Origin of the sequence: Streptomyces klenkii, assembly GCF_003626645.1 — a bacterium.
In the GTDB taxonomy this organism is placed as follows: Bacteria; Actinomycetota; Actinomycetes; order Streptomycetales; family Streptomycetaceae; genus Streptomyces; species Streptomyces klenkii.
Map to the genome: position 1 here is coordinate 1 of NZ_RBAM01000011.1, position 113,031 is coordinate 113,031.

General features: G+C 72.4%; 103 protein-coding genes, 1 tRNA gene and 2 pseudogenes (1 of these 106 only partly in view). 34 read left to right on the top strand and 72 right to left on the bottom strand.

All coding sequences use genetic code 11. The features are described from left to right. Window positions 1–520: pseudogene (locus tag D7231_RS24730) on the bottom strand (N-acetyl-gamma-glutamyl-phosphate reductase); the annotation flags it as partial. 137 nt (window positions 521–657) lie between these two features. Between D7231_RS24730 and D7231_RS24735 the strand changes: the two are divergent. Beyond that, entirely contained in the window at window positions 658–1,158 is a 501-nt protein-coding gene (locus D7231_RS24735; RefSeq protein ID WP_120757746.1) for a hypothetical protein, read from the top strand. A gap of 27 nt (window positions 1,159–1,185) precedes the next feature. Here D7231_RS24735 and D7231_RS24740 read toward each other — a convergent pair whose 3' ends face one another. Then, window positions 1,186–1,971, bottom strand: coding sequence for a HEAT repeat domain-containing protein (locus D7231_RS24740; protein WP_120757747.1), 786 nt, complete (start codon window positions 1,969–1,971; stop codon window positions 1,186–1,188). A 73-nt stretch (window positions 1,972–2,044) separates the two neighbouring features. On the opposite strand from D7231_RS24740, the gene D7231_RS24745 reads away from it, so the two are divergent. Then, window positions 2,045–2,467: a carboxymuconolactone decarboxylase family protein gene (locus tag D7231_RS24745; RefSeq protein WP_120757748.1), complete on the top strand. Its 423-nt coding sequence runs from the start codon at window positions 2,045–2,047 to the stop codon at window positions 2,465–2,467. Between the two features lie 81 nt (window positions 2,468–2,548). Here the strand turns inward: D7231_RS24745 and D7231_RS24750 are convergent, their stop codons facing one another. Next, window positions 2,549–4,771, bottom strand: coding sequence for an NADP-dependent isocitrate dehydrogenase (locus D7231_RS24750; protein WP_120757749.1), 2,223 nt, complete (start codon window positions 4,769–4,771; stop codon window positions 2,549–2,551). Between the two features lie 153 nt (window positions 4,772–4,924). Here D7231_RS24750 and sigJ point away from each other — a divergent pair, with 153 nt between their 5' ends. Continuing rightward, window positions 4,925–5,809, top strand: a complete 885-nt coding sequence (gene sigJ / locus D7231_RS24755) for an RNA polymerase sigma factor SigJ (protein ID WP_120757750.1) — start codon at window positions 4,925–4,927, stop codon at window positions 5,807–5,809. Between the two features lie 63 nt (window positions 5,810–5,872). On the opposite strand, the gene D7231_RS24760 is transcribed toward sigJ, so the two are convergent. Then, window positions 5,873–6,397 (bottom strand): MarR family winged helix-turn-helix transcriptional regulator, encoded by a 525-nt coding sequence (locus D7231_RS24760; protein ID WP_120757751.1) that lies wholly within the window; start codon window positions 6,395–6,397, stop codon window positions 5,873–5,875. Window positions 6,398–6,496: 99 nt separating this feature from the next. Here D7231_RS24760 and D7231_RS24765 point away from each other — a divergent pair, with 99 nt between their 5' ends. Then, the gene (locus D7231_RS24765) at window positions 6,497–7,429 is read left to right on the top strand and encodes an EamA family transporter (RefSeq protein ID WP_120757752.1); all 933 of its coding nucleotides are present in this window, start codon (window positions 6,497–6,499) and stop codon (window positions 7,427–7,429) included. Window positions 7,430–7,434: 5 nt separating this feature from the next. Further along, window positions 7,435–8,073 (top strand): NAD(P)-dependent oxidoreductase, encoded by a 639-nt coding sequence (locus tag D7231_RS24770; RefSeq protein WP_120757753.1) that lies wholly within the window; start codon window positions 7,435–7,437, stop codon window positions 8,071–8,073. A gap of 270 nt (window positions 8,074–8,343) precedes the next feature. On the opposite strand, the gene D7231_RS24775 is transcribed toward D7231_RS24770, so the two are convergent. Continuing rightward, entirely contained in the window at window positions 8,344–8,736 is a 393-nt protein-coding gene (locus D7231_RS24775; protein ID WP_120757754.1) for an RNA-binding S4 domain-containing protein, read from the bottom strand. Window positions 8,737–8,766: 30 nt separating this feature from the next. Further along, window positions 8,767–10,215, bottom strand: a complete 1,449-nt coding sequence (locus tag D7231_RS24780) for an aminotransferase-like domain-containing protein (protein ID WP_120757755.1) — start codon at window positions 10,213–10,215, stop codon at window positions 8,767–8,769. Between D7231_RS24780 and D7231_RS24785 the strand changes: the two genes are divergently transcribed. Both D7231_RS24785 and D7231_RS24790 read left to right on the top strand, forming a co-directional pair. Further along, a complete protein-coding gene (locus D7231_RS24785; RefSeq protein WP_120757756.1) occupies window positions 10,214–11,176 on the top strand; it encodes a DMT family transporter in 963 nt (320 codons plus the stop codon). The two genes, D7231_RS24780 and D7231_RS24785, sit on opposite strands and share 2 nt — an antisense overlap. 143 nt (window positions 11,177–11,319) lie before the next feature. Further along, complete coding sequence (locus D7231_RS24790; RefSeq protein ID WP_120757757.1) at window positions 11,320–11,520, top strand: DUF1918 domain-containing protein; 201 nt, start codon at window positions 11,320–11,322, stop codon at window positions 11,518–11,520. Window positions 11,521–11,794: 274 nt separating this feature from the next. On the opposite strand, the gene D7231_RS24795 is transcribed toward D7231_RS24790, so the two are convergent. After that, on the bottom strand, window positions 11,795–13,081 hold the full coding sequence (locus tag D7231_RS24795; protein ID WP_120757758.1) for a glycoside hydrolase family 10-like protein: 1,287 nt from the start codon (window positions 13,079–13,081) through the stop codon (window positions 11,795–11,797). A gap of 186 nt (window positions 13,082–13,267) precedes the next feature. Between D7231_RS24795 and D7231_RS24800 the strand changes: the two genes are divergently transcribed. Both D7231_RS24800 and D7231_RS24805 read left to right on the top strand, forming a co-directional pair. Further along, entirely contained in the window at window positions 13,268–14,125 is an 858-nt protein-coding gene (locus D7231_RS24800) for a 3-hydroxybutyryl-CoA dehydrogenase (protein WP_120757759.1), read from the top strand. 165 nt (window positions 14,126–14,290) lie between these two features. Then, window positions 14,291–14,548 (top strand): hypothetical protein, encoded by a 258-nt coding sequence (locus D7231_RS24805; RefSeq protein ID WP_373300757.1) that lies wholly within the window; start codon window positions 14,291–14,293, stop codon window positions 14,546–14,548. Window positions 14,549–14,585: 37 nt separating this feature from the next. Here the strand turns inward: D7231_RS24805 and D7231_RS24810 are convergent, their stop codons facing one another. The 10 genes from D7231_RS24810 to infC form a co-directional block, all read right to left on the bottom strand. After that, window positions 14,586–15,116: an NUDIX hydrolase gene (locus tag D7231_RS24810; protein WP_058045202.1), complete on the bottom strand. Its 531-nt coding sequence runs from the start codon at window positions 15,114–15,116 to the stop codon at window positions 14,586–14,588. Between the two features lie 46 nt (window positions 15,117–15,162). Then, a complete protein-coding gene (locus D7231_RS24815; protein WP_120757760.1) occupies window positions 15,163–16,500 on the bottom strand; it encodes a tetratricopeptide repeat protein in 1,338 nt (445 codons plus the stop codon). A gap of 106 nt (window positions 16,501–16,606) precedes the next feature. Then, entirely contained in the window at window positions 16,607–17,815 is a 1,209-nt protein-coding gene (locus D7231_RS24820; RefSeq protein WP_120757761.1) for a PP2C family protein-serine/threonine phosphatase, read from the bottom strand. A 268-nt stretch (window positions 17,816–18,083) separates the two neighbouring features. Continuing rightward, entirely contained in the window at window positions 18,084–20,594 is a 2,511-nt protein-coding gene (gene pheT / locus D7231_RS24825; RefSeq protein ID WP_120757762.1) for a phenylalanine--tRNA ligase subunit beta, read from the bottom strand. Then, on the bottom strand, window positions 20,594–21,724 hold the full coding sequence (gene pheS, locus D7231_RS24830) for a phenylalanine--tRNA ligase subunit alpha (protein ID WP_120757763.1): 1,131 nt from the start codon (window positions 21,722–21,724) through the stop codon (window positions 20,594–20,596). Before pheS ends, pheT begins: the two co-directional genes overlap by 1 nt. Before the next feature lie 167 nt (window positions 21,725–21,891). Beyond that, window positions 21,892–23,064 (bottom strand): sensor histidine kinase, encoded by a 1,173-nt coding sequence (locus tag D7231_RS24835; protein ID WP_120757764.1) that lies wholly within the window; start codon window positions 23,062–23,064, stop codon window positions 21,892–21,894. A gap of 36 nt (window positions 23,065–23,100) precedes the next feature. Continuing rightward, window positions 23,101–23,934, bottom strand: coding sequence for a TrmH family RNA methyltransferase (locus tag D7231_RS24840; RefSeq protein WP_120757765.1), 834 nt, complete (start codon window positions 23,932–23,934; stop codon window positions 23,101–23,103). A 133-nt stretch (window positions 23,935–24,067) separates the two neighbouring features. Then, the gene (gene rplT / locus D7231_RS24845; protein ID WP_030369869.1) at window positions 24,068–24,454 is read right to left on the bottom strand and encodes a 50S ribosomal protein L20; all 387 of its coding nucleotides are present in this window, start codon (window positions 24,452–24,454) and stop codon (window positions 24,068–24,070) included. 92 nt (window positions 24,455–24,546) lie between these two features. After that, window positions 24,547–24,741, bottom strand: a complete 195-nt coding sequence (rpmI, locus tag D7231_RS24850) for a 50S ribosomal protein L35 (protein WP_030369870.1) — start codon at window positions 24,739–24,741, stop codon at window positions 24,547–24,549. Window positions 24,742–24,868: 127 nt separating this feature from the next. Beyond that, window positions 24,869–25,528, bottom strand: a complete 660-nt coding sequence (infC, locus tag D7231_RS24855; RefSeq protein WP_120757766.1) for a translation initiation factor IF-3 — start codon at window positions 25,526–25,528, stop codon at window positions 24,869–24,871. 320 nt (window positions 25,529–25,848) lie between these two features. Between infC and D7231_RS24865 the strand changes: the two genes are divergently transcribed. Beyond that, the gene (locus D7231_RS24865) at window positions 25,849–26,211 is read left to right on the top strand and encodes a DUF1844 domain-containing protein (protein ID WP_120757767.1); all 363 of its coding nucleotides are present in this window, start codon (window positions 25,849–25,851) and stop codon (window positions 26,209–26,211) included. Window positions 26,212–26,243: 32 nt separating this feature from the next. Here D7231_RS24865 and D7231_RS24870 read toward each other — a convergent pair whose 3' ends face one another. The 4 genes from D7231_RS24870 to D7231_RS24885 form a co-directional block, all read right to left on the bottom strand. After that, window positions 26,244–27,098, bottom strand: coding sequence for an MIP family channel protein (locus D7231_RS24870; RefSeq protein ID WP_241999917.1), 855 nt, complete (start codon window positions 27,096–27,098; stop codon window positions 26,244–26,246). A 131-nt stretch (window positions 27,099–27,229) separates the two neighbouring features. Next, window positions 27,230–27,979 carry an SseB family protein gene (locus D7231_RS24875; RefSeq protein ID WP_120757769.1) on the bottom strand — a complete coding sequence of 250 codons (750 nt, stop codon included), beginning with the start codon at window positions 27,977–27,979 and terminating at the stop codon, window positions 27,230–27,232. 373 nt (window positions 27,980–28,352) lie between these two features. Next, window positions 28,353–29,567 (bottom strand): type VII secretion-associated serine protease mycosin, encoded by a 1,215-nt coding sequence (mycP, locus tag D7231_RS24880; protein WP_422396759.1) that lies wholly within the window; start codon window positions 29,565–29,567, stop codon window positions 28,353–28,355. Then, window positions 29,564–30,448, bottom strand: a complete 885-nt coding sequence (locus tag D7231_RS24885; protein ID WP_241999909.1) for a hypothetical protein — start codon at window positions 30,446–30,448, stop codon at window positions 29,564–29,566. Before D7231_RS24885 ends, mycP begins: the two co-directional genes overlap by 4 nt. Window positions 30,449–30,665: 217 nt before the next feature. Between D7231_RS24885 and D7231_RS24890 the strand changes: the two genes are divergently transcribed. Continuing rightward, a complete protein-coding gene (locus D7231_RS24890; RefSeq protein WP_120757770.1) occupies window positions 30,666–31,910 on the top strand; it encodes an alanine racemase in 1,245 nt (414 codons plus the stop codon). Between the two features lie 90 nt (window positions 31,911–32,000). Here D7231_RS24890 and D7231_RS24895 read toward each other — a convergent pair whose 3' ends face one another. The 4 genes from D7231_RS24895 to D7231_RS24910 form a co-directional block, all read right to left on the bottom strand. Next, window positions 32,001–33,269 carry an HAD family hydrolase gene (locus D7231_RS24895; protein WP_120757771.1) on the bottom strand — a complete coding sequence of 423 codons (1,269 nt, stop codon included), beginning with the start codon at window positions 33,267–33,269 and terminating at the stop codon, window positions 32,001–32,003. Window positions 33,270–33,411: 142 nt separating this feature from the next. Next, on the bottom strand, window positions 33,412–34,197 hold the full coding sequence (locus D7231_RS24900; RefSeq protein WP_120757772.1) for a 3-oxoacyl-ACP reductase: 786 nt from the start codon (window positions 34,195–34,197) through the stop codon (window positions 33,412–33,414). Window positions 34,198–34,282: 85 nt separating this feature from the next. Next, window positions 34,283–35,662 carry an aldehyde dehydrogenase family protein gene (locus D7231_RS24905; protein ID WP_120757773.1) on the bottom strand — a complete coding sequence of 460 codons (1,380 nt, stop codon included), beginning with the start codon at window positions 35,660–35,662 and terminating at the stop codon, window positions 34,283–34,285. 119 nt (window positions 35,663–35,781) lie between these two features. Next, window positions 35,782–37,149, bottom strand: coding sequence for a glutamine synthetase family protein (locus D7231_RS24910; protein ID WP_120757774.1), 1,368 nt, complete (start codon window positions 37,147–37,149; stop codon window positions 35,782–35,784). A gap of 71 nt (window positions 37,150–37,220) precedes the next feature. Between D7231_RS24910 and D7231_RS24915 the strand changes: the two genes are divergently transcribed. From D7231_RS24915 to D7231_RS24925, 3 genes are all read left to right on the top strand, one after another. Beyond that, window positions 37,221–37,991: a FadR/GntR family transcriptional regulator gene (locus D7231_RS24915; protein ID WP_120757775.1), complete on the top strand. Its 771-nt coding sequence runs from the start codon at window positions 37,221–37,223 to the stop codon at window positions 37,989–37,991. A 128-nt stretch (window positions 37,992–38,119) separates the two neighbouring features. Further along, window positions 38,120–39,604, top strand: a complete 1,485-nt coding sequence (eat, locus tag D7231_RS24920) for an ethanolamine permease (protein WP_120757776.1) — start codon at window positions 38,120–38,122, stop codon at window positions 39,602–39,604. Window positions 39,605–39,662: 58 nt separating this feature from the next. After that, entirely contained in the window at window positions 39,663–40,373 is a 711-nt protein-coding gene (locus tag D7231_RS24925; RefSeq protein ID WP_120757777.1) for a gamma-glutamyl-gamma-aminobutyrate hydrolase family protein, read from the top strand. Between the two features lie 93 nt (window positions 40,374–40,466). Here the strand turns inward: D7231_RS24925 and D7231_RS24930 are convergent, their stop codons facing one another. Continuing rightward, window positions 40,467–41,375 carry a LysR family transcriptional regulator gene (locus D7231_RS24930; RefSeq protein WP_120757778.1) on the bottom strand — a complete coding sequence of 303 codons (909 nt, stop codon included), beginning with the start codon at window positions 41,373–41,375 and terminating at the stop codon, window positions 40,467–40,469. Between the two features lie 70 nt (window positions 41,376–41,445). Here D7231_RS24930 and D7231_RS24935 point away from each other — a divergent pair, with 70 nt between their 5' ends. Beyond that, on the top strand, window positions 41,446–42,570 hold the full coding sequence (locus tag D7231_RS24935; RefSeq protein WP_120757779.1) for a TDT family transporter: 1,125 nt from the start codon (window positions 41,446–41,448) through the stop codon (window positions 42,568–42,570). Here D7231_RS24935 and D7231_RS24940 read toward each other — a convergent pair. The 3 genes and pseudogenes from D7231_RS24940 to D7231_RS24950 all read right to left on the bottom strand — a co-directional run bounded on the left by D7231_RS24940 (window position 42,497) and on the right by D7231_RS24950 (window position 46,236). After that, window positions 42,497–43,249, bottom strand: a complete 753-nt coding sequence (locus D7231_RS24940) for a helical backbone metal receptor (protein WP_120757780.1) — start codon at window positions 43,247–43,249, stop codon at window positions 42,497–42,499. The two genes, D7231_RS24935 and D7231_RS24940, sit on opposite strands and share 74 nt — an antisense overlap. A gap of 31 nt (window positions 43,250–43,280) precedes the next feature. Beyond that, window positions 43,281–45,077 (bottom strand): annotated as a pseudogene (locus D7231_RS24945) (ABC transporter permease/substrate binding protein); the annotation flags it as partial. After that, window positions 45,070–46,236 (bottom strand): quaternary amine ABC transporter ATP-binding protein, encoded by a 1,167-nt coding sequence (locus D7231_RS24950; RefSeq protein ID WP_120757782.1) that lies wholly within the window; start codon window positions 46,234–46,236, stop codon window positions 45,070–45,072. The gene D7231_RS24950 and the pseudogene D7231_RS24945, both read right to left, overlap by 8 nt. 249 nt (window positions 46,237–46,485) lie before the next feature. Between D7231_RS24950 and D7231_RS24955 the strand changes: the two genes are divergently transcribed. Together D7231_RS24955 and D7231_RS24960 are read left to right on the top strand one after the other, a co-directional pair. Continuing rightward, a complete protein-coding gene (locus tag D7231_RS24955; protein WP_120757783.1) occupies window positions 46,486–47,391 on the top strand; it encodes a 5'-3' exonuclease in 906 nt (301 codons plus the stop codon). A gap of 80 nt (window positions 47,392–47,471) precedes the next feature. After that, window positions 47,472–48,320, top strand: a complete 849-nt coding sequence (locus tag D7231_RS24960) for a siderophore-interacting protein (RefSeq protein ID WP_120757784.1) — start codon at window positions 47,472–47,474, stop codon at window positions 48,318–48,320. A gap of 74 nt (window positions 48,321–48,394) precedes the next feature. Here D7231_RS24960 and D7231_RS24965 read toward each other — a convergent pair whose 3' ends face one another. The 11 genes from D7231_RS24965 to D7231_RS25015 all read right to left on the bottom strand — a co-directional run bounded on the left by D7231_RS24965 (window position 48,395) and on the right by D7231_RS25015 (window position 59,787). After that, entirely contained in the window at window positions 48,395–51,220 is a 2,826-nt protein-coding gene (locus D7231_RS24965; protein ID WP_120757785.1) for a DEAD/DEAH box helicase, read from the bottom strand. A gap of 115 nt (window positions 51,221–51,335) precedes the next feature. Beyond that, window positions 51,336–52,226, bottom strand: a complete 891-nt coding sequence (gene tatC / locus D7231_RS24970; protein WP_120757786.1) for a twin-arginine translocase subunit TatC — start codon at window positions 52,224–52,226, stop codon at window positions 51,336–51,338. 119 nt (window positions 52,227–52,345) lie between these two features. Continuing rightward, window positions 52,346–52,627, bottom strand: coding sequence for a Sec-independent protein translocase subunit TatA (gene tatA, locus D7231_RS24975; protein ID WP_106677746.1), 282 nt, complete (start codon window positions 52,625–52,627; stop codon window positions 52,346–52,348). 228 nt (window positions 52,628–52,855) lie between these two features. Next, complete coding sequence (locus D7231_RS24980; protein WP_120757787.1) at window positions 52,856–53,071, bottom strand: hypothetical protein; 216 nt, start codon at window positions 53,069–53,071, stop codon at window positions 52,856–52,858. 70 nt (window positions 53,072–53,141) lie between these two features. Further along, complete coding sequence (locus D7231_RS24985; protein WP_120757920.1) at window positions 53,142–53,381, bottom strand: hypothetical protein; 240 nt, start codon at window positions 53,379–53,381, stop codon at window positions 53,142–53,144. An 11-nt stretch (window positions 53,382–53,392) separates the two neighbouring features. Then, the gene (locus D7231_RS24990; protein WP_120757788.1) at window positions 53,393–54,355 is read right to left on the bottom strand and encodes a helix-turn-helix transcriptional regulator; all 963 of its coding nucleotides are present in this window, start codon (window positions 54,353–54,355) and stop codon (window positions 53,393–53,395) included. Window positions 54,356–54,436: 81 nt separating this feature from the next. Further along, window positions 54,437–55,450, bottom strand: a complete 1,014-nt coding sequence (locus D7231_RS24995; RefSeq protein WP_120757789.1) for a helix-turn-helix transcriptional regulator — start codon at window positions 55,448–55,450, stop codon at window positions 54,437–54,439. A 118-nt stretch (window positions 55,451–55,568) separates the two neighbouring features. Further along, window positions 55,569–55,943 (bottom strand): FKBP-type peptidyl-prolyl cis-trans isomerase, encoded by a 375-nt coding sequence (locus tag D7231_RS25000; RefSeq protein WP_120757790.1) that lies wholly within the window; start codon window positions 55,941–55,943, stop codon window positions 55,569–55,571. Window positions 55,944–56,007: 64 nt separating this feature from the next. Beyond that, window positions 56,008–56,991, bottom strand: coding sequence for an FKBP-type peptidyl-prolyl cis-trans isomerase (locus D7231_RS25005; RefSeq protein WP_120757791.1), 984 nt, complete (start codon window positions 56,989–56,991; stop codon window positions 56,008–56,010). A 138-nt stretch (window positions 56,992–57,129) separates the two neighbouring features. After that, complete coding sequence (gene pafA, locus D7231_RS25010) at window positions 57,130–58,491, bottom strand: Pup--protein ligase (protein ID WP_120757792.1); 1,362 nt, start codon at window positions 58,489–58,491, stop codon at window positions 57,130–57,132. Window positions 58,492–58,500: 9 nt separating this feature from the next. Continuing rightward, window positions 58,501–59,787 (bottom strand): MFS transporter, encoded by a 1,287-nt coding sequence (locus D7231_RS25015; protein WP_120757793.1) that lies wholly within the window; start codon window positions 59,785–59,787, stop codon window positions 58,501–58,503. Window positions 59,788–59,909: 122 nt separating this feature from the next. Between D7231_RS25015 and D7231_RS25020 the strand changes: the two genes are divergently transcribed. Further along, window positions 59,910–60,980: a LacI family DNA-binding transcriptional regulator gene (locus tag D7231_RS25020; RefSeq protein WP_241999910.1), complete on the top strand. Its 1,071-nt coding sequence runs from the start codon at window positions 59,910–59,912 to the stop codon at window positions 60,978–60,980. Window positions 60,981–61,049: 69 nt separating this feature from the next. Here D7231_RS25020 and prcA read toward each other — a convergent pair whose 3' ends face one another. The 6 genes from prcA to arc all read right to left on the bottom strand — a co-directional run bounded on the left by prcA (window position 61,050) and on the right by arc (window position 66,861). Beyond that, complete coding sequence (prcA, locus tag D7231_RS25025; protein WP_120757794.1) at window positions 61,050–61,826, bottom strand: proteasome subunit alpha; 777 nt, start codon at window positions 61,824–61,826, stop codon at window positions 61,050–61,052. 46 nt (window positions 61,827–61,872) lie between these two features. Further along, window positions 61,873–62,718, bottom strand: a complete 846-nt coding sequence (prcB, locus tag D7231_RS25030; protein WP_120757795.1) for a proteasome subunit beta — start codon at window positions 62,716–62,718, stop codon at window positions 61,873–61,875. Next, on the bottom strand, window positions 62,670–62,858 hold the full coding sequence (locus tag D7231_RS25035) for an endonuclease domain-containing protein (protein ID WP_120757796.1): 189 nt from the start codon (window positions 62,856–62,858) through the stop codon (window positions 62,670–62,672). Before D7231_RS25035 ends, prcB begins: the two co-directional genes overlap by 49 nt. A 4-nt stretch (window positions 62,859–62,862) precedes the next feature. Then, entirely contained in the window at window positions 62,863–63,081 is a 219-nt protein-coding gene (locus D7231_RS25040; protein ID WP_058045164.1) for a ubiquitin-like protein Pup, read from the bottom strand. Between the two features lie 175 nt (window positions 63,082–63,256). Continuing rightward, a complete protein-coding gene (dop, locus tag D7231_RS25045) occupies window positions 63,257–64,768 on the bottom strand; it encodes a depupylase/deamidase Dop (RefSeq protein WP_194961981.1) in 1,512 nt (503 codons plus the stop codon). Window positions 64,769–65,094: 326 nt separating this feature from the next. Beyond that, window positions 65,095–66,861 (bottom strand): proteasome ATPase, encoded by a 1,767-nt coding sequence (gene arc / locus D7231_RS25050; protein WP_120757798.1) that lies wholly within the window; start codon window positions 66,859–66,861, stop codon window positions 65,095–65,097. 243 nt (window positions 66,862–67,104) lie between these two features. On the opposite strand from arc, the gene D7231_RS25055 reads away from it, so the two are divergent. Beyond that, window positions 67,105–67,452, top strand: a complete 348-nt coding sequence (locus tag D7231_RS25055) for a ferredoxin (protein WP_228775245.1) — start codon at window positions 67,105–67,107, stop codon at window positions 67,450–67,452. 4 nt (window positions 67,453–67,456) lie between these two features. Here the strand turns inward: D7231_RS25055 and D7231_RS25060 are convergent, their stop codons facing one another. From D7231_RS25060 to D7231_RS25070, 3 genes are all read right to left on the bottom strand, one after another. Continuing rightward, window positions 67,457–68,071: a hypothetical protein gene (locus tag D7231_RS25060; protein ID WP_241999911.1), complete on the bottom strand. Its 615-nt coding sequence runs from the start codon at window positions 68,069–68,071 to the stop codon at window positions 67,457–67,459. Between the two features lie 235 nt (window positions 68,072–68,306). After that, window positions 68,307–69,194 (bottom strand): tRNA (adenine-N1)-methyltransferase, encoded by an 888-nt coding sequence (locus D7231_RS25065; RefSeq protein ID WP_120757800.1) that lies wholly within the window; start codon window positions 69,192–69,194, stop codon window positions 68,307–68,309. Window positions 69,195–69,307: 113 nt separating this feature from the next. Then, window positions 69,308–70,582, bottom strand: coding sequence for a site-2 protease family protein (locus D7231_RS25070; RefSeq protein ID WP_120757801.1), 1,275 nt, complete (start codon window positions 70,580–70,582; stop codon window positions 69,308–69,310). Window positions 70,583–70,707: 125 nt separating this feature from the next. Here D7231_RS25070 and D7231_RS25075 point away from each other — a divergent pair, with 125 nt between their 5' ends. Next, on the top strand, window positions 70,708–71,661 hold the full coding sequence (locus D7231_RS25075) for a RecB family exonuclease (protein ID WP_228775215.1): 954 nt from the start codon (window positions 70,708–70,710) through the stop codon (window positions 71,659–71,661). A gap of 13 nt (window positions 71,662–71,674) precedes the next feature. Further along, entirely contained in the window at window positions 71,675–72,346 is a 672-nt protein-coding gene (locus D7231_RS25080) for a response regulator (RefSeq protein WP_030367627.1), read from the top strand. A gap of 79 nt (window positions 72,347–72,425) precedes the next feature. Here the strand turns inward: D7231_RS25080 and D7231_RS25085 are convergent, their stop codons facing one another. The 9 genes from D7231_RS25085 to D7231_RS25125 all read right to left on the bottom strand — a co-directional run bounded on the left by D7231_RS25085 (window position 72,426) and on the right by D7231_RS25125 (window position 84,374). Further along, complete coding sequence (locus D7231_RS25085; protein ID WP_120757922.1) at window positions 72,426–74,015, bottom strand: ABC transporter substrate-binding protein; 1,590 nt, start codon at window positions 74,013–74,015, stop codon at window positions 72,426–72,428. An 87-nt stretch (window positions 74,016–74,102) separates the two neighbouring features. After that, window positions 74,103–75,701 (bottom strand): ABC transporter substrate-binding protein, encoded by a 1,599-nt coding sequence (locus D7231_RS25090; RefSeq protein WP_120757803.1) that lies wholly within the window; start codon window positions 75,699–75,701, stop codon window positions 74,103–74,105. A 412-nt stretch (window positions 75,702–76,113) separates the two neighbouring features. Continuing rightward, complete coding sequence (locus D7231_RS25095; RefSeq protein ID WP_120757804.1) at window positions 76,114–76,827, bottom strand: HAD family hydrolase; 714 nt, start codon at window positions 76,825–76,827, stop codon at window positions 76,114–76,116. 206 nt (window positions 76,828–77,033) lie between these two features. Next, window positions 77,034–78,008, bottom strand: coding sequence for a PAC2 family protein (locus D7231_RS25100; RefSeq protein ID WP_120757805.1), 975 nt, complete (start codon window positions 78,006–78,008; stop codon window positions 77,034–77,036). A 137-nt stretch (window positions 78,009–78,145) separates the two neighbouring features. Next, entirely contained in the window at window positions 78,146–79,210 is a 1,065-nt protein-coding gene (locus D7231_RS25105; protein ID WP_120757806.1) for a glycoside hydrolase family 18 protein, read from the bottom strand. Between the two features lie 135 nt (window positions 79,211–79,345). Next, on the bottom strand, window positions 79,346–80,953 hold the full coding sequence (locus D7231_RS25110; RefSeq protein WP_120757807.1) for a glycerol-3-phosphate dehydrogenase/oxidase: 1,608 nt from the start codon (window positions 80,951–80,953) through the stop codon (window positions 79,346–79,348). 2 nt (window positions 80,954–80,955) lie between these two features. After that, window positions 80,956–82,482, bottom strand: a complete 1,527-nt coding sequence (glpK, locus tag D7231_RS25115; RefSeq protein WP_120757808.1) for a glycerol kinase GlpK — start codon at window positions 82,480–82,482, stop codon at window positions 80,956–80,958. 43 nt (window positions 82,483–82,525) lie between these two features. Beyond that, the gene (locus D7231_RS25120) at window positions 82,526–83,308 is read right to left on the bottom strand and encodes an MIP/aquaporin family protein (RefSeq protein WP_120757809.1); all 783 of its coding nucleotides are present in this window, start codon (window positions 83,306–83,308) and stop codon (window positions 82,526–82,528) included. 301 nt (window positions 83,309–83,609) lie between these two features. Next, on the bottom strand, window positions 83,610–84,374 hold the full coding sequence (locus D7231_RS25125) for an IclR family transcriptional regulator (RefSeq protein WP_120757810.1): 765 nt from the start codon (window positions 84,372–84,374) through the stop codon (window positions 83,610–83,612). Between the two features lie 262 nt (window positions 84,375–84,636). Here D7231_RS25125 and metH point away from each other — a divergent pair, with 262 nt between their 5' ends. The 3 genes from metH (at window position 84,637) to D7231_RS25140 (ending at window position 89,595) form a co-directional block, all read left to right on the top strand. Further along, entirely contained in the window at window positions 84,637–88,146 is a 3,510-nt protein-coding gene (gene metH / locus D7231_RS25130) for a methionine synthase (protein WP_120757811.1), read from the top strand. Window positions 88,147–88,276: 130 nt separating this feature from the next. Next, window positions 88,277–88,930, top strand: a complete 654-nt coding sequence (locus tag D7231_RS25135) for a TetR/AcrR family transcriptional regulator (protein ID WP_120757812.1) — start codon at window positions 88,277–88,279, stop codon at window positions 88,928–88,930. Continuing rightward, window positions 88,927–89,595: a VC0807 family protein gene (locus D7231_RS25140; RefSeq protein WP_120757813.1), complete on the top strand. Its 669-nt coding sequence runs from the start codon at window positions 88,927–88,929 to the stop codon at window positions 89,593–89,595. Before D7231_RS25135 ends, D7231_RS25140 begins: the two co-directional genes overlap by 4 nt. Before the next feature lie 132 nt (window positions 89,596–89,727). On the opposite strand, the gene mshC is transcribed toward D7231_RS25140, so the two are convergent. From mshC to D7231_RS25160, 4 genes are all read right to left on the bottom strand, one after another. After that, on the bottom strand, window positions 89,728–90,957 hold the full coding sequence (gene mshC / locus D7231_RS25145) for a cysteine--1-D-myo-inosityl 2-amino-2-deoxy-alpha-D-glucopyranoside ligase (protein WP_120757814.1): 1,230 nt from the start codon (window positions 90,955–90,957) through the stop codon (window positions 89,728–89,730). 206 nt (window positions 90,958–91,163) lie between these two features. Further along, the gene (locus D7231_RS25150; protein ID WP_120757815.1) at window positions 91,164–91,985 is read right to left on the bottom strand and encodes an SCO1664 family protein; all 822 of its coding nucleotides are present in this window, start codon (window positions 91,983–91,985) and stop codon (window positions 91,164–91,166) included. Next, entirely contained in the window at window positions 91,949–92,539 is a 591-nt protein-coding gene (locus D7231_RS25155) for a DUF3090 domain-containing protein (RefSeq protein ID WP_120757816.1), read from the bottom strand. The genes D7231_RS25150 and D7231_RS25155 overlap by 37 nt, the downstream gene beginning before the upstream one ends. A 129-nt stretch (window positions 92,540–92,668) precedes the next feature. Further along, window positions 92,669–93,373 carry a histidine phosphatase family protein gene (locus D7231_RS25160; RefSeq protein WP_120757817.1) on the bottom strand — a complete coding sequence of 235 codons (705 nt, stop codon included), beginning with the start codon at window positions 93,371–93,373 and terminating at the stop codon, window positions 92,669–92,671. Between the two features lie 262 nt (window positions 93,374–93,635). On the opposite strand from D7231_RS25160, the gene D7231_RS25165 reads away from it, so the two are divergent. Continuing rightward, entirely contained in the window at window positions 93,636–94,628 is a 993-nt protein-coding gene (locus D7231_RS25165; protein WP_120757818.1) for a magnesium and cobalt transport protein CorA, read from the top strand. A 29-nt stretch (window positions 94,629–94,657) separates the two neighbouring features. Here the strand turns inward: D7231_RS25165 and D7231_RS25170 are convergent, their stop codons facing one another. Continuing rightward, a complete protein-coding gene (locus D7231_RS25170; RefSeq protein ID WP_120757923.1) occupies window positions 94,658–95,446 on the bottom strand; it encodes a ferritin-like domain-containing protein in 789 nt (262 codons plus the stop codon). Between the two features lie 266 nt (window positions 95,447–95,712). Next, the gene (locus tag D7231_RS25175) at window positions 95,713–96,762 is read right to left on the bottom strand and encodes an LLM class F420-dependent oxidoreductase (RefSeq protein ID WP_120757819.1); all 1,050 of its coding nucleotides are present in this window, start codon (window positions 96,760–96,762) and stop codon (window positions 95,713–95,715) included. Between the two features lie 148 nt (window positions 96,763–96,910). On the opposite strand from D7231_RS25175, the gene D7231_RS25180 reads away from it, so the two are divergent. Next, on the top strand, window positions 96,911–97,894 hold the full coding sequence (locus tag D7231_RS25180; protein ID WP_120757820.1) for an aldo/keto reductase: 984 nt from the start codon (window positions 96,911–96,913) through the stop codon (window positions 97,892–97,894). After that, the gene (locus D7231_RS25185) at window positions 97,891–100,122 is read left to right on the top strand and encodes a helix-hairpin-helix domain-containing protein (protein WP_199739452.1); all 2,232 of its coding nucleotides are present in this window, start codon (window positions 97,891–97,893) and stop codon (window positions 100,120–100,122) included. The genes D7231_RS25180 and D7231_RS25185 overlap by 4 nt, the downstream gene beginning before the upstream one ends. Window positions 100,123–100,161: 39 nt before the next feature. Here D7231_RS25185 and D7231_RS25190 read toward each other — a convergent pair whose 3' ends face one another. Next, window positions 100,162–100,941 (bottom strand): hypothetical protein, encoded by a 780-nt coding sequence (locus D7231_RS25190; RefSeq protein ID WP_120757821.1) that lies wholly within the window; start codon window positions 100,939–100,941, stop codon window positions 100,162–100,164. Window positions 100,942–100,988: 47 nt separating this feature from the next. Here D7231_RS25190 and D7231_RS25195 point away from each other — a divergent pair, with 47 nt between their 5' ends. Beyond that, window positions 100,989–101,177, top strand: coding sequence for a DUF5703 family protein (locus D7231_RS25195; protein WP_106678739.1), 189 nt, complete (start codon window positions 100,989–100,991; stop codon window positions 101,175–101,177). Window positions 101,178–101,249: 72 nt separating this feature from the next. Here the strand turns inward: D7231_RS25195 and D7231_RS25200 are convergent, their stop codons facing one another. From D7231_RS25200 to D7231_RS25210, 3 genes are all read right to left on the bottom strand, one after another. Beyond that, window positions 101,250–102,146 carry a chaplin gene (locus D7231_RS25200; protein ID WP_120757822.1) on the bottom strand — a complete coding sequence of 299 codons (897 nt, stop codon included), beginning with the start codon at window positions 102,144–102,146 and terminating at the stop codon, window positions 101,250–101,252. Window positions 102,147–102,301: 155 nt separating this feature from the next. Further along, window positions 102,302–102,535 carry a chaplin gene (locus tag D7231_RS25205; protein ID WP_120757823.1) on the bottom strand — a complete coding sequence of 78 codons (234 nt, stop codon included), beginning with the start codon at window positions 102,533–102,535 and terminating at the stop codon, window positions 102,302–102,304. A gap of 141 nt (window positions 102,536–102,676) precedes the next feature. Then, complete coding sequence (locus D7231_RS25210) at window positions 102,677–104,011, bottom strand: M20/M25/M40 family metallo-hydrolase (RefSeq protein ID WP_120757824.1); 1,335 nt, start codon at window positions 104,009–104,011, stop codon at window positions 102,677–102,679. Window positions 104,012–104,241: 230 nt separating this feature from the next. Here D7231_RS25210 and D7231_RS25215 point away from each other — a divergent pair. Both D7231_RS25215 and D7231_RS25220 read left to right on the top strand, forming a co-directional pair. Then, window positions 104,242–104,326: transfer RNA gene (locus D7231_RS25215), tRNA-Leu, on the top strand. Between the two features lie 217 nt (window positions 104,327–104,543). After that, entirely contained in the window at window positions 104,544–104,954 is a 411-nt protein-coding gene (locus tag D7231_RS25220) for a (2Fe-2S) ferredoxin domain-containing protein (RefSeq protein WP_120757925.1), read from the top strand. A 19-nt stretch (window positions 104,955–104,973) separates the two neighbouring features. On the opposite strand, the gene D7231_RS25225 is transcribed toward D7231_RS25220, so the two are convergent. Further along, window positions 104,974–106,500: an APC family permease gene (locus D7231_RS25225; protein WP_120757825.1), complete on the bottom strand. Its 1,527-nt coding sequence runs from the start codon at window positions 106,498–106,500 to the stop codon at window positions 104,974–104,976. 73 nt (window positions 106,501–106,573) lie between these two features. Beyond that, window positions 106,574–107,575 carry a hypothetical protein gene (locus D7231_RS25230; RefSeq protein WP_120757826.1) on the bottom strand — a complete coding sequence of 334 codons (1,002 nt, stop codon included), beginning with the start codon at window positions 107,573–107,575 and terminating at the stop codon, window positions 106,574–106,576. A gap of 409 nt (window positions 107,576–107,984) precedes the next feature. On the opposite strand from D7231_RS25230, the gene D7231_RS25235 reads away from it, so the two are divergent. Both D7231_RS25235 and D7231_RS25240 read left to right on the top strand, forming a co-directional pair. Next, window positions 107,985–108,869: a DMT family transporter gene (locus D7231_RS25235; protein WP_120757926.1), complete on the top strand. Its 885-nt coding sequence runs from the start codon at window positions 107,985–107,987 to the stop codon at window positions 108,867–108,869. A gap of 41 nt (window positions 108,870–108,910) precedes the next feature. Beyond that, the gene (locus D7231_RS25240; protein WP_120757827.1) at window positions 108,911–109,441 is read left to right on the top strand and encodes an NUDIX domain-containing protein; all 531 of its coding nucleotides are present in this window, start codon (window positions 108,911–108,913) and stop codon (window positions 109,439–109,441) included. Between the two features lie 209 nt (window positions 109,442–109,650). On the opposite strand, the gene D7231_RS25245 is transcribed toward D7231_RS25240, so the two are convergent. Both D7231_RS25245 and D7231_RS25250 read right to left on the bottom strand, forming a co-directional pair. Next, window positions 109,651–110,577 (bottom strand): NADP-dependent oxidoreductase, encoded by a 927-nt coding sequence (locus tag D7231_RS25245; protein WP_120757828.1) that lies wholly within the window; start codon window positions 110,575–110,577, stop codon window positions 109,651–109,653. Between the two features lie 38 nt (window positions 110,578–110,615). Then, complete coding sequence (locus tag D7231_RS25250; protein WP_241999912.1) at window positions 110,616–112,121, bottom strand: MFS transporter; 1,506 nt, start codon at window positions 112,119–112,121, stop codon at window positions 110,616–110,618. 142 nt (window positions 112,122–112,263) lie between these two features. Here D7231_RS25250 and D7231_RS25255 point away from each other — a divergent pair, with 142 nt between their 5' ends. Continuing rightward, the gene (locus D7231_RS25255) at window positions 112,264–112,704 is read left to right on the top strand and encodes a MarR family winged helix-turn-helix transcriptional regulator (RefSeq protein WP_120757830.1); all 441 of its coding nucleotides are present in this window, start codon (window positions 112,264–112,266) and stop codon (window positions 112,702–112,704) included. Between the two features lie 109 nt (window positions 112,705–112,813). Continuing rightward, window positions 112,814–113,031, top strand: the start of a protein-coding gene (locus D7231_RS25260; protein WP_120757831.1) for an MBL fold metallo-hydrolase. 724 nt of this gene lie beyond the right edge of the window; the window shows 218 of its 942 coding nt (coding positions 1–218); its start codon is at window positions 112,814–112,816; its stop codon lies beyond the right edge, outside the window.

The following is a 113,031-nucleotide window of genomic DNA, read 5'->3' on the forward strand; positions in this document are numbered from 1 at the left end:
ACGCCGCCACCACCACCGCCTCCGGCTCCACCAGCCCCCCGGCATACGCCGGAGCCAACGCCAAGGAAACAGCCGTCGGATAACACCCGGGCACAGCAATCCGCCGCGCGCCCTTCAACGCCTCCCGCCCACCCGGCAACTCCGGCAACCCGTAAGGCCACGTCCCCGCATGCGCAGACCCGTAGAACCGCTCCCACTCCACAGCGTCCCGCAGCCGGAAATCCGCACCACAATCCACCACCAGCGTCCCCTCACCCAGCCCCGCGGCAACCCCCGCCGACTGACCATGCGGCAACGCCAAAAACACCACGTCATGCCCAGCAAGCACCTCGGCGGTCGTGGCCTCCAGGACCCGCCCGGCCAGGGGAAGCAGATGCGGCTGCACAGCGCCGAGGCGCTGGCCCGCGTTGCTGTTCGCGGTGAGGGCCCCGATCCGTACGCCGGGGTGCGCGAGGAGCAGGCGCAGCACTTCGCCGCCCGCGTATCCGCTCGCTCCTGCCACTGCCACACGTACTGCCATCGGGCCCCTCCTGGTCGATGGCATGACTATACGAATGAATGAAGATTTATGCAATGGGCCTGCATGAATCGCCGTGCCCGACAGAGCTGGGCCAGGCGTAGCACCCGGCGCTCTCGGAGCCGTCGTACCGTGACTGCGTGGGGAACGTATTCGGTGGTGGGGAAAAGAGCCTGTACCTGTCCAACGGCGGCACGGAAGTGTTCATCGACGTGCTGATGCTGGCGGTATCCGATCTCGCCCATGAGGAGTGGGACTACCGCTTCGCGGCTCTTCTCACGCTGCAAGACCAGAACGTGATGGGGCGAGGGGCGGTCGGATTCGACCTTCAGGACATCGCTTGGGGCACGACGCCGCGGGAACGTGCCCGGTCGAAGGACTTCGTGCTGCGGGCCACCGCGCTCGCGCTGAGCGGCCACCGCTGGAGCGAGCTGGGGTACGACCCTCCCCTCGTCCGTGACCACCTGCACCGGTTCATAGCCATGGTCGAGTCCTTCGCGCCGGCTGACGCCGCCCATCCCGCCGGAGGCTTCCCCGGACCGGACGATCGCGCGACGGCCTCGTGCGCACAGCACCGGATCCTCAGCGCGCTCCCGCACTGGGAGGGGTGCTTCCTCTGCACCAGGCCAGGACAGCCTTGAGCGCTTCGGCCGGCGCGACGCAGCGGATCAATCCGCGGTGCTCAGCGCCCGGTGGTGGTACCGGACCTGGTGGAAGGCCCCGTAATAGGGCGAGCCCTCCTCGACGGGGCCGAGTGCGCGCAGTACCGCGTCGCCGCGGGTGTCGTCGCGGAGGAAGAGACCGATCGCCGCCGTGACCCGTACCGCTTCGGCCTCGTCGGTCAGGCAGGCGGCGAGGGCGTCCGCGGGGGCCGGGGAGCCGGTGAGGGCCCTGCACGCCTGCTCGCGCACCGCGGCGTCCGGGTCCCGGGTGCACGCCAGGGCGGCGGCCAGCGCCTCCGGCTCCCCGCTCGCGGCGGGTGAGGTCAGGCCGGAGATCGCCCAGCACCGCACCTCCGGGTCGGGGTGGTGGATGAGCGTGTGCAGCGCCTGCTCGGCCCGGGGATCCAGGGCGTCGGCCAGTCCGGCCGTGAGGGGCCGCATCACCCGCGGGTCCTCTTCCTCGGCCGCCCAGGAGAGGAAGAGATCGACGATCGGCCGCTCGAAGGAGTCGTCGCCGCTCTCGTCGTAGAGGAGGGCCAGGCGGAGCACCTGCGCGCCGAAGTGCCGCTCCAGCGGATCCGGCCGGTCCCGCAGGGCGGCGGCCTCCGCGCGGACAGCGGGGTCGTCGCGCTCGTGGGCCGCGAACGTCGTCGCGAACCACACCGGCTGATCGACGTCCGGCTCGGTCAGGGCGCGGCCCAGCAGCTCCGCGAAAGACGGCTCGGTCCCCGTCCCGGGCCGCCCTTCGGCGTCTCCGCTCCGTTCCGCCGCTGCGAGCGGGTCCTCACCCATGTCTCCGTACTGCCTTTCATCCCATTTGGGTCGCGCTTGCCCTGGAGCGCACTCCAAGATCTACGGTCTTGCCATGACTACGGACAACAGCACCGCCAAGACCCGCCAGGAGCGCTTCGACCACGGCATGGAGGTCCTGACCCGCATCGACGGAGAGAGCGGGCAGAAGGTCATCGACTCCCTGGCCGACATCTCGCCGGAGCTCGGCCACCAGGTCGTCTCCTGGGCCTTCGGCGACATCTACGACCGGCCCGGGCTGGCCCCCCGCGACCGGCAGCTGGTGACCCTCGGCATGCTCACCGCCCTGGGCGGCTGCGAGCCGCAGCTGGACGTGCACATCAACGCGGCCCTCAACGTCGGCCTCGCTCCGGCGGAGATCACCGAGGCGCTGCTGCACTCCGCCGTGTACTGCGGGATGCCCCGCGCGCTCAACGCCACCTTCGTGGCCAAGAAGGTCTTCGGAGAGCGCGGCCTCCTGCCCGTAGCGCAGGACTGATGCGCCTGCCCCGGCAGACAGAACCGCCCCGGCCGGGCGCAGTGCCGGCCGGGGCGGAACGGTTTACCGCATGCGGGCGCGTCAGGCCAGGGTCGCCAGGGCCTGGTTGAGCGTCGCCGACGGACGCATGATGGCCGAGGCCTTCGTCACGTCGGGCTGGTAGTAGCCGCCGATGTCGGCCGGGGAGCCCTGCACCGCGATCAGCTCGTCGACGATGGTGCCCTCCTGCTCGGTCAGCGTCTTGGCCAGCGGCCCGAACGCCTCCGCGAGCTGCGCGTCGTCGGTCTGCTTCGCGAGCTCCTGGGCCCAGTACATCGCCAGGTAGAAGTGGCTGCCGCGGTTGTCGATGCCGCCCAGGCGGCGGCTCGGCGACTTGTCCTCGTTGAGGAAGGTGCCGGTCGCGCGGTCGAGCGTGTCGGCGAGGACCTTGGCGCGGGCGTTGCCCGTGGTCGTCGCGAGGTGCTCGAAGCTGGCCGCGAGGGCGAAGAACTCGCCGAGGCTGTCCCAGCGGAGGTAGTTCTCCTTGACGAGCTGCTGCACGTGCTTGGGGGCGGAGCCGCCGGCGCCGGTCTCGAAGAGGCCGCCGCCGTTCATCAGCGGGACGACCGACAGCATCTTCGCGCTCGTGCCGAGCTCGAGGATCGGGAACAGGTCGGTCAGGTAGTCACGCAGGACGTTGCCGGTGACGGAGATGGTGTCCTCGCCGCGGCGGATGCGCTCCAGGGAGAACTTCGTCGCCTCGACCGGGGACATGATCTCGATCTGGAGGCCGTCGGTGTCGTGCTCCGACAGGTACGCCTTGACCTTCTCGATGAGCTGCGCGTCGTGGGCGCGGTTCTCGTCGAGCCAGAAGACGGCCGGGGAGCCGGTGGCGCGGGCGCGGGTGACGGCGAGCTTGACCCAGTCGCGGATCGGGGCGTCCTTGGCCTGGCACATGCGGAAGATGTCGCCCTGGCCGACCGTCTGCTCCAGCACGGCGTTGCCGGCGGCGTCGAGGACCCGCACCGTGCCGGTGACGGGGATCTCGAAGGTCTTGTCGTGGCTGCCGTACTCCTCGGCCTTCTGGGCCATGAGGCCGACGTTCGGCACGGAGCCCATCGTCGCCGGGTCGAAGGCGCCGTTCGCGCGGCAGTCCTCGATGACGGCCTGGTAGACGCCCGCGTAGCTGCTGTCCGGGAGGACGGCGAGGGTGTCGGCCTCCTGGCCGTCCGGGCCCCACATGTGGCCGGAGGTGCGGATCATGGCCGGCATGGAGGCGTCGACGATGACGTCGCTCGGGACGTGCAGGTTGGTGATGCCCTTGTCGGAGTCGACCATCGCCAGGGCGGGGCCCTCGGCGAGCTCGGCGTCGAAGGAGGCCTTGATCTCGTCGCCCATGTGGGGCAGCGTCTCCAGGCCCTTGAGGATGCCGCCGAGGCCGTCGTTCGGGGTCAGGCCGGCCGCGATGAGCACCTCGCCGTACTTCGCGAAGGTCTTCGGGAAGAAGGCGCGGACCACGTGGCCGAAGATGATCGGGTCGGAGACCTTCATCATCGTGGCCTTCAGGTGCACGGAGAACAGCACGCCCTCGGCCTTGGCGCGGGCGACCTGCGCCGCGAGGAACTCGCGCAGCGCGGCGACGCGCATGACGGAGGCGTCGACGACCTCGCCCGCGCGGACGGGGATCGACTCGCGCAGGACGGTGGTGGAGCCGTCGTCGCCCTTGAGCTCGATGCGGAACGTGCCGTCCTCGGCGACGACCGCGGACTTCTCGGTGGAGCGGAAGTCGTCGACGCCCATGGTGGCGACGTTCGTCTTCGAGTCGGCCGACCAGGCGCCCATGCGGTGCGGGTGCGCCTTGGCGTAGTTCTTGACCGACGCGGGGGCGCGGCGGTCGGAGTTGCCCTCGCGCAGGACCGGGTTGACGGCGCTGCCCTTGACCTTGTCGTAGCGGGCGCGGATGTCGCGCTCCTCGTCGGTCTTCGGGTCGTCCGGGTAGTCCGGCAGGGCGTAGCCCTGGGCCTGAAGCTCCGCTACGGCGGCCTTCAGCTGCGGGATGGACGCCGAGATGTTCGGCAGCTTGATGATGTTGGCCTCGGGCGTCTTGGCCAGCTCACCCAGCTCCGCCAGGGCGTCGTCGATGCGCTGGCTCTCCTCGAGGTACTCGGGGAAGCCGGCGATGATCCGCCCGGCCAGGGAGATGTCACGCGTCTCCACGGTGACCCCGGCCGTCGAGGCGTAGGCCTGGACCACAGGCAGGAACGAGTGCGTGGCCAGGGCCGGGGCCTCGTCGGTGTGCGTATAGATGATGGTCGAGTCAGTCACCGGGTGCTCCGCTCCACGTCTGTAACATTGCTCGACATCAAGATATCTCGTGCCGGAGCCCCTCTCGACAGGACCCTGGCCACACTCACGTGTCACATCCGTGTCCTCCCGTCCGTCATCTCTTCGACGGATCGCGACGGAAGAGTGTGACCGATGAACGAGAACGAATTCCTGGCGGAGCGCTTCGAGACCCACCGCTCCCACCTGCGGGCGGTCGCCTACCGCATGCTCGGCTCGCTCAGCGAGGCGGAGGACGCCGTGCAGGAGGCGTGGCTGCGGCTCGACCGCTCCGGCGCGGACGGCGTCGCCAACCTCGGCGGGTGGCTGACGACGGTCGTGGGCCGGGTATGCCTCGACATACTGCGCTCGCGCGCGTCGCGGGCCGAGGAGCCGCTGGACGTACGGGTGCCCGACCCGGTCGTGAGCCGCGGCGCGGACGAGGTCGACCCCGAGCACGCGGCGCTGCTGGCGGATTCGGTCGGCCTCGCCCTGCTGGTCGTGCTGGACACGCTGGATCCGGCCGAGCGGCTGGCGTTCGTCCTGCACGACATGTTCGGCATGCCGTTCGATGAGATCGCGCCCATGGTCGGGCGGACGACGGCCGCGGCGCGGCAGCTCGCGAGCCGGGCGCGGCGCCGGGTGCGGGGCGCGGCTCCCGAGCCCGAGACGGACCTGGCCCGGCAGTGGAAGGTCGTCGACGCCTTCATGGCGGCCTCGCGCGCCGGCGACTTCGACGCACTGCTGGCCGTGCTCGACCCGGATGTGGTGCTGCGGGCCGATGCCGGGGCCGGGGGCGCGAGGGCGTCGCAGGAGGTCCGCGGTGCGCGGGAGGTCGCGGGGCAGGCCATGCTGTTCCGGTCCCCGGCGCTGTTCGCGCGGCGGGCGCTGGTCAACGGCGCCGCGGGGGTCGTCACGGCCCTGGAGGGGAAGCTGCTCTCGGTGCTGGGGTTCACAATCGCGGACGGCCGGATTGTCGAGATCGACATCCTTGCGGATCCGGAGCGGCTGAGCCGGCTGGACGTGCAGACGGAGTTCTGAGGGGCGGGCGGGAAGGGCAGGGCAGGGAGCAGCGGCCGGGGCCTCAGCTCTCGCCCTCGCCCCTCACGCCTTCCCGCTCTTCTCGGCCTTCCCGCTCTTCTCCTCGCTGAGTGACTCCAGGAGCGTCCCGAGGACCGTCGCGAGCGCGTCGCGCTCCCCTTCCGTGAGCGCGGCGAGCAGGCGGGCCTCGGTGGCGACGTGGTCGGGCAGGGCCACGTCGATGAGGTCGCGGCCGTCGTCCGTGAGAGCGACGACGACGCTGCGGCCGTCCGAGGCGCTGGGGCTGCGGCTCACCAGGCCGCGGGCTTCCAGCCGGTCGAGGCGCTGCGTGATCGCCCCGGAGGTGACCATCGACGAGCGCATGAGTTCGGCGGGGGTGAGGCTGTGCGGCGGGTCGCTGCGCCGCAGCGTCGCGAGGACGTCGAAGGACGCGGCGTCGAGGCCGTGGGCGGCGAAGGTGCGGCGCAGTTCGGTGTCCACGAGCCGTGCGAGCCGCGAGAGGCGGCCGATCACCGCCATCGGCGAAACATCGAGATCGGGGCGGCGTACGGCCCACTGTGCGAGCACTTGGTCGACGTGATCTGCCATGGGGTCAGGGTAGTGGACCGGCGTCAATTGTCTTAGCGGTGAGGTACCTCACGTGGCCGCACCCATCCATATCTCTTAGCGGTGAGATACATTGCTTTAGTGCTAAGCAATCGAGTCGGAACCCTGCTGCTCACCGCCCTGGCGCCCGCCGTCTGGGGCACCACCTACCTCGTCACGACCGAGCTCCTCCCGCCCGGCCGCCCGCTGCTCGCCGCGGTCGTCCGGGCCCTGCCCGCCGGGCTCGCGCTCGTCGCCGTCACGCGGCGGCTGCCGCATGGCGTGTGGTGGTGGCGGGCGCTGGTGCTGGGCGCGCTCAACATCGGCGCGTTCTTCGCGCTGCTGTTCGTCGCCGCGTACCGGCTGCCCGGCGGGGTCGCCGCGACCGTCGGCGCGATACAGCCGCTGCTGGTCGCCCTCCTCGCCTCCGGCCTGCTCGGCGAACGGCTCAAGCCGCGCACACTGATCGCCGCCGTCGCCGGCGTGGCGGGCGTCAGCCTGCTCGTCCTGCGGGCCGGCGCACGGCTGGACGGGCTCGGCGTCGCCGCCGCGGCCGGCGGGGCGGTCGTCATGGCCACGGGGGTCGTCCTCAGCAAGCGCTGGGCGTCGCCCGCGCCGCTGCTCGCGACGACCGGGTGGCAGCTGGTCGCGGGCGGCCTGCTCCTGCTCCCCGTCGCCTTCTTCGCCGAAGGCCCGCCGCCGGTGCCGACGGGCACGAACCTTGCCGGCTACGCGTACCTCGCCGTCATCGGCTCGGCCCTCGCGTACGCCCTGTGGTTCCGCGGGATCCGGCTGCTCTCCCCCACCGACGTCACCTTCCTCGGGCTGCTCAGCCCGCTGGTCGCCACGGTGCTCGGGTGGCTGGCGCTCGGTCAGGAGCTCACCGTGGCCCAGGGGTTCGGCGCGGTGGTCGTCCTCGGCTCGCTCGTCGCGGCGCAGGCAGGGCGCGGGCGGGGTCCGCGCGGTACGCACACTCTTCCGTCCACGGCCCGGCCGGTGGCCGCGGCCTCCACTTCCACACAGCACAGGAGCTGACAATCATGCGCATCACCGTCTTCGGAGCAGCAGGCAACGTGGGCAGCCGGGTAGTGGCCGAGGCCCTGTCCCGCGGCCACCAGGTCACCGCCGTCGTACGCGACGCCGCCCGCTTCCCCGGGCTGCCGGCCGCGGCGGAGGCCCGTACGGGCGACGCGTCGGTGGCGGACGACGTCGCCCGGCTCAGCGCCGGGCAGGACGTCGTGATCGGCGCGACCCGCCCCGCGCCCGGCAGCGAGCGGCAGCTCGTCGCCGCGACGGAGGGGCTGCTGGCCGGGCTCGCCCGCACCGGGGTGCGGCTGCTGCTCGTCGGCGGCGCGGGCAGCCTGACCCTGCCCGGCGCCGGGGGCACCACCGTGATCGACGGGCCCGGGTTCCCCGCCGACTGGCGGCCCATCGCCCTGGCCTGCAACGACCAGCTCGCGGCGTGCCGCGCGGACCAGCACGTCGACTGGGCCTACCTGAGCCCGGCCGCCCTGCTGGAACCGGGCGAGCGCACCGGCCGGTACCGCCTGGGCACGGACGAACTCCTGGTGGACGCGGACGGCGTCTCGGCCATCTCCATGGAAGACCTGGCGGTCGCCCTCGTCGACGAGGCGGAACGCCCGGCGCACCACCGGACGCGATTCACGGTCGCGTACTGACGACACCCCGCCGGCCCGGCACCGCCGGACTGCGCCGCGGTGGCTACGCGCCGCCGCGGCGGGGGCGGACGTGCCGCCCCGGCACCACACGGCGCGGGCCGCCGCCATCGCGGCGGGACCACGCGGCACGACCGACAGGCCGTCCGGCACCGCCGAGACGGCCCGCGGTGGTTTCGCAGCGTCGCGGCGGAGGGGTGTGCCGGCCCGGCACCACCACCCCTCCGCAGCGGAGGCCGACGGTGCCGAACCGCGCGGCAGGGGCCCGCGCTCTTAGCGGGCCCTGGGTGCGCCCTGTAGGCGTTCCAGGTCTCGGCGGTCCCGCTTCGTGGGGCGGCCCGTGCCGCGGTCGCGGACGGCGGCCGCGGCCACGTGCTCGCGGGGCGGTTCCGGCGGGGAGTTGTCGACGTAGCACTCCGCCGCGGCGGGCGCGCCGACGCGCTTGCTGATGAGCCGCGACACGACGACGACCCGCTCGCGCCCGGCGAGCCGCACCCGTACCTCGTCCCCGACCCGTACCGGCTGGGCCGGCTTGGCGCGGTCACCGTTGACGCGCACGTGCCCCGCGCGGCAGGCCGTGCCCGCCGCGGAGCGCGTCTTCGTGAGCCGTACGGACCAGATCCAGCTGTCGACCCGAACCGGGCCGCTCCCCTCACCTGAAGCCATGTACCGACTCTAGCCCGCCGCCCCCGCCGGTCACCGGCCCGCGACATCCTCGAACGCGGTCCGCAGCCGCCCGACGCCCTCCGCGAGCTCAGCCACACCCGTGGCCGACGCGAAGCTGAGCCGCAGGTGCGGGGCGGCGGATTCCGCGGGGTAGGAGGGGCGGCCCGAGGCGACGGCGACGCCGGCCCGCAGCGCGGCCGCGGCCAGGGCGTCCTCGTCCGTGCCGTCCGGGAGCCGGGCCCACAGGTGGAAGCCGCCGGGCGGGACGAAGTCCGCGGTGACGGCGGGCAGTTCGCGGCGCAGCGCGGTGAGCAGCGCCTCGCGGCGGACGCGCAGCTCGGCGGCGGTGTTGCGCCGGTGGCGGGGCCAGGCGGGCGAGCCGACGAGTTCGAGGGCGGCTTCTTGCAGCGGCCGCGGCACGAAGAAGCTGTCGACGACCTGGATGGCCCGCAGGCGTTCGAGGACGGGTCCGCGGGCGGCGAGCGCCCCCACGCGCAGGCTGGGCGAGGTGGCCTTGGTGAGGGAGCAGACGTGGACGACGATGCCGTCGGGGTCGTCGGAGGCGAGCGTCGGCGGCAGCGGCGGGGCGTCCTCGTGGGCGAGGCGGCGCGCGAAGTCGTCCTCGATGACGAAGGCGCCGGCCTCGCGCGCCACCCGGACCACCTCGCGCCGCCGCTCGTCGGCCAGGACCGCGCCGGTGGGGTTCTGGAAGAGCGGCTGGCAGACGAAGACGCGGGCGCCGCTCGCCCGGAACGCCTCGGCGAGCAGGTCCGTGCGCACGCCGTGCGCGTCCGCCGGTACGGGGACGGGCCGCAGGCCCGAGGCGCGGGCGACGGCGAGCATGCCGGGGTAGGTCGGGGACTCGACGAGGACCGGCGCCCCCGGCGGGGCGAGGGCCCGCAGCGCCGCGGTCAGCGCGCTCTGGCCGCCGGCGGTGATCAGCACGTCGGAGGCGGCGAGGGTGCCGGCCGGCCCGCCGATCTCGCGGGCGAACCAGGCGCGCAGTTCGGTCACCCCCTCGATGGGCGGGCGCCCCCATGCGCCGGGGCGGCGGCCGGCCCGGCCCAGAGCCGCGGCGAGGGCACGCTCGGGCTGGAGGGAGGGGTGGAGGTAGCCGCCGCTGAGCTCGATGACTCCGGGCGGCGGCTCGGCGAGCGTGGTGAGCACACCGGTGGCGTCCACGGCCCGCGGGATCGCCTCCGCGGCGCTTTCGGCGCTGAGGGCGACCTGCTGCCAGGAGGTGTCGCCGAGGCGTACGGGCGCGGCGTGCGGGGCGGTGCGGAAGGCGCCCGCGCCGGGGCGGGTGGTCACCAGCCCCTCGGCGGCGAGCGTGGCGAGGGCGCGCGAGACGGTCACGGGGCTGACGCGGAAGCGCTCGACGAGGGCCCGGCTGGACGGCAGCTTCTCACCCGGAGAGTAGCGGTCCAGCTCCCTTTTAAGGGCTTCAGCCAGCTCAGCAACGCTGTTACGCTCATACATGAAACTCAAAGATAGCGCTATCCGCCCGACCGCGATAGCAGTGCAGAGCCCCGCGAGCACGTCCACCGGCACCACCGCCGGTACGGCCGACCGCGCGGCCGACCGCACGCGGAGCGGTGTCCTGCTGGCCGCCCTGGGCGTGGCCTCCTTCTCGCTGACGTTCCCCGCGACCGCATGGGCCCTGGAGGGCCTCGGCCCGTGGTCCCTGGTCAGCTGCCGGATGGCGCTCGGCGGCCTGATCGCCGGCATCTGCCTGCTCGCCCTGCGCGTACGGGCCCCCGCGCGCCGCCACTGGCCGGCGCTGTGCGCGGTGGCCGGCGGCACCTGCGTCGGCTTCCCCCTGCTGACCACACTGGCGCTGCAGACCTCCACCACCTCGCACGCCGCCGTCGTCGTGGGCCTGCTGCCGCTGACGACGGCCGCGTACTCGTCCGTACGGAACCGGACGCGCCACTCGCGCACGTTCTGGGGCGCGGCCGTCGTCGGCGCCGCCGTGGTGATCGCCTTCGCCGTACAGCAGAGCGGCGGCAGCCCCACGGGCAGCGACCTGTACCTGTTCGCGGCGCTGCTCGTGTGCGCGGCGGGCTACGCGGAGGGCGGGCAGCTGGCCCGCGAGATGCCGGGCTGGCAGGTCATCGGCTGGGCGCTGGTGCTGTGCCTGCCGGTCGCGGCCGTCGGGGCGGCGCTGGCGCTGCCGGCCGAGCCCGTACACCTCACGGGTCACACGATCGCGGGGCTGCTGTGGCTCTCCGCGGGGTCGCAGTTCGTGGGCATGTGGGTCTGGTACCGGGGCATGGGCGCGATCGGCGTGGCCCGCGCGAGCCAGTTGCAGCTGGCCCAGCCGCTGCTCACGCTGGTCTGGTCGGTGCTGCTGCTCGGCGAGCACCTGACGCCCGCCGCGCCGGTGGCCGCCGTGGCGGTGCTCGTGTGCATCGGGGTGACGCAGCGGGCGCGCGGCTGAGCGGGGCACGGGGCGCTCGCCGCGTTGCTCCACCTGGCCGAGGCGCGGGCCATATACCGCCGGTCACCGTAGACTTGGGAGCATCCCAGCACACATCTCGGATCGCGAATCTCGAACGGAACTCGAACAGAAGGGCACCGTCGATGCATGCGAGCAAGGGTGACCGGTTGGTGGTCCACGGGCGGACGGTCGGCCAGCAGGACCATGTCGTGGAGATCGTGGAGGTGCTGGGCCCCAAAGGCGCACCGCCGTACCGGGTCCGCGACGACAAGGGCCACGAGACGATCATGTCGCCCGGCCCGGACTCCGTGGTCGACCACCGCAAGGCGAGCGGTCACAGTTAGCCGGCGCGTCACCCCGCCGCGGGGCGGGGTCGTCTTCGGCGGCGCCGCGTTTCTGTAACCGCCGCGGCGGCGCCCGGCCGCCGTGGCGGCCTTCGGCGGTGCCGTACCCGGCCCGAGGCCCGTACGGCACCGCCGGACACCTCGCAGGTGGCCGATCACCGTCGCGGCGGAATCGAGGCGCCGGGACGGCACCGGCGCCCCGGCAGCCCGCCCGCGAAGGAGCCCCGCGCCGGCAGCGAGGCGCCGGAGCAACCGAAGCGCCCCGGCGGCGCCGTCACCGCGGCGGTCTCACCCTCGTCGGGTAGTGGTCCGCCACCACGCGCCCCATCGCCCCGATCGGGTCACCCACCACGTACTTCGCCGAGAAGTAGACGTTCCCCAGCACCTCCGCGTGCTCCCGCCCCAGCGCCACGTGCCGGGAGAGTTCCGCCGGGTCCTGCCAGGGCGCGGGCTGGGCGGGGTCGCCCGCCCGGTACAGCGCCTCGCCGACGTACAGCCGCACCCCCGTGCCGCGCACGGTCTCCGCCCACCACGGCACGAGCTTCGCGTAGTCCGCCGCGGCGAAGCCGATGTGCCAGTAGACCTGCGGCACGATGTAGTCGATCCACTCCTCGCGGACCCACTTGCGGGTGTCCGCGCCCAGGTCGTCGTAGGTCTGGACGCCCGCGCGGGTGTCCGAGCCGAGCGGGTCGGTGGAGCGGTTGCGCCAGACCGCGAACGGGCTGATCCCGAACTGCACGTGCCGCTTGCGCCGCTTGATGCGCTCCCCCATCTCCCGCACCAGCCGGTCGATGTTGGCGCGCCGCCAGGCGGCCCGGTCGGGGAAGCCGGAGCCGTAGCGGGCGTACGCGGTGTCGTCGTCGAAGCGCTGCCCGGCCACGGGGTACGGGTAGAAGTAGTCGTCGAAGTGCACGCCGTCGAGGTCGTAGCGGGAGACGGCGTCGAGCATGGCGTCCTGCACGAAGCGGCGCACCTCGGGCAGGCCGGGGTTGTAGTAGAGCTTCCCGCCGTAGGGGACGACCCACTCGGGGTGGATGCGGGCGGGGTGGGTGGGGACGAGCCGGCCGGGGTCGGTGTGGTTGGCGATGCGGTACGGGTTGAACCAGCCGTGCAGTTCGAGTCTTCGCCGGTGGGCCTCGCGGACGGCGAAGGAGAGCGGGTCCCAGCCCGGGTACAGCCCTTGAGTGCCCGTCAGATATTCCGACCAGGGCTCGAACGGGGAGGGCCAGAAGGCGTCCGCGGTGGGACGGATCTGGAGCAGCACGGCGTTGAGGCGGCGCGCGACGGCGGCGTCGAACAGGGCGGTCAGCTCGTCCTGCTGCTGCCGGGGCTCCAGGCCGGGCTTCGAGGGCCAGTCGACGTTGACGACGGTCGCGGCCCACATCCCCCGGAACTCGCGCCGCCGCCGGCGCTCGCCGGCCGCGCCCGCGAGCGCGGGCCCCGGCCTGCCCGGCTCCACGGCTCCCGGCTCCATAGCCCCTGCCTCGCCGGACGCCAGCATCGCGGAGGACATCATCCCCGCGGCGGCCACGGTGAACCCTCTTCGGGTCATACGCCCCATATGCGGGACCTCATTTCGCCGTCTCGTCGGATCGGTCACACCGTTCGGGGCCAGCATGCCCGCCCCGGCACCGCCGGGACCGCACGGCGCGGAGTAACGTCTGGAACGAGGCGGAGAGCGCGGCGCAGGACGCGGCGACCCGCCGGACGACCAAGATCAGCGAAAGGCACGATGTTGACGGACACTGTGGCAGACGTAGCGCGTGTCGGGGTGGTGGGCTGCGGCCAGATGGGCGCGGGGATCGCGGAGGTGTGTGCCCGGGCCGGCCTGGACGTCATGGTCGCCGAGACCACCGGTGAGGCCCTGGAGATCGGCCGCACCCGCCTGACCAACTCCCTCGGCAAGGCCGCCGAGCGCGGCAAGATCACCGAGGAGGAGCGCGACGCGACCCTCGCCCGGCTGAGCTTCACCACCGACCTCGGCGAGTTCGCCGACCGCGATCTGGTCATCGAGGCCGTCGTCGAGAACGAGCAGGTCAAGAACGAGATCTTCCGGGTGCTCGACCAGGTGGTCACCCGCCCCGACGCGATCCTGGCCTCCAACACCTCCTCGATCCCGCTGGTGAAGCTGGCCGTGGCCACCTCCCGGCCGGACCGCGTGATCGGCATCCACTTCTTCAACCCGGCCCCGGTGCAGAAGCTCGTGGAGCTCATCCCGGCGCTCACCACCAGCGAGGAAACGATCAAGCGCGCCGACGCGCTGGTCACCAACGTGCTGGGCAAGCACGCGATCCGCGCCCAGGACCGCTCGGGCTTCGTGGTCAACGCCCTGCTCATCCCGTACCTGCTCTCCGCGATCCGGATGTTCGAGTCGGGCATCGCCAGCCGCGAGGACATCGACAACGGCATGGAGCTCGGCTGCGCCCACCCGATGGGCCCGCTCAAGCTGTCCGACCTCATCGGCCTGGACACCGTGGCCTCGGTCGCCGACAGCATGTACCAGGAGTACAAGGAGCCGCTGTACGCCGCTCCCCCGCTGCTCCAGCGCATGGTCGACGCGGGCCGCCTCGGCCGCAAGACCGGCTCGGGCTTCTACTCGTACTGATCTCCGTACGGACGTCACGCACCGTCACCGCCGCACACCCGTGTTCGCACGGGGTGTGCGGCGGTGACTCGCATATACCCCCCGCACACGCTCCCGTTCCGCGCCGCCACGCGATTGACTCGGCTCGTCGGACACACAGGAGTCATTCCGGAAGGGGTACGGACCGTGACCATGCATCCCGAGCAGGCCACCAGAACGGCTGAGCTCGCGGAGCTCCGTCGTAGCCTCGATGTCGGCGTCGTCCGCATCGACGGCCACCTCGCCCTCCTCACCCAGCGCAGCGACCAGTCGGAACGCGAGATCACCGAGATGGCGGACCGGGTGCGGGCACTGGAGCACGGCAGGTGGCCCCTGCCCTCGCTGGCCGCGCTCACCGGGGTCGCCGCCCTGGCACTCGCCGTCTGGCAGGCGACCGGCCGGTGAACGCGGGACGTGCCGCAGCCGGGTGCGGGGCCGCGCGCTAGCCGAGCCTGATGTGGTGGAGCAGAAGCAGCGCCGCCGCCATGTTGGCGGCCGGCACCTCACCACGGCCGATCATGTCGGGCACCAGCTTCAGCGGCACCCACTCGCGCCGGTCGGACTCGAAGTCGTCCTCCGGGTCGCCGATGTACTCGGCCTCGTCGGACCAGTAGATGTGGTGCCGGGCGTCGGTGAGGCCGTTGGACGGCTCCACGGACATCAGATGCCGCAGCGGGCCCGGCCGCCACCCGGTCTCCTCCTCCATTTCGCGGGCCGCCGCGCCGGCGAGGTCCTCGCCGTCCTCGACCACGCCGGCGGCCAGCTCCCAGCCCCAGTTGTCGGTGATGAAGCGGTGCCGCCACAGCAGCAGGACCTCATTGGCCTCGTTGACCACCGTGGCCACGGCGACGGGCCGCAGCCTGATGAGGAAGTGGTCGAGGTGGCGGCCGTCGGGGAGTTGGACGTCTGCGAGATTGACCCGGAACCAGCGGTTCGCGTAGACCGTCCGTTCCCTGAGATTCTTCCAACGCACGTGTTGCCACCTTCCGCCGAGGTGGCCACCTCCCCGGGCGCTGTCCTCACAGGGGCACGCGCAGCGCCCCGTCGATCATCTCGGCGGCCTCGGCAGTGGCCGCACACCCACTTTCGATCAGGTGCTCGCGCACCGCCCGGAGCCGGTCCCGTAAGCGCTGCGATTCCATGCCTCTCGCCTGCTCGGTCATCTCCCGCGCGGTGGCCACCGCCTTGTCCGCGTCTCCTTGACGCAGCTCGATGTGCGTGAGCATGGCGAGCCGGTGGACACGTCCCCGGTCGTGGGCGGGGGTGTCGACGGCCCGGTCCGCGTGCTCACGGGCGGGTCCGAGATCGCCGAGGCTGAGGAGCGCCTCCGCCACCTGCACGTTCACCAGGCCGGGCTGCACATAGCCGGTCTCGGCGGGCTCCTGGCCACGGCGGATGCGCTCGGCGGCGGTCTCGGCGCGGCGGATGCAGGCGAGCGCGCCGGCGCCGTCGCCGAGCCGGGCGTACGCCTTGGCCTGCATCGCGTAGAGATCGGCCGCGAGGGCCGGGGTCAGCTCCGCGCCCGCGGCCCGCAGTGCGGACTCGGCGAAGGCGACGGCCTGCCGGTACTCGCGCATGAACAGCGACTGGTTGACGAGCAGGGCGATGACGTAGCCGCCGAGACCGCGGTCTCCGCTGGCCTTGGCCAGCCGCAGCGCCTGGTGGAAGTAGCGCTGGGCCAAGCCGTGGGCGTCGGAGTCGTACGCGCAGATGCCGGCGACGGCGACGAGGCCGCCGGTGGCCCGGTGCAGCTGACGGCCCGTCTCGTCGGTGTAGCTGCCGCGCAGCAGCGGGGCCGCCTCGGCGTTGAGGAAGCCGACGACGCGGGCGCGCGTCGCGATGCCGCCGGCCTTGCGGTACATCTGCTCGTAGTGGGTGCGGGCCGCGCGCAGCATCTCGATGTCGTCCATGGAGACCCGGGTGAGGCCGCGCCGGGAGACGTCGGCGTCCTCGGGCGGGTTCTCCCACTCCCAGACCGGGATGACGGCGGGGGTCCCGGTGACGGCGGGGGCGGTGACGACGTGCTCGCGCTGCTGCTCGTCCGAGCGCCAGAGGGCGGTGGCCCGCTCGACGAAGCCGGAGAGCGGGGTGTTGGGCAGGCGGGGGCTGCCCGGGGTGCCGAGGCCGATGTCGTCGAGGGTCAGCGGGCGGTGCAGCCGCTCGCCGAGCACCTCGCAGATCAGGTCCGGTACCTGGCCGCGGGGCCGCTGGCCCTTCAGCCAGCGCGCGACGGCGGTGTGCTCGTACCGCAGGGAAAGCCCTCGGGCCCGGCCCGCCGCATTGATATGGGCGGCCAGTCCGGCGTGGGATATGCCTGCTTCGTCGAGGATGGCGTCTAGGAGAGTGTTGGGCTCCATCCTGCCCCTCCGCATGCGCTCGGTGGGCCCAGCGTAGTGGAGATCGCTTCGCACGGGGTGTGAACCGGCCGTGGCGGAGCGTCAGTCGGGCGGGCCGCGGCGGACGTCAGCGGCGAGGGCGGCCCGAGCGGACCAGGCACGGGCGCGGCCCGTGCCCCGCGGTGCGGCGGCGGTCGTTGCTGAGCACCAGCAGGGCGATGTCGTCGGAGAGCCGGCCGCCGGTGTGCCGCAGCAGGGCGGCCTGGACGCGGTCGATGACTCTGGAGGGGACGATGGGCGCCCCGCCCGCGGCATCGCCGAGGACCCTGGCCAGCGGGAAGAAGGCCCCGGCCGCATCGCGCGCGTCCTCCGCGCCGTCCGTGTGGAGCACGAGGGCGTCCCCCGGCAGCAGCCGGGTCAGGCGGGCGACGGGCAGCTCGGACGGCAGCGGGAAGAGGCCGAGGGGCGGCAGCGGGTCGCCCCGGCCGACGGCGGCGGCCCGGGCGCCGACGCCGTCGCCGTCACCGGCCGGGCAGGCGAGGCGATACGGCCAGGGGTGGCCGCAATTGAGGGCGGTGACGGCGCCGTCGGGGCCGATTTCCAGGAGCAGGAGGGTCACGAACTCCTCGCCCAGCCAGCGTTCCGGATCGGCTCCGGGGCCGGCCCTTCCCTCGGCGCGGGCCCGCTCGCACAGATGGCGCTGGAGGGCGCGGTCGAGGCGGCGGAGCACGTCCGCGAGGCCGGGCTCGTCGTGGGCGGCCTCGCGGAAGCTGCCGAGGACGGCGGCGACGGTGCCGATGGCGGTGAGGCCGTGGCCGCGGACGTCGCCCATGACGATGCGCACGCCGTACGGCGTGGCCAGCGCCTCGTACAGATCGCCGCCGACGAGGGCGCCCTCGCTGACCGAGAGGTGACTGCCGGCGACGGCGATCCCGTCGAGCCGGGGCGGCAGGGGGCGGAGCACCACGCTCTGGGCGGTGGCGGCGACTTCGCGGGCGCGCTCCAGCTCGCGCAGGAGCCGGCGGCGGCGCACGGTGACGGCGCAGCCCGCGGCGGCGACGGCGACGATCGCGCAGCAGGTGCCGGCGCGGATGCCGGCGTCGGCGCGCCCGGCCGAGCCCAGGGGCACGAGGGCGAGGATCGCGCAGGCCCCCGCGGCGGTCACGCACTGGCGGCGGCCGGTGCCCGCGCAGGCGATGGCGGGCGCGGCGGCGAGCAGCTGCACGGCCTGGCCCCGGGGGCACAGAAGCTCCCACACGACCACTCCGAGTACCCACAGGCCGGGGAGAGCGAAGACCACCCCCCGCCGCCAGCCCACCGCTCTTGTCCGGATCATGCCGTTGGCCCCCCTAGCAGCAATGACGCCCTCGATTCTCGCGAGTGTTCAGCGCTAAGTAACGACCTGGACCCTCGTTTCCACCCTATTGAGTGATATTCGGACACTCCTGAGCGAGGGAACGCGCGAGGGGCGCACCCGGTTCACCCGGATGCGCCCCTCGTTCTGGCTGCTTCTTTCCGCGGTCGCCCGCGTCTTGTTCAGCCTTCGCCGACTGTTTTCGGCCGCCGCGCACACGCTGGGCGGCCGTCACACGGCGTCACCGGCCTCAGGCGCCTCGCAGCACCGCGCCCGTGCGCTCGACGGCCGCCGCGACGGCGGCGTCGCGCGCGGCGGACGCCTCCTCCGCGGTCAGCGTGCGGTCGGCCGCCCGGAAGCGCAGCGCGTAGGCGAGCGACTTCTTGCCCGCGCCGAGCTGCTCGCCGGTGAAGACGTCGAACAGGCGCAGCGACTCCAGCAGCTCGCCCGCGCCGGACCGCAGCGCGGCCTCGACGTCGGCGGCCGCGACGGAGGCATCCACGACGAGCGCGACGTCCTGCGTGGCCACCGGGAAGGAGGACACCTGCGGGGCCTCGACGGCACCGGTGCCGGCCCGCTCCAGGACATCGAGGTCGATCTCCATGGCGCAGGTGCGCTCCGGCAGGCCGAAGGCCTTGATGACGCGCGGGTGCAGCTCACCGGCGGAGCCGGCGAACACCTCGGCGCCGTCGACCACGGCGTAGAAGGCGGCGCAGCGGCCCGGGTGGAACGGCGCGCGCTGGTCCTGGCGGACGATCAGCTCGGCGCCGGCCTCACGGGCGACGGTGCGGCCGGCCTCGACGGCGTCGGCCCAGCCGGCCGGGCGGCCCTTGCCCCAGTAGCCGTCGCGCTCGCGCGCGCCGGCGAGGACGACGGCGGCGCGGCGCGGCTGCTGCGGCAGCGCGGCGTTCAGGCCGGCGATCTCCTCGTCGGTGGGGCGGCGGTCGACGGGCAGCCGGACCGGGGTGGTCTCCTCGCCCGTGGGCAGGAAGACGAGGCCGGTCTCGAAGAGGGCCAGGTCGTGCTCGCCGCGGCTGTCGTTGCGGCGCAGGGCCGTGAACAGGCCCGGCAGCATCGTGGTGCGCAGCGAGGGCTCGGCCTCGGAGAGCGGGTTGACCAGGCGCACCGTGGTGCGGCGCGGGTCGCCGGCCTCCAGGCCCAGGTGGTCGAGGGCCCAGTCCCCGACGAAGGGGTAGTTGAGCACCTCGACGTAGCCCGCGCCGGCCAGCGCCCGGCCGACGCGGCGGTGCAGCCGCTGACGGCGGGTCAGGCCGCGGCCGGCGGGGGGCGCCGGCAGGGTGGCGGGCAGGTTCTCGTAGCCCTCGAGCCGGATGACCTCTTCGGCGAGGTCGTTCGGGTCGGTGAGGTCGGGGCGCCAGCTCGGGACGGTGACGATCAGCTCGTCCTGCCCGTAGACGTCGCAGCCGACCTGCTGGAGGCGGCGGACGACGGTCTCCCGGCCGTACTCGACACCGGCGACGCGGTCCGGGTGGTCGGCGCGGATCGCGATGGTGCGCGGACCGCTGGGGGCGGTGAACGCGGTGACGCCGGCGTCGGCGGTGCCGCCGGCGAGCAGCACCAGCAGGTCGACGGTGCGCTGGGCGGCCGCGGCGGCCGCCTCCGGGTCGACGCCGCGCTCGAAGCGCTTGGCCGCCTCGGAGGGCAGCTTGTGGCGGCGGACGGCGCGGGCGATGGTGGTGGGGTCGAAGTGGGCCGCCTCGATGACCACCTCGGTGGTGGCCTGACCGGCCGCGTGGCCGGCGATCTCGGTCTCGGCGCCGCCCATGACGCCCGCGAGCCCGATCGGGCCGCGGTTGTCGGTGATGACCAGGTCCTCGGCGTCCAGGACGCGCTTGGTGCCGTCGAGGGTGGTCAGCTTCTCGCCGCGCTCGGCACGGCGGACGCCGATCGGGCCGTCGAGGCGCGAGCGGTCGTAGGCGTGCAGCGGCTGGCCGAGCTCCAGCATCACGTAGTTGGTGATGTCGACGGTCAGCGAGATCGGGCGCATGCCGGCCTTCTGGAGGCGGCGCTGCAGCCAGATCGGGGAGCGGGCCTCGGGGTCGAGACCGGTGACCGTGCGGGCCGTGAAGCGGTCGCAGCCGGCCGGGTCGGCGACCTGGACGGGGTAGCCGAAGCTGTTGGGGCCGGGCACGTCGAGCAGGGCCGGGTCGCGCAGCGGCAGGCCGTAGGCGGTGGCGGCCTCGCGGGCGATGCCGCGCATCGACAGGCAGTAGCCGCGGTCGGGGGTGACGGCGATGTCCAGGACCTCGTCGACGAGCTGGAGCAGCTCGATGGCGTCGGTGCCGGGCTCGTACTCCTGCGGGAGCACGATGATGCCGTGCGTGCCGTCGTCGCCCATGCCCAGCTCCTCGCCGGAGCAGATCATGCCGTGCGAGGTCTTGCCGTAGGTCTTGCGGGCGGCGATGGCGAAGTCGCCGGGCAGGACGGCGCCGGGCAGCACGACGACGACCTTGTCGCCGACGGAGAAGTTGCGGGCGCCGCAGACGATCTCCTGCGGCTCACCGGTGCCGTTGGCCGTGCCGACGTCGACGGTGCAGAAGCGGATCGGCTTGCGGAAGCCCTCCAGCTCCTCGATGGTGAGGACCTGGCCGACGACCAGGGGGCCCTTCAGGTCCGCGCCGAGGCTCTCGACGCGCTCGACCTCGAGACCCGCGGCGATCAGCTTGGCCTGCACGTCGCGACCGGTCTCACCGGCCGGCAGGTCGACGTATTCCCGCAGCCAGGAAAGCGGGGCTCGCATCAGATCTCCATCCCGAACGGCCGGGTGAAGCGCACGTCACCCTCGACCATGTCTCGCATGTCCTCGACGCTGTGGCGGAACATCAGCAGTCGCTCGATACCGAACCCGAAGGCGAAGCCGCTGTACTTCTCCGGGTCGATGCCCGCGGCGGTCAGCACGCGGGGGTTGACCATGCCGCAGCCGCCCAGCTCGATCCAGCCCTCGCTGGAGCAGGTGCGGCAGGGGCGGTCGGGGTTGCCGGCCGACTCGCCGCGGCAGACATAGCACTGCATGTCCAGCTCGGCGGAGGGCTCGGTGAAGGGGAAGTAGTTGGGGCGCAGGCGCGTGGTCAGGCCCTCGCCGAACAGCGAGCGCACCATGTGCTCGATGGTGCCCTTGAGGTCGGCCATGGTCAGGCCCTCGTCGATGGCGAGGAGCTCGACCTGGGTGAAGACCGGCGTGTGCGTGGCGTCCAGCTCGTCCATGCGGTAGACGCGGCCGGGGCAGATCACGTAGACGGGCGGCTCGCGGTCGAGCATCGTGCGGACCTGCACCGGGGAGGTGTGGGTGCGCAGCACGACGCCGGACTCGGCCTCCTTGGCCTTCTTGCCCGGGGCCTGCACGAAGAGCGTGTCCTGCATGGCGCGGGCCGGGTGGTCCTGCGCGATGTTGAGCGCGTCGAAGTTGAACCACTCCGCCTCGACCTCGGGGCCCTCGGCGACCTCGTAGCCCATGGCCACGAAGACGTCCTCGATGCGCTCGCTGAGGGTCGTGATGGGGTGGCGGGCGCCGGCCGGGGTGCGGTCGTACGGCAGGGTGACGTCCACCGCCTCCTCGACCAGCACACGGGCGTCGCGCTCGGCCTCCAGCTCGGCCTGGCGGGCGGCGAAGGCCTTGTTCACGGCACCGCGGGCCATGCCCATGCGCTTGCCGGCCTCGGCCTTGGCCTGCGGCGGCAGAGCGCCGATCTCGCGGTTCGCGAGGGCGAGGGGCGAGCGGTCACCGGCGTGCGCGGCCTTGACCTCGCGCAGGGCGTCGAGGTCGGCGGCCGCGGCGACGGCGGCGAGCGCCTCGTCCCGCATGCGCTCGATCTCTTCCGGTTTCAGTGCCTCGACCTCGACAGGGTCGTACGACTTATTGGGTGCGGACATCTCTTCCCGTGCTTCCGATTCTCTCCCAGCTACCGCTGGGAGGTGCCCCCAGGCTTCGCTTCGCCGGCGGCGCTTGCCCGACAGATGGGTGCCAAGGTCGTGCCAAAGGTGCCAAAGGTCGAGTCTAAGGGGCGCATGGTGGTCGTCGGGCCCGCGGGCCGCCCGCTTCAGGCCTGTGAGAGAAAGGCCGGGGCGCCCACGGGCAGGGTAAAACGGAACCGCGCGCCGCCGCAGGCGGCCCGCTCGACGGTGATCGTCCCGCCGTGGGCCTCGACGATGCCCTTGACGATGTAGAGGCCGAGGCCGGTGCCGCCGCGCTTGCTGCCCCGCCAGAAGCGGGTGAAGACGCGGCTCATCGACTCCTCGGGAATGCCCGGCCCTTCATCGCTCACCGTGATCGCCGTACCTTCCGTGCCCTCCGGCCGTGCCGTCAGCAGCGCCGGCGCCACCTCTATCGTGACGCGCCCCTCGCCGTGGCGCACCGCATTTTCCAGGAGGTTGCCGAGGACCTGGTCGACCTTGTCGGGGTCGGCCCAGAGGGCGGGCAGGGGGGCCGTCACCTTGACCTCGAAGCGGTCGGGCCGGTGGCCCGCCGTGGTGTACGCCTGGACGTGGCGGCGGACGGCCGCGACGACGTCGACCGGCTGGCGGCGCAGCTCCAGGCGGCCGGAGTCGATCCGGGAGATGTCGAGGAGCTCGGCGATCAGCCGGGTGACGCGGTCGGCGTCGGCGTCGACGGTCTCCAGCATCAGCCGCTTCTGGTCGTCGGTGAACCGCTCCCACTTGGCGAGGAGCGTGGCCGTGAAGCCCTTGACGGAGGTGAGCGGCGAGCGCAGCTCGTGGGCGACGGTGGCGATGAGCTCGGCGTGGCTGCGCTCGGTGCGGCGGCGGGCGTCGGTGCCGCGCAGCTGGACGACGAGCCGGCGCACGGGCCCGGTGGGCCGCTCGCGCACGTAGCGCACGGAGACGAGGACCTCGCGGCCGCCGGGGAGGAGAAGATTCCGCTCGGGCTGGCCCACCCGGGTGGTCAGGCCGCCGTACGGGTCGGTCATCGGCCACCAGCGGCGGCCGTCCAGGTCCTCCAGGGGCAGGGCGCTCTCCAGGGAACGGCCGAGCGCCTCGTCGGGCCGGACCGCGGTGATCCGGGCCGCGGCGGCGTTGAAGCAGGTGACCCGGCCGTTCTCGTCGGCGACGACGAGGCCGTCGGGGAGCTCGTCGGGGTGCAGGCCGAGGCCCGCGAGGCCCGCAGCGGGCGCTCCCTGCCCGGGGGAACCGTGCGGCGCAGCATCCGCCGCCGGAGCGGCGTCGGCCACGCCCCCGGAAGTCCTGACGTTCGTCATCCGCACCCCCTCCCGATCCCCCGGGGGGCAACCCTACTAGCTGAAGGTCACGGAGCGGCACCCTCCGGGTGCACGCTGCGCACGGGCGGAGGCGTAGAGGCACACGGCGGCGGCCGTCGCGAGGTTCAGACTCTCGGCCTTGCCGTGGATGGGGACGCGCACCACGGCGTCGGCGAGCGCGCGGGTCTCCTCCGGCAGGCCCCACGCCTCGTTGCCGAAGACCCAGGCGGTGGGCCCGCCCATGGTGCCCCGGTCCAGCTCGGCGTCCAGGTCGCGGTCGCCCGCGCCGTCGGCGGCGAGGATCCGGGCGCCGACGCCCTGCAAGCCGCTCACGACCTGCTCCACGGGGACGCCCACGGCGACCGGCAGGTGGAAGAGGGAGCCGACGGAGGCCCGTACGGCCTTGGGGTTGTAGAGGTCCACGGAGGCGTCGGTGAGCACGACGGCGTCGGCGCCGGCGGCGTCGGCGCAGCGCAGGACGGTGCCGGCGTTGCCGGGGTCGCGCACGTGGGCGAGGACGGCGACCAGGCGGGGACGGCCGGCCAGGATCTCCTCGAAGGGCGTGTCCAGGAAGCGGCAGAGGCCGACGATGCCCTGCGGGGTGACGGTGTCGGACATCTCGGCGATGACCTCGTCCGTCGCGGTCAGGACGGGCACTCCGGCGTCGAGGGCGGCGGCGACGATGTCCGCGTGGCGCTCGGCGGCGTCCGGCGTCACGTACACCTCGACGAGGTGGCCGACGGCCTCGCGGACGGACTGCGGGCCTTCCGCGATGAAGCGGCGCTCCTTGGCGCGGAAGCTGCGCTTGGCAAGACGGCGGGCCGCGATGACACGGGGCGATCGCAGGGAGGTCAGCTCGGGGGCCGCCATGGGCTCACTTTCGGTTGCTGGTGTGCGCGGTGCGGTGCCGGCGGGGCGGCAGCGGGGTTCCTGGGGCCGGACGCGAGCGGACCCGCAGGCCGTGGGCCTGCGGGTCCGGTCAGCAACAGCCTCGGGGTGCCGGTCAGGCAGCGGCCTTCGGGGCGTTGACGTCGGCCGGCAGGGCCTTCTGGGCGACCTCGACGAGCGCGGCGAACGCGTTCATGTCGTTGACGGCCAGGTCCGCGAGGATCTTGCGGTCCACCTCGATGTTGGCGGCCTTCAGACCCTGGATGAGGCGGTTGTACGTCATGCCGTTCTGGCGGGCAGCGGCGTTGATGCGCTGGATCCACAGCTGACGGAAGTCGCCCTTGCGCTTCTTGCGGTCGTTGTAGTTGTAGACCAGGGAGTGGGTGACCTGCTCCTTGGCCTTGCGGTACAGGCGCGACCGCTGGCCGCGGTAACCGCTGGCCGCCTCGAGGATCGCCCGACGCTTCTTGTGCGCGTTGACTGCGCGCTTGACGCGTGCCACTTGTTAACTCCTTGTAGCGGGGCCGTGGTGGATTCTCACACGACCCGAAATCGATTGGGTCCCGGTGTGGACGTGCGGCCGAAGCCGGAACGTCACTTGCCGAGAAGCTTCTTGATCTTCTTGGCGTCGGCCGGGGCCATCTCGGCGTTGCCGGTGAGGCGACGCGTCAGGCGGGACGACTTGTGCTCGAGCAGGTGGCGCTTGCCGGCGCGCTCGCGCAGGACCTTGCCGGAGCCGGTGACCTTGAAGCGCTTCTTGGCACCGCTGTGCGTCTTGTTCTTCGGCATAGCGCCGTTCTCTCCTCGTCGGTGGCACTCCCCCGGCCGGATCAGGGCGTACGGGAGTGTCATCTGTTTCGGTTGGTGTCCGGGGCGGATGCCCCGGGGGTCATCCGGGGCGCGGGGCGCCCCCGGATCACGCCTCTGCGGGCTCCTCGGCGGCGTCCGCGGGCGCCGCGCCGGAGCGCTCCGCCTTGCGGGCGGCCTGTGCCTCGCGGGCTTCGGCCATCGCCTCGGTCTTCTTCTTGTGCGGACCGAGGACCATGATCATGTTTCGGCCGTCCTGCTTCGGGTTCGACTCGACGAAACCGAGGTCCTGGACGTCTTCCGCGAGGCGCTGCAGCAGTCGGTAGCCGAGCTCCGGCCGGGACTGCTCGCGACCACGGAACATGATCGTGATCTTGACCTTGTCGCCCTGCTTGAGGAACCGGACGACGTGACCCTTCTTGGTGTCATAGTCGTGCGGGTCGATCTTCGGCCGGAGCTTCATCTCCTTGATGACCGTGTGCGCCTGGTTCTTACGCGCCTCACGGGCCTTCATGGCCGACTCGTACTTGAACTTCCCGTAGTCCATGAGCTTGCAGACCGGCGGACGGGCGTTCGCCGCCACCTCGACGAGGTCGAGGTCGTACTCCTGCGCAAGCTCCAGTGCCTTGGCAAGCGGCACAATGCCGACCTGCTCGCCACTGGGACCGACAAGTCGCACCTCGGGGACTCGAATCCGGTCGTTGATGCGGGGCTCGGCGCTGATGGATCCTCCTCGGTAGCACCACGCGGCGGCCTGGCGGGCGGCCACGTAACGTCTTTTCCTAAGACCAACCGCGCCGGTACACACAAAAATGCCCCGACGGGACACAGGCGGGGCTCCATAAAACCGGAACACCGCCACGGCATGCCGCGGGGCGCATCGGGCAGCTCCATCGTCCGTACGGAACGATGGGCGCCGCCTGACCGGAGACCTGCCGGCCTGAGGCCGGGCGAGGTGGGAGAACGGAGCTCCACTTGTGGGCCGGGCACATGAGTGTCCAGCCGGTCGTTCCCTAACCCTAGCAGCTGGGGCTCAGGCGTGCTAACCCGTGGCGAACCGATTCGGCACCGGCACGTATCGTGTCCGCCATGAGCGACGCGACCCCCACCGGCGAGACGCCGGACTTTGACACCATGACCCGCGACATCGCGGACGTCCCCGCCGTCGAGGTGATCACCACGGTCGCGGTGCACCTGATGAGCTCGGCGGCGGTCAACCTCGGCCTCGCCGAGGAGGGCGAGCAGCACAAGGACCTCGACGAGGCGCGCAAGCTGATCACGGCCCTCGCCGGGCTCGTGACCGCCGGCGCGACCGAGATCAGCAACTTCCACGCCGGGCCGCTGCGCGACGGGCTGAAGTCCCTCCAGCTGGCCTTCCGCGAGGCGTCCGTCGTGCCGGACGAGCCGGGTCAGGGGCCCGGCGAGAAGTTCACGGGCCCCGTCTTCGGCTGATCTGTTCGTTTTCTGAAGCTTTGACGCCCCGGTCAGGCCGGACCCGACGGGCCCGGCCGACCGGGGCGCTCCCCGCCCTCCCCGCCCTCGTCCCCGCCGCCGCTCTCTTCCTCCTGCGGCCCGGGGCGGTCCTCCGTCGGGTGCGCGGCCGTCGTCGGACCCTTCGGGTAGTGCGGCAGCGCCAGGTCGTCCGCGAGGTTCGCCGGGCTGAACGGCGGGTGCGTGACCCGGTGCGCGCAGGCCGCCAGGGCGCCGCCGATCAGCGGCGCGATGATGAACAGCCACAGCTGGGACAGCGCGCCCCCGCCCGCGAACAGCGCCGGGCCCAGGCTCCGCGCCGGGTTGACCGAGGTGCCCGTCAGCGGGATGCCCACCAGGTGGATCACCGCGAGGGCCAGGCCGATGGGCAGCCCGTCGAAACCCACCAGGGCGATCTTGTGGGTCACCGCGAGCACGACGAAGACCAGCAGGAAGGTCAGGACGACCTCCGCGAGGAACGCGCCGCCCGTGTTCAGGTGCACCGCCGAGCGCCGGCCCCAGCCGTTGCTGCCGAACGCGCCGTCCGTCCTCAGCCCCGGCACCTGCTTGGCCAGCAGGAACAGCAGCGCCGCGCCCACGATGCCGCCGAGCAGCTGCGCGACCCAGTACTCGATCGCCGTGCGCAGCGCGATCCGGCCCTCCAGCAGCATGCCGAGCGTCACCGCCGGGTTCACGTGGCAGCCCGACACCGGGCCCAGCGCGTAGCAGAGGGCCAGCAGGACGAAGCCGAAGGCCAGGGCGATGCCGAGGACTCCGATGTAGTCGGCCGCGAGGACCGCGGAGCCGACGGCGAAGAAAACCAGCAGCAGCGTGCCGAGGAACTCGGCGGCGACGGTTCTCGTCTCCACGGAGTCGAGACTTGCGGCCCCCAGCTTCACGTCCATGGCGTTCCTCCAGGGATCTCAGGGATCTCGTGCGTGGACCTCTTCGCATTGTCGGTCGATCCACAGCGGAGCGCCTGTCGGCCTGCGCGGCCGGCTCAGCGGGTGAAGAGGGGCTCCCCGGGTACGGAGGCGCCGGCCGGCAGCAGGGCCAGGTCGAGGCCGCGGACGAGGCGGGCCCGCAGGACCTCGTCGGAGGCCAGCGCCTCCGCGATGCGGTGCACGGCGGCGGTGGTCTCCGGGGCGCCGGGTTCGGCCGCCAGGGCGAGGGCCAGGGTGCCGTCCGCCTCCCGCGAGGGGGCCAGGTGGGCGCGGCGCACCGCCGGCTCGGCGGTCAGGACGGCCCGGAGCGCGTCCGCGACGGCCGGGTCGGTGAGCGGGTCGGTGCTCTCGCGGCCCTCCGCGAGGGCCAGCAGGGCGGGGCCCGTCAGCTGGTACGGGACGGGGCCGGCCATGTCCAGGACGATCGTGTCCGCCTTCTCGTGCGCGGCCGCCTGCAGGGCCTGGTGCAGGGGCACGGCCACGGGGCGGGCGTCGGCGCGCCAGCGCGCCAGGGAGCCGGTGGACGTGAACGCGGGGAGCGCCTTGCGGCCGTCCGGGGCCTGGAGCGTGGGGACGGCCATGTCGCTGGTCTTCTCGCGCTTCAGCCCGTCCGGGCCCGTCTCGACCTCCCCGAGCACCGCCACGACGGGCACGAGCAGCCGGGCGCCGCGGAGCGCGGCGAGCACGCGGGACTCGGCGCCGCCGCCCGGGTCCGCGGACCACGCGGCGAGCGCGGCGGTCAGCTCCGCGTCGGCGGAACCGTCGTCGTCGGAGAACCCGGGATCAGGAATATTCTTCAGCGCCACCAGAAGAGTCTATGGGGGCCCGTGCCCCCGCCCTCCGCCCGGGTCGGGGCGGCCGGACAGCGCCGACCCGCCCCTGAATCCGCCGCGCCGCAGGCTGCGCCTCGCTCGCTCGCTGGGGCCCGCCCCCTGAAACCGCCGCGCCTCGCTCGCTGGGGCCGGCCGGGCCCCCTGAATCCGCCGCAACGGCGCGCAACCACGACGGTGAAGCCCGGCGGTGCCGGACCGGCCTCAGGCCAGGTGCGCTCGGCACCGCCGGATCACGCCGCGCGGGCTGATCACCGCCGCGGCGGAAGGGATTCGCCGGGACTCCCTGCACCTAGCTCGCTCCCTGAGGGGCCAGGGCCCGCCCCCGGCAGCGCCGGGACCCGGCGCGTTACGTACGGCGGCGGCCGCGCCACAGCGTCGTGGCCGTGGCCAGGAGCACGGCGCCCAGGGCGCCCGCGGCCGGGGCCGTGTAGTCCGGGGCGGCCGGGGCGTCGCCCTTGAAGCCGCCCGCAGGGCCGGACGTGCCGAAGTACGGGCTGCTGTACTCGCGGGTGACCCGGGGGCCCGGCGCCTGCGGGGTCAGGTCCGCGCCGCGGGCGATCGCCGCCGCGGGGTCGACCACCCCCGCTCCCAGCGCGTCGCTGCGCCCGCCGGGCGGCGCGTCCCGGGCCGTGTCGACGAGGAGCTTGCGGATCTGGGCGGGGCTCAGATCCGGGTGCGCGGAGCGGACCAGCGCGACCGCGCCGGAGACGAACGCGGCGGCCGCGCTCGTGCCCCACCCCTCGTAGTAGTGCCGGTCGGGGTCGGCGATGACGACGTCGACGCCGGGCGCGCTGAGGGCCGCGTACCACCGGCGCGTGGAGAACGCGGCCCGGCTGCCGTAGCGGTCGACGGCGGTCACGGCGATGACGCCGGGGTAGGCGGCCGGGTAGGAGACGTGGTCGCCCTGTTCGCCGCCGTTGCCGGCGGAGGCGACGACGACGGCGCCCTTGCCGAGGGCGTACTGGACGGCGGCGTCCTCCTGGGGCTCGGGGTGGGCGGTGTCGCTGTCGTCGCCCAGGGAGAGGTTGATGACGTCGGCGCCGTGGTCGGCGGCCCAGCGGATGCCGTCGGCGAGGGCGTTGCCCCGCCCGCTGCGGGCCTTGGCCCGCGAGGGGTCGCCGTCTTCGAGGATCACCCGCACGGGAAGGATCTTCGCTTCGGGGGCGACGCCGACGACGCCGTCCGTGCCGTCCGCCCCGTGCCCCCGCCCGGCGATGATGCCGGCCATGGCGGTGCCGTGCCGGGCCCAGGCGCGGTCGCCGGGCCCGGCGCCGAAGCCGATGAGGTCCTTGCCGGGGAGGACCTGCCCGGCGAGGTCGGGGTGGCCGTCGTCGACGCCGGTGTCGAGGACGGCGACGGTGATGCCGGAGCCCTTGGTGGTCTGCCAGGCCTCCTCGGTGTGGAGGGCGTCGAGCGCCCATTCCTGGACGCGTATGGAGTCGGCGTGCGCGGTCCCGGCGGCCGGCAGCACGGTGAGCGCGGCGGCGAGGACGGCCGTGAGCAGGGGCCCGCGACCGCGGGCCAAGCCCCGCCCCCGGCCCCGGAACACAACAGCGGTCACCGGGAGCCCTCCTGGCCGGTGGTCTGCCGGAGCGTCTGCCGGAAGCCGTTTTCGACGCGCCCGGCGAGGGCGGCGGCCTCGTGGCCGAGCCCCGCCTGCGCGGGGGCGGTGGTGGCGCCGGGGCGCGTGGCGAGGGTCGCGGCTTGCGGGGGCGTGCCCGTGCGGCCGTCGGCGAATCCGGTGACGGCGTAGACGACGGCGGGCGCGTCGGTGAGGACGCTGACGGCCCAGCTGGCGCGCTGGGCGTCGCCGAACCGCTCGGCGACGGTGCCGCGCGGCGCGTACGGGCGGGGCATCAGATCGGTGCGCTCGTCGAGCCGTTCGTCGGCGAACCGGCGGCGCAGGTCGCGCATCCCCTGGCTGCCGGTGGCGGTGACGAGCAGTCCGACGGTGGTGACGGCGGTGGACGTGGTGTCGGTGTAGGTGGCACGGAGCAGCCGTGTACAGCCGGCGGGGGCGAGGGCCTTCTCCAGGAGCGGGTCGAAGGCCTCTTCGCAGCCGCTGTCGGGGGCGACGCCGATCCGGGTCCAGGCGCGCTCGGCGCCGCCGGGCCCGGCCGCGTCGGCGCGCAGGACGGGCGGGAAGAGGTCGTCGACGGGGGTGGTGCGCCAGAGCGTGCCGCCGCGGGCGAAGGCGCGTTCGGCCGCGGTCCCGGCGCCACCGTCCGCGAGCCAACTCCCGGCGACGGCACCGCCGATGAGCCCGAGGCCGAGGACGAGGCAGACGGCGGCGGACAGCGTACGGGCCCCGGAGCGGCGGCCGGCGTCCCGGGGCGGCATCGGGGGCAGCGGTGGCAGGGACGGCGGCGGAGGCGGGAAGAAGGCGGAGGCCGGGAGGGGGCGGACGGGCAGTGCGGGCGCGCGGTCCGCCTCGGTGCTCACCCTGCGCTCCCCCTCGTGAGCCGGCTTCCCCGTACCCGCGCCCGGTCCTCGTTCGGGACAGGCCGGTCCGTATCCGGACATCTCTGTCCGGACATCACTCCGCGGGACGTGCGGCCCGCGGTGTGGGCGCCACTCTACGGGGCGGGCGGCGGCCGCTGCCATCTCGCCCGTGCGGGGCCCCTGTCCACCGCCGGGCGGCTCTGGCAAGCTGCGCCCCATGCGCCTTCCCGCCGCACCTCCCGCAGCGCTTCAGGCCGTACGTCCCGCCGTGCGCGCGAGCACCGAGCGGGCCCGCCTGGACCGGGCGACCGCCTCCTGCGACGCGCCGCTGGCCGTGGTCGACCTCCAGGCCTTCGACACCAACGCCGCGGACCTGGTGCGCCGGGCGCAGGGCAAGCCGGTCCGGGTGGCGAGCAAGTCGGTGCGCTGCCGGGCGCTGTTGGAGCGGGTGCTCGCCCGGGACGGCTTCACGGGCGTGATGAGCTTCTCGCTGGCGGAGTCCCTGTGGCTGGCGCGTTCGGGCGTCGAGGACGTGCTGCTGGCGTATCCGACGGCTGACCGGGCGGGCCTGGCGGAGCTGACGGCGGATCCGAAGCTGGCCCGGGCGGTCACGGTGACCGTGGACGACCCGGCGCAGCTGGCGCTGATCGACGCGGCCCGGACGGGGCGTGAGGACGTACGGGTGTGCCTGGAGTTGGACACCTCGCTGCGCCTGCTGGGCGGCCGGTTACGGCTCGGGGCGCTGCGCTCGCCGCTGCACGACCCGGAGCGGCTGGCGGATCTGGCGCGGTCGGTGGCACGCAGGCCGGGTTTCCGGCTGGTGGGCCTGATGGCTTACGAGGCGCATGTGGCGGGTGTGGGTGATGCCGTGGAGGGCCGGCCGCTGTACTCGCGCGCGGTGCGGCTGATGCAGGCCGCGGCGCGCCGGGAGCTGGCGGTGCGCCGGGCGGAGGCCGTACGGGCCGTGCGCGCCGTGGCGGAGCTCGAATTCGTCAACGGCGGCGGCACGGGGAGCGTGCAGCACACGGCCGCGGAGGACGCGGTGACGGAGGTCGCCGCGGGGTCGGGGCTGTTCGTGCCCCGGCTGTTCGACCACTACCGGTCGTTCCGCGGCCGCCCCGCGGCCCTCTTCGCGCTGCCGGTGGTGCGGCGGCCGGGGGTGGGCGTGGTGACCGTCCTGGGCGGCGGGTACCCCGCGTCGGGGGCGGCCGGATCCGACCGGCTTCCGCAGCCGTACCTGCCGGCGGGGCTGCGGCTGGACCCGCGCGAGGGGGCGGGCGAGGTGCAGACGCCGCTGCTCGGCGGGCCCGCGGACGATCTGCTGATCGGGGACAAGGTGTGGTTCCGGCATGCGAAGGCGGGAGAGCTGTGTGAGCGGTTCTCCGCGCTGCGGCTGATTGATGGCGACCGCATCGTGGATACGGTCGCCACCTATCGGGGTGAGGGGCAAACGTTTCTGTGAGGCCTCACAGGGTGGACGTTCGGGTGCGACCCGGTGGTCGGGTTGTGCCCACCCGTTCCGCTCCGGCGGAACGATTGCCCACAACGTTCGTCAGAACGCCTTGTCCACCTGGTCCGGGATGACCGAGCCGTCCGCGCGGCGGACCGGGATCTTCGAGCCGTCCTCCGCCGTCGCGCCCGTCGTCGCGCACGGGTACGTACCGGACTTGCGCGGCATCGGGTCGATGAACATCGGGTTGGCCACCCAGCGGCCGTCCACGTCGTCGTAGGCGCGGCACATCAGCTCGGACTTGTTCCGGTTGATGGCCACGTGCGCGCCGGTGGCGTCGTTCACGAACGTCACGTCGGTGTCGGCGTCGCCCGCGCCGAGCGCGATGCGGTGCCGGAAGTCCTGCTGCTGCCAGGCCTTCGCGCCCTTGATCTTGAAGATCTCCTGGTTGATCATGCAGCGCTTGCCGTCCATGTACGGCAGGGCGTCGCCGCGGCCGGTCTCGACGCCGCCGCAGCCCTTGATGGCCGTGGTGAGGCGGCCGTGCTTGGTGATGCTGCGGATGCCGATGGTGTGCTTGGCGTCCAGGCCCACGCCGCCCGACCAGGCCTCGGCGATCGGCTCGGAGGAGGCGGAGACGATGTAGACGTCGAAGCCGGCCGCCTTGAGCGTACGGATGAGGTCCTTCTGCTGGTCGTAGTAGCGGACGTAGCCGGCGAGGGTGTGCGTGCCGACGGTCTGCTCGGCGCCCACGGGCGCGGCGAGCTGCTCGGCGCGCGCCTGCTTGGCGATGGAGGTCAGCGCGGCGGGCGTGTGACCGGCGAACAGCTGCGGGATCCAGGCGTACGCGGGGACCGTGCGGCGGTGGTTCCAGTCGCCGGCGAAGGCGTCGGCGCCGGCCATCGTCTTCGACTTCTCGCGGATCTCGAAGATCTCGTCGGCGCAGGCGGTGTTCTTCGAGGTGGGCAGCGGCCGGCCGGGGCGCACGGCGGTGCCGCAGGCCTTGGTGAGGGCCTTGTCGGCGGCCGGGGTGAGCCAGGCGCTGGTGTCCTTCCAGCTGCGGGGCTGGAGGATCTTGTCGTGCTTGAGCGCCCACGCGAGCGTGGCGTCGGTGATGTCGTTCTTGACGACGGTGTTGTCCCAGTCGAAGGCGGCGACGGGGCGGGGGCCGTTCTTGCCGGAGCAGGTGCCGCGCTCGTCGATCATCTTCTGGAGCCGGGCGCGGTTGTCGCCGGCCCACGGGAGGTTCTTGTCGAGCTGGGGGCAGTTGCGGCGGGGCGCGTCGTGGGAGGGCGCCGCGGTGGCCGGAACCGCCGTGGCGAGGGCCGCGGCGGCAACGAGGCCGGCGACGATGGCGGACTTGGTGCGCATGTGCTCTCTTTGCGGTGGTGCGTGCGGTGGCAGGGGATCCCCCGGCGCCGGCCGGTGCGGGCCCGGCACCGGGGGATCCACGGCGGGAACCGGCCCCCGGGGTCTGCACCCGTGAACCGGTTCCACCGTTTGATCATGGACCTTACAGCGGGGTCACGTACGCGCCCGCGATGCCACCGTCGACGAGGAATTCGGCGGCGTTGACGAAGGACGAGTCGTCGCTCGCGAGGAAGGCGACCGCGGAGGCGATCTCCTCGGGCTCGGCGAAGCGGCCGACGGGCACGTGCACGAGGCGGCGCGCGGCCCGCTCGGGGTCCTTGGCGAAGAGCTCCTTGAGCAGGGGGGTGTTCACCGGCCCCGGGCACAGGGCGTTGACGCGGATGCCCTCGCGGGCGAACTGCACGCCGAGCTCGCGGGACATCGCCAGCACGCCGCCCTTGGAGGCGGTGTAGCTGATCTGGGAGGTCGCGGCGCCCATGACGGCGACGAAGGAGGCGGTGTTGATGATGGAGCCCTTGCCCTGGCGCTGCATGTAGGGGAGGGCGGCCTTGCAGCAGAGGTAGACGGAGGTGAGGTTGACCTCCTGGACGCGCTTCCAGGCGTCGAGCCCGGTGGTGAGGATCGAGTCGTCGTCGGGCGGGGAGATGCCGGCGTTGTTGAAGGCGATGTCGACCGAGCCGTAGGTGTCGTAGGCGGTCTTGAAGAGCGCCTCGACCTCCTCGGGGCTGGTCACGTCGACCTTGACGAAGAGCCCGCCGGTCTCGGCGGCCGCGGCCTTGCCGGCGGTCTCGTCGATGTCGGCGCAGACGACGCGGGCGCCCTCGGAGGCGAGGCGGCGGGCGGTGGCCAGGCCGATGCCGCTGCCGGCGCCGGTCACGACGGCGGTGCGGCCGACGAGGCGGCGGCAGACGGGGGTTTCTTCGGTCAAGGCAGTGGCCTTTCTGTGAGGCGCGGTGCGGTGCGCTGTTGGTACGAGGTACGAGGGGGAGTGAGGCGGGGACGCGGTCCGCCGGCTACCCCTCGGCGGGCTCGGAGTCGTCGACGGCGATGAAGACGTTCTTGGTCTCCGTGAACGCGGCCAGCGCGTCGGGGCCCAGCTCCCGGCCCAGCCCGGAGCCCTTGAAGCCGCCGAACGGCGTCGCGTAGCGGACGCTGCTGTGGGAGTTGACGGAGAGGTTGCCGGCGGCGACGGCACGGGAGACGCGCAGGGCCCGGGAGACGTCGCGGGTCCAGATCGAGCCGGAGAGGCCGTAGTCGGTGGCGTTGGCGATCCGTACGGCTTCCGCCTCGTCCTCGAAGGGGATGACGACGGTGACCGGGCCGAAGATCTCCTCGACGGCGGTACGGTCCTCCGGCCGGCCCTCCAGGACGGTCGCCGGGTACCAGAACCCCTTGCCCCGCGGGGCCTCGCCGCGGATCGCCGCGGGCTCGGTCTCGCTGACGTAGGACCGTACGCGCTCGCGCTGCGCGGCCGAGATCAGCGGGCCCATCTGCGTGGCCGGATCCGCCGGGTCGCCGACGGCGAAGGACTTCACGGCCGGCTCCAGGAGCTCCATGAAGCGGTCGTACACGGAACGCTGGACGAGGATGCGGCTGCGGGCGCAGCAGTCCTGGCCGGTGTTGTCGAGGAAGGAGCCGGGAGCGGCCGCGGCGGCCCGCTCGACGTCGGCGTCGGCGAAGACGATGTTGGGGCTCTTGCCGCCGAGTTCGAGGGTCACGCGCTTCACGCCGGCCGCGCACTTGGCCATGATCTGCTTGCCGACCGCCGTGGAACCGGTGAAGACGACCTTGGCGACGCCGGGGTGCTCCACGAGGGCGTTGCCGGCGACGGGCCCGGCGCCGGGCAGGACCTGGAAGAGGCCCTCGGGCAGCCCCGCCTCCAGCGCCAGCTCCGCCAGCCGCAGGGCGGTCAGCGGGGTGGTCTCGGCCGGCTTGAGGAGGACGGCGTTGCCCGCGGCCAGGGCGGGGGCGAGGCCCCAGGCGGCGATGGGCATCGGGAAGTTCCACGGGGCGATGACGGCGACGACGCCCAGCGGCTCGTGGAAGGTGACGTCCAGGCCCCCGGCGACGGGGATCTGCGCGCCGGCGAGCCGCTCCGCTCCCCCGGCCGCGTACTCCAGCAGGTCGCGGGCGTTGCCCGCCTCCCAGCGGGCGTTGCCGATCGGGTGACCGGCCTCGCGGACCTCCAGCTGGGCGAGCTCCTCCAGGTGCGTGTCTACTGCGGCGGCGAAGCGGCGGAGGTGGCGGGCGCGGTCGCCGGGGGCGAGCCGGGACCAGCTGCGCTGGGCTTCGGCGGCGCGGCGGACTGCTGCGTCGACGTCTTGCGGCGTCGCCGCGGGGACGGTGGCGACGAGTTCCTCGGTCGCCGGGTTGATCACTTGGTGCTCGTGCACGTCCTTCTCCTGGGGTTCGCTGCGCCGCGTTTCGTGTCCTGCTGCACGCCGGTGGTTCCGTTGTGCCCACCCGTTCCGCCCCGCGGAACGATTGCCCACAACGGGGTGGGGAGGGCGTGTTACATCCGCTCGAAAGAGCGGAAGCGCTCCCAGTCCGTTACCGCCGTGTCGTAGGCGTCCTGCTCCACTCGCGCCATGTGCAAGTAGTGCTCGACGACTTCGTCGCCGAAGGCTGCCCGTGCTATCGGGCTGGCCTCCCACAGGGCGGCGGCCTCGCGCAGGGTGGCGGGGACGTGCTGCGCGTCGCCCGCGTAGGCGTTGCCGGTACAGACCTCGGGCAGCTCCAGCTCGTGCTCGACGCCGTACAGGCCGGCGGCCACCATGCCCGCGACGGCGAGGTACGGGTTCACGTCCCCGCCCGGGAGGCGGTTCTCGAAGCGGTGGGAGTGGCCGTGGCCGATGACGCGCAGGGAGCAGGTGCGGTTGTCGGGGCCCCAGGCGACGGCGGTGGGCGCGAAGGAGCCGGGCCGGAACCGCTTGTAGGAGTTGATGTTGGGGGCGTAGAGGAGCGTGAAGTCGCGGAGGGCGGCGAGCTGTCCGGCGAGGAAGTGCCGCATCGTCTTCGACATGCCGTACGGGCCCTCGTCGTCGGCGAGGACGGGCCGCCCGGCCTCGTCGCGCAGCGAGAGGTGGATGTGGCAGGAGTTGCCCTCGCGCTCGTCGTACTTGGCCATGAAGGTGAGCGCCATGCCCTCCTGGGCGGCGATCTCCTTCGCGCCGGTCTTGTAGACGACGTGCTGGTCGCAGGTGGTGAGGGCGTCGTCGTAGCGGAAGGCGATCTCGTGCTGGCCGAGGTTGCACTCGCCCTTGGCGGACTCCACGGTCATCCCGGCGGCGCCCATCTCGTTGCGGATGCGGCGCAGGAGGGGTTCGACGCGGCCGGTGCCGAGGACGGAGTAGTCGCAGTTGTACTGGTTGGCCGGGGTCATGCCGCGGTAGCCGCGGCTCCAGGCCTCCTCGTACGTGTCCTTGAAGACGATGAACTCCAGCTCCGTGCCCGCGTACGCGCTCCAGCCGTGCTCGGCCAGCCGGTCGAGCTGGCGGCGCAGGATCTGCCGGGGCGAGGCGAGGACGGGCGAGCCGTCGTGCCAGGCGAGGTCGGCGGTGAGCATGGCCGTGCCGGGGTTCCAGGGGGTGCGGCGCAGGGTGGAGAGGTCGCCGCGGATGGCGAAGTCCCCGTAGCCGCGTTCCCAGGACGACATGGCGTAGCCGTCGACGGTGTTGAGGTCGACGTCCACGGCGAGGAGGTAGTTGCAGCCTTCGGTGCCGTGGTCGAGGACGTCGTCGAGGAAGAACCGGGCGGCGAACCGCTTCCCCTGGAGTCGTCCCTGCATGTCGGTGAAGGCGAGGACGACGGTGTCGATCTCCCCGGTGTCGACCAGCCTGCGCAACTCCTCGACGGCGAGCGGGGGCGTGCGGTCTGCCACAGTGATGCCTCCTGTCGGTGCGACCGGAGGTCTTAAGGTAGGGCTGAAGACCATTAAAGGGAAGGGGTCAGATGAACGATCATGCGGCTGACCGGTCGGGCCGGCCGGAGCGGACGGACCGGACGGACCGGACGGACCGGCTCGCCCCGGTGCTGCGCCCGGTCCGCGCGGGCAACGGCTTCGAGGAAGCGCTGGAGCAGATACTCCAGATCATGCGGCTGGGCCTGGTGGCCGAGGGGGAACGGCTGCCCGCCGAGCGCGAGTTGGCCGACCGGCTGCGCGTGAGCCGGGTGACGCTGCGCGAGGTGCTGAAGGTCTTGCAGGACCAGGGACTGGTCGAGAGCCGGCGCGGCCGCTACGGCGGGACGTTCGTGCTCGCACGGCCCGCGACGGAAGCGGGCGAGGACGAACTGCGCCGCCGGGTCGCCGGCGTGGACGTCGAGGACACGCTGCGCTTCCGCGAGGTGCTGGAGGTGGGCGCGGCCGGGCTGTGCGCCGCGCACGGGCTCCCCGAGGGCGGGGCCGGGCGGCTGCGCGCCGCGCTGGCCGCCACGCACGACGCTCCGCTGGCCGGGTACCGCCGCGCGGACACGCTGTTCCACCTGACGCTCGCCGAGCTGTCGGGATCCCCGTCGCTGGCCGAGCGGTACGCCGCGGTCCGGGCGACGGTCAACGACCTGCTGGACTGCATTCCGCTGCTGGTCCGGAACCTGGAGCACTCGCAGCAGCAGCACACCGCGCTCGTGGAGGCGGTCCTCGACGGCGACGCGGAAGGGGCGCGCGAGGTGATGCGCGAGCACTGCTGCGGGACGGCGGCGCTGCTGCGGGGTTTTCTGTCGTAACGCCCGTCACGTAACCCGCAGGGACCTCTCTCGTAACCAGTGTTTTACGCAAGGGGGTTGCCGAATCAGCCACGCCGGAGCAAAGGTATGCCGCAAAACCTTTACCCCCCGAGGCAGGGAGCGGCAGCATGCCCGAACGCACGGAGACACCCGAGGCAGCGCCACGCTCCCCGGACCGGACGCCGGACAGCCCGGACGGCCCAGGCTCCCCGGACTACCTGGAGAAGCGCACCCTGCGCCGCGGCAGCGCCGGCCCCCTGCTCCTCACCGGCCTCGGCGTCGCCTACGTCGTCTCCGGCGACTTCTCCGGCTGGAACTTCGGCCTCGCCCACGGCGGCTTCGGCGGGCTCGCCGTCGCCGCCGCCCTCATGGGCCTGATGTACACCTGCATGGTCTTCGCCCTCGCCGAGCTCGCCTCCGTCCTGCCGACGGCGGGCGGGGGTTACGGCTTCGCGCGGCGCGCGCTCGGCCCGTGGGGCGGCTTCCTCACCGGCACCGCCATCCTCATCGAGTACGTCCTCGCGCCCGCGGCGATCTCCCTCTTCATCGGCGACTACGTCGAGTCCCTCGGCCTGTTCGGGCTCACCTCCTCCTGGCCCGTGTACCTCGCCTGCTTCGTCCTCTTCATCGGCATCCACCTGTGGGGCGTGGGCGAGGCGCTGCGGTTCAGCTTCGTCGTCACCGGCGTCGCCGTCGCCGCGCTGCTGATCTTCGCGGCGGGGGCGCTGACCGACTTCGACGCGGCCCGGCTGCACGACATCCCCGCCGACACGAGCGCCCTCGGCGCGTCCTCCTGGCTGCCGTTCGGGGTGCTCGGGATCTGGGCGTCGTTCCCCTTCGGGATGTGGTTCTTCCTCGGCGTCGAGGGCGTGCCGCTCGCCGCCGAGGAGACCAAGGACCCCGTGCGGTCCCTGCCCCGGGCCATGGCCGCCGCCATGGGCATCCTGCTCGTCCTCGCCCTGCTCACCTTCCTCGCCTCGACGGGCGCGGGCGGCGCGGACGCCCTCAAGGACGCCGGTAACCCGCTCGTGGCCGCCGTGCAGCCGGACGGGCACCCCACCGTGCTCGGCCGCGTCATCAACTACGCGGGGCTCGCCGGCCTGGTGGCCTCCTTCTTCTCCCTCATCTACGCCGGCTCGCGGCAGCTCTTCGCCCTCTCCCGGGCCGGCTACCTCCCCCGCGTCCTCTCCCTCACCAGCCGCCGCAAGGCCCCCTGGCTGGGCCTGGTCGTGCCCGGCGCGCTCGGCTTCGGGCTTGCGGCCGCGACCGGGGACGGTGCGCGGATGCTCAACGTCGCGGTCTTCGGCGCCACCGTCTCGTACGCGCTGATGTCGCTCTCCCACATCGTGCTGCGCCGCCGCGAGCCGGGGCTGGCGCGGCCGTACCGCACGCCCGGCGGCGTCGCCACCTCCGCGCTGGCCTTCCTGCTCGCCTGCGCGGCGCTCGTGGCGACCTTCCTCGTGGACGTCACCGCCGCGCTCGTCGCCCTCGGCGTCTACGCCGTCGCCGCCGTGTACTTCGCCTGCTGGAGCCGGCACCGGCTCGTCGCGGGGGCGCCCGAGGAGGAGTTCGCTGCGCTTGCCGCGGCGGAGGCGGAACTGAACCGCGACTGAACCGTGTGATCAACGTCGTAGCGTACGGAACGACCCCCGTACGGAAAGGACCCGCTCCATGCCCCGCCAGCCACTGATCGGCGTCACCACCTACCTCACCCGGGCCCGCTGGGGCGCCGCGTGGGACCTGCCGGCCGCGCTCCTGCCCGCCTCCTACGCGCAGCACGTGCAGCGAGCCGGCGGCCTGGCCGTACAGCTGCCGCCGGACGACCCGGCCGCCGCCGGCGACATAGTGCGGCGGCTGGACGGCCTGGTCCTCGCCGGCGGCGAGGACCTCGACCCCGGCCTCTACGGGGAACGCCCCCACGCGCGCGCGGGCGCGCCCGTGCCCGAGCGCGACGCCTGGGAACTGGCGCTGCTGGACGCCGCGCTGGAGCGGGGGGTTCCGGTGCTCGGGATCTGCCGGGGGATGCAGCTGATGAACGTGCATGCCGGCGGGACGCTGTGCCAGCACCTGCCGGACGAGGTGGGGCACGAGGACCACAACCCGGTCGTCGGCTCCTTCACCGACCACCTGGTCAAGCCGGTGCCGGGCACGCGGCTGGGCGGCCTCCTGCCCGAGCCGTGCGACGTCGCCACGCACCACCACCAGTCCGTCTCCCGCCTGGGCGACGGCCTCGTCGCGACCGCGTACGCGGAGGACGGCACCGTCGAGGCACTGGAGCGGCCGGGTGACGGCGTGTTCGCGGTGGGCGTCCAGTGGCACCCGGAGGCGCGGGACGACTTGCGTCTGACGCGAGCGCTGGTGGAGGCGGCAACCACCCACTAGGCCCTTCCGGACGCGCCACCACGGGTTCATGGGTGCCCGCACCCATGAACCCGCCGCAGCGAAGGGGGTCGGCCGGGCCGGCCGGGGCCCGGGTCAGGGCCGGGTCAAGCCCAGGAGATCCCTCGCCGGGCCCGTCGGCCGGTGGCCCGTGGGCCAGACCGCCCTGAGTGCCCGGTGCAGGTCGAGGTCCCCGACGGGGATCTCGACCAGCCGGCCGGACGCCAGCTCCTCCCCGATCGCCAGCTCGCTGAGCACGGACGGCCCCGCGCCGCCCACCACCGCCGCCTTCACCGCCGTCGTGGAGGCGAGTTCGAGCAGGGGCTCGGCGAGCCCCCCGTGCGCGGCGAGGGCCGCGTCCAGGACCTGCCGGGTGCCCGAGCCCCGCTCGCGGAGGATGAGCGGGGTCACGGCCAGCTCCCCGGCGTCCAGGGGCGCCCGGCGCCGGGCCCAGGGGTGGGCCGGGGCCGTGACGACGACCAGCCGGTCGCGGGCGACGACCGCGCCGGACAGCCCGGCCGGCAGGGCGATCCCCTCGACGAACCCCAGGTCGGCCTCGCCGGCCCGCAGCCGCTCCGCGACGGCCGCCGAGTTCCCGGCGAGCAGGGACACCGCCGTCCCGGGCCGCCGGGCGCGCAGGGCGACCAGCCAGCCGGGCAGCAGGTACTCGGCGATGGTCATGCTCGCCGCGACCCGCAGCCGCGAGTCCCGCCGCCCGCGCAGCGCCTCCGCGCCGGCGTCGAAGGCCTCGGCGGCCTCGACGACGCGCCGGGCCCAGTCGGTGACGAGGACGCCCGCGTCGGTGAGCGTCGAGCCGCGGGGCGAGCGCTCGACCAGGGCGACGCCGAGCATGCGCTCCATGCCGCGGATCCGCCCGCTCGCCGCGGGCTGGCTGATGCCGGTCTCCCGCGCGGCCCGCCCCAGGCTGCCCAGCCGGGCCACGGCCAGCAGCAGCTCCAGCGCGGCGAGGTCGGGTACGCGGTCCGCGAGCCGCCCATGAGTCATAACTCCAGATTATGCCCTCATAGAGCCAAGGTCCCTAGTGACGGACCGCATCCCCGCCGATCCTTGAGGCATGAGCACATCCCGCACCACCTCCCCCCTACGCCACCTCGGCCCCAACTGGTACGCCGCCGTCATGGGCACCGCGATCGTCGCGAGCGCCGGCCGCGCGCTGCCCGTGCGGCCGCCGGGCCTGACCGGGGCGTGCGAGGCGGTGTGGGCGCTGTCGGCGGTGATGCTGGCCGCCCTGCTCGTGGCGCGGGCCGTGCACTGGGCCCGCCACAGCGACCAGGCGAGGCGGCACCTCGGCGACCCGGCGGTGGCGCCGTTCTACGGCTGTGCCGCGATGGCCCTGCTGGCCGTCGGCGGAGCCACCCTCGCCGTGGGCTCCGGGGTGATCGGCACGGGCGCCGCCGTGGCCGCCGACGCGGTCCTGTGGACGGCCGGCACCGTGACCGGCCTGGCCGCCGCGGCGGGCATCCCGTACCTGATGGTGACCCGGCACCGGATAGAGCCCGGCCAGGCCTCCCCGGTGTGGCTGCTGCCCGTCGTGGCGCCCATGGTCTCCGCGGCGCTGGGCCCGGCCCTGGTGCCGCACCTGCCCGCCGGGCAGTGGCAGGAGGCCATGGTGCTGGCCTGCTACGCGCTCTTCGGGATGAGCCTGCTGGCGACCCTGCTGATCCTGCCCGCGGTCTTCGCGCGGCTGATCCACCACGGCCCGCTGCCGCTCGCGCTGACCCCGGCCCTCTTCCTCGTGCTGGGCCCGCTGGGCCAGTCGACCACCGCCGTCGGCAACCTCGCCGACGCCGCGCGGGGCGCGCTGCCCGCCCCGTACGCGCACGCCGCGGCGCCGTTCGCCGTGCTGTACGGCGCCCCGGTGATGGGCTTCGCGATGCTGTGGCTGGCGCTGGCCGCGGCCATGGTGCTGCGGGCGTTCCGGCAGGGCATGGGCTTCGCGATGACCTGGTGGGCGTTCACCTTCCCCATAGGCACCTGCGTCACCGGCGCCGCGGGCCTCGCCCGCCACACCGGTCTGCACGCCCTGACCTGGCTGTCCGTGGGCCTGTACGCGGTCCTGGTGGCGGCCTGGGCGGTCGCGGCGGCCCGTACCGCGCACGGCCTGGTCAGCGGCCGGCTGCTCGCAGCGCCGCGCCCAGCACCGCAGCAGCTTCCGTCAGTGAGGGTCCGTACCACGTGAGGTGACGCCCGCTGACGAGCGCGCACGGCAGCCCGGGGAAGGACTCCGGGCCGTCGTCGTGTGTGAAGCGGTAGGGCTCGTCGGGCAGGACGGCCAGCTCCGCGCCGCACGCGTTGAGCTCGTCGAGGGGGATGCGCGGATAGCGCTCGGGGTGGCCGGCGTGGACGTTGGCGACGCCGAGCCGGGCGAGGAGGTCGCCGGCGAAGGTGTCCCGGCCGAGGACCATCCAGGGCCGCCGCCACACCGGCACCACGGCCGGCACGGCCTCCCCAGCAGCCCGTACGTCCCGCCACGCGTCCTCCGCGTCGGCCAGCCAGTCCGGCCGGGCCAGGCCGCAGCCGCGCACCAGGACCCGTTCCAGCTCCGTGAACGCCTGGGGCAGCGTGCGGACTTCGGTGACCAGCACGTCCAGCCCGGCGGCGCGCAGCGCGCCGAGGTCGGGGGCGCGGTTCTCCTCCTCGTTGGCGAGGACGAGGTCGGGCGCGAGGGCGGCGATCCGCGCCGTGTCGGGGTTCTTCGTCCCGCCGATCCGTACGACGCCGAGGCCCGCGGGGTGGTCGCACCAGTCGGTGGCGCCGACGAGCAGCCCGGGCTCGGTCGCGGCGACGGCCTCCGTCAGGGAGGGCACGAGGGAGACGACGCGGCGAACGGCGGGGCGGCTGCTCCTTGGGGTGACCACCGCCCCACCGTACGCCCGTTCGTCAGTGGCCGACGGGTGCGAGCTTGTCGGCCAGGCCCGGGTGGGCGTCCAGCCAGCGGCGGGCGGAGTCCTTCTCCTTGCCCTTGCCGCCGTCCTGGATCGCGACCTCCAGGGAGGCGAGGTCCTGCTCGGACAGCTTGAAGTCCTTCAGCCAGGCGGTGACTTCGGGGAAGTCCTTGCCGAAGTCCTTCTTGCCGACGGCGTGGATCTCCTCGCCCTTGCCCCAGGCGCCCTTGGGGTCCTTGAGCTTCTTCAGCTTGTGCTTGCCGTAGGCCCAGTGGGGCGACCACAGGGTGGTGACGATGGGCTCCTGCTTCTTGATGGCCCGGTCGAGGTCGGCGAGCATCGAGGAGGTGGACGAGGAGACGACCTTGTACTCGCCGTCCAGGCCGTACTCCTTGAGGACCTTGTCGTTGAGCGTGGCCATCATGCCCGCGCTGGACTCGATGCCGACGATCTTCCCGCCGAACTGCCCGCTCTTGCCCTTGAGGTCCTCCAGCGAGTCCACGCCCTTGACGTAGTCGGGCACGGACAGCTCCAGCGACGTGGGCCCGTACCAGGCGCCCAGGTCGGTGAGCTGGTCGCGGTAGCGGTCCATGTACTGCTTGTGGGTCGTGGGCAGCCAGGAGTCGAACTGGACGTCCATCTGGCCCTGGGCCAGCGCGGTGTACAGCGGGCCGGGGTCGAGCTGCTTGACGTCCGGCTTGAACCCGCGGTCCTCCAGGATGTTCTGCCACAGGTACGTGGTGGCGACGGCCTCGTCCCACGGGAAGTAGCCGAGCTTGATGCCCCGGCCGTGGCCCACGTCGGCGCCGGCCGCGACGCTGTGCCCGCCGTCGCCGCTGCGGGCGAGGTTCATGCCGCCGGCGACCAGCGCCAGGACGACGACGCCGACGGCGGCGACGGCCGTGCCGGGCCGGTAGCGCAGGACGGCGAGCCCGCGGGCGGCGGACGCGGCCTTGGCGGCGGCGCGCCGGCCGAGCGGGGAGACGCGCTGGTTGAGGGCGCCGGTCATCCGGTCCAGGTAGATGGCGAGGACGACGACGGCCAGGCCGCTCTCGACGCCGCCGCCGATGTCGACCTTGGTGACGGCCGCGTACACGGCCTCGCCGAGGCCGCCCGCGCCCGCCATGCCGGCGATGACGACCATGGACAGGGCCAGCATGATCACCTGGTTGACGCCCGCCATGATCGTGGGCAGGGCGAGCGGCAGCTGGACCCGGGTGAGGGTGTCGCGCGGCGTGGTGCCGAAGGCCGTCGCGGCCTCGACGAGCTCGCCGTCGACCTGCCGGATGCCCAGCTCGGTCATGCGGACGCCGGGCGGCATCGAGAACACGACGGTCGCGATCAGGCCGGGGATCGGCCCGATCGAGAAGAACATGACGCCGGGGATGAGGTAGACGAACGCCGGCATCGTCTGCATGACGTCCAGGGCGGGGCGCAGCGCCCCGCTGACCTTGCTGCTGCGGGCCGCCCAGATGCCGAGCGGCACGGCGACGAGCAGGGTGATCAGGCTCGCGACGAGGACGAGCGAGAGGGTCGCCATCGCGGCTTCCCACAGGCCGAAGGAGTCGACCAAGGCGAAGCCGGCGAAGGTGAGCACGGCGGCCAGGAGGCCGCGCAGCCACCAGGCGACGACGGCCAGGATGCCGGCCATGAGCAGCGGCTCGGGGCCGCCGAGGACGGCGTTGACGCCGTCGTACATGCCGGTCAGGACGGTGTTGATGGCGTCGAAGAGCCAGCTCAGGTGGGTCTGCAGCCAGCTGACGGCGTTCTCCGCCCAGCTTCCGAGGTGGATCCTAGGCACGGGCGCTCACCTCCGCCTCGTCGGCGCGGGCGGGCGTGGCGGCCTCCGCGGGCTCGTCGCCGGCCTCCGGGGACTTCGCGGCCGCGGCCTTCGCGGCCGCCGGCTTTCCGGCTTCCGCCGTCTGCGGGGTCCGCTGGGCGGGCACCTCGGCCTCTTCGCCGAGCGCGGTGAGCAGCAGGTCGCGCGTGATGACACCGGCCGGCTCGCCCTGCGCGTCGGTGACGGTGAGGGGGTCGGTGCTGCGGGCGAGCGGGGTGAAGAGCTCGGCGACGGGCGTCGCGGCGGGGACGGTGGCGGCACCGGCCCCGGCTCCGGCGCCGCTGGTCATGATCGAGCCGGCGGTCAGCACCCGGCTGCGGTCGACGTCCTGGATGAAGGAGGCCACGTAGTCGTTGGCCGGGCGCACGAGGATGTCCTCCGCGGTGCCGTTCTGCACGATCCGGCCGTCGCGCATGACGGCGATCCGGTCGCCGAGGCGCATGGCCTCGTTGAGGTCGTGGGTGATGAAGACGATGGTCTTCTTCAGCCGCGTCTGGAGGTCCAGGAGCTGGTCCTGCATGTCTCGGCGGATCAGCGGGTCGAGGGCGCTGAAGGACTCGTCCATCAGCAGCAGGTCCGCGTCGGTGGCCAGGGCGCGGGCGAGGCCGACGCGCTGCTGCATGCCGCCCGAGAGCTCGTCGGGCCAGGAGGTCTCCCAGCCCTTGAGGCCCGCGAGCTCCAGCGCCTCGGCGGCCCGCTCGAGGCGCTCCGCGCGCGGCACGCCCTGGACCTCCAGGCCGTAGGCCGCGTTCTCCAGCACGCTGCGGTGCGGGAACAGCGCGAAGTGCTGGAAGACCATGCTGATCTTCCGGGAGCGCACCGTGCGCAGGTCGCGCGGGGCCAGCGCGGTCAGGTCCTGGCCGTCGAAGAGAACGCGTCCGGCGGTCGGCTCCAGCAGGCCGTTGAGCATGCGCAGGAGGGTGGACTTGCCGGATCCGGACAGACCCATCACCACGAAGATCTGGCCGGCCTCGACCTCGAACGAGGCGTCGATGACGGCTGCGGTGGTGCCGTCGGCGCGCAGCTCGTCGCGGTCGGCACCGCTTTCGAGCCGTTCGACGGCGGCTTCGGGTCGTCTGCCGAACACCTTGTACAGATGCTCGGCCTGGAGCCTGGACACATACACCTCTCGGGTCGAACTCACGACGGCCCTGCCTCCCCCGGGTGGCAGGGCCGTGGAGCGGTGCGGCAATCGGTCCGCGCGCCCGCTTCCAGGCACACGTGCCGAGGACCGGGTCCGCTCCGGTGCCGCGCCTGCCCCCGATCAATCAGGGCAAACGGAACAGTGACCCGCTTCACATCGGCGGGGCGGGGTTGCGGGAGCCGTGTCAGTGGTCTGCGGCATGATCGGAGCGTGACGCGACGCCTGATGCTCCTCGACACCGCTTCCCTGTACTTCCGCGCCTACTTCGGCGTGCCGGACTCCGTCCGCGCCCCCGACGGCACCCCGGTGAACGCCGTGCGCGGCCTGCTCGACTTCATCGCCCGCCTCGTCCAGGACCACCACCCGGACGACCTGGTGGCCTGCATGGACTTCGACTGGCGGCCGCACTGGAGGGTCGAGCTCATCCCCTCCTACAAGGCGCACCGGGTCGCCGAGGAGACGGCGGCCGGCCCGGACGAGGAGGAGGTGCCCGACACCCTCTCGCCGCAGGTCCCGGTCATCGAGGCCGTGCTCGACGCGATCGGCATCGCCCGGGTGGGCGCCGCGGGCTACGAGGCCGACGACGTGATCGGCACGCTCGCGGGCCGCGCCGCGGGCCCGGTCGACATCGTCACGGGCGACCGCGACCTGTACCAGCTGGTGGACGACCGGCGCGGGGTGCGCGTGCTGTATCCGCTCAAGGGCGTCGGCACGCTCCAGCCGGTCGACGAGGCGCTGCTGCGCGAGAAGTACGGGGTGGACGGCTCCGGCTACGCCGACCTGGCGCTGCTGCGCGGCGACCCCAGCGACGGCCTGCCGGGCGTGCCGGGCGTCGGCGAGAAGACGGCCGCGAAGCTGCTGGCCGCCTTCGGCGACCTGGCGGGGATCCTGGCGGCCGTGGACGACCCGGCGGCGAAGCTGACCCCGGCGCAGCGCACGCGCCTGACGGAGGCCCGGCCGTATCTGGCGGTGGCGCCGAAGGTCGTACGGGTCGCGTCCGACGTTCCGCTCCCGCCGTTCGACGCGGCGCTGCCGGCGGAGCCGCGGGATCCCGAGGTGCTGGAGGCACTGGCGGAGCGGTGGGGGCTGGGCGGGTCCCTCCAGCGGCTGCTGGGCGTGCTCGGAGGCTGAGTCGCTGGGCCGGGTCCGCCTAACTTTGTTAAGTTAGGCGGACCTAACTTTTCAGGATCAGGGGATCAGGGGAGACAGCCATGGCAGACCGTCCCGTACGGAAGCAGCCCAAGCTCAACCGCGCGCACGTGCTGCGCACCGAGCGGCTCACGCCGCACATGGTGCGCGTGGTCCTCGGCGGCGAGGGCCTCGCGGACTTCGCCGCCGGCGAGCACACCGACCACTACGTGAAGCTGCTCTTCCCCGTGCCCGGTGTCACCTACCCCGAGTCGTTCGACATGCAGGTCATCCGCCAGGACCTGCCGCCCGAGCACTGGCCGAAGACCCGCACGTACACGGTGCGCTCCTTCGACCGCGCTGCGCGCGAGCTCGCCATCGACTTCGTCGTCCACGGCGACGAGGGCCTGGCCGGCCCGTGGGCGGCCTCCGTGCAGCCGGGCGCCGAGGTGCTCTTCCGCGGCCCCGGCGGCGCCTACTCCCCCGACCCGGCCGCCGGCTGGCACCTGCTGGCGGGCGACGAGAGCGCGCTGCCGGCGATCGCCGCGTCCCTGGAGCGGATCCCGGCGGGCGCGCGCGTCCACGCCTTCGTCGAGATCGCGGGACCGGAGGAGGAGCAGAAGCTGGAGCTGGCCGAGGGCGTCGAGGTCACGTGGCTGCACCGCGGCGCCGCGCCCGTCGGCGAGGCGCTGGTCGCGGCCGTCCGCGGGCTCGACTTCCCCGCCGGTGACGTCCAGGCCTTCGTGCACGGCGAGGCGGGCTTCGTGAAGGAGCTGCGCCGCTATCTGCGCGTGGAGCGCGAGGTGCCGCGCGAGCGGCTGTCCGTGTCGGGCTACTGGCGCCGCGGCCACGACGAGGACGGCTGGCAGGCGTCGAAGCGCGAGTGGAACCAGCAGGTAGAGGTGGAGCAGGAGGGCGCGGCGGCGGCGTAACCGCCGGCGCGGCAGCGGCCCGGCCGCGGGCCCCTGGCCCTCCCTCGGGGAGGGCCAGGGGCATTCCGCACGTCTCAGCCCACCGACGAGTACGCCACGACGCCCCGCAGCAGGCCGTCCACGGCCCGGCGCGCGTTCCGCGCCACCGTGCTGCCCGGCGGCGCCGCCGCCGCGATCTGCCCGAGCACGTCGATCAGCTGCTTGCACCACCGGACGAAGTCGCCCGCCGGCATCTCGATCTCCCGCAGGACCTCGTCCAGGCCGTGCCCGGACGCCCAGCGGTACGCGGCCCAGGCGAAGCCCAGGTCCGGCTCGCGCTGGCCGACGCCCTCCGTCTGATTGATCTTGTGCTGTTCCTCCAGGGCGTCCAGCCGGCCCCAGATGCGGACCATCTCGCCGAGGGCCTCCTTCGCGGGGCCCGCGGGCAGCTTCGGCGGCGCGGCGTCGTCGGCCGTGCGGGCCTCGAAGACCAGCGCGGAGGCGCACGCCGCCAGCTCGGCCGGCTTCAGGCCCTCCCACACGCCGTCGCGCAGGCACTCCGAGGCCAGCAGGTCGAGCTCGCCGTAGAGCCGGGCGAGCCGCCTGCCGTGCTCGGTGACTTCGGTCCCGTGCAGGTAGTCCAGGTCGGTCAGGAGCGCGCAGATCCGGTCGAAGGTGCGGGCGATGGTGTTCGTCCGCCCCTCGATGCGCCGCTCCAGCTGGCGGGTGTCCCGCTGCAAGCGGTGGTAGCGCTCGGCCCAGCGGGCGTGGTCCTCGCGCTCGGAGCAGCCGTGGCAGGGGTGCGCGCGGATGGCCGTGCGCAGCCGGGCGATCTCGGTGTCGTCCGTGGCGGCGGAGCGGGACTTGCGGTGCCGGTCGGGCACGATGTGCCCGGCCTTGGTGCGCAGCGCGGAGGCGAGGTCGCGGCGCGACTGCGGGGAGCGCGCGTTGAAGGACTTGGGGATCCGCATCCGCTCCAGGGGCTCCACCGGCACCGGGAAGTCGATCGGTGCGAGCCGCTTGACCTGCCGCTCCGCGGTGAGCACCAGGGGGCGCGGCCCGTCGTAGGGGTCGAAGCCGCGGTGCCGGTCCGCGCGGGCGGGCGGCACGCCGGGGTCGAGCACGAGGGCCAGGCCCGCGTACTTCCCCGTGGGGACGTGGATGACGTCACCGGGCTTGAGCCGCTCCAGGGCCGTGGCCGCCGCGGCGCGCCGCTGCACCGCGCCCTGCTTGGCCAGCTCGTTCTCGCGGTCCTTCAGCTCGCGGCGGAGCCGGGCGTACTCGTCGAAGTCGCCGAGGTGGCAGGTGATGGCCTCGCGGTAGCCCGCCAGGCCCTCCTCGTTCTTCTGCACCTGCCGGGAGATGCCGACGACCGACTTGTCGGCCTGGAACTGGGCGAACGACGTCTCCAGCAGCTCGCGGGAGCGGTGCCGCCCGAACTGCGAGACGAGGTTGACCGCCATGTTGTACGAGGGCTTGAAGCTGGAGCGCAGCGGATAGGTGCGGGTGCCGGCGAGGCCGGCGAGCGCGGCCGGGTCCATGGCGCGCTGCCACAGCACGACCGCGTGCCCCTCGATGTCGATGCCGCGGCGCCCCGCGCGGCCGGTGAGCTGGGTGTACTCGCCGGGCGTGATGTCCGCGTGGGTCTCGCCGTTCCACTTGACGAGCTTCTCCAGCACCACCGTGCGGGCCGGCATGTTGATGCCGAGGGCCAGCGTCTCGGTCGCGAAGACCGCCTTGACCAGGCCCTTGACGAAGAGCTCCTCGACGACCTCCTTGAAGGTCGGCAGCATGCCGGCGTGGTGGGCGGCGATGCCGCGCTCCAGGCCCTCCAGCCACTCGAAGTAGCCGAGGACGTGCAGGTCCTCGTCGGGGATGGAGGCGCAGCGCTCCTCGACGATCTCCCGGACCCGGGCGCGGGCCGCGTCGTCGTTGAGCCGCAGGCCGGCGTAGAGGCACTGCTGGACGGCGGCCTCGCAGCCGGCGCGGCTGAAGATGAAGGTGATGGCGGGCAGCAGGCCCTCGGCGTCGAGGCGCTCGATGACCTCGGGGCGGCCGGGCGTCCAGATCCGGCTGCGCTGGCGGCGCTCGCGCTCGCGGTCGGCCTCGCGCACCATCTTGCCGCGGCGCCGCTCCCGCGGGTTGTACGTGCGGCTGTTCTCCATGCGGGCCATGCGCAGCAGGTCGGGGTTGACCTCGCGGCGCGCGGCGCCGCGGCCGCCGTGGTCGGTCTCCTCCTCGAAGAGGTCGTACATCCGCCGGCCGGCCAGCACGTGCTGCCAGAGCGGGACGGGGCGCTCCTCGGAGACGATCACCTCGGTGTCGCCGCGCACAGTGTCCAGCCAGTCGCCGAACTCCTCGGCGTTGGAGACGGTGGCGGAGAGGGAGACGAGGGTCACCGACTCCGGGAGGTGGATGATGACCTCTTCCCAGACAGCGCCGCGGAAGCGGTCGGAGAGGTAGTGCACCTCGTCCATGACCACGTGGCCCAGGCCGATGAGCGCCTGGGAGTTGGCGTAGAGCATGTTGCGCAGGACCTCGGTGGTCATCACGAGCACCGGGGCGTCGGCGTTGACGCTGTTGTCGCCGGTCAGCAGGCCGACCTTGGCGGCGCCGTAGCGCCGGACGAGATCGCTGTACTTCTGGTTCGACAGGGCCTTGATGGGCGTCGTGTAGAAGCACTTGCGGCCCTGAGTGAGGGCCAGGTGGACGGCGAACTCGCCCACGATGGTCTTGCCGGAGCCGGTCGGCGCGGCGACCAGGACGCCCTTCCCGGCCTCCAGGGCCTTGCAGGCCTCTATCTGGAACGGATCCAGCTCGAAGTCGTACATCTCGCGGAACGGTGCGAGCGCGGTGGCCTGCTCGGCGGCGCGGACCCGCGAAAGGGCGTAGCGCTCAGCAGGGGACATGTCGTCGGTCATCTTGTGTACGAGCCTACCGGTGACCTCCGACAGTCACCTGATCTTTATCGAGCTCCCCGGCGCGGGCACGGGGCTCCCTCCGGGGAAGCCGCGCGCCCGCGCCGGGGGGACCGGGTCAGGTCACGTCGTCGTAGCTGGTGCGGGCGGTCTCGCGGCGTCCGCCCTCGGACCCCTCGTGCAGGGCCGGCATCGGCTCGGAGTCGCCGAGGGGCTGCGGGCTCAGGTCCAGCGGCGCGGCTTCGTCGTCCGACAGCAGGTGGTCGGGGTTGCGCCGCTCCCGGCGCTTGTCGTTGAGCATCGAGAACCCGACCGCACCGAAGTACAGGATGATGATCGGAACGGCGAGGATGCACATGCCGAACGGGTCGGTGCTGGGCGTGGCGACGGCGCCGAAGACGAAGGTGCCCATGACGACGCCCCGCCACCACTTGACCATGGTCTTGCCCGTGACCATGCCGGCGATGTTCATCATCACCAGGAGCAGGGGCAGCTCGAAGGCGAGGCCGAAGACGAGGATCATCCGGACGGTGAAGTCGAGGATGTCGTCGAGGTTGAGGGTGTTGGCCGCGGAATCGGGTGTGATCTGGAGCAGCACCCGCATGCTCATCGGCATGATCTCGTAGGCCAGCCAGGCGCCCGCGACGAAGAGCGGGGCCGCCGTCGCCACGAAGGCGACCGTGTACTTCTTCTCGCTCTTGTGCAGGCCGGGGGCGAGGAACGCCCACAGCTGGTAGAGCCAGATCGGCGAGGAGACCGTCACGCCCGCCAGGAGGCAGATCTTGACGATCGTCGTGAACGGCGACGACAGGCTGTTGAAGACGACGATCGCGCAGTTGCCGCCGTGGCTCTGGGCGAGATCGCGCCCGGGGCACTTGGGAACGGGGCTCGAGAGGAAATCCGTGAGCTGCTTCTGGTAGAAGGCAGCGACGATCGCGACCACGATGATCGCGAGGACCGCCTTGGCCAGCCGGTTGCGCAGCTCACGGAGGTGCTCCGCGAGCGGCATCCGCCCCTCGGGGTCCTTCTCCTTCTTGCGGGCAGACTTGGGCAACCCACGTCCCTATCTCGTGCGGCAGACGGACGCCGCGGGGGCGGCCGCCTCGATCGTCCCTGGAAAAGTGCTGCTCAGTGCTGCGTCGTGCGGTCGCTCGGCTCGGTGACCGGGCGCGCGCCCGCGACGTCGCCGGGAGCCGCCTTGATCGTACGCGGGGCCTGGCCGGCCGGCGGGTCGGCCGGAGCGGAGGCGTTGTCCTGGCCCTCCGACTTCATGGCCTTGGCCTCGCTCTTGAGGATGCGGGCGGACTTGCCGAGGGAACGCGCCATGTCCGGGAGCTTCTTCGCACCGAACAGCAGGACGATGACGACGAGAATGAGGATGATCTCGGGGGCGCCGAGCCTACCGAACATTTGCGTTTACCTTCTCACCGAGGCGGCATGGGGTGGGTACTGCCCGACTGATCGGACATTTGTCCATCAGACGCACGGCAGCGATCGTAACGCGCAGGGGTGAACGCCGGGCAATCCCCGTGCGTACTCCCGGAAGCGGCCCCCCGCCTCGTCGCCGGGGCCACCGAAACAGCGTACCGCCCGGTCAGTGGCCTTAGCAGAGAGCGGGAGGGAGGTTGTCAGAACCGCTCATTCCTGGCGCAAAGTCTGCACGGTCTGCGAGCTCGCCGCGGCGAGCGGCGCGGCGGCCCGCTCCAGGTCCTCCGCGGCCCGGCTGATCCGCAGCGAGCTCTCCGAGACCTGGCCGGCCAGCCGCCGCACCTCGGCCAGGACCCGGGCGGCCAGCACCCCGAGGACGGCGATGCCCAGGAAGGCGAGGGCGACGGCGAGCATGGGCCAGAACATGGGGCGAACCTATCGGGATGTCGGAATGACTCAAAACAACCGTTTGCCTGAGCTTGCCTGAGCGGCTCGCTCAGACCGTCGAGTGCAGCCGCAGGGTCCGCACCCCGCCGCCGGTCAGCAGCTCCACGATCCGCTCCCCCGCCGGCTTGCGGACCGCGGTGCCGCAGTCCGGGCAGGTGAAGGAGTAGAAGGTGGTGCGCCGGCTGCCGCCGATCGCCAGCCGCAGCGCGCTCGCCGCCAGCTCGAAGCGGCCGCGGCAGTCCGGGCACGCCGCCTTGAACATCGCGGCGCCCGGCACCCGCCCGTCCATCGCGTCCACCCTCACTCCCCGTACGCCGCAAGGGCCTCGCGGGCCGCGTCCCGGGCGCTGTCCGCCAGCACGGCCGGCGAGACTATGCGCCCGTCGCCGCCCAGCCGCAGCGCGAGCCGGCGCAGCGAGGCCGGCTCCGGGGTGCGCAGCGTGATCCGCAGGCCCCCGTCGGGCAGCTCCTCGGCGCTGTCGTGGGGGTAGTACTCGGCGACCCAGCGGCCGCCCGGGCCGACCTCGATCACGACCTCCGGGTCCTCGGCGGCCGGCTGCACCAGCCCCTCGGAGAGGTCCCGCAGCTCGACCGGCGGCGGATCGGACGGCTCGTCCAGCAGCCGGATTTCGGCCACCCGGTCCAGGCGGAAGGTGCGCCGGGCCTCCGACAGCCGGCACCACGCCTCCATGTACGTGTGGCCGACGACGAACAGCCGGATCGGGTCGACCTCGCGCTCGGTGAGCTCGTCGCGCGCGGGCGAGTAGTACGTGATCAGCACGCGGCGGCGCTCGGCGATCGCCCGGTCGACGTCCGCGAAGACGCCGCCCTCGGACTCGAAGGTCACCGACAGCCGGGAGCTGGCTCCGGCGGCCTCGCCCGCGGCGGCCTCGATCTTCGCGGTGGCCCGCACCAGCGCCTGCCGGCCGCTCTCGCGCAGGCCCGGCAGCGTGGCCACGGCGCGCGCGGCCACCAGCAGGGCCGTGGCCTCGTCGGCGGCGAGCCGCAGCGGCTCGCCGGTGCTGCTGCCCGAGGCGTCCGGGTTGTGCCACCAGATGCGGTCGCCGTCGGTGTCGATGTCGAGCAGGTCACCGCCGCGGAAGCTGGTGCCGCACATGGGCAGCACGTCGAGGTCGCCGATGAGCTCGTCCTCGGTGATCCCGAAGGCCCGTGCCACGTCCGTGACCCGGGCGCCGGGGCGCTCCCGCAGATAGGTGACCAGCGACAGCATGCGCCGCGTCTGGTCAATGGCGTTTCCGGCCATCAGAAGTCGGTCCGTTCCTCTCAGCCCCCGACGGACCCTCGGGCCCGTCGTCCGCCTGTCCCCGTATCAGCCTGTCTCAGCTCAGCCCTTGGCCACGGCACGCAGCCGGTCCAGGACCTGCTCCCGCAGCTCGGCCGGCTCCAGCACGACCACGTCCGGGCCGAACTCCACCAGCCACGCGTCCAGCCCGTGCCCGTACGGGATCTCCAGCTCGTCCCAGCCGTCGCCCAGCTCGCGCGTGCTCGTGGCCCGGGCCCGCAGCGGATAGCCGTGGTCCGCCCGCACCTTGATCCGGGCCGTGCCCGTCGCCGTCTCGCCCGCCCACCGCTCGACGGTCTCGCGGACCGTCACGTGGTCGGGCACCGGCGCCGTGAAGGGGATGCCCCGCGAGCGGACCTTGCCGGTGATCCGGGACAGCCGGAAGACCCGCTCCGCCTTGCGGTCGCGGTCCCAGCCCGCCAGGTACCAGTGGCCGCGCCAGCACTCCAGCGTCCACGGCTCGACGTGCCGCTGCTCGGGGCGGGCCGAGTTCGCCTTGCGGTAGTCGAAGACCACCGGGCGCCGGTCGCGCGCCGCGAGCATCAGCGGCTCGAAGGCCGCCTCGTGCACCGGGATCCGCGTCTCCAGCGCGCTGTGGCTGCCGTAGACCTCCTCCGCGAGCGGCATCCCGGCGGCCCGCAGCTTTTGCAGCGCTCCGCTGGCGGCGGCGGCCAGGCGCGCCTGCTGCCAGACGCTGGCCGCCAGCCCCAGGGCGGCGGCCTCCTCGACGTCCAGCGTGATGGGGGGCAGGCGGTTGCTGTCGCGGCGGGCCAGATAGCCGGTCTCGCCGTCGACGCTCTCCACCGTCTCGATGATCAGGCCGAGCTCGCGCAGGTCTTCCTTGTCGCGCTCGAACATGCGGTTGAAGGCGTCGTCACTGCCCTGGGCGTTGTCCGAGGCCCCGGAGTCGGCGCCCGAGGCCGCCGCGTACCCCGGCCCGAAGGCCTCGAGGTAGGCCTCAATGGACCCGCGAAGCTCCCGCTTGCTCAGCGGGCGGCGCGTCCCCAGCAGGCACAGTGCCAGGTTCATCAACCGCTCGGCCTTGGCAATCGCCATCGACGCCCTCTCTGCTTGTGCTCTCAACCGCTGACCGTACCGCTCCGGTCTTCCTGCGCAAAAGCCGAGGGTCCATGCCCCTGGAGGAGCATGGACCCTCGGCCCGCCGGCAGGTGACTCAGACCGCGATCAGGTCACAGACGAAGATCAGCGTCTCGCCCGGGGCGATCACGCCGCCACCGGCGCCACGCTCGCCGTAGGCGAGGTGGGCGGGGATGACCAGCTTGCGGCGGCCACCGACCTTCATGCCCTGGATGCCCTTGTCCCAGCCCTCGATGACCTGGCCGGCGCCCAGCTTGAACTCCAGCGGGGTGCCGCGGTTCCAGCTCGCGTCGAACTCCTCGCCGGTGGAGAAGGCCACGCCCACGTAGTGGACCTTGACGAAGTCGCCGGCCTTGGCGACCGCGCCGTCACCCTCCCAGACCTCGGTGATCTCCAGGTCAGAGGGCACCGGGCCGTCGGGGAAATCAATCTCGGGCTTGTCGATGCTCACGAAAGTGCTCCTACGAACGAATCTTGTAGACAACCGTGCAAGTCTGGCAGATATCGGTCGGAGATCAGACCTTGCCCACGATGTCCACGACGAATACCAGGGTGTTCTTGTCCAGACCGCTGCCGGCCTGGCCCTCGTAGCCCAGCTTCGGCGGGATCACCAGCTCGACCCGGTCCCCGACGTGCTTGCCGACCAGGCCCTTGTCCCAGCCCTGGACGACCGAGCCCGTGCCGATCTGGAAGCTCGTCGCCCCCGAGTGGTCCCAGGAGGAGTCGAACTTCTTGCCGTCCTCCCACTTCACGCCGGTGTACTGGGCGATCAGGCCCTCGCCGGCCTTGATCTCGGGGCCCGTGCCCTTGATCAGCACCTGCTCCTTGAGGTCCGACGGCGCCTTGGCGTCCTTGGGAATGGTGATCTCCGCGGCCTTCTGCGGCAGCACCTTCACCTCGGGCATGCCCTCGTCCGGCTTCGCCTGGTCGCCCTTGACCTCGCTCTTCGGGTCGACCTTCTGACCGCCGACCACGTCCACGACCCACACCAGGCCGTCCTCCGGAGCCAGGCCGAGCTGCGGGTTGACCTGCTCGCCGATGGTGTCCTTGACCGTGCCCACGACCTCGACCCGGCTGCCGGCCCGCTGGCCGGTCACGGCGTCCGCCACCTTCGCGGGCACCTGCTGGCCCGGCTGGCCCGCCGCGAAGACGTCCTGGCGGCGCACGTCCTTGTTGCCCGGGATCTGCCCCTGGCTCGACCAGGAACCGCCCAGCGGCTTGTCGTCCTTCATGCTCTGCACGGCGAAGTCGAGCCGCACGAACGTGCCCTTCTCGACCTTGTCGCCCTTGCCCTCCGAGAGCGTCTTGACGGAGAGCTCGTCGCCCGGCTTCGAGTCCTTCTCCACGGAGATCTCGGGCTTCTGGCCGAAGTCACCCTTCACCGAGACCTTCGCCTCGGACGACCCCTTGTCGTCACCGCCGCACGCCGCGGCGGAGAACAGCAGGGCAGGCACGGCCAGCGCCGCGGCCAGGCGACGCGTGTTCTTCGTGAGGTTCATCAGTCCAACTCGGGCTAGGGGGGTGGCTGAGCAAGTGCCCGCCACTCTACGGCCTCAATCTGTGCGATCAACCCCGCCCGACACGGCGGTGCACCGGGCCCGCACGGCCCGGCGCACCCCGCTGCCCGCACCGCCGGCTCACATCCCGGCGATCAGCTTCTCCACCCGGTCGTCCACCGACCGGAACGGGTCCTTGCACAGCACCGTCCGCTGCGCCTGGTCATTGAGCTTCAAGTGCACCCAGTCGACCGTGAAGTCGCGCCGCTGCTCCTGCGCACGGCGGATGAAGTCGCCCCGCAGCCGGGCCCGGGTCGTCTGCGGCGGCACCGACTTGCCCTCGAAGATCTTGACGTCATTGCACACCCGGGCCGCCCGGCCGCGCTTCTCCAGCAGGTAGTACAGCCCGCGGCGGCGGTGGATGTCGTGGTACGCGAGGTCTATCTGCGCGACCCTCGGGTGCGACATGGTGATGTTGTTCTTCGCCCGGTACTGCTCGATGAGCTGGTACTTCATCACCCAGTCGATCTCCGTGGAGATCCGGTCCAGATCCTCGTCCCGGACGGCCTCCAGGGTGCGGCCCCACAGCTCCAGGACCCGCTCCACCGTGCCCGTGCGGATGCCGCGGCGCTCGCAGAAGTCCACGGCCTTCTCGTAGTACTCCTGCTGGACCTCCAGGGCCGAGGCCTCGCGCCCGCTCGCGAGCCGGACCTTCCGCCGGCCCGTAATGTCGTGACTGACCTCACGGATCGCCCGGATCGGATTCTCCAGCGTCAGGTCGCGCATGACCGTGCCCGCCTCGATCATGCGCAGCACCAGGTCCGTCGCGCCGACCTTCAGCAGCATGGTCGTCTCGGACATGTTGGAGTCGCCGACGATGACGTGCAGCCGGCGGTAGCGCTCGGCGTCCGCGTGCGGCTCGTCCCGCGTATTGATGATCGGGCGGGAGCGGGTCGTCGCCGAGCTGACGCCCTCCCAGATGTGCTCCGCGCGCTGACTGACGCAGTACACCGCGCCCCGCGGCGTCTGGAGCACCTTCCCGGCCCCGCACAGCAGCTGCCGCGTCACCAGGAACGGGATGAGAATGTCCGCAAGACGCGAGAACTCCCCGTGCCGCGCGACGAGATAGTTCTCGTGGCAGCCGTAGGAGTTCCCGGCGGAGTCGGTGTTGTTCTTGAAGAGGTAGACGTCGCCCGCGATCCCCTCCTCGTGCAGGCGCCGTTCGGCATCGACGAGCAGGCCCTCGAGAATGCGCTCGCCCGCCTTGTCGTGGGTGACCAGCTCGATCACGCTGTCGCACTCCGGCGTTGCGTATTCCGGGTGCGAGCCCACATCCAGGTAAAGACGCGCTCCGTTGCGCAGGAAGACATTGCTGCTGCGGCCCCAGGAAACGACACGGCGGAAGAGGTAGCGCGCCACTTCGTCAGGCGACAGCCGGCGCTGTCCCCTGAAGGTGCACGTGACGCCGTACTCGTTCTCCAGCCCGAAAATGCGGCGGTCCATGCCTGAACATTACGCCTGATGCCCTGCGCTGAAACCGGGTTCGACCGCACCGTTCCGATCATTTTCCGACCGGGCCGCGGCGGGCTCGTCCTCCGAGCGCGCCACGATGGGCGAGGGGCCCGCCGGAGCTTGCAGCGCACGCCGCGCCGCCAGCATGACGACCAGGGCGGCCACGCCGCAGCCCACGGCGACCGCGAAGCCCGCACGGAGGCTGACGCCCTGGAGCGCGGGGCCGGCGAAGGCCGTGCCGATGGCCGCGCCCACGCCGAAGGACGTCACCAGCCACGAGAACGCCTCGGTGACGGTGCCGCGCAGCGCGTGCCGGTCCACGACCACGAAGGCGCAGGCCAGACAGGGGGCCAGGAAGACGCCGGCGACACCGGCGAAGACCGTCATCAGGACCGGGCCCGGCACCAGCAGCAGCGGCAGGTAGCACACCGCGAGGCCGATGACGAGCAGCCGCAGCCGCTGCTCCGGGGTGCCGGGCCACTGCCGGTGGCCGTAGACGGTGCCGCCGATGAAGGCGCCCACGCCGACCGCGGAGAGCAGGTAGCCGGCCACGTTGCCGTCGTGGTGGGCCTCGCCGTAGGCCACCGCGGAGACCGCGATCGAGCCGAGCGCGGAGCCGATGAAGAAGAACGTCCCGAGCAGCACGAGCAGCCCGCGCGAGCGCAGGGCGCCCAGCCAGTGCGCCTCACGGGGCGCGCTGCGCCACTCGCGGGAGGGCGGCGAGGTGACGACGGCGAGCGCGCCGAGGGCGCCCAGGGCGTTGATCACGAACAGCGAGCCGGCCGGGGACCACAGGGAGACGAGCCCGGTGATGATTAGCGGGCCGACGACGTACATCACTTCCTGGGCGATGGCGTCGAGGGAGTACGCGGCGTGGATCCGCTCCTCGCTCTTGAGGACCGACGGCCACAGCGCCCGCAGGCCGCCCTCCAGCGGCGGCGTGAAGAATCCGGACACCACCATGGCCGCGTAAGCTAGGGCGACGGGTTCCAGACCGGCGGCGGCGAAGACCGTCATGCCGAGCGCGGCCAGCAGGGCCGACGGCAGCATGACGCGCGGCTGTCCGTAGAGGTCGACGGCCCGGCCCAGCAGCGGCTGGCCCACCGCGTTCGCCACGCCGTAGACGGCGGAGAGCGCCGAGGCGAGCGCGAGGCTGCCCCCCTCGGCACGGACGAAGAGGACGATCGCGAGCGCGGCCGTGGCATTCGGCAGACGGCCCACCAGCGTGCCTGTGAGCAGGCGCGCGGCGTGCCGCGTTCGGAGCATCTCGCCGTAGCCGGCCGCCATCGGTGACTTCCTCTCTTCCCCGAGCCTCGGGTTTTACGTATAACTTGAAGCGTCATACGTATCATGGCCGCAGCCCGCGGGTCCAACGCCGCAGGCCGCGCCACTCAGGGGAGGCACCTACAGTGACCAGCGGCGAAGAGACCCCGCAGCGCCCCGGCGAGCGGTGGCCCACGGCCCGCGGCCCCCGCGCCGGCGCCCGCGCCACCAGCCGCGACGTCGCCCGCGCCGCCGGCGTCTCCCAGGCCACGGTCTCCCTCGTCATGGGCGAGAAGTGGCGCGGCCGCGTCTCCGAGCGCACCGCGGAGGCCGTCCGCTCCGCCGCCCGCAGCCTGGGCTACCGCCCCAACCTCGCCGCCCGCGACCTGCGCCTGGGCCGCACCCGTACGGTCCTGCTGGTCGTCCCCGCGCTCACCAACGAGTTCTTCGCCCGGGTGCACACGGGCGTCGTCCGCGTCGCCCGCGAGCACGGCCTCGGCGTCGTGCTCTACCTCTCCCCCGAGGGCACCGGCCCGGCCCCCGACCCCTTCGCCTCCGCCTCCGCCACCCTCGACGGCGTGCTCGCCTCCTCGATGGCCGCCGAAGCCCTCGGCGCCCTCCGCGGCGGCGGCCTCCCGCTCGTCATGCTCGACAGCGACCCCGGCCGCGAAGGCGCCTCCGCCACCGTCAACCCCGACATCGCCGACGGCATGCGCCAGGTCGCCGGGCACCTGCTGGGCCTCGGCCACCGGCGCTTCCTGCACCTCGCCTCGGACATCGACACCTGGACCTTCCGGGTCCGCGCCCGCGCCCTCGCCGACGCCCTGTGCGCGACGTCCGGCGTGACGGTGCGCACGGAGCGGGCGCCCCTGACCGTCGCCGACGGGCTGCGCGCCACCGAGAAGGCCCTCGCCGAGCCCGGCCACCGCCCCACCGCGATCATCTGCGACGACGATGTCCTGGCCGCGGGCGCCTGCAAGGCCGCCCGCCGGCTGGGCCTGCACGTGCCCGCCGACCTCTCCGTCACCGGCTTCACCGACCTGGCCCTCGCCACGGCCGTCGAGCCCGAGCTCACCACCGTCCAGCTGCCGGCCGAGGCGGTCGGCGAGGCCGGGATGCGGGCCCTCGTCGCCGTCCTCGACGGCCGGACCCCGGCCCCCGAGGCCCTTCCGGTCCGCCTGGTCACCCGCGGCACCACGGCACACGCCCGCACATAGCGTGCGAACGCCGTGCGCCCCGGCGGGGAAACCCGGCGGGGCGCACGGCGTGGGCAATAGCAGGAGGAATCAGCTCTCGGTGGAGGCCTCTCCGCCCTCCTCCGAAGCCGCTTCCGGCTCCGCGTCCGCTTCGGCGGCGGCGGAGGTGTCCCCCTCCAGCAGCCGCGACAGCTGACGGCCCAGCAGCCGCTTGAACTTCCGCTGCTGCGGCCGCGTGCGGTCCAGGACCGCGACCTCCAGCTGCTCCGCGGTCAGCGTCCGCTCGCCGCCGTTGTTATCGCGGGTGAGGGACTCCACGGCGAGCTTCAGCACCTCGGAGAGCGTCATGCCGTCGCGGTGCCGCTGATCGAGGTAATTGCTGATCTGATCGGCATTGCCACCGATGGCGACCGAACCGTGCTCGTCCACGATCGAGCCGTCGTGCGGCAGCCGGTAGATCTGGTCATCCTCGGGGCCCGCGCCGACCTCGGCGACGATCAGCTCGACCTCGTAGGGCTTCTCGGCCGCGCTGGAGAAGATCCCGCCCAGCGTCTGGGCGTAGACGTTGGCCAGGCCACGGGCCGTGACATCGTCCCGGTCATAGGTGTAACCACGGAGGTCGGCATAGCGCACGCCGCCGATCCGCAGATTTTCGAATTCGTTGTACTTCCCGACCGCGGCAAACGCGATCCGGTCATAGATTTCGCTGACCTTGTGCAGGGCCCGGGACGGGTTCTCGGCAACGAAGACAACGCCATCGGTGTATTGGAGCACCACGACGCTGCGGCCGCGCGCAATGCCCTTGCGGGCGTACTCGGCGCGGTCGGCCATGGCCTGCTGAGGTGATACGTAGAACGGCGTCGACACCGGTTATCCGTCCCTTTCTGTCGATGAGGGGTTCATTCCGCAGCCCTCAGAGGAGGGCGGCCCGCGGGCCGTCCGGCTCCTGGAGGCGCCGGTCGTGGATCGCCCGGACGACCTCGGAGCACTCCGCCTCGGTGAGCTTGCGGAACCCCTCGTCGGTGATGACGGTGACGATCGGATAGATGCGCCGCGCGAGGTCCGGCCCGCCGGTCGCGGAGTCGTCGTCGGCGGCGTCGTAGAGCGCCTGGACGACGAGCGTGAGGGTCTGGCCCTCCGTCAGGTCCTCACGGAAGAGCTTCTTCAGCGACCCCCGGGCGAAGACCGAGCCCGAGCCGGTGGCGGCGAAGCCGTGCTCCTCCGAGCGGCCGCCGGTCACGTCGTAGGAGAAGATCCGGCCCTTCTGGCGGTCGACGTCCCAGCCGGCGAAGAGCGGCACCACGGCCAGGCCCTGCATGGCCATGCCGAGGTTGCTGCGGATCATCGTCGACAGCCGGTTGGCCTTGCCCTCCAGCGAGAGCTGGACCCCCTCGACCTTCTCGAAGTGCTCCAGCTCCAGCTGGAAGAGCTTGACCATCTCCACGGCCAGCCCGGCCGTGCCGGCGATGCCCACCGCCGAGTACTCGTCGGCGGGGAAGACCTTCTCGATGTCGCGCTGGGCGATGACGTTGCCCATCGTCGCCCGGCGGTCACCGGCCAGCACCACACCGCCGGGGAACGAGGCCGCGACGATGGTCGTCCCATGGGGAATCTCGATCGCGCCCTGCACCGGCGGGAGCACCCGGTTGCCCGGGAGCAGCTCCGGCGAGTGCGCGGAGAGGAAGTCCATGAAGGACGAGGAGCCGGGGGTCAGGAAGGCAGCCGGCAGACGCCCGGTGCTACGAGTGTTGGCTTCCACACGTTTCCTTCCAGGTATGCAGCGGCCCGCCCCATGACGTCCGCTCGATCCTTGAACCGCCCCAGGGCCGCGTCGGAGCTGGGGCGCAGTACGCCAGGGACCTTACCGGTCCCATGATCGTGATTTACAGGCGGCGGCAGGTGCCTACTCGCCGCCCTTCTGCACGAAGGAGCGCACGAAGTCCTCGGCGTTCTCCTCGAGGACGTCGTCGATCTCGTCCAGCACGGAGTCGACGTCGTCCGACAGCTTCTCCTGCCGCTCCTTGAGGTCCTCCGAGACCTGCGCGTCCTGCGCCTGTTCCTCGACGTCCTCGGTGGATCGCGTGGCCTTCTGCTGACCGCCGCCGGTGTCCTTGGTCGCCATATCCCTCACCCCGCTCGGTTCGACGTACAAGATCGGACGTGCACAGTCGTACTCAGCCGTACTCGGGCCTGCATGATCAGACCCTATAACCCGGGTCCCGCATCGGCCCGGCACTTGCTACAACGTCCCGGAACCACCGTGATGATTCCCTGAACGCTCCCCTCTCAGACCTGGCTCAGCCCCCGGAGAGGACCCGGACCAGCTCTTCCGCGGTGCGGCAGCGGTCCAGGAGTTCCTTGACGTGGTTGCGCGTGCCGCGCAGTGGCTCCAGGGTGGGCACCCGTTGCAGGGAGTCACGGCCCGGGAGGTCGAAGATCACCGAGTCCCAGGAGGCCGCGGCCACGTCGTCCGCGTACTGCTCCAGGCAGCGGCCGCGGAAGTAGGCCCGGGTGTCCTCGGGCGGGACCGTGCGGGCGCGCTCCACCTCGGTCTCGTCCAGCAGCCGCTTCATCCTGCCGCGGGCCGCGAGACGGTTGTACAGGCCCTTCTCGGGCCGCACGTCCGCGTACTGGAGGTCCACCAGGTGCAGCCGGGCCGCGTCCCAGCCCAGGCCGTCGCGGCGGCGGTAGCCCTCCAGGAGCTCCCGCTTGGCCACCCAGTCCAGCTCGCCGGCCAGGCTCATCGGATCGTGCTCCAGCCGGTTCAGCACGTCCTCCCAGCGGCCCAGGACGTCCTTGGTCTGCTCGTCGGCGTCGGCCCCGAAGCGGTTCTCGACGTACTTGCGGGCCAGCTCGCAGTACTCCATCTGGAGCTGTACGCCGGTGAGCGTGCGGCCGCTGCGGAGCGTGATCAGGCGTTGCAGGGTGGGGTCGTGGCTGACCTGGTGGAGCGTGCGGACGGGCTGGTCGACGGCCAGGTCGGAGACGATGAAGCCGTCCTCGATCATGGACAGGACCAGCGCGGTGGTGCCCAGCTTGAGGTAGGTGGAGATCTCCGAGAGGTTGGCGTCGCCGATGATCACGTGGAGCCGGCGGTACTTCTCCGCGTCGGCGTGCGGCTCGTCGCGCGTGTTGATGATCGGCCGCTTGAGGGTGGTCTCCAGGCCCACCTCGACCTCGAAGTAGTCCGCGCGCTGGCTGAGCTGGAAGCCGTGCTCGTGGCCGTCCTGGCCGATGCCGACGCGGCCGGCGCCGGTGACGACCTGGCGGGAGACGAAGAAGGGCGTCAGGTGGCGCACGATGTCCGAGAAGGGGGTCTCCCGCTTCATCAGGTAGTTCTCGTGGGTGCCGTAGGACGCGCCCTTGTTGTCGGTGTTGTTCTTGTAGAGGTGGATCGGCTGGGCTCCGGGCAGCTGGGCGGCGCGCTCGGCGGCCTCGGCCATGATCCGCTCGCCGGCCTTGTCCCACAGGACGGCGTCGCGCGGGTTGGTGATCTCCGGGGAGCTGTACTCGGGGTGGGCGTGGTCGACGTAGAGCCGCGCCCCGTTGGTCAGGATGACGTTGGCGAGGCCGATGTCCTCGTCGGTGAGCTGGCTGGAGTCCGCGGCTTCGCGGGCGAGGTCGAAGCCCCGGGCGTCCCGCAGCGGGTTCTCCTCCTCGAAGTCCCAGCGGGCGCGTCGCGCCCGGTGCATCGCCGCGGCGTAGGCGTTGACGATCTGGGACGAGGTGAGCATGGCATTGGCGTTCGGGTGACCGGGGACGGAGATCCCGTACTCCGTCTCGATGCCCATTACTCGCCGTACGGTCATGCGGCCCTCCTTGCCCGGCGGCGCCCCCTGGTGGGGTCGGCGCTCAAGTACCGCTGCGCATCCGGTCCGTGTCCGGCCCTCGCTCCCCCGGCGCGCGCTGCGGCGGTATCGAAGAGCCTAGAACGGCTTTGCGGCGGTGGGGAGATCATTACAGTCATTGCTCCGGTTCGTGGCGTACCCGGGCCAAGGGCGCTCCCCGTGGCGCGATCCTGGCGGGAAACCTGCGGAATTCGGCGCGGGCGGCGGAAAAACACGTCCGGCCGCGGTTGTCCCGGGGTGTGCCCCCGCCGAAGCGGGGGCGGGACATCCGCAGCCGGACGGCGGTGCTACAGGTACTGGCCGGTATTCGCCACCGTGTCGATCGAGCGACCGGTGTCGGCGCCCTGCTTCCCGGTGACCAGGGTGCGGATGAAGACGATCCGCTCGCCCTTCTTGCCGGAGATCCGGGCCCAGTCGTCCGGGTTGGTGGTGTTGGGCAGGTCCTCGTTCTCCTTGAACTCGTCGACGCAGGCGGCGAGCAGGTGGGAGACGCGCAGACCCTTCTGGTTGTGGTCGAGGAAGGCCTTGATCGCCATCTTCTTCGCCCGGTCCACAATGTTCTGGATCATGGCGCCGGAGTTGAAGTCCTTGAAATAGAGGACTTCCTTGTCGCCATTGGCGTAGGTGACCTCGAGGAAGCGGTTTTCCTCGGATTCAGCGTACATCTGCTCGACGACCGACTGGATCATGCCGGCCACGGCGGCCGCGGAGTCCCCGCCGTGCTCGGTGAGGTCGTCCGCGTGGATGGGCAGGGTCCGGGTGAGGTACTTCGAGAAGATGTCCTTGGCGGCCTCGGCGTCCGGGCGCTCGATCTTGATCTTCACATCGAGACGGCCGGGGCGCAGGATGGCCGGGTCGATCATGTCCTCCCGGTTGGAGGCGCCGATCACGATCACGTTCTCCAGGCCCTCGACGCCGTCGATCTCGGAGAGGAGCTGGGGGACGATGGTGTTCTCGACGTCCGAGCTGACTCCGGATCCGCGGGTGCGGAAGAGGGAGTCCATCTCGTCGAAGAAGACGATGACCGGGGTGCCCTCGCTCGCCTTCTCCCTCGCCCGCTGGAAGATCAGCCGGATGTGCCGCTCGGTCTCCCCGACGTACTTGTTGAGGAGCTCGGGGCCCTTGATGTTGAGGAAGAAGCTCTTCCCCGCGGGCTTGCCGGTGACCTCGGCGACCTTCTTGGCAAGGGAGTTGGCGACGGCCTTGGCGATGAGCGTCTTGCCGCAGCCGGGGGGCCCGTACAGCAGCACGCCCTTGGGCGGCCGCAGTTCGTGCTCCTTGAAGAGGTCGGGGTAGAGGTAGGGGAGCTCGACCGCGTCACGGATCAGCTCGATCTGGTTCCCCAGGCCGCCGATCTTGGTGTAGTCGATGTCCGGGACCTCTTCGAGGACGAGCTCCTCGACCTCGCTCTTCGGGATGATCTCGTAGACGTAGCCGGAACGGGGTTCCAGGAGCAGGGCGTCGCCGGGACGGATGGTGGTGTCCAGCAGCGGCTCGGCGAGCCTCACCACCCGCTCCTCGTCGGTGTGCCCGATGACCAGGGCGCGCTCGCCGTCCTCGAGGATCTCCTTGAGGGTGACGATGTCCCCGGCCCGCTCGAACTCCATGGCTTCGACCACGTTGAGCGCTTCGTTGAGCATGACCTCCTGGCCGCGCCTGAGGTCCTCCGCCTCGACGCTCGGGCTGACGTTCACCCGGAGCTTGCGGCCCCCGGTGAAGATGTCGGCCGTGCCGTCGTCGTTGGCCTTGAGGAAGACCCCGAAGCCGGCCGGCGGCTGTGCGAGCCGGTCGACCTCCTCCTTGAGGGCGACGATCTGGTCGCGCGCCTCGCGGAGGGTGTTGGCGAGCCGCTCGTTCTGCGCGGACACGCCGGCCAGGTTGGTCTGGAGCTCGACGATCCGCTCTTCGAGAATCCTCGTGTGCCGCGGAGAGTCGGCGAGCTTGCGTCGCAGGACGGCGATCTCCTGCTCGTAATAGGCAACCTGGCTCGCGAGGTCGTCGGACGCTCGTCCCGGCCGGATGCCGCGGTTCATGTCGTCGTCGTGGGCTGCCACGGTCCTCACCTCCTCCAAGGGGAGCTGGACGCTTCCTGACCCTACCTGGGCCGGTGCAGGTTGAAACCCCTAGATCACAAACCCGGTCGGAGTGTGTCCGATCTTCACCCTTGCGCACGTCCCCACAGCAGGGGAATACCCACCCATCAACATCGGAAAGCGGGCGGTTGTATCGTCGAGTCGGTCAACACCCGTCAGGGCTGGCTCCAATTGATTCAGATACGTAGCGAACGGCAGGGCGAGATGACCGTGCAGAACGAGGACCGTGCAGGCACGGCCGGGGCTCCGGCGGGCCAGGACGCGACGGAGGCGACGGACGGGGCTCTGGAGGTCTGGATCGACCAGGACCTGTGCACCGGGGACGGGATCTGCGCCCAGTATGCGCCCGAGGTCTTCGAGCTGGACATCGACGGCCTGGCCTACGTGAAGAGCGCCGACGACGAGCTGCTCCAGGAGCCCGGCGCGACGACGCCGGTGCCGCTGACCCTGCTCACCGATGTCCGGGACTCCGCGAAGGAGTGCCCGGGCGACTGCATTCATGTACGCCGCATTTCGGACAAGGTGGAGATCTACGGCCCCGACGCCGAGTGACGGCTCACACACTCCCCGCGACCGGGTGCGGCCGGAGGACGAACTTCCCGTTCTTCCAGTGCCATTCGACGGTCCGCCGCATGTCCGGGCAGCAACGCGGCACGCTCGCGGACGAGTAGCCGAGCAGAGTGGCCGAAACGGTGCCCTCGGTGACGGTGAGAGCGGTGACGGTCATCTTCTCCTTGGGGTCGACGAGGGTCGCGAGGACGCGCGGCGGCTCGCCGTACGAGCGGGGCTCGGCGAGCAGGTAGACCCCGCTGGGCGGGGTGCCGCCGCCGGCGCGGCAGCGCACGACGGCCACGGTCTCCAGCCGGCCGTCGTGGTCGAGGTCCGAGGTGACCTGCTGGACGACGTCGGGGCCGCCGCCGGGGCCGCACCGGAGCGGGTAGCGGCCGGCGAGCGCGTCGGGGGCCCGGGTGGCCGCGGCGGGTGCGACGGCGCGCGCGGGGGCCGGGTCCTCGCGGGGACCGGTGAGACAGGCGACGGCGATCACGGCGGCGAGGGCCACCGCGGTGACCAGCCAGTGCACGGGCCCGGGGCGGGTGTGCGGGAGGGGCTCGGCGGGCTCGGGGTCGGGATGAGCACGGTCTGGGTGAAGACTGCCGGCCGGTGGCTGCACGCGCGCTGACTCCTGGAGGCGGTGACTGCGGGGAATGCTGGGGATGCGGAAGTGATCAGCATCGTGCCACATCACCGCGTACCGGTGAACCGCGGGCACGCCGGAGGAGGGCCGCCGGAATGCGCCGGGCGAAGCCGGGCGGGTGAGCCGAACGAAGAGGCGCCGCCCCCGAGTTCCCCGCGGTGCGGGGAACTCGGGGGCGGCGCCGTGCGTGCCGGGCACGCGGCGTTCGGGGTCAGCCCTTGTTGGGGCCTTCGTAGTCGTCGCCGTAGGCGCCCTTGGCGGGGCGGCGGCGGCGCATGGGCGGCTCGACGCCGTCCGCGAGGCGGCGGGCGGTGACCAGGAAGCCGGTGTGGCCGATCATGCGGTGGTCCGGCCGGACGGCCAGGCCCTCGACGTGCCAGTTGCGGATCATCGACTCCCACGGCTGCGGCTCGGCGAAGCAGCCGATCTCGCGGATGGACTCGACGGTCCGGGCGAGCTGGGTGGTCGTCGCCACGTAGCAGCAGAGGATGCCGCCGGGGACGAGCGCCTTGGAGACGGCCTCCAGGCACTCCCAGGGGGCGAGCATGTCGAGGATGACGCGGTCGACGTCCGTGTCGGACAGGTTGTCCTGGAGGTCGCCGACGGTCAGCTGCCAGGCGGGGTGCGGGCCGCCGAAGTAGCGCTCGACGTTCCCCTGGGCGATCTCGGCGAAGTCCGCGCGGCGCTCGTAGGAGTGCAGCATGCCCTGGTCACCGATGGCGCGCAGCAGGAAGGCGCTGAGCGAGCCGGAGCCCACCCCGGCCTCGACGACGCGCGCGCCGGCGAAGATGTCGGCGAAGGCCAGGATCTGCCCCGCGTCCTTGGGGTAGACCACGGCGGCGCCGCGGGGCATGGACAGGACGTAGTCGGGGAGCAGGGGGCGCAGCGCGAGGTAGGCGACGTTTCCCGTGGTACGGACAACACTGCCTTCGGGGGCACCGATCAGCTCGTCGTGGGGGAAGGCACCCTTGTGGGTGTGGAACTGCTTCCCGGCTTCGAGCGTGAAGGTGTAGTGGCGTCCCTTGGGGTCGGTGAGCTGGACCTGGTCCCCGACCTGGAAGGGCCCGCGACGGCGGGCGGCACCGGTCGGTTCGGACATGTGACCAGCCTACCCGTCATCCGGCGGGGGTACGGACACGGCGCCGCTGCACAGACCCCGTGACAGACCCCCTGACAGGGCCCGTGCGCGGCTTCAGGAGGGCGGGCCCGGCCTCAGGAGGGCGTGCGGGCCGAGGAGGGGGTGCGGGACATGGCGGCCACGAAGGCCCGCTCGACGTCGGAGGTCGACAGCACGCCGTAGACCTCGCCGCCGGGCTCGACGACCAGGTACTCGGTGGCGGGGGTGGCGCGGAGGGTGTCGAGGAGCTCTTCGCCGGCGAGGTCGGCGGGGACGCGCATGCCGTCCTTGAGGTCCTGGGCGAGGGCGCTGACGGCGACCCAGGGGCGGCGGTGCTCGGGGACGCCGGCGATGGCGGCCTCGCGGACGAGGGCGGTGGGGCTGCCCTGGCCGTCGACGACGACGAGGGCGCGGGCGCCTGCCTCTCCGGCGCGGCGCAGGGCCTCGGAGAGGGGCGTGGCGGCCTCGACGGGGACGGCGCGGCGGGTGAGGGTGCGGGCGCGCAGGCCGGGGAGGCGCTCGCGCAGGCGGGCCATGCGGAGGCTGTTGCCGGCGCCGGTCCAGATGATCGCGGCGAGGATCGCCGCGAGGAGGGCGTCGGTGAGGGAGTCGGTGAGGGAGTCGAGGCCGCCGAGGTCCGCGCCGGACCGGCCGAGGCCGCCCCCGGCGCGGGTGAGCAGGGGCAGGCCGATGAGGACGGCGACGGCGAGGGCGCGGCCGATCCAGGCGGCGGCGACGGTGCCGGTCATGGGATTGCCGCTGATCTTCCAGACGACGGCGCGGAGCATGCGGCCGCCGTCCAGGGGGAGGCCGGGGAGCAGGTTGAAGGCGGCGACGAGCAGGTTGGAGACCATCAGGCCGGCGAGCAGGACGCCGGGGACGGTGCCGGGCTCGACGGCGAGCACGCCGAGGTAGAAGACGCCGGCGAGGACGAGGGAGAGCAGGGGGCCGACGAAGGCGAGGACGAATTCGCGGCCGGGGGTCTCGGTCTCCTTCTCGATCTCGGAGACGCCGCCGAAGAACTGGAGCTGGATGCGGCGCACGGGGAGCTTGAAGCGGAGCGCGGCGACGGTGTGGGCGAGCTCGTGGACGAGGACCGAGGCGTAGAAGGCGACGGCGAAGAAGAGGGAGACGAGGTAGCGGGCGCGGCCGAGCTCGGGGAGCACGCGGTCGAGCTGGCCGCCGAAGACCCAGGTGATGAGGGCGGCGACGAGGAACCAGCTGGGGGCCACGTAGACGGGTACGCCGAAGGGGCGGCCCATGAGGATGCCGCCGCCGCTCTCGCGGGGGCGTTCGGGCGGGCGCTTGCCGGGCTCGTGCCGGTCACCGGCGTCCCCGCCGCCGGACCTGCTCTGCCCGCTGTTCTCCACGGTGTCCCCTCGTCCGATGCGGCCCTCGCTGGTGACCGGGTGCTGTTCCGATCATGCAGTGCGAAGGGGTCTGTGGTCGATGGTATGACGCCGGCTGTCGGTGGCGGGCCTTAGGGTTTTCTGTCATGGGTATGGACAGTGGGGCCCCCGCCGGGCAGGCCGGGGCAGACGCACGCCGCGGGCCTGCGGAGACGGGTTCGGGACCGGGGCGGCCGAAGGCGCTCTCGCCGTCGCGGGCGGGCGATTTCATGCAGTGCCCGCTGCTGTACCGGTTCCGGGTGATCGACCGGCTGCCGGAGAAGCCGAGCGCCGCGGCCACCCGCGGCACGGTGGTGCACGCGGTGCTGGAGCGGCTCTTCGACGCTCCCGCGGCGGAGCGGACGACGGAGCGGGCCAGGGGGCTGGTGCCCGGCGAGTGGGAGCGGCTGCTGTCCTCCCGCCCGGAGCTGGCCGAGCTGTTCCACGGCGAGGACGGCGCGCACGACCCGGAGCAGCTGGCGAAGTGGCTGGGCGAGGCGGAGCGGCTGGTCGAGCGCTGGTTCACGCTGGAGGACCCGACGCGGCTGGAGCCCGCGGAGCGCGAGCTGTACGTGGAGACGGCGCTGGAGTCGGGCCCGCTGCTGCGCGGCTTCATCGACCGGGTGGACGTGGCGCCGACGGGCGACGTGCGCATCGTGGACTACAAGACGGGCAAGGCCCCGGCCCCGCAGTTCCGCGACGGTGCGCTGTTCCAGATGACGTTCTACGCGCTGGTGCTGTGGAAGCTGAAGGGCCGGGTGCCGCGCCGGCTCCAGCTGGTCTACCTGGGCAGCGGTGACGTGCTCACGTACGACCCGGTGGAGGACGAGCTGCGGGCGGTCGAGCGCAAGCTGCGGGCGCTGTGGGACGCGATCGTGCTGGCCACGGAGACCGGTGAGTGGCGGCCGCGGCCGACGAAGCTGTGCGGCTGGTGCGACCACCGGGCCGTGTGCCCGGAGTTCGGCGGCACTCCCCCGCCGTATCCGCTGCCGATCGTGGCGCAGCGCGACGGGCGGGTGGCCCCGCAGGGGACGGCTCAGGGCAGAATGGACGCGGTCTAACGAAGGAGTTCCTGTGGCGATCCGCGTCCTACTGGTCGACGACCAGCCGCTGCTGCGCACCGGCTTCCGGATGATTCTCGAAGCGGAACAGGACCTCGCGGTGGTGGGCGAGGCGGGGGACGGTCTGCAGGCGCTGGATCAGGTGCGGGCCTTGCAGCCCGATGTGGTCCTGATGGACATCCGGATGCCCCGGATGGACGGCGTCGAGGCGACGCGCCAGATCACCGGCCCGGACCGGAACGGCCCGGCGAAGGTGCTGGTGCTGACCACCTTCGACCTCGACGAGTACGTGGTGGAGGCGCTGCGCGCGGGTGCGAGCGGCTTCCTGCTGAAGGACGCGCCGGCCAATGAGCTGGTGCAGGCGATCCGGGTGGTGGCGGGCGGCGAGGCGATGCTGGCGCCGAGCATCACGCGCCGGCTGCTGGACAAGTACGCGGGCCACCTGCCGTCGGGCGAGGAGCCGCTGCCGGACACGCTGCACACGCTGACGGACCGCGAGGTCGAGGTGCTGAAGCTGGTGGCGCGCGGCCTGTCGAACGCGGAGATCGCGGCGGACCTGTTCGTCAGCGAGACCACGGTGAAGACGCACGTGGGGCACGTCCTGACGAAGCTCGGGCTGCGGGACCGCGTGCAGGCGGCGGTCTACGCGTACGAGAGCGGTCTGGTGCGGCCGGGCGCGCAGTAGCCGACCGCCCTCACGGCGAAAAAAGCACGGTGCCCTCCCCCGGATGTCCGGGGGAGGGCACGTTCGCGTGGTGGGCCGGTCAGCCCTTGGCGCTCTTGCTGATCTCCCAGAAACGGAAGACGGTCGAGGCGTCGAGGGTCCACTGGAGGCCGGAGATGCGCTCGCTGGCGACCGCGTACTGCTTGCCCTGCCACAGCGGCAGGAGCGGCACGTCCTGGGCGACGGTGTTCTGCACCTTGGCGTAGTCGCCGACGGTGGAGGGCCGGCTGCCGTTGGCGGCGGTGGCCAGGATGCGGCTGGTGATCTCCTTGGACTCGTAGTTGTTGGAGACCACGTTGTCCTCGCCGAAGAAGGGCGCGGTGAAGTTGTCGGGGTCCGGGTAGTCAGGGACCCAGCCCTTCACGTAGACGCCGTACTTGCCGGCGGAGATGCCCTGCTCGTACTCCTCCAGCGGGACGGACTTCACGTCCGCCTCGAAGAGGCCGCTCTTGTTGAGCTGCCGGGCGATCTCCTGGAACTCCGGGACGGTGCCGGGGCCGTAGCGGACCGGGGTGGCCCACAGGGTCAGCTTGACCTTGTCCTTGATGCCGGCGGAGTTCAGGGCGGCGGAGGCCTTCTCAGGCTGGGGCCGGTCACCGTAGGTGTCGTAGAACGAGGTCTTGTGACCGGTGATGCCGCTGGGGACGATCGAGTACAGCGGCTCGGCGGTGCGCTTGTAGACGTCGCGGACGAGGGCGCTGCGGTCGATCAGGTAGGCGATGGCCTTGCGGACGCCGACCTTGCCGACCACCGGGTCCTTGGTGTTGAACACCAGGTGCTGGACTTCGGCGCTGGTGCCCTCGACGACCTTGAGGTTGTGCTTGCCGGCCGCGGCGTCGAGGTCGGCGATGTCCTTCATGGCCAGACCACGGTAGGCGAGGTCGATGTCGCCCTTCTGGACGGCGTCCTTCAGCTCGGCCTGCTCACCGTGGAAGAACTTCATGGTGAGGCCGCTGTTCTGGAGGACCGCACCGCCCTTGTAGTTCTTGTTGACGGAGAACTTGGCCTGCTTCTCGTCGTACGAGTCCAGCTTGTAGACGCCGGAGCCGACCGCCTTGCCGTCGGTGCGGAGCTTGTCCAGGGGGTATTCCTGGTGGTCCACGATCGAGCCGGCGCCGGAGGCGATCTTCTGCGGGAAGGTGGCGTCGGAGCGCTTGAGCTCGAAGACGACGTTCAGCTTGTCCGGCGTCCTGATGTTCTTGATCGAGGACAGCAGGGCCGTGGCGGGACCCTTCTTGTCGTTGATCTTCAGGGTGCGGTTGAAGGAGTGGGCGACGTCCTCGGAGGTGAGGTCGTGGCCGTTGCTGAACTTGAGCCCCTCCTTGAGGGTGCACTGGTAGACGGTGCTGCTCTCGTCCTTGAAGCTGCACTTGTCGGCAGCGTCCGGCTGAGGGATGGTGCTCCCCTTGGGGAAGCTCATCAGCGACTGGAAGACGTTGTTGAAGACCACCCACGAGCCCGGGTCGTAGCCGGATGCCGGGTCGGTGGAGACGACCTCGTCGGACATCCCCATGACCACCGACTGCCCGGTGCCGCCCGCGTTGCCGTCTTCCGAACCGCACCCGGTGAGCAGGGCGGCGGCGAGCCCCGCACCGAGCGGGGCGGCAAGCCACTGGTCACGTTTCCTCACGTGCACGTTCCTCACAGTTTCCTTGTTCGTCTCTGAACAAATCGCGAACACGTCGCCGGCGGCGCCGGGGCGACGGGGTCGGTGGCCTCAGACGCCGCGGGCGAGTTCCCACGGCTGCATCTCCGAGGCGGAGTTGAGCGCCCACTCGGCACCGGTCACGTTCTCCCGGGCCGCCACGTACTGCTTGCCCTGCCACAGCGGCAGCACCGGCACCTCGTCGGCGACGATGTCCTGAGCCTGCTGGAAGTACTTGGCCGCCGCCTCGCGCTGCGCGGCCTCGCGGGAGTCGGGGATCAGCTCGTTGCTGATCTTGTTGTTCCGGTACGGCGAGCGGAGGAAGTTGTCCTTGCCGACGAAGGGGGCGACGAAGTTGTCGGGGTCCGGGAAGTCGGGGAACCAGCCCATGCCGTAGACGGCGTACTTGCCGGCGGCGGCCTCCGGGCGGAAGTCGGACCACTCCTTGCCCTGGAGCTTGACGCTGAACAGCCCGCTGTCGTTCAGCTGCTTCTGGAGGGTCTTGAAGGACTTCTCCGTGGCCTCACCGTAGTGGTCGGTGGTGTAGGTGAGGGTGAGCGGCACGGGCGTGCTGACGTTGCCGGCGCGCAGGATGCCGCGGGCCTTCTCCGCGCTGGGGTCGCCGTACTTGTTGGAGAACGAGTTCTGGTGACCGGTGATGCCCATGGGCACCAGCGAGTACAGCGGGTCGTTGGTGCGGTCGTAGGAGTCGCGGGCCAGCGCCGGGCGGTCGACGACCTGGGCCATGGCCTGGCGGACGGCCTTGTTCTTCACCGCCGGGTCGTCGGTGTTGAAGGCGAGGTAGCTGATCTCCTGGCCGGGGGCCTCGAGCAGCTTGACGTCCTTGCTCGCCTCCCCGCGCAGGCGGCTGACCTGGTCCGGGGACAGGGTGCGGTTCATGATGTCGATGTCGCCCGACTTCAGGGCCTTCTCCATCGACCGCGCGTCGTCGTAGAAGCGCATCTCGACCTTGTCGTTCTGCGATTCGACGGCGCCCTGGTAGCTCTTGTTGCGGTTGAGGACGGCCTTGACGACGCGGCCGTCCTTCTCCTCGGTCTGGAGCGTGTACGGGCCGGAGCCGACGACCTTGAAGCCGTTGTCGAGCTTGTTCTTGTCGTAGGACTCGGAGTCGACGATGGCGGCGGCCGGAGTGGCGATCTTCTGCGGGAAGGTCGCGTCGGGCGTCTTCAGCTGGAAGACGACCTCCAGCTCGCCCGGCGTCTCCACCCGGTCGATGTTGCTGAGCAGCGAGACCGGGCCGTTCTCGAAGTTGATGGCGCGGGCGCGGTCGATGGAGAACTTGACGTCCTCGGAGGTGAGCGCGTGCCCGTTGGAGAACTTCAGGCCGCTGCGCAGGGTGCAGCGGAACTGCTCGTTCTTGCGGTCGCTCCAGGAGCACTTGGAGGCGGCGTCGGCGACAGGGCTGGTGCCGGAGCGGGGCAGCCGCAGCAGGGTCTGGAACGTGCTGTGGAGGACGTTCCAGGCGCCGATGTCGTACGCGGCGGCCGGGTCGAACGGCGCGGGGGCGTCCGTCGTCTCCTCGAACCGGTCGGTGGTGCCGATGACGATGGCGCCGCCGCCCTTGCCGGCTCCGCCGCTCCCGCCACAGGCGACGAGCACGGGGGCCAGCAGGGCTGCCACGGTCGGCAGCACCAACGTCTTGCGGTTCATTGTGCGGGGTTCTCCCTGTGGTGCGATCGGTTCCCGGGACCCTACCGACGACCGGTGCGCGGGCCACGGGCAAGCCGTGAAGTTCTCGCGAAAAGATTAGTGCCGGGGGCCGGTGGCGCTGGAACACGGAGAAGTTGACGCGATATCACGCGGTGATAACAAGGGCGGCGCTCCGCGATATCCGGGCGCCGGAACGATTCGCGCACTCGATCATTAATCGGGACACAAGGGTGCGCTTCAACCCGGGTGAGGGCGCCGTCGAGTGATCGTCCCCGCACGCTCCGCCGCCATGGGCGGTGACGAAGGTCACTCGGGCGGCTTCCGTGCGGCCGCGGGAATTAAGTCACCGCATTCGTCACGGAAAACACTCGTTCCGGCGCCCAGAGTTCCTTGAACTTTCCCCGTGGCACGCTCAGTGCACGGGCCGGTGCATTCCCGTGATCAGGCCGCGGAGAAAACCGAGATCCACTTCTTCGAGAGAGCCGACGACGGTCCGCCCGGCGGCGGGCGGGATGGGCGCCACCGACGGGACCGCGACCACCCGGCAGCCGGCCGCCTCCGCGGCCGTCACCCCGGTGAGGGTGTCCTCCACGACCGCGCACCGGCCGGGCTCCGCCCCGAGCCGGGCGGCCGCCAGCAGATACGGGTCGGGGTGCGGCTTGGTGCGCTCGATCTCGTCGCCCGCGACGGTCAGCGCGAAGTTCTCCGGGCCCAGGGACAGCAGCACGCGGTCGATGATCTCGCGGTGCGAGGCCGAGACCAGGGCGGTGGGGATCTTGTGGGCGGCGAGCTCGGCGAGCAGCCGCCGGGCGCCCGGCATCAGCGGCACCCCGCGCCCGATCATCTCGGAGAAGCGCGTGTTGAGCAGGACGGTGAGCTCCGTCAGGGCGATCTTCGCGCCCGTGGCCTGAATGAGGAAGGAGGCGCTGCGCGCCATCGGGCCGCCGACGACGACCTCGCGGTACTCCTCCAGCAGCTGGTGGCCCAGCTCGGCGAAGACGGCGACCTCCACTTCCCACCAGAAGCCCTCGGTGTCGACGAGGGTGCCGTCCATGTCGAGCAGGACCGCCTGCAGGGCTCCGCCCGCGGCCGTGCGGGGCGGGGCAACGGGGATGCTGCTGGTCATCCGGGGCACACCTCCTGGGGGACGAGAAGGCCGGCTCGCGCGGCCCACGGCGGGGCTGTGCGAACCGGCCTTCACCGGACCGACAAGTGTACGGCGGACGGTTGCGGACGTCTCTTCAATATCGGGGATTCGTCACATCGGGGACCCTCGAAACGGCCCCGCCACCGGGCGCGACCCGGCCGCGCGGCCGCGCCCCGGCCGCTGCCTCAGGCCTCGTCCTCAGGGCTCTCGGACTCCTCCTCGGGCGCCGGCTGCTCGTCCTTCGGCGACCGCTGCGGGCGCGTGCGCCCGCTGGCGGTGTCGCGCAGGTACGAGCCGTCGCCGGACTGAGGGTCGCGGCGGCGCAGATAGCGCTCGAACTCGCGTGCGATGGCCTCTCCGGACGCCTCCGGCAGGTCGGCCGTATCGCGCGCCTCCTCCAGGGACTGCACGTACTCGGCGACCTCGCTGTCCTCGGCCGCCAGCTGGTCGACGCCCAGCTGCCAGGCCCGCGCGTCCTCCGGCAGCTCGCCCAGCGGGATGCGCAGGTCGATCAGGTCCTCCAGGCGGTTCAGGAGCGCCAGGGTGGCCTTCGGGTTCGGCGGCTGCGAGACGTAGTGCGGGACGGCGGCCCACAGGCTCACCGCCGGGACGCCGGCGTGGGTGCAGGCCTCCTGGAGGATGCCGACGATCCCGGTCGGGCCCTCGTAACGGGACTCCTCCAGGTCCATGGTCCGCGCGAGGTCGGGGTCGGAGGTGACGCCGCTGACCGGGACGGGGCGGGTGTGCGGGGTGTCCCCGAGCAGCGAGCCCAGGACCACCACCAGCTCCACGCCGAGCTCGTGGGCGAAGCCCAGGATCTCGTTGCAGAACGAGCGCCAGCGCATGCTGGGCTCGATCCCGCGCACCAGCACGAGGTCGCGCGAGGCGCCCTTGCCGTCGCCGCCGCCGGTGCGCACGACGGACAGCCTGGTCGTCGGCCACGTGACCTTGCGGACCCCGCCGTCGAGCCAGACCGTGGGGCGGTTGACCTGGAAGTCGTAGTAGTCCTCCGCGTCGAGCGCGCCGAAGACCTCGCCCTTCCACTCCCGGTCCAGGTGCGCGACCGCGCTGGAGGCGGCGTCCCCCGCGTCGTTCCAGCCCTCGAAGGCACAGATCATGACCGGGTCGATCAGCTCGGGAACCCCCTCAAGCTCGATCACCCAGCGCCTCCTTCCGACCGGGCCCCCTGCGGTGGCTCCGGTTGCTGTTCCCTGCGGATTCTTCTGCTGCTCTGTTGTGCGACCCCAAGACTACGACTTCCCTGCTGCCCGGTCGCAGCCCCTGTACGGGCTCTTCCTCAGCCCCTTGCCCCCCAGCCGTTCCGGTAGGCACGCCAGTCGTCCTCGGTGGCGGCGAAGTCGACGTAGAGCGCGAGCCCGAAGTGCGCGCGGGTGCGGTCCTCCCGGGACAGTCCGAGCCGTGCGCCGCGGACGGCCGCCGCGGCCGTCTCGGCGTGACCGTGGTGGCCCAAGTCGTCCGTGTGGTAGAAGGGCAGGCCCATCAGCAGGTCGGTGCCGGTGGGCGTGACCTGGAGGGCGAGCTCCGTCTGCCGGGCGACGTAGCCGCCGTAGAGGCTCTCGACCGGCAGGGCCGTGTCGTACGACATGACCGCGATCTGGTCGGTGCGCCGGGCGACTTGGGCGAAGTAGCGCTGCGTCCACCACTTGGGGCTGCCGGCCAGCCGGGCCGCGGCGTGCATCGCGGGCACCGGGTCGATCTGCTGGGCGGCGACCGACAGCACTCCGCCGGCGTCCCGCACGGCCGGGTGCAGGGCGTCGAGCAGGGCGAGGAAGCCGCGGTCGCCGGTGCGGACGGGCTCGACGTCGAGGTGAACGCCCTCGAAGCCGGCCCGCATGACCTGCCGTGCGCTCTCGACGACCGCGGCACGGGCCCGCGCGTCGTCCAGGCGCAGGCCCCCCGGGCCCTCGCCCGGGCGCACCAGCTTGTCGCCCAGCCAGGCCTGGATGCGGATGCCGGGCAGTTCGCGGTGCAGGACGCCGATCATCCGGCGGGCGTCGGGGTAGGCGGTGGCGGGCAGGGTGCCGTCGTGCTCCAGCGGGCCCGCGTGGATGTACAGGTCGCGCATGCCGGTGCCGGCGAGGTTGCGCTTGAGGGCGGCGATGTCCGCGGGCCCGCGCCGGCCGTCGAGCCACGCGTGGCCGAGCCAGACGGCGTCCCGGCCGCGGGTGACGGCGTCGGCGGCGGGCGTTCCGGCGTACGAGGCGCGCAGGGCGCTGCCCGCGGCGACGACGGGCACCAGCACCACCAGGACGAGGGCCAGCGCGACCCGTATCGCCGTCTTCCTGCCCGGGCGCCAGGCGCGCACCCTGGCCGCCAGGCTCCGGCCGGCCTGCTTCTCCATCTCGTCCCCCTCGTTCTCCTGTTCTGTAGGGACGAGAAGAGGAGCAGGTCAGTTGCCCTGCGGCGGAAACGCGCACGCCCCGGGGGCGGGACACGCGCGGTGTCCCACCCCCGGGGTGCGGCAGATGCCGGTGGATCAGCCCTGGTCGGCCAGCATGTCCTTGACCCGGGCGCGGACGTTCTCGTCGTCCAGGCCGCGGATGGTCAGGGTCGTGCGGCGGCGCAGGACGTCGTCGACGGTCGCGGCCCACTCGTGGTCGCGGGCGTAGGCGACCTGGGCCCAGATCTCCGGGCCGTCGGGGTGGATGCGCTCGGCGAGCTCGGGGTTCTCGTTGGCCAGGCGCGCGATGTCGAAGGACAGCGAGCCGTAGTGGGTGGCGAGGTGGCGAGCGGTCAGCGGGTCCATGCGGGCGCCGGGCTCGCGGTCGACGAGCAGGCGGTGGGCGACCGCGTTGGGGTTCGCGACGCCGGGCAGCGGGGTGCGGCGCACGAGGCTGGAGATGGGCTCCATGTCCTCGGTCAGCGGGCTGCCGGGCACCTGGGCGAGCTTCTTCATGACCGTGCGGCCGATGTGGCGGTAGGTCGTCCACTTGCCGCCGGCGACGGAGAGCATGCCGCCCTTGCCCTCGGAGACGACCGTCTCGCGCTTGGCCTGGGCGACGTCGCCCGGACCGCCGGGCAGCACGCGCAGGCCGGCGAAGGCGTACGTCATGAGGTCGCGGTCGAGGTCCGCGTCCTGGATGGAGAACGCCGCCTCGTCGAGGATCTGCTGGATGTCCGCCTCGGTGGCGCGGACGTCCGCCGGGTCGCCCTCGTACTGGGTGTCGGTGGTGCCCAGCAGGAGCTGGTCCTCCCACGGCAGGGCGAAGGTGATGCGGTACTTGTCGATCGGGGTGGCCATGGCGGCCTTCCACGGCGACTTGCGCTTCATCACGATGTGCGCGCCCTTGGAGAGCCGGATCGACGGCGCGGCGCCCTTGTCTTCCAGCTTGCGCAGGTGGTCCACCCACGGGCCGGTGGCGTTGAGGACGACGCGCGCGTCGATGCCGAACTCGGTGCCGTCCATGCGGTCCTTGAGCTCGGCGCCGGTGACCTTGCCGTGCGTGAAGCGCAGGCCGGTCACCTCGGCGTGGTTGAGCACCACGGCACCGGACTCGACGGCCGCACGGACCGTCATGACGGCAACGCGGGAGTCGTTCATCTGGTGGTCGTAGTAGACCGCGACGGCCTTCAGGTTGTCCGTGCGCAGACCGGGGTTGTCGGCCTTGGCCTTGGCCGGCGAGATCACCTTGCCGACGCCGTCGCCGAAGGCGGACAGCGCCGAGTAGGCGAAGACACCGGCGCCGAGCTTGGCCGCGCCGACCGGGCCGCCCTTGTACACGGGCAGGTAGAAGGTGAGCGGGTTGACCAGGTGCGGGGCCACGTCCTTGGCCAGCACCCGGCGCTCGTGGTGGTTCTCCGCGACCAGCTTGACCGCGCCGGTCTGCAGGTAGCGCAGACCGCCGTGGACGAGCTTGGAGGAGGCGGAGGAGGTGGCGCCGGCGAAGTCGCCGGCGTCCACCATCGCGACCCGCAGGCCGGACTGCGCGGCGTGCCAGGCCACCGAGGTGCCCAGGATGCCGCCACCGATCACCAGGAGGTCGTACGTCGCCTTGGACAGCCGTTCCCGGGTCTCGGCGCGGCCCGGGTTGGCGCCGGCAGCCGGGTGCGTTCCCAGGGTCGGAACGCTCTGCGGGGTTGTCATGATTACTCCTCGTCCTCGATCCAGCCCATGGTCCGCTCGACGGCCTTGAGCCAGCTCTTGTACTCGCGGTCACGCGTGTCCGCGTCCATGCGGGGGGTCCACTCGGCGGCCCGGCGCCAGTTGGCGCGCAGGGCGTCGGTGTCCGGCCAGAAGCCGACGGCCAGGCCGGCGGCGTAGGCAGCGCCGAGGCAGGTCGTCTCGGCGACCATCGGGCGCACGACGGGTGCGTCCAGGAAGTCCGAGAGGGTCTGCATCAGCAAGTTGTTGGAGGTCATGCCGCCGTCGACCTTGAGTGCGGTCAGCTCGACGCCGGAGTCCTTGGTCATGGCGTCGGTGATCTCGCGGGTCTGCCAGGCGGTGGCCTCGAGCACGGCGCGGGCGATGTGCGCCTTGGTGACGTAGCGGGTCAGGCCCGCGATGACACCGCGCGCGTCGGAGCGCCAGTAGGGGGCGAACAGGCCGGAGAAGGCCGGCACGAAGTAGGCGCCGCCGTTGTCCTCGACGGAGCTGGCGAGCGTCTCGATCTCGGCGGCGCTCTTGATCAGGCCCATCTGGTCGCGCATCCACTGCACGAGGGAGCCGGTGACGGCGATGGAGCCCTCGAGGGCGTAGACGGGCTTCTGGTCGCCGATACGGTAGCCGACGGTGGTCAGCAGGCCGTTGTAGGACTGGACGGGCTCGTCACCGGTGTTCATCAGCATGAACGTGCCGGTGCCGTAGGTCGACTTGGCCTCGCCCTGGTCGAAGCAGGTCTGGCCGAAGAGGGCGGCCTGCTGGTCGCCGAGCGCGGAGGCGACGGGGACGCCGGCCAGGGCGCCGCCCTTGGCGGTGCCGTAGACCTCGGCGGAGGAGCGGATCTCCGGCAGCACGGCGGCCGGGATCTCCATGGAGGACAGGATGCGGTCGTCCCACTCCAGCTTGCGCAGGTTCATCAGCATGGTGCGCGAGGCGTTGGTGACGTCCGTGACGTGGACGCCGCCCTCGGCACCGCCGGTGAGGTTCCAGATGACCCAGGAGTCCATGGTGCCGAAGAGGATGTCGCCGGCCTCGGCGCGCTCGCGCAGGCCCTCGACGTTGTCCAGCAGCCAGCGGACCTTGGGGCCGGAGAAGTAGGAGGCCAGCGGCAGGCCCGTCTCGCGGCGGAAGCGGTCCTGGCCGACGTTGCGGCCGAGCTCCTTGCAGAGCGCGTCGGTGCGGGTGTCCTGCCAGACGATGGCGTTGTAGACCGGCTCGCCCGTGTTCTTGTCCCACATCAGCGTGGTCTCACGCTGGTTGGTGATGCCGATGGCCTTGACGTCGGCGGCGGTGATGCCCGCCTTCTCGACGGCGCCGGCGACGACCTCCTGGACGTTGGTCCAGATCTCCTTGGCGTCGTGCTCGACCCAGCCCGGCTTCGGGAAGATCTGCTCGTGCTCCTTCTGGTCGACGGAGACGATGCGGCCGTCGCGGTCGAAGACGATGCAGCGGGAGGAGGTGGTGCCCTGGTCGATCGCCGCGATGAACGGGCCCTGCATGTGCGCGTCGGTCATGGTGTGTCTGCTCCTGAGGTCTGAAGGGTCTCGGCGGATGCGGTCAGAACGCGATCTTGTGGATGCCTGCGGCCAGGGCGGCGCCGGCGAGCGGGCCGACGACCGGGATCCAGGCGTAGCGCCAGTCTGAACCGCCCTTGTTGGGCAGCGGCAGCAGCGCGTGCACAATGCGCGGGCCGAGGTCGCGGGCGGGGTTGATCGCGTATCCGGTCGGGCCGCCGAGCGAGAGGCCGATGCCGACGACGACGAAGGCCACCATCAGGGTGCCCGTGCCGCTGGTGGCCAGGCCCTTGGTCAGACCCATGGTGAGGATGAAGAGCACCAGGGCGGCGGTGCCGATGATCTCGGTGACGAGGTTCTGCACCACGTTGCGGATCTCGGGGCCGGTGGAGAAGATGCCCAGCACCGGGCCGGCCTGCGGGGTCGCGGTCTGGTCGACCATGCCCTCGGCCGGGTTGAGCGTCGAGACGAGCTCGGGGTCCGTCAGGTGGGCCTTGAACTGGCCGTAGTAGGCGAGCCAGACCAGCGTCGCACCGATCATCGCGCCCAGCAGCTGGGAGCCGATGTAGAGGGGGACGTCGCTCCACTTGACGCCGCCGTCGATGGCGAGGCCGAGAGTGACGGCCGGGTTGAGGTGCGCACCCGACTTGGCGCCGATGTACGCACCGGTGAGCACGGCGAAGCCCCAGCCGAACGTGATGGCGAGCCAGCCGGCGTTCTGTGCCTTCGAACGCTTCAGGGTGACGGCGGCACAGACGCCGCCGCCGAGCAGGATCAACACTGCGGTACCGATGAGCTCACCGGTGAAGATGTCGGAGCTGGACACCCGCGACTCCTTTGTCCTTCGTCCAGGGGAAGGCGGACCCCGGGTCCCTCCGGTGGTCCGCAGCTCTCCGATGGAGAGCTTCGATCGGCCCGCGGCAGTGTCCACCATAGCGAATATTGTCGTTAGGTGTTCGACAATGCCGACCGATGCACGGCAGTTTTCTCCACGGTTAAGGGCTCGTCAAGAGTCCTGTGACCGAAAACTCTAGGTGGGAGTGGCTGAAAACCGCCGCACCGGACACGATCGGTTACCGACCAGTAGTACCCGGTAGTCACCACCGGGCACAACAAAGCCCCCCGGGTCAGAAGCGACCGGCTCCCAGGTCGCGGGAGACGGCGCGCGCGCAGTCCCGGACGGCGGCGACCAGCTGCGCCCGCAGCTCGCCCTCCTCGCAGACCCGCTCCACCGCGCCCATGACGCCGACGGCTCCCACGGGCATCCGGTGCCGGTCGTGGATGGGGGCGGCCACCGAGGCCACGCCCTCCCAGGTCTCCTCGACGTCCGCGGCCCAGCCGCGGGCCCGGGTCAGGTCCAGCACGCCCTCCAGGTCGGGCAGCGCGGTGACCGTCCGCACGGTGAACGCCTCGCGCTCGGCCTCCAGCAGCTGGCTGTGCGCCACCGGGTCGTAGGCGCACAGCACCTTGCCCAGGGCCGTGCTGTGCAGCGGCTGCATGGCGCCGACCTCCAGCACCTGGCGGCTGTCGTCCGGCCGGAAGACGTGGTGGACGATCAGCACCCCCTGCTGGTGCAGGACGCCCAGATAGACGCTCTCGCCGCTGGAGCGGGCCAGGTCGTCCGCCCACAGCAGGGCGCGGGCGCGCAGTTCGTGTACGTCCAAGTAGCTGTTGCCCAGGCGCAGCAGCTCGGCGCCGAGCTGGTAGCGCCCCGAGGCGGGGTCCTGCTCGACGAAGCCCTCCTGCTGCAAGGTGCGCAGGATGCCGTGGGCGGTGCCCTTGGCCAGCCCGAGTGCGGAGGCCACATCGGACAGTCCCAGCCGTCGTTCGCCCCCCGCGAGCAGCCGCAGCATCGCTGCCGCCCGTTCGAGCGACTGGATGGTCCGTGCCATCGCTCATCCTCCTCCGAAATGCCCGTTCGGCATTGCTGAACACTATCGGCCGATGCCGACCAGGAGATAGCTGACCGGCGGCTGGACCATGATCGCCGAGACGCTCCGGGCGCCGCGCCCGGCCCCGTCCACCGCGTATCCGTGCCGTATCCGATGGGTGGGACACCCACCCGAATTCCGGTTGCTGCGGTTACGCTGACGGCGTGCGCCTTCTTCCGGAGGGCGCAAAGCCGACAGCCGTCGCAACCCCGGGAGCACATCCATGGCCTCGTTCACGCCATCGACCGCAAGCACCGCCCGAGCCTCCGAACTGCGGGAGGCGCTCGCCTCCCGGGTCGTGGTGGCCGACGGGGCCATGGGCACGATGCTCCAGGCGCAGGATCCGAGCATGGAGGACTTCGAGCAGCTCGAAGGCTGCAACGAGATCCTGAACGTCACCCGTCCCGACATCGTCCGCTCCGTCCACGAGGCGTACTTCGCGGTGGGCGTGGACTGCGTGGAGACCAACACCTTCGGCGCCAACCTCGCCGCCCTCGGCGAGTACGACGTGGCGCACCGCATCTTCGAGCTGTCCGAGGCGGGCGCCCGCGTCGCCCGCGAGACCGCCGACGACTTCACCGCCCGCGACGGGCGGACCCGCTGGGTGCTGGGCTCGGTGGGCCCGGGCACCAAGCTGCCGACGCTCGGTCACGCCCCGTACCCCAGCCTGCGCGACGCCTACCAGCAGAACGTCGAGGGCCTGGTCGCCGGCGGCGTCGACGCGATCCTGGTGGAGACCACCCAGGACCTGCTCCAGACCAAGGCCTCGGTCATCGGCGCCCGGCGCGCCATGGAGTCCCTGGGCGCGGACCTTCCGCTGCTCGTCCAGGTGACCGTCGAGACCACCGGCACGATGCTCCTGGGCTCCGAGATCGGTGCGGCGCTGACCGCCCTGGAGCCGCTGGGCATCGACATGATCGGCCTCAACTGCGCCACCGGGCCCGCCGAGATGAGCGAACACCTGCGCTATCTCTCGCGGCACGCCCGTACCCGCGTCTCGGCCATGCCCAACGCCGGCCTGCCGGTCCTGGGCAAGGACGGCGCGCACTACCCGCTCTCCCCCGCCGAGCTCGCCGACGCCCACGAGACGTTCGTACGGGAGTACGGGCTGTCCCTGGTCGGCGGCTGCTGCGGCACGACCCCGGAGCACCTGCACCAGGTGGTCGAGCGCGTGCGCGGGCTGCGGCCCACCGAGCGGGAGCCGCGCCCCGAGCCGGGCGCCGCCTCGCTCTACCAGACGGTCCCCTTCCGGCAGGACACCGCGTACCTGGCCATCGGCGAGCGGACGAACGCCAACGGCTCGAAGAAGTTCCGCGAGGCCATGCTGGACGGCCGCTGGGACGACTGCGTGGAGATGGCCCGGGATCAGATCCGCGAGGGCGCCCACCTGCTCGACCTGTGCGTGGACTACGTGGGCCGGGACGGCGTGGCGGACATGGCCGAGGTCGCCGGCCGCTTCGCCACCGCCTCGACGCTGCCCATCGTGCTGGACTCCACCGAACCGGCCGTCATCCAGGCGGGCCTGGAGAAGCTGGGCGGCCGGGCCGTCATCAACTCCGTCAACTACGAGGACGGCGACGGCCCGGAGTCGCGGTTCGCGCGGATCACCCGGCTGGCGGCCGAGCACGGCGCCGCGCTGATCGCGCTCACCATCGACGAGGAGGGCCAGGCCCGTACCGTCGAGAAGAAGGTCGAGATCGCGGAGCGGCTGATCGCCGACCTGACGGGCAACTGGGGGGTGCTGGAGTCGGACATCCTCATCGACTGCCTCACCTTCACCATCTGCACCGGGCAGGAGGAGTCCCGCAAGGACGGCATCGCCACCATCGAGGCGATCCGCGAGCTCAAGCGCCGCCACCCCGACGTGCAGACGACGCTGGGCCTGTCGAACATCTCCTTCGGCCTCAACCCGGCCGCCCGCATGGTCCTCAACTCCGTCTTCCTGGACGAGTGTGTCAAGGCCGGCCTGGACTCGGCCATCGTGCACGCCTCGAAGATCCTGCCCATCGCGCGCCTGGACGAGGAGCAGGTCAAGGTCGCCGGCGACCTGATCTACGACCGCCGCAGCGAGGGCTACGACCCGCTCCAGCGCCTGCTGGAGCTCTTCGAGGGCGTGGACACCAAGTCCATGAAGGCGGGCAAGGCCGAGGAGCTGGCCGCGCTGCCGCTGGAGGAGCGGCTGCGGCGCCGGATCATCGACGGCGAGAAGAACGGCCTGGACGCGGACCTCGACGCGGCGCTCGCCGAGCGCCCGGCGCTGGCCATCGTCAACGACACGCTGCTGGAGGGCATGAAGGTCGTCGGCGAGCTGTTCGGCTCGGGCCAGATGCAGCTGCCGTTCGTGCTCCAGTCGGCCGAGGTGATGAAGACGGCGGTGGCCTATCTGGAGCCGCACATGGAGAAGTCGGACGCGGAGGGCAAGGGCACGATCGTGCTGGCCACCGTCCGCGGCGACGTCCACGACATCGGCAAGAACCTGGTCGACATCATCCTGTCCAACAACGGCTACAACGTCGTCAACCTGGGCATCAAGCAGCCGGTCTCGGCGATCCTGGAGGCCGCCGAGGAGCACCGGGCGGACGTCATCGGCATGTCCGGCCTCCTGGTGAAGTCCACCGTGATCATGAAGGAGAACCTGGAGGAGCTCAACCAGCGCAAGCTGGCGGCCACCTACCCGGTGATCCTCGGCGGCGCGGCCCTCACCCGGGCCTACGTCGAGCAGGACCTGCACGAGATCTACGACGGCGAGGTGCGCTACGCCCGCGACGCCTTCGAGGGCCTGCGCCTGATGGACGCGCTGATCGCCGTCAAGCGGGGCGTGCCGGGCGCGTCCCTGCCGGAGCTCAAGCAGCGGCGGGTGGCGAAGAAGGCGGCGACGGCCGTCCTGGAGGTGGAGGAGCCGGAGGGATCGGTCCGCTCCGACGTCGCCGTCGACAACCGCGTGCCGGAGCCGCCGTTCTGGGGCACGCGCGTCGTCAAGGGCATCCCGCTGAAGGACTACGCGTCCTGGCTGGACGAGGGTGCGCTGTTCAAGGGCCAGTGGGGCCTGAAGCAGGCCCGCGCCGGCGGCCCCACCTACGAGGAGCTGGTGGAGACCGAGGGCCGCCCGCGGCTGCGCGGCTGGCTGGAGAAGCTCCACACCGAGAACCTCCTCGAAGCGGCCGTCGTCTACGGCTACTTCCCCTGCTACTCCAAGGGCGACGACCTCGTCCTCCTCAACGAGGACGGCACGGAGCGCACGCGCTTCACCTTCCCCCGCCAGCGCCGCGGGCGCCGGCTGTGCCTCGCGGACTACTTCCGCCCGGAGGAGTCCGGCGAGAAGGACGTGGTGGGCCTCCAGGTGGTCACGGTCGGCTCGCGGATCGGAGAGGCCACGGCCGAGCTGTTCGCCGCCGACGCCTACCGCGACTACCTCGAACTCCACGGCCTGTCCGTCCAGCTGGCCGAGGCCATGGCCGAGTACTGGCACGCCCGCGTCCGCGCCGAGCTCGGCTTCGCCGGCGAGGACCCGGCGGACGTGGAGGACATGTTCGCCCTGAAGTACCGCGGCGCCCGCTTCTCCCTGGGCTACGGGGCCTGCCCGAACCTGGAGGACCGCGCCAAGATCGCGGACCTGCTGGAGCCGGAGCGCATCGGGGTCCACCTCTCCGAGGAGTTCCAGCTGCACCCGGAGCAGTCCACCGACGCGATCGTCATCCACCACCCGGAGGCGAAGTACTTCAACGCGCGCTAAGGCACCTCATCGCGCACCGGGCACAACGCCCGAGGGCCGGGTGCGCACCGCTGAGCGGTGCGCACCCGGCCCTTCTGCTTGCCCGGACCATCTCTTGCTTACGTGAGCAAGACTCGGCTATTTTTTGCTCATGGAAGCAAGCTCTGGCTCGACTAAGCAAGCAGCAGCCGCGAAGGACCCGTCCCGCAGGACCTTCACCGAGGCCGCCCGTCGCGCGCAGATCGTGAACGCCGCGATCGAGGTCATCGCCGACGCCGGCTACGCCAAGGCCTCGTTCGCGAGGATCGCCCGCGCGGCCGGGCTGAGCAGCACGGGGATGATCTCGTACCACTTCGCCGGCAAGGACGACCTCATGCGGGAGGTCGTCGCCGAGGTCTCCCGGGTCGCCGACGCGCACGTACGGCCCCGGATGGAGGAGCGGACCGGGGCCCGGGCCCGGCTGCGGGCCTTCATCGAGGCGAGCGTCGGACTTGCCGACGCCTACCCCAAGCACGTGCCCGCCATGGTCGACGTGCTGGCCCACCTCCGGGACGACGACCCCTCCCGGCGCGACGTCCTCGGCACGCTGGAGTCCGCGGCGGACGTTCAGGTCGAGCGCATGCGCGAAGCCCAGCGGAGCGGAGAATTCCGGGAGTTCGACCCGCGGGTGATGGTCACCGCGATCCGGGCGGCCGTCGACGCGACGGTGACGCGCGCCGGCCGGGAGCCGGACTTCGATGCGGAGGCCGCGGGCCGCGAACTCGCCGACCTCTTCGACCACGCGACCCGGAGGACGGAGCGGTGACCGTCCCCGTGCAGGTGAAGACGGCCGGCAGGACGGAGCGTCAGAAGGGCGCCTCCGCGCGGGGGTTCCCGCTCCTCCAGCTCGTCTTCGACGTGATCCTGCCCCTGGGCAGTTACTACGGGTTCCGCGCGCTGGGACTGAGCCAGTGGTGGTGCCTGACGCTGGGCACCCTGCTGGGCCTGCCCTGGATCGTCCACGGCATCGTCAAGCGCCGCAAGGTCGACGTCATGGGGCTGTTCACGCTGAGCATCATGGCCGTCGCCACCCTGCTGTCCCTGGTGACCGGAGACCCCCGGACCCTGCTCGTCAGGGACAGCTGGCTCACCGCCGTGATCGGCCTGTGGGTGCTCGGCACCGTGCCGACCCGCCGCCCCTTCATGCTCGCCGCGATGCGCAACGTCTTCTTGGCGAAGGGCGGAGAGGAGGAGGCGGCCGGGTGGGACTCCCGGTGGGACACCTCTCCCGCCTTCCGCCGGAAGATCCGGTTCCTGACCGGCGTGTGGGGAACGGTGTTCACCCTGGACGCGGGCGTCCGCGTGGCCTGCGCGGCCACGCTGCCCGTCGACACGGTCCCCACCGTGAACACGGTGCAGTGGCTGGTGGTCCTGGCGGGGCTGATGGTCTTCCACAAGCAATACATCACGCGGAAGGGCCTGAAGGCCTGACACCGGGCGGCGGGCGCCGGACGGACCGCGGGGGTGCCCGTCCGGCGCCCGGCAGCGCGTCAGGGGCCTCCGCACACGAGAGGGGGCGCTCCCGGCCGGGAGCGCCCCCTTGCTGTCGTGCGGTTCAGCGCGTCACAGCGCCACGCCGAGCAGGGCGTCGGCGGCCCGGGAGACGAGGCCGGGCGCGCCCTCGTCCGTGCCGCCGCCGGCGGCCTGGGAGGCCGCCCAGCGGTCGATGGCCGCGAGGGCGCGGGGCGAGTCGAGGTCGTCCGCGAGGGCCTCGCGGATCTCCTCCACCAGCGCGTCGGCGGACGGGCCGTCGGGGCGCGAGACGGCGGCGCGCCAGCGGCCGAGGCGCTCGACGGCCTCGTCCAGGACGGCGTCCGTCCACTCCCAGTCGGCGCGGTAGTGGTGCGCGAGGAGCGCGAGCCGGATCGCGGCGGGGTCGACGCCGTCGCGGCGCAGGGCCGAGACGAAGACGAGGTTGCCCTTGGATTTGGACATCTTCTCGCCGTGGAGCGCGACCATGCCGGCGTGGACGTAGCTCTTGGCGTAGGGGTGCTCGCCGGTGAGGACCTGGGCGTGCGAGACGCCCATCTCGTGGTGCGGGAAGACGAGGTCGGAGCCGCCGCCCTGCACGTCGAAGCCCATGCCGAGGTGCTCCAGGGCGATGGCGACGCACTCGATGTGCCAGCCGGGGCGGCCGGGGCCGAGCGAAGCGCCGTCCCAGCTGGGCTCGCCCGGGCGGGCGGCCATCCACAGCATCGGGTCCAGCGGGTTCTTCTTGCCCGGGCGGTCCGGGTCGCCGCCGCGCTCCGCGGAGAGCAGGCGCATGGCCTCGGCGTCGAGGCCGGAGACCTCGCCGAAGCGGCTGTCGGACTCGACGGAGAAGTAGACGTCGCCGTCGAGCTCGTAGGCGGCGCCGGCGTCGCGCAGGCGCTCCACCAGGGGGACGATCTTCGGTATCGACTCGACGGCGCCGACGTAGTGCCGGGGCGGGAGCATCCGCAGGGCGGTCATGTCCTCGCGGAACAGGGCGGTCTCCCGCTCGGCGAGCTCGGTCCAGTCGTCGCCGTTGGCGACGGCCCGCTCCAGCAGCGGGTCGTCGATGTCGGTGACGTTCTGGACGTAGTGAACCTGCCGCTTGGTGTCGAGCCACACGCGCTGAACGAGGTCGAACGCGTTGTAGGTCGCCGCGTGTCCCATGTGGGTGGCGTCGTACGGCGTGATGCCGCAGACGTAGATACGGGCGACGGGGCCGGGGACGAGGGTCACCCGTCCACCGGTCGCGGTGTCGTGGATCCGGAGGTCGCGGCCACTGCCGGGCAGGGCGGGAACCTCAGAAGCGGGCCAGGCATGCATGTCACGAGCGTAACCGGACGCATGTTCCGGATACGAACCGGATCCGGCTGTTGGCCGAACGGACACCCTTGCGCGGGGGCACCGGGATGTGCATTCACCGGTTCGTACCGGGCCTCCGCCGTGCCCGGGCTCGGGGCCACGCCATCATTAAGCCCGTCCGGCGATTGCGGACGAGGCCCGCCGGGGCCGATATCGGTAACCGGTCGCTACACCGGCGGCCACGGGATGGCAGGCCATTGCCCGCTCGGCTCACGATGCCGCCCCGTCCGCAGCAGATCGGCTACGCGCCGCCGCAGCGCATCGATCTCCTCGACAGTGAGAAGCTCGGCGAGCCGCCCCGCCAAGGGGCCCCCGTCGGCCAGATTGGCCGAAAGGCGCCGCAGCGCCTCCACGGCCTCCTCCGTGAGCGGCTCGCCCGCCCAGCCCCACAGCAGCGTGCGCAGCTTGTCGTCCGCGTTGAAGGTCACTCCGTGATCAATCGCATAGAGCCGGCCGTCCGCGGCCGGGAGCAGGTGGCCGCCCTTGCGGTCACCGTTGTTGATCACGGCGTCCAGCACGGCCAGCCGGCGCAGCCGCTCGTCGTCGGCGTGCACGAGCAGCGCCGTGCGCTCCTCGCCCACGTCGGCGAGGCCCACGGCCTTCCAGCCCGGCTCCGGCTCCTCGCCCTCGACGAGCGCGAGGAGGGCCGCGTCCTTCGCCGAGGCCTCGATCCACATCTGGCACATGCCCTCGCCGTACGGGCCGTCGCGCAGCACCGTGGGCGGCACCAGGCCCCACCCCATGGCCTCGGAGAGCTCGTACGCGGCGACCTCGCGCTGGGCGAGGGTGCCGTCGGGGAAGTCCCACAGGGGCCGCTCCCCCGCGACGGGCTTGTAGACGCAGGCGGCGCTCACGCCCTCGTACTCGACCGTGCAGTACAGCACCGCGTTGGACGCCCCGGAGATCCGGCCACGGACCGTCAGCTCGCCCTTGGCCAGCAGTTCCTGCGGGCTCACGCGCCGCGGCGGTATCCGTTCTGGCGCGGGCATACGTGTCCCTCCGGGTCGAGCGGCAGACTGCACAGCGGGCACGGCGGGCGGCCGGCGTTCACGACCTCCAGGGCGCGCTTGGCGAAGGAGCGGGCCATGGTGCCGGTGATGCGGACGCGCAGCATCGGCGGGCCGTTCGTCTCGTCCTGGAGGAGGCGCTCCTCGGCCTCGGCGAGGTCCTCGTCGGTGGCGGCGTCCAGCTCGACGAGGGCCTGCGCCTCGACGATCATGCGCTGGTGCTCGCCGTCCCAGGCCAGGGCCATGGTGCCGACGCGGAACTCCTCGTCGATGGGGGTCACGAGCGGGGCCGTGTCGGCGAGCTCGGCCGGGGCGACCGCGGGCACGGGGGCGCTGCCGCCGGTGCGCCGGACGACCTCGTCCAGCAGCTCGTCGATGCGCTCGGCGAGCGCCTCGACCTGCGCCTTCTCCAGGGCGACGGTGGTGGTGCGGCCGGCCGCGGTGGCCTGGAGGAAGAAGGTGCGGCGGCCAGGCAGCCCGACCGTGCCGGCGACGAAACGGTCCGGCGGGTCGTAGAGGAACACCTGACGGGACAACGTCCTGCTCCATTGGGTTCGGGTCGTTCGGGCGATCGGGGTGCGGTCGATCGTTCTCCGGCGGGTCCGGCGCCGGTCACGGGGTGACGGGCGGATCCTGCCGCGCCACCACCCTACTGCGCGCCGCGATCACGGTGCCCCCGCCCCGCCCCCCACGACGCCGTCCTCCTCCGGGCGCCGCGCCTGCCCCGGCGTCTCCTCGTGCGGCGCGAGGCCGCGCAGGTCGCCGGTGTCGCCGAGGCGCACCAGGAAGGGGCGCAGCCGGGTGTAGCGGATCGCGGTGACCGAGCAGGGGTCGACGGCGATGCGCTGGAAGAGGTCGAGGTGCAGGCCCAGGGCGTCGGCGACGAGGGCCTTGATGATGTCGCCGTGCGTGCACACCAGGTAGCAGGCGTCGTGGCCGTGCCCGGCCTCCATGCGGGCGTTCCAGTCCCGTACGGCGTCGACGGCGCGGGCCTGCATGGCCCGTACGGACTCGCCGCCGGGGAAGGCGGCGGAGGACGGGTGGCGCTGGACGACCTCCCAGAGGGGTTCGTCCGTGAGCTCGGAGATCTTGCGGCCGGACCAGTCGCCGTAGTCGCACTCGCCGACGCGCTCGTCGGTGTGCAGGGGCAGGCCGGGGCGGGCGGCGAGGAGGGGCGCCAGGGTCTCGCGGCAGCGCTGGAGGGGGCTCGTGACGGCCGCGGCGAGGGGCACCCGCGCGAGCCGGGCCGGGAGGGCGGCCGCCTGGGCGGTGCCGCGCTCGTCCAGGGCGATGCCGGGGGTGCGTCCCGCGAGGACTCCACCGGTATTGGCGATGGACCGGCCGTGCCGGACCAGGATCAGCGTGGGCATGACCGCCAGGGTATTGCCTGTCCGGCGGACGGGGGCGGGCGCGTCGGACGGATGACCGCGGATTGCACCGGCCTTCACCGTGGCTGTGCTTCGCCGCGGCGGCTGGCATTTTCGACCGGCGGCGGTGCCTGCCGGGTTCTTCCCCGCCGCAGCGGCGGGACGCCACGACGCGGGAGACCGGCGGTGCCGGACCGTGCCCCGGCCCTCAAGAGGCGAATTCCACGCCGGAGGCGACGTGTGCTCCGGGCGAATCGGCGGCACAATGCCCTGCGTGATCGTGGACTGCGCCATCTACCGGGACGGACGCCGCACCGAAGGCCCCGCCGACTTCTCCGACGCCCTGGACGAGGCACGGGCGGCGGGCGACTCCTTCTTGTGGGTCGGGCTGCACGAGCCGACGGAGGAGGAGTTCGACCTCATCACCAGCGAGTTCAACCTGCACCCGCTGGCGGTCGAGGACGCCCTCAAGGCGCACCAGCGGCCCAAGCTGGAGATCTACAACGGTTCGCTGTTCCTGGTGCTCAAGCCCGTCACGTACGACGACGACGCGGACACCGTCACGACGGGCGAGCTGATGCTGTTCGTCGGCGACTCCTTCGTCGTGACCGTGCGGCACGGCGAGGGCAGCCCGCTCGCCCAGGTGCGGCAGCGGCTGGAGCAGGAGCGGGAGGTGCTGCGGCACGGGCCCACGTCCGTGCTGTACGCGGTGTGCGACGCGGTCGTGGACCACTACATCGAGGTGGCGGGCGAGCTCCAGATGGACCTGGAGGAGCTGGAGGCGGAGGTGTTCGCCCCGCTGGGCGGGGACACCCGGAACACCGCCTCGCGGATCTACTCCTTCAAGCGCCAGGTGCTGGAGTTCCGGCGGGCCACGGCCCCGCTGGCCGAGCCGATGACGCGGCTTGCGGGCGCGGGCGTGCCGTTCGTGCCCGAGCGCTCGCAGCCCTTCTTCCGCGATGTGAACGACCACCTGATGCGGGCGAACGAGTCGGTCGAGGGCCTGGACCGGCTGCTGTCGGACATACTGTCCGCCCACCTCGCGCAGATGGGCGTCCAGCAGAACGACGACATGCGCAAGATCTCGGCGTGGGCGGCGATGGCGGCCGTCCCGACGATGATCGCCGGGATCTACGGGATGAACTTCGACCGCATGTGGGAGCTGCGGCAGCCGTGGGGCTATCCGGCGGTCGTGGTGGTGATGGCGGGGCTGGTGTTCTGGCTGCACCGGCTGTTCAAGCGGCGCGGGTGGTTGTGAGCGCGGTACCGCCCCCCCCCCCCCGCTCGTCAGGCGAACTCGGGCTCGGAAACCGGGGCTCCGCCCAGCGCGTCGCGGTGTTCCGGCATGCGCAGCGTGACCATCCGCCGCCAGCCGGCCAGCCGCTCGTAGGCGTACAGGGCCCGGATGCCGAGGGACAGCGCGAGCGCCTTCGGCCGGGACCAGCGCAGGACGGCCCCCATGTGCTCCATGACGGCCAGGCTGACGTCGCGGTAGACGCGGATCTCCGCTCGGGCGCTCTCCCGCAGGACCGCGCGGATGGTCCGGCCGTGGCCCTCGCGCGCCAGGCGCAGCAGCTCCTCGTGGCAGTACGAGAGGTGGTTGACCTCGTCGTGGGCGATCATCCGGATCGCCCTGCCGACCTCGGGGTGGTCGCCGAAGTGCGTGGTGAGCATCTCCATCTGGTCGGCGGCGCGCTGCTCGGTGACGCGGCTGTGCGCGAGGTAGGTGACGACGTCCTGCTCGGTCAGCGGCTTCTCGCCGTGGAGGAGCGTGTGGGGCAGGCCGATGCCGCGGCGTTCGAGGAGCATCGTGTAGTCGGTGCCGTCGGGCACCGGGACGGGTTCGAGGCCGCGCTTGCGCAGCAGGGCGTGGAAGATGCGGCCGTGCTTGTCCTCGTCGGCGCCGTGCCGGGCGATCTTCGGTGCGAGGGCGCGCTGCTCCTCCGGGACGAGGGCGGCGATCCGGCCGTTCTCCCAGCCGCCCTGCGCCTCGCCGCTGGCGGCGATGGAGCAGAAGAGCCGGTACGCCTCGTCGTTGCCGAGGATCTCCTGGAACAGGCTTCTGGCCGAGAGCATGACGGACACACCTCCGTTCACGGCGCATTGCGCATGTGTCCCGTGAACCCCGAGTCAAGTGCCATCGTTGCGGAGCGGCAATCGGGGGCGGTGTCCACTCGGCCGAATGCGCGATGCCGGAGGCCGTGCCGGGCGCGTAACCCGGCGCCCGTACGGGCGTTGTCTTCTGTACCGGCCGTGGCGGGGAAGGCCCCCGAGCCCCCACCACGGCCGCTGGTCTTCTCTTCTCCCTAAGCTTTCGCTCTTCTCCCGTCGGCTTCCGCGCGTTACGCCAGGCCGGCGCGCTCCAGGGCCTCGACGCCCGCCCGCAGGCTCGCGATCCGCTCGTCCAGCGTGAAGCCGGCCGGGGCGAGGGACAGGGTGGTCACGCCGGCCGCGGCGTAGGCCTGCATACGGTCGGCGATGCGGTCCACGGAGCCGATGAGCGTGGTGGAGTCGATCAGGTCGCGGGGGACGGCCGCGGCGGCGCCCGCCTTGTCCCCGGCCAGGTACTTCTCCTGGATCTCGGCGGCGGCCTTCCCGTAGCCCATGCGCTGCGCCAGCTTGTTGTAGAAGTTCTGCTTCGCGCTGCCCATGCCGCCGACGTAGAGGGCGGTGTACGGGCGGAAGAGGTCGGCCAGGCCGTCGATGTCGTCGCCGACGGCCATGGGGACGGTCGGGACGAGGTCGAAGCCGTCGAGGTCCTTGCCGGCCTTCGCGCGGCCGGCGCGGAGCGCTCCGAGCGTGGTCTCCTCGGCGTGCTCGGGGGCGAAGAAGACGAGGAGCGCACCGTCGGCGATCTCGCCGGTCTGCTCCAGGTTCTTCGGGCCGATGGCGGCGATGTACAGCGGGATGTGCTCGCGGACGGGGTGGACGGTGAGCTTGATGGGCTTGCCGGGGCCGTCGGGGAGCGGCAGGGTCCAGTGCGCGCCCTCGTGCGTGAGGCGCTCGCGGGACATGGCCTTGCGGATGATCTCCACGTACTCGCGGGTGCGGGCCAGCGGCTTGTCGAACCGCACGCCGTACCAGCCCTCGGACACCTGCGGGCCGGACACGCCGAGGCCGAGCCGGAAGCGGCCGCCGGAGAGCGAGTCGAGGGTGGCGGCGGTCATCGCCGTCATGCTGGGCGTCCGGGCGGGGATCTGGAAGATGCCCGAGCCGACGTCGATGCGCTCGGTCTGCGCGGCGACCCAGGACAGGACGGTGGCGGCGTCGGAGCCGTAGGCCTCGGCGGCCCAGCAGACCGAGTAGCCCAGCCGGTCGGCCTCGCGGGCGACGGCGAGGTTGTCGGCGTCCATCCCCGCGCCCCAGTAGCCGAGGTTGATCCCGAGCTTCATGCGACTCATGCCGACTCCCCTTACTGATCAGTAACGTCCTTGTTGCGGGGACTGTAGCGCGCCGCCCCGGGGTACGTCACCGGTCGGCCGGTGGGGCGTTGTCCACAGGCGGCCACGGCGCGGGCCGCGGCCAGTAATCTCAGCGCTCATGGAACTGAGGCATCTCGGCCGTACGGGCCTGCGGGTGTCCCGGATCGGGCTCGGCACGCTCACCTGGGGCCGGGACACCGACGAGGGCGACGCCGCGGAGCAGTTGAAGACGTTCTGGGAGGCCGGCGGCACCCTGATCGACACGGCGGACGTGTATGCGGACGGCGCGGCCGAGTATCTGCTCGGGCAGCTGATGGAGGATCTGGTGCCGCGCCGCGACCTGGTCATCGCGACCAAGTCCGGCAGCGTCCCCGATCCCGACCGGCGCTTCGACGGCTCGCGCGGCCACCTGCTCGACGCGCTCGACGCCTCCCTGGAGCGGCTCGGCACGGACCACGTGGATCTGTGGCAGATCCACGCCTTCGATCCGCACACGCCCGTCGAGGAGACCCTCCAGGCCGTCGACATCGCCGTCACCAGCGGCCGCGCCCGCTACGCCGGCGTCTCCAACTTCTGCGGCTGGCAGCTCGCCCGCGCCGCCACGTGGCAGCTCGCCGCGCCCGGTGTCCGTACCCGGCTGGCCAGCACCCAGATGGAGTATTCGCTGCTCCAGCGCGGCATCGAGCGCGAGGTGCTGCCGGCCGCGCTCGACCTCGGGATCGGGGTGCTGCCCTCCTCGCCGCTCGGCCGCGGCGTCCTCACCGGCAAGTACCGCCACACGACGCCCGCCGACTCCCGCGGCGCCTCCGAGCACCTGGCGCCCTTCGTCGCCCCGTATCTGGACGAGACGGCGGGCCGCGTGGTCGACGCCGTCGCCACCGCGGCGGACGGCCTCGCCACGACGGCCCTGAAGGTCGCCCTCGCCTGGGTCCGCGACCGCCCCGGAGTCGTCGCCCCGATCGTCGGCGCGCGCACGGCGCAGCAGCTCAGGGCCGCGTTGTCAGTGGAGAGCCTTACGCTTCCCGACGAGATCTTCCGGGCGCTGGACGATGTCTCGGCGCCCGTGCACCGCTATCCCGATCAGGACTGGAGCACCCTGTGAACACCGATCGCCACCCCGGCGACCCCGCCGCGGAACCGCCGGAGGGCCCCGCCCTCCCCGGCGAGAAGCCGGCCGCCGAGGCCTCGGTGGAGGCCGGCACCGCTCCTGGCGGCGAGCCCGCCATTTCCTCGCGCGGCAGTGCCGAGTCCTCCGACGCGCTGGAGGCCGCGCGGACCACTCCGGGCACGGACCCGGCCTCCGGCGACGAGCCGCCCGCCGCCCCGGCCGCCGAGCTCCCGGGGGAAGCCGGCGCCACTCCTGACGGCGAGCCCGCCGCTCCCTCGCGCGGCAGTGCCGTTGCGCCCGACGCCCAGTCGGCCGAGCGCCCCGCGGCCGGGGCGCCCAAGAGTGCCGTTGCCGAGGCGCTCGCCGCGGCCGTTCGGGCCGTGGAGAGCGGGGAGCGGGCCGCCGCCTCGTTCTTCACGGAGGCGCCGCGGGCCGCGCCCGCACGCAAGGCCGCGCCCCGCCAGGCGGCACCCGCCCCCGCGCCGGCCGCCGCCGCGGCCCCCCGCATCGACGCCGAAGGCCTCACCGGGGTGCGACAGGTGCTCGGCGCCGGGGGCGCTCCCGAGTCGCTGGCCGTGCCGGTCGCCGAGGCCCTGGGCGAGCAGGCCGCCGAGGCCCTCCAGGAGGACCCCTGGCGGCTGCTGGCCGTCCCGGGCGTACGGCCCGAGCAGGCGGACGGCTTCGCGCGGGCCCTGCTGGGCGCGGAAGCCGGCCCCGGGGACGAGCGCCGGGCCCAGGCCCTGACCGGCTGGCTGCTGGAGCGCGCCGCGCTCGAAGGCCACACGGTCCTGGAGGCGCCGGCCTTGACCGCGGCCCTCACCCAGCACGCCGTCCCGGACCCTGACGAGGCCCTGCAATCCGCCATCGCCGAGGGCACGGTCCTGGTGTTCCAGGAGGCCGTGGAGCCCGCGCCCGGCTCCGCCCCGCCCCAGGGCGAGGACGAAGAGGTCCCGGTGCGCCTGCTCCTGGGCCTCGACCGCTACGCCATGGCGGAGGAGAGCCTCGCCGACGGCCTGGCCCGGCTGATCAGCACGTTCACGGCCGGCGAAGCCGAGTGGGAGGGGGCGGTGGCCGAAGCCCCCACACCCTCCGCGGCGGAGCTGATCCGCGCCGCGGCGGCCGCGGGCCTCGTCACGCACAGCGGCGGCGAGGCGGCCCGCGCCGAGCCGGCCGCCCTGGTCGCCGCGGCCCGCTCCCTCGGCCTACGCGCCTGCGCCGCCGCGCACACCGAGGACGGCCGCCGGCGCCTGGCGGCCGCGGGCGACCCGGAAGCGGTGACGGTGGCGGGCCTGCTCTCCGGCGCGGAGGGACCCGGCCGGGACGAGGACGGCGCCCTCGCCCTCGACGTGCTGGCCGTCCTGGACGCCCCGCAGCTCGACGTCGAGACGGCGGCCGTACTGGTGGAGTCGCTCCCCGACGGCACCCGCCTGGTGCTCAGCGGCGACCCGGCCGTCCTGTGGTCCGCCGGCCCGGGCCGCGTCTTCGCGGACGTGGTGGCGGCCCGCGCCTGCCCGGCGGTCGTCTCCCGTACGCCGGACGAGGGCCCGGTCGGCGAGCTGGTGTCGGGGATCGGCGTGGGCGAGCTGACGCAGCCGGCGGCCCCCGGCAAGGAAGTCGTGATCGTCCCGGTGCGGGATCCGGGCGAGGCCGTGCACCGGACAGTGCAGCTGGTCGCGGATTCGATCCCGCGAGCCATCGGCGTGCCTGCCGGACAGACCCAGGTGATCACCCCGGGCCACGGCGGCCCCGCCGGCACCCGCGCGCTCAACGCGGCGCTGAAGGAGCGGCTGAATCCCGGCCCCGGCCGGTTCGGCGGCTTCGACCCGGGCGACCGCGTGGCGTACGTGCCGGCGCCGGGCCGCATGGTCCCCGGCACCGTGACCGCCGCGGAGCCCGAAGGGCTCCGGCTGGACTGCGGCGGCTCCTCCGTGCTCGTCCCGCGGGAGCGCGTGGCCGAAATGGTCCGCCCCGGCTGGGCGGTCACCGCCCATCAGGCGGCCGGCACCCGCTGGCCGGCGGCCGTGGTCGTCCTGCCGGGCGACGCGGCCCGCACGCTCACGCGCTCGTGGGTCTACACGGCCTTCGGCCGGGCCGGACAGCACCTGTCCGTCGTGCACGGCGTGGACCAGGCGCTGCCCCGCGCGGTCGCGGAGGTCCCGGCGAAGGAGCGGACGACCCGGCTGCGGGCCCTGCTGCGGGCCCAGGTGCGTCCGGCGGAGTAAGGCGTCCGGGCCCGGGCATCTGCCCGGGCCCGGAGCGGGTCAGCGCTTGGGCGACGAGGCCGGCCCGCCGCCGCCCCCTCTCTCCGGGGCGCCGTCCGCATCGTCGTCGGCGTCCACGTCCAGGACGTCGTCCCCGTCATCGACGTCGTCGACGTCATCCGCATCGTCGTCGCCGTCGTCGTCCAGATCCTGCTCCTCGTCGAAGACCGCGCTGACGTCGAAACGGCAGATCACCCGCTGCGGGTCGGCCTGCTCGAAGGGCGCCGCCAGCCACTCCCCCGGCTCGGCGGGATCCTCCGCCGCGGTGACCCAGAGCGTGGAGTCGCCTTCCTCCAGGCCGAATTCCTTGTGCCGCGAGGCGATCTCGTCCGGCTCGTACTCACCGAAGATCACTCCGAGCGCGGCGTGCACGCTGCCACCCACATTGCCCACGGCCGCGGCCGCCGTCCCGGGCGGCGTGTCGACGTCGGGGTCGAGGTCGGCGACGCGCTGCGCCTGGGCGAGGAGCCGCTGCGGCTCGACCACGGCGTAGTCCCTGCGGATCATGACGCTGAGCGCGCTCGGCTCCTCCGGCCCGGCGTAGGCGGGCAGGGTGTCGTCGCCGGGGATCTCGAAGGGCGTGACCTCGTCGTAGACGTCGTAGAGCAGCTCGTCGTAGGCCTCGGCTGTCGCGGCCAGGTCGTTGAACGCGGCGTAGACGGCCGGGTCGTCCTCGCCCGACCGGCGTTCGACGGCGTCGAGGTGGCGGTCCAGAGCGGCTTTGACCGCCTCGGCGGCGGCGCGTACCTCGGCAGCGGATGGCTGCGCAGCATCAGACATAGTGCAGACGCTATCCGCACCAGGCCCGTTCCCGCACAATAGATGCGATGCCGGAATACGAATTCTGTGATGTGTATGTGCCACGGGGGGTCTCCCGGGGTGCCGCCACACGCCTGCTGACCGATCACGCCGAGTACGGACACTGGGAGTTGGACCGACTTCGCCTCTACCCCGACGGCAGTCGCAGAGTGCGGCTGCGCCGCAGGATCATCCGCCAGGTGCGCGCCACCTGGTGACACGCAGACGGAGCGGGCCCCGCGTGGCGGGACCCGCTCCGTGCCGTTCAGCCGCTGCTGCGAGCGACCGGGTCAGTTCTGCCCGGCACGCGCGCGGCGGTAGATGACCGCGCCGCCGAGCAGCAGACCGGCGCTGGCGGCGCCGGCCATGCCCAGCTGGCCCGCGCCGGTGTGCGCGAGCTCGACGGCCTTGGCGGCCGGACCGGCGGCCATGGCCGGGGCGGCCATCGGGGCGCCCTTGTGGGCGTCCTTCACCGCGGGGGCGGGGATGTGAGCGGCATCCGTCCGCGCGGGCTTGTGCCCGGCGGGGGCGTGCTCGCCCGGCTTGTCCTGGCCCGGGGTGTGGTCGCCCGGCTTGTGACCGGCCGGCTTGTCGTGGTCCTTGGCCGGCGGCTTGTGGTCGCAGTCGTGCCCGCCGGGGTGGCCCGGGTGCGACGGCGGCTTGTGGGCCCCGTCGTGGTCACCGGGCTTGTGCGGGGGCTTGTGACCGGGGTGGCCGGGCCACTCGTGCCCGCCCTGGCCCACATTGGCGCAGTCGTTGCCGGTGGTGTGGTTGCCCACGCCGACGACGTTGACGCTGTTGCCGCAGGCGTTGACCGGCACGTCGACGGGCACCTGGACGGTGTTGCCCGAGGCCACGCCGGGCGAGTCGGCGGCGGCGCCGTGGGCGCCGGATCCGCCGTGCCCGTGGTTGCCACCGCCGTGGCCGCCGCCGTGGTGACCGCCGCCGTTGACACAGTGGTTGCCCGACGCGGGGTTGAGCAGCCCGACGACGTTCACCGTGTTGCCGCAGGCGTTGACCGGCACGTGCACCGGAGCCTGGATGGTGTTGCCGGAGGCCACACCGGGCGAGTTGACCGAGTGGCCCGAGGCGCCCGAGGACGCCTGGGCGTAGCTGCCGGTCACGGCCGCGAGCACGCCGCTCGCCGCCGCTGCTGTGATCAGGCCCTTCTTGGTGACCTGTCGCATGAAGTCCTGCCTCTCTGCTTGCGCTATACGGATACGCGCCAGCAATAGGGACAAAGTGCCCACTGCTCACGCATCGAAAGCCCGGGCGGCTCCGGAGTGCACACATGTCACTCCGGAGCCGCCCATGTCAGACCCTTACGGGTTGAGGCACGACGTCAGTCGTTGACGCAGGTGTTGCCGAACGTGGGGTTCAGCAGGCCCACGACGTTGATCGAGTTGCCGCAGGCGTTGACCGGCACGTGGACCGGGACCTGGATGACGTTGCCGGAGACCACGCCGGGCGAGTTGACGGCAGCCCCCTGAGCCTGACCGTCCGCAGCGGCAAGGCCAGCACCCGCGAGCACGAGACCACCGGTAACGGCCGCGGAAGCGACGACCTTCTTGATCATGGATTCCTCCTTGTTGGCAATGCGGTCCCAGCCGCGGACCGCACACCTGTAACGACGAGGAGGTAATCGGGCTACGCAACCCTCGAATCATTCACTCGTTACGGTTAACTCGGCACAAACTTACGGAGTTTAGCCCCTGATTCAGCACTGATCGAGGAAGCGGTCGAGAACCCGTGCGCCGAACTTCAGGCCCTCCAGGGGAACTCGCTCGTCCACCCCGTGGAACATGCCCGCGAAGTCCAGCTCCGGCGGCAGCTGGAGCGGCGCGAACCCGAAGCACCGGATGCCCAGGTCGTCGAACGACTTCGCGTCCGTGCCGCCCGAGAGCATGTACGGGACGGCCCGCGCGATCGGGTCCTCCGCCTTCAGCGCCGACTGCATCGCGTCGACCAGCTTGCCGTCGAAGCTCGTCTCCAGCGCCTTGTCCGCGTGCACGTCCTCGCGCTTGACCCGCGGCCCGAGGATGCGGTCGAGGTCGGCGAGGAACTCCTCCTCGTAGCCCGGCAGGAACCTTCCGTCCACGTGCGCCGTGGCCTGCCCCGGGATCACGTTGACCTTGTACCCGGCGCCGAGCATCGTCGGGGCCGCGGTGTTGCGCAGCGTGGTGCCGATCATCCGGGCGATGCCGCCGAGCTTGGCGAGCGTCGCCTCCATGTCCTCGGGGTCGAGCGGGGTGCCGAGCGCGTCGGAGAGCTCGTCGAGGAAGGACCGCACGGTCTTGGTCATCCGGACCGGGAACTCGTGCCGCCCGAGCCGGCCGACCGCCTCGCACAGCTCGGTGATCGCGTTGTCCTTGTTGGTCATCGAACCGTGGCCCGCGGTGCCGTCGACCGTGAGCCGCATCCAGTGCATGCCCTTCTGGGCCGTCTCGATCAGATAGAGCCGCAGGTTCTCGTTGACCGTGAAGGAGAAGCCGCCGACCTCGCCGATCGCCTCCGTCACGCCGTCGAACAGCCCGGGGTGCTTGTCGACCAGGTGCCGCGCGCCGTAGACGCCGCCGGCCTCCTCGTCGGCCAGGAAGGCGAGCACCACGTCGCGCGGGGGCTTGCGGCCCGTGCGCATGCGGTCGCGGACGACCGCGAGGGTCATCGCGTCCATGTCCTTCATGTCCACGGCGCCGCGGCCCCACAGGCACCCGTCCGCGATCTCGCCCGCGAAGGGGTCGTGGGTCCAGTCGGCGGCGTTGGCCGGCACGACGTCGGTGTGGCCGTGGATGAGCAGGGCGGGCCGCGAGGGGTCCTCGCCCTCGATCCGCGCCACCGTCGACGCGCGCCCCTTGTGGGACTCGAAGATCTGCGGTTCGAGCCCGACCTCGGCGAGCTTCTCCGCCACGTACTCGGCGGCGGCGCGCTCACCCGGCCCGGAGTGGTCGCCGTAGTTGCTGGTGTCGATCCGGATCAGATCGCGGCAGAGGTCGACGACCTCGTCCTCGCCACCCCTGCCCGCCCCGGCCCCGGCCGGCTTCGACTCGCTCACGCTGCCTCCTCCTGGTTCGCTGCCGCGGCCCGCCTGCTGGGGCGGTCCGCGGCGTGGGTCCTCGGCCATCCTCTCTCTCCACCCGCCGCAGCCCAAGGCCGCAATGCTCCCGACATCCGCCCGTCACACCCGCCCGCGCCGCCCCCACCGGCCACGTGATCGACCACCCCCAGATCTTTGGTATTGTTTTCCTCGTCGGAAGGGCAACGGCCTGGAAGACAAAACACCTGGTCCGGGTGGCGGAATGGCAGACGCGCTAGCTTGAGGTGCTAGTGCCCTTTATCGGGCGTGGGGGTTCAAGTCCCCCCTCGGACACCGGCAAGGAGCCCCAGCAATGCTGGGGCTCTTTTGTTATGCCTGTGAGCTGTTATCCCTGTGCTCACGATCCCCGGCGTTCACGATCCCTGCGCTCGCAGCCGTACGGAGACGCACGTCACACAGCCCCCCGGTTTTTCGCATGCGCCGGGCCGGCCCGGGACGGGCGCGTTCTGCGGCGGCCGGGCCCGGACGGCCCGTGCGTATCATCTGGCGGATGATCACTAACCAGTCCCGGCGCACGGCGCCGGCGGTCTCCTCCGCCCCCTGCCGCGTCACGGTCTGCCGCGGCTGCTGCTGCGGGGACGCGCGGAAGGTGCCGGGGGTCGACCACGCGGGGCAGATCCCGCGGCTGCGGGCGGCGTTGGGCGATGCCGCGCAGGTGCGGGCGTCCGAGTGCCTGGACGTGTGCGACCAGGCGAACGTGGTGGTCGTCCAGCCGTCGGCGGCGGGGCGGGCGGCCGGGGGCCGGCCCGTGTGGCTGGGGCTGGTCAACGACGACGACGCGCTCGCGGACATAGCCGCCTGGATCCGGGCCGGCGGGCCGGGGCTGGCGGATCCGCCGGGCGTGCTGGACCTGTACGCGTTCACGGTGTCGCGGCGGGTGGGGAAGGCCGTGGAGGGGTAGTCCGCCCCTCCCCCTCCGGCTATCCGCGCTCGGCCGCCGCGGCCGCCTTCTCCAGCTGGAAGGCCTCGTTCCCCAGGCCGATGGTGCCGTGCACCCCGGGCCGCACGTACTTGAGGACGATGCCGTAACCGATGCCGGCGACGACGGCCGCGCCGATGGTGCCGGGCAGGATCCAGCGCAGGGGCGACCCCGGGTCGGCGCCGAGGAGGACGTCGAAGTCCTTGACCGCGTACGCGGCGATGACGAGGAGGGCGGCGCCGGCGACGCCGGAGGCGACGAGGCGGGGCGCCTGGGCCCGCGCGGCGCCGCGCCGTACGAAGAAGGCGATGACGGCGGCGGACGCGGCGGCCATCAGCACGATGATGCCGAGCGCGCCGACGTTGCCGCTCCAGGTGAACAGGCGCAGGACGGGCGCGGTGGGGTCGCCGTGCGGGCGGCCGTCGGTCAGCGCGAAGAGGAGCACCGCGAGGAGCGACACACCACTCTGCAGCAGGGACCCGTAGGCCGGGGCGCCGCTCGCGCGGGAGGTGCGGCCGACGGCGGCGGGCAGCAGGCCCTCGCGGCCCATGGCGAAGGCGTAGCGGGCGACGACGTTGTGGAAGCTGAGCATGGCGGCGAACATGCCGGTCACGTAGAAGACGTGCATGAGGTCGGTGAAGGTGCCGCCGAGCCGGTCCTCGGTGAGGCCGAAGAGGAGGTTCGGTCCCTGCTCCTGGGCGAGGCCGACGATGCTGCCGGGCCCGGCGGCGACGCTGAGGGCCCATGAGCTGACGGCGAAGAAGAGGGCGACGAAGCCGACGGCGAGGAAGGTGACGCGGGCGACGACGACGTTGGGGCGGCTGGTCTCCTCGGCGTAGACGGCGGCCTGTTCGAAGCCGACGAAGGCGGCGATGGTGAAGCAGAGGGCGGTGCCGAGGCCGCCGCCGCCGAGGGTGGCGGGGTCGAAGGCGTGGAAGGAGACGCCTTCCGGGCCGGGGCTCGCGACGCCCGCGACGTCGAACGCGACGACCATCACGCACTCGATGAGCAGCAGCACGCCGAGGACCTTGGCGCTGAGGTCTATCTTCAGCCAGCCGAGGACGCCGACGACGATGACGGCGGCGAGGGCGGGGACCCACCAGGCGACGGAGATGCCGAGGTGTTTGTCGAGCAGGCCGGAGAGTTCGTAGCCGAAGATGCCGTAGATGCCGAACTGCATGGGGCTGTAGGCGACGAGGGCGACGACGGAGGCGGCCGCGCCGGCGGTGCCGCCGAGGCCGCGGGCGATGTAGGCGTAGAAGGCTCCGGCGTTGTGGACGTGCCGGCTCATCTCGGCGTAGCCGAAGCTGAAGAGCGTCAGCACCACGCCGAGGATGACGAAGAGCAGGGGCTGCCCGACGAGGGCCATCGTGCCGTACGTGGTGGGCATGACGCCGGCCGTCACCATGAGCGGCGCGCTGGCGGCGACCACGGACAGGAGCAGGCCGGGGAGCCCTATCCGGTCGGCGCGCAGGCGTCTCTCCTGGCCCTTGAAGGTGCTGATCTCGCTCGTCGTGCCCGTCGTCATGGCGGGGTGGTCCTTCCCGTGGGGAGAGCGGGGACAGTGGTGCGGGGGGGTGACGCGGGCTGCCGGGCGGGGGTCAGGCGGAGCCGAGGGCGGCGCGGCGCGCGTCCTGGAAGGCCCGGCCGGCGTCCCGGTCGGGGTAGGACCAGGGCGCGCGGGTGGCGTGCGGTCCTATGCGGGTGAGCAGGGCCGCCGCCTCGGCGAGCCGGCCTTCATGGAGCTTGGCGTGGGCGAGGTAGTTGAGGTCGACCTTGCGCCGGGGGTGGGCGCTGCCGGTGCAGGCGCCGGTGTGCTCGTCGTTCTCGTCTATGTCCCATTCGAGCCACCAGTCGAAGGCGGCCTTCATCACCTGGCGGGCGCGGCGGCTGGTCCAGTGGCCGGAGCGGGCGGGGTCGCCGGGTTCGAGGCCGGCGCGGGCGAGGACGCGGTAGCGCTCGGCGTGGGCGACGACGGGCAGGACGGCCAGGGGCGAGTCGGCGGGGGCCTGTTCGGCGGCCCAGGAGGCGAAGTCGTAGACCTCGTGCAGGGGGTCGTCGCGGTCGCCCTCCTGGTGCTCGGCGAGGCAGGCGGCCATGAGGTGGTGGGCGTGGTGGTGGTCCCGGTGCCGGGCGCGGACCTGGTCGAAGGCGCGCACGCGCTCGTCGTCGGTGCCGGTGCGGCGGGCGAGGATGAGGACGGCGAGCCAGGGGGACGGGTCCGTGGGGGCCATCCTGGCCGCCACCAGGCACGCGGCGCGGGCGGTCTCGGGGCTGTCCTTGCCGCCCACGGCGCGGAAGACGGTGGCGCAGGCGAGGAGGGCCGCGGCGTCCGGGCTGTCGGGCTCGGCGAGCTGCCATTCGCGGGCCCAGGCCAGGCTCGCGGGGCCTTCGGCGAGGACGACGAGGCGGTGGCCGCGGCGGTCCCAGTCGTCGCCGGTCTCGGCGAGCAGCCGGCGGGCCTCGGTCCAGCGGCCACGGGCCAGTGCGTCACGGACCGTGGCGAGTTCGCCGTCGTCGAGGGCGGGGTCGAAGGTCGCTCCGTCCTTGTTCCGGGAGCGGGCAGACCGGGCCGCTCTCCCCAGGGGTGGCGGGGGCGTCATCTGCGGGCTTCCTCCACGGCGTACGTCCCCTCCGGCCGCCTGGTCGGGGCGTCCGCATGCATCCACGTCAGTCACGCACAGCAAAGCGGTAGTCACTACTCCGAGTCAAGACCCGATCTTGGGGCTGACATGTCATCAACTCACCAGCAGTCAGTTCCGGTTACCGGGGTTCACTCCCCGGCGCCGCCGCACCGCCGCGCTCACCCCCACTCACTCGCACATCTAACCCGTGAACAACAGTTCGACGAACGGCGGGGCACTCCCCGGCGGTGTCGACCGTTGGAGGGGATGGCCGCCCGAAAGAGGGGTACTCGGGCGTCACACCGCCCACAAGGCGGCTATCGTTTTTCTGTCAAGTCCCCGACGACCGAATGGTCTTGAACCGAATGGTCTTGAGGTGCGCGACGTGATGGTCTTCGCCTTCGCCGTGAGCGCGGCCTGCTGCCTGGGCATCGGCTTCGTCCTCCAGCAGAACGCCGCGCAGCGGGCCCCGATGAGCGACTTCCTCTCCCTCCGGCTGCTGCTCGACCTCGTCCGGATGCCGCGCTGGCTGACCGGCATCGGGATGATGGTGTGCGGCATGGTCCTCGGCGCGATCGCGCTGAGCCAGGGCGAGGTCTCGCTGGTCGAGCCCCTCCTCGCGACGAACCTGCTGTTCGCGATGGCCCTCTCCCGCTGGCAGACCCGCCAGCCGCTGGGCCGCTCGGGGTGGGGCGGGCTGTGGCTGCTGGCCGGCGGCGTCGCCGCCTTCATCGTCGCGGGTCAGCCGCACGGCGGCGCCACCGTCACCGACCCGCTGCGGCACTGGCTGATCATCGGCATCATGATCGGCGGCGCGCTCGCGCTGGCGGCGGCCTCGAAACGGGCCCGGATGAGCATCGAGGCGCCGCTGCTGGCGGTGGCCGCCGGGATGCTCTACGGCGTGCAGGACGCCCTCACGCGCGTCAGCGGCAAACAGCTGTCCAAGGAGGGCCTGACGGCGTTCTTCCTGAGCTGGCAGCCGTACGCGGTGCTCGCGCTCGGCCTGACGGCGCTGCTGTTCGTGCAGAGCGCGTTCGAGACGGCCCCGCTGCGGATGTCCCTGCCCGCGCTGACCGCGGCGCAGCCGCTGGCCGGGATCGCCTGCGGGGTGGGGTTCCTCGGCGACCGGCTGGACACCTCGCCCGGGGCGCTGGCCTGGCAGGTGACCGGCCTGGTGGCCATCGTGATCGGCATCGTGCTGATCGGGCGGCATCCGGCGATGCCGTCGGGGACGGCGGAGGTGGACCGGGTGCGGGATCTCCAGCCGCACTGAGCGGTTGCGTTACGGCTCGCCCTCGCTGCTTTCATGGGCGCATGAGCGATCAGACACCGCGGTCTCAGACGCCGCAGCCCGCGGACGAGGTGCTGGACATCGTCGACGAGCAGGACCGGGTGGTGGGGCGGGCCCCGCGCGGGGAGGCGTACGCGCGGGGGCTGCGTCACCGCTGTGTGTTCGTCCTCGCCCGGGACGGCGAGGGGCGGATCTTCGTCCACCGGCGCACCGCCGGGAAGCTGGTCTTCCCCTCGCGCTACGACGTGTTCGTGGGCGGGGTCGTCGGGGCGGGCGAGTCCTACGACGAGGCGGCGCTGCGGGAGGCCGAGGAGGAGCTCGGCGTCTCGGGGCTGCCGGCGCCGACGCCGCTGTTCCGGTTCCTCTACGAGGGGGAGGGGGGATCGTGGTGGTCGGCGGTGTACGAGGTGCGGTGTGACCTGGCGGTCAGCCCGCAGGTCTCGGAGGTCGCCTGGCACGGGTTCCTCTCCGAGGGGGAGCTGGAGGCCCGGCTCGGCGAGTGGGACTGGGTCCCGGACGGCTTCGAGGCGTACCGGCGGCTGCGGCAGCGGTGAGCCCTGCCGGGCGGGGTGCCGTACGGTTCTGCCGCTGCGGCGGCGAGCGGCCGGTTGGCGGCGCCGGACCCGGCCACGGCGGGTACGGCACCGCCGGACGCCGCCGTGGGGCTTGATCGCCGTTGCGGCGGAAGAACGGTGCGCAGCCGGCACCGGGCTTCCGGGCCGCGCCCGGAACACCGCCGACCGCAGGTGCCCGCGGCGCGGGGTCAGTCGACCGTTACTACGATCTTGCCGCGGGTGTGGCCCTCCTCGCTGAGGCGGTGGGCGTCCGCCGTGCGTTCCAGGGGGAACGTCTTCGCCACCTCGACCGTGAGCTTGCCGTTCTCCGCCAGGTCGGCGAGGGCCGTGAGGTCGGAGCGGTCCGGGCGGACGAAGACGTAGCGGCCGCCGAGGCCGATGACGGCCGGGTCGGCGACGGAGGCGAGCCGGCCGCCGTGGGTGAGCAGTCCGGGCGAGACCGTGAGCGCGTCCCCGCCGACGAGGTCGAGCACGGAGTCGACGCCCTCCGGAGCCAGCGCCCGCACCCGCTCGGCGAGCCCGTCCCCGTACAGGACGGGCTCCGCGCCGAGGGAGCGCAGGTACTCGTGGTTGCGCTCGCCGGCCGTGCCGATGACGCGCGCCCCGAAGTGCCGGGCGACCTGGACGGCCATGCTGCCGACGCCGCCGGACGCGGCGTGGATCAGTACGGTCTCGCCCTCCCACAGCCGGAGCGCCTTGACCAGGGCCTGGTAGGCGGTGAGCCCGGCCAGCGGCAGCCCCGCGGCCTGCTCGAAGGTGAGGTTCTTCGGCTTGCGCGCGAGGGTCCGTACGGGCGCCGCGACGTATTCGGCGAAGGTGCCGCGGGAGAGGAAGTCCTCGCGGACGTAGCCGATGACCTCGTCGCCCTCGGCGAACTCGGTGGCGTCGGCGCCGGGCCGGACCACGACGCCCGCGACGTCCCAGCCGGGGATGACGGGGAAGACCGCGTCGAGGGCGGGGTCGAGGTAGCCGGCGCGGGCCTTCCAGTCGACGGGGTTGACCGCGGCGGCCTTGACCTTGACCAGGACGGAGTCGGGGCCGACCTTGGGGTTCGGCCGCTCGCCGTATTCGAGGACCTCGGACCCGCCGTAGGTCCGGTAGCTGATGGCCTTCATGGGTGGTGCTCCTCGCGGGGGGGTGTGGGGCGCGCGCGTCAGGCGCCGGCGGGTGCGGTCTCAGCGTCCGCCGCGGCGGCGTGGGCCGCCACTTCGGCGGGCCGGGCGTGGATCTTCCGCAGGCCGAGCCCGGCGACGAACGCGACCAGCAGGAACGCCGTGCCGGCGATGACAAAGGTGAGCGTGAACTGGCTCTCGGCGGGCAGCTTGGGCGCGCCCGGCGGCAGGTGCTCCAGGCTCTTGGAGGCCAGCACCGTGGTGATCATGGCGCTGCCGATGGCGCTGCCCGTGGAGCGGGAGATGGAGTTGATGCCGTTGGCGATGCCGGTCTGCCGGGGCGGGACGCTGGCGACGATCACGGCGGGCATGGCGGCGTAGCCGAAGCTGATGGCGGCGCCGACGAACATCCCGGCGGCGATCACGGAGACCGTGTGCTCGTGGTCGAGCGCGATCCACACGAAGCCGGCGGTGCCGATGAGGGAGGCGAGCAGCAGGACCAGGCGGGGGCCCTTGTGTCGGACGAGCTGGCCGCCGACGGGGGCGGCGAGCAGCGACACGATGGTGCTGGGCAGCAGGTACTCGACGGAGGCGCGCAGCACGCTGGCGGAGAACCCGTAGCCGGCGATCTTCTCCGGCATCTGGACGAGGTAGGACACGCCGATGAAGAGGGCGAAGGAGCCGAAGCCGACGAGGAGGCCGGCGATGTTGGCGAAGAGCACCGGGCGGTGGGCGAACATCTTCATGTCGACCAGCGGCTCGCGGACCTTGCGCTCGACCAGCGTCCAGACCGCGGCCATCACGACGGCGCCGGCGAAGCAGCCGATCGTACGGCCGGAGGACCAGCCCCACTCGTGGCCCTGGGTGATGGGCAGCAGGAGCAGGACGAGGGTGGCGGCCAGGGTCAGCGCGCCGAGGACGTCGGTGCGGCCGCCGGTGGTCTCGCGGGTGGCGGGGACCAGGAAGACGACGGCGAGGAGCGCGAGCGCGGCGAGGCCGGTGGCCAGCCAGAAGGCGCTGCGGTAGTCGGGGTTGTCACCGGAGGTGAGCAGGCCGGTGGCGACGAGGGCGAGGCCGCTGCCGAAGGCGAGGGTGCCGCTGACCATGGCCATGGCGCCGGGCAGCTTCGCGGGGCGGACCTCCTCGCGCAGCACGGAGAGCGCGAGCGGGAAGATCGCGGTGGCGGCGCCCTGGAGGACCCGGCCGACGATCAGCCACAGCAGGGAGTGGGTGACGGCGGCGAGGACGGAGCCGGCGACCATGACGATCAGCACGGCGACCAGGGTCTTCTTCTTGCCGTGCTGGTCGCCGAAGCGGCCCAGGAGCGGGGTGAAGACGGCGGCGGAGAGCAGGGTCGCGGTGGTGACCCAGCTGACGTTGGCGGAGCTGGTCTCCAGGTCGCTCTGGATGAGGCCGAGGATCGGGACGACCAGGGTCTGCATCATCGACACGACCATGGCCGCGAGGCTCAGGGCGAAGACGATGACCGTCTCGTTGCGCGGGGAGGCCGCTGAGGAGGCCTGGGAAGAGGCCGGTGAGGGGGTCACGGGGAAGTCCTTCGAGTCCTTCTTGTTACTTCACGACATTGATGCTTGAGATCGTCAAGCAACTCGGACCACGGTAGGCCGGGATACTTCAGGTAGTCAAGTTAATGTTTTATTACCTCAACCTCTTGAGTACACTCGAGGCATGACCGCCACCGCACCCCGGACCCCGACCAAGGCCCAGCTCCTGGAGCTCGTGGCGGCGCTCGGCACCGCCCAGTGGCAGGACTTCGCCGCCGCCGCTTCCCGGCACGGCCTCACGTCCGTCCAGGCCAAGCTCCTCGCCCAGCTCAAGGGCCCCGTCCCGATGCGCAAGCTCGCCACCCTGCTGGTGTGCGACGCCTCCAACGTCACGGGCATCGTGGACCGCCTGGAGGCCCGCGGCCTGGTGCGCCGCGAGCCCGACCCCGCCGACCGCCGCGTGAAGAACGTCGTCGCCACCGACGAGGGCCACGAGACCATCCGCCGCGTCCGCGCCGAGATGCAGGCCACCCACAGCGCGCTCGACGCCCTCGACGAGGAGGAGCGCACGACGCTGTACGGGCTCCTGGAGCGCCTGCGCCCCGGCATGGAGCACCGCGGCTGACAGCCGCGGAGCACCGCGGCCGGCACCCTCCGCACCGCCTCCCCTGCGCCCGTATTCTGACGGGCAGTCCGTTCCGCGCACCCCGCGCGGAGGCAAGGGGAGGTCTTCCATGTGCAGCACGAGCCCGGTCGCGCCCGTCGGGGCGGAGCAGACCGAGCCCTACACCGTCACCGTCGCCCCCGGCGTCACGGCCTTCGTCCAGCCCGACGGCGGCTGGTGCCTGAACAACGCGGGGATCGTGACCGGCGGCGGCCGGACGGCGCTGATCGACACCACGGCCACCGTCCGCCGGGCGCAGCTGCTGCGCGACGCCGTCACGGACGCGGG

Bases quoted from the DNA above. Each gene is read 5' to 3' on its own strand.
- D7231_RS24740 (WP_120757747.1), bottom strand. From the start codon at position 1,971: ATGGGTGAGGACCCGCTCGCAGCGGCGGAACGGAGCGGAGACGCCGAA.
- D7231_RS24745 (WP_120757748.1), top strand. From the start codon at position 2,045: ATGACTACGGACAACAGCACCGCCAAGACCCGCCAGGAGCGCTTCGAC.
- sigJ (WP_120757750.1), top strand. From the start codon at position 4,925: ATGAACGAGAACGAATTCCTGGCGGAGCGCTTCGAGACCCACCGCTCC.
- D7231_RS24760 (WP_120757751.1), bottom strand. From the start codon at position 6,397: ATGGCAGATCACGTCGACCAAGTGCTCGCACAGTGGGCCGTACGCCGC.
- D7231_RS24770 (WP_120757753.1), top strand. From the start codon at position 7,435: ATGCGCATCACCGTCTTCGGAGCAGCAGGCAACGTGGGCAGCCGGGTA.
- D7231_RS24775 (WP_120757754.1), bottom strand. From the start codon at position 8,736: ATGGCTTCAGGTGAGGGGAGCGGCCCGGTTCGGGTCGACAGCTGGATC.
- D7231_RS24785 (WP_120757756.1), top strand. From the start codon at position 10,214: ATGAAACTCAAAGATAGCGCTATCCGCCCGACCGCGATAGCAGTGCAG.
- D7231_RS24780 (WP_120757755.1), bottom strand. From the start codon at position 10,215: ATGTATGAGCGTAACAGCGTTGCTGAGCTGGCTGAAGCCCTTAAAAGG.
- D7231_RS24790 (WP_120757757.1), top strand. From the start codon at position 11,320: ATGCATGCGAGCAAGGGTGACCGGTTGGTGGTCCACGGGCGGACGGTC.
- D7231_RS24795 (WP_120757758.1), bottom strand. From the start codon at position 13,081: ATGGGGCGTATGACCCGAAGAGGGTTCACCGTGGCCGCCGCGGGGATG.
- D7231_RS24815 (WP_120757760.1), bottom strand. From the start codon at position 16,500: ATGGAGCCCAACACTCTCCTAGACGCCATCCTCGACGAAGCAGGCATA.
- D7231_RS24820 (WP_120757761.1), bottom strand. From the start codon at position 17,815: ATGATCCGGACAAGAGCGGTGGGCTGGCGGCGGGGGGTGGTCTTCGCT.
- pheT (WP_120757762.1), bottom strand. From the start codon at position 20,594: ATGCGAGCCCCGCTTTCCTGGCTGCGGGAATACGTCGACCTGCCGGCC.
- pheS (WP_120757763.1), bottom strand. From the start codon at position 21,724: ATGTCCGCACCCAATAAGTCGTACGACCCTGTCGAGGTCGAGGCACTG.
- D7231_RS24835 (WP_120757764.1), bottom strand. From the start codon at position 23,064: ATGACGAACGTCAGGACTTCCGGGGGCGTGGCCGACGCCGCTCCGGCG.
- D7231_RS24840 (WP_120757765.1), bottom strand. From the start codon at position 23,934: ATGGCGGCCCCCGAGCTGACCTCCCTGCGATCGCCCCGTGTCATCGCG.
- rpmI (WP_030369870.1), bottom strand. From the start codon at position 24,741: ATGCCGAAGAACAAGACGCACAGCGGTGCCAAGAAGCGCTTCAAGGTC.
- D7231_RS24865 (WP_120757767.1), top strand. From the start codon at position 25,849: ATGAGCGACGCGACCCCCACCGGCGAGACGCCGGACTTTGACACCATG.
- D7231_RS24890 (WP_120757770.1), top strand. From the start codon at position 30,666: ATGCGCCTTCCCGCCGCACCTCCCGCAGCGCTTCAGGCCGTACGTCCC.
- D7231_RS24895 (WP_120757771.1), bottom strand. From the start codon at position 33,269: ATGCGCACCAAGTCCGCCATCGTCGCCGGCCTCGTTGCCGCCGCGGCC.
- D7231_RS24915 (WP_120757775.1), top strand. From the start codon at position 37,221: ATGAACGATCATGCGGCTGACCGGTCGGGCCGGCCGGAGCGGACGGAC.
- eat (WP_120757776.1), top strand. From the start codon at position 38,120: ATGCCCGAACGCACGGAGACACCCGAGGCAGCGCCACGCTCCCCGGAC.
- D7231_RS24925 (WP_120757777.1), top strand. From the start codon at position 39,663: ATGCCCCGCCAGCCACTGATCGGCGTCACCACCTACCTCACCCGGGCC.
- D7231_RS24930 (WP_120757778.1), bottom strand. From the start codon at position 41,375: ATGACTCATGGGCGGCTCGCGGACCGCGTACCCGACCTCGCCGCGCTG.
- D7231_RS24935 (WP_120757779.1), top strand. From the start codon at position 41,446: ATGAGCACATCCCGCACCACCTCCCCCCTACGCCACCTCGGCCCCAAC.
- D7231_RS24955 (WP_120757783.1), top strand. From the start codon at position 46,486: ATGCTCCTCGACACCGCTTCCCTGTACTTCCGCGCCTACTTCGGCGTG.
- D7231_RS24960 (WP_120757784.1), top strand. From the start codon at position 47,472: ATGGCAGACCGTCCCGTACGGAAGCAGCCCAAGCTCAACCGCGCGCAC.
- D7231_RS24965 (WP_120757785.1), bottom strand. From the start codon at position 51,220: ATGACCGACGACATGTCCCCTGCTGAGCGCTACGCCCTTTCGCGGGTC.
- tatC (WP_120757786.1), bottom strand. From the start codon at position 52,226: ATGCCGCTCGCGGAGCACCTCCGTGAGCTGCGCAACCGGCTGGCCAAG.
- tatA (WP_106677746.1), bottom strand. From the start codon at position 52,627: ATGTTCGGTAGGCTCGGCGCCCCCGAGATCATCCTCATTCTCGTCGTC.
- D7231_RS24980 (WP_120757787.1), bottom strand. From the start codon at position 53,071: ATGTTCTGGCCCATGCTCGCCGTCGCCCTCGCCTTCCTGGGCATCGCC.
- D7231_RS24985 (WP_120757920.1), bottom strand. From the start codon at position 53,381: ATGGACGGGCGGGTGCCGGGCGCCGCGATGTTCAAGGCGGCGTGCCCG.
- D7231_RS24990 (WP_120757788.1), bottom strand. From the start codon at position 54,355: ATGGCCGGAAACGCCATTGACCAGACGCGGCGCATGCTGTCGCTGGTC.
- D7231_RS24995 (WP_120757789.1), bottom strand. From the start codon at position 55,450: ATGGCGATTGCCAAGGCCGAGCGGTTGATGAACCTGGCACTGTGCCTG.
- D7231_RS25005 (WP_120757791.1), bottom strand. From the start codon at position 56,991: ATGAACCTCACGAAGAACACGCGTCGCCTGGCCGCGGCGCTGGCCGTG.
- pafA (WP_120757792.1), bottom strand. From the start codon at position 58,491: ATGGACCGCCGCATTTTCGGGCTGGAGAACGAGTACGGCGTCACGTGC.
- D7231_RS25015 (WP_120757793.1), bottom strand. From the start codon at position 59,787: ATGGCGGCCGGCTACGGCGAGATGCTCCGAACGCGGCACGCCGCGCGC.
- D7231_RS25040 (WP_058045164.1), bottom strand. From the start codon at position 63,081: ATGGCGACCAAGGACACCGGCGGCGGTCAGCAGAAGGCCACGCGATCC.
- dop (WP_194961981.1), bottom strand. From the start codon at position 64,768: ATGACCGTACGGCGAGTAATGGGCATCGAGACGGAGTACGGGATCTCC.
- D7231_RS25055 (WP_228775245.1), top strand. From the start codon at position 67,105: ATGACCGTGCAGAACGAGGACCGTGCAGGCACGGCCGGGGCTCCGGCG.
- D7231_RS25065 (WP_120757800.1), bottom strand. From the start codon at position 69,194: ATGTCCGAACCGACCGGTGCCGCCCGCCGTCGCGGGCCCTTCCAGGTC.
- D7231_RS25075 (WP_228775215.1), top strand. From the start codon at position 70,708: ATGGGTATGGACAGTGGGGCCCCCGCCGGGCAGGCCGGGGCAGACGCA.
- D7231_RS25090 (WP_120757803.1), bottom strand. From the start codon at position 75,701: ATGAACCGCAAGACGTTGGTGCTGCCGACCGTGGCAGCCCTGCTGGCC.
- D7231_RS25095 (WP_120757804.1), bottom strand. From the start codon at position 76,827: ATGACCAGCAGCATCCCCGTTGCCCCGCCCCGCACGGCCGCGGGCGGA.
- D7231_RS25105 (WP_120757806.1), bottom strand. From the start codon at position 79,210: ATGGAGAAGCAGGCCGGCCGGAGCCTGGCGGCCAGGGTGCGCGCCTGG.
- D7231_RS25110 (WP_120757807.1), bottom strand. From the start codon at position 80,953: ATGACAACCCCGCAGAGCGTTCCGACCCTGGGAACGCACCCGGCTGCC.
- glpK (WP_120757808.1), bottom strand. From the start codon at position 82,482: ATGACCGACGCGCACATGCAGGGCCCGTTCATCGCGGCGATCGACCAG.
- D7231_RS25125 (WP_120757810.1), bottom strand. From the start codon at position 84,374: ATGGCACGGACCATCCAGTCGCTCGAACGGGCGGCAGCGATGCTGCGG.
- metH (WP_120757811.1), top strand. From the start codon at position 84,637: ATGGCCTCGTTCACGCCATCGACCGCAAGCACCGCCCGAGCCTCCGAA.
- D7231_RS25135 (WP_120757812.1), top strand. From the start codon at position 88,277: ATGGAAGCAAGCTCTGGCTCGACTAAGCAAGCAGCAGCCGCGAAGGAC.
- mshC (WP_120757814.1), bottom strand. From the start codon at position 90,957: ATGCATGCCTGGCCCGCTTCTGAGGTTCCCGCCCTGCCCGGCAGTGGC.
- D7231_RS25150 (WP_120757815.1), bottom strand. From the start codon at position 91,985: ATGCCCGCGCCAGAACGGATACCGCCGCGGCGCGTGAGCCCGCAGGAA.
- D7231_RS25160 (WP_120757817.1), bottom strand. From the start codon at position 93,373: ATGCCCACGCTGATCCTGGTCCGGCACGGCCGGTCCATCGCCAATACC.
- D7231_RS25165 (WP_120757818.1), top strand. From the start codon at position 93,636: ATGCCCTGCGTGATCGTGGACTGCGCCATCTACCGGGACGGACGCCGC.
- D7231_RS25170 (WP_120757923.1), bottom strand. From the start codon at position 95,446: ATGCTCTCGGCCAGAAGCCTGTTCCAGGAGATCCTCGGCAACGACGAG.
- D7231_RS25175 (WP_120757819.1), bottom strand. From the start codon at position 96,762: ATGAAGCTCGGGATCAACCTCGGCTACTGGGGCGCGGGGATGGACGCC.
- D7231_RS25180 (WP_120757820.1), top strand. From the start codon at position 96,911: ATGGAACTGAGGCATCTCGGCCGTACGGGCCTGCGGGTGTCCCGGATC.
- D7231_RS25190 (WP_120757821.1), bottom strand. From the start codon at position 100,941: ATGTCTGATGCTGCGCAGCCATCCGCTGCCGAGGTACGCGCCGCCGCC.
- D7231_RS25195 (WP_106678739.1), top strand. From the start codon at position 100,989: ATGCCGGAATACGAATTCTGTGATGTGTATGTGCCACGGGGGGTCTCC.
- D7231_RS25200 (WP_120757822.1), bottom strand. From the start codon at position 102,146: ATGCGACAGGTCACCAAGAAGGGCCTGATCACAGCAGCGGCGGCGAGC.
- D7231_RS25205 (WP_120757823.1), bottom strand. From the start codon at position 102,535: ATGATCAAGAAGGTCGTCGCTTCCGCGGCCGTTACCGGTGGTCTCGTG.
- D7231_RS25220 (WP_120757925.1), top strand. From the start codon at position 104,544: ATGATCACTAACCAGTCCCGGCGCACGGCGCCGGCGGTCTCCTCCGCC.
- D7231_RS25225 (WP_120757825.1), bottom strand. From the start codon at position 106,500: ATGACGACGGGCACGACGAGCGAGATCAGCACCTTCAAGGGCCAGGAG.
- D7231_RS25230 (WP_120757826.1), bottom strand. From the start codon at position 107,575: ATGACGCCCCCGCCACCCCTGGGGAGAGCGGCCCGGTCTGCCCGCTCC.
- D7231_RS25235 (WP_120757926.1), top strand. From the start codon at position 107,985: ATGGTCTTCGCCTTCGCCGTGAGCGCGGCCTGCTGCCTGGGCATCGGC.
- D7231_RS25240 (WP_120757827.1), top strand. From the start codon at position 108,911: ATGAGCGATCAGACACCGCGGTCTCAGACGCCGCAGCCCGCGGACGAG.
- D7231_RS25245 (WP_120757828.1), bottom strand. From the start codon at position 110,577: ATGAAGGCCATCAGCTACCGGACCTACGGCGGGTCCGAGGTCCTCGAA.
- D7231_RS25255 (WP_120757830.1), top strand. From the start codon at position 112,264: ATGACCGCCACCGCACCCCGGACCCCGACCAAGGCCCAGCTCCTGGAG.